At 47.5% G+C, this 115,343-nt stretch carries 104 protein-coding genes, 1 tRNA gene and 2 pseudogenes (1 of these 107 cut by a window edge); 29 read left to right on the forward strand and 78 right to left on the reverse strand.

What is annotated here, in order from left to right; translation table 11 throughout:
* The 6 genes from POF51_RS19290 to POF51_RS19315 form a co-directional block, all read right to left on the reverse strand.
* Positions 1–722, reverse strand: partial view of an NAD(P)-dependent alcohol dehydrogenase gene (locus tag POF51_RS19290; RefSeq protein WP_069845913.1) — the 5' portion only. The gene continues 193 nt to the left of window position 1, outside the view; only the first 722 of its 915 coding nucleotides appear in the window; its start codon is at positions 720–722; its stop codon lies off the left edge, out of view.
* Between the two features lie 84 nt (positions 723–806).
* A complete protein-coding gene (locus POF51_RS19295) occupies positions 807–3,467 on the reverse strand; it encodes a LuxR C-terminal-related transcriptional regulator (protein ID WP_271755923.1) in 2,661 nt (886 codons plus the stop codon).
* A 288-nt stretch (positions 3,468–3,755) separates the two neighbouring features.
* The gene (locus POF51_RS19300) at positions 3,756–4,193 is read right to left on the reverse strand and encodes a CoxG family protein (protein ID WP_069845915.1); all 438 of its coding nucleotides are present in this window, start codon (positions 4,191–4,193) and stop codon (positions 3,756–3,758) included.
* An 87-nt stretch (positions 4,194–4,280) separates the two neighbouring features.
* Positions 4,281–5,042: a DUF4253 domain-containing protein gene (locus POF51_RS19305; RefSeq protein WP_069845917.1), complete on the reverse strand. Its 762-nt coding sequence runs from the start codon at positions 5,040–5,042 to the stop codon at positions 4,281–4,283.
* A gap of 123 nt (positions 5,043–5,165) precedes the next feature.
* On the reverse strand, positions 5,166–6,083 hold the full coding sequence (locus POF51_RS19310) for an iron-hydroxamate ABC transporter substrate-binding protein (RefSeq protein ID WP_271755924.1): 918 nt from the start codon (positions 6,081–6,083) through the stop codon (positions 5,166–5,168).
* An 85-nt stretch (positions 6,084–6,168) separates the two neighbouring features.
* Positions 6,169–7,284, reverse strand: a complete 1,116-nt coding sequence (locus POF51_RS19315; protein WP_069845922.1) for a serine hydrolase domain-containing protein — start codon at positions 7,282–7,284, stop codon at positions 6,169–6,171.
* Positions 7,285–7,667: 383 nt separating this feature from the next.
* Between POF51_RS19315 and POF51_RS19320 the strand changes: the two genes are divergently transcribed.
* Positions 7,668–8,234 (forward strand): DUF4062 domain-containing protein, encoded by a 567-nt coding sequence (locus POF51_RS19320; RefSeq protein WP_271755925.1) that lies wholly within the window; start codon positions 7,668–7,670, stop codon positions 8,232–8,234.
* Between the two features lie 161 nt (positions 8,235–8,395).
* On the opposite strand, the gene POF51_RS19325 is transcribed toward POF51_RS19320, so the two are convergent.
* The 5 genes from POF51_RS19325 to POF51_RS19345 all read right to left on the reverse strand — a co-directional run bounded on the left by POF51_RS19325 (position 8,396) and on the right by POF51_RS19345 (position 12,928).
* Complete coding sequence (locus tag POF51_RS19325; protein WP_271755926.1) at positions 8,396–8,884, reverse strand: imm68 putative immunity domain-containing protein; 489 nt, start codon at positions 8,882–8,884, stop codon at positions 8,396–8,398.
* Positions 8,885–8,962: 78 nt separating this feature from the next.
* The gene (locus POF51_RS19330; RefSeq protein WP_069845928.1) at positions 8,963–10,636 is read right to left on the reverse strand and encodes a DUF6138 family protein; all 1,674 of its coding nucleotides are present in this window, start codon (positions 10,634–10,636) and stop codon (positions 8,963–8,965) included.
* Between the two features lie 172 nt (positions 10,637–10,808).
* The gene (locus tag POF51_RS19335; RefSeq protein WP_069845930.1) at positions 10,809–11,000 is read right to left on the reverse strand and encodes a hypothetical protein; all 192 of its coding nucleotides are present in this window, start codon (positions 10,998–11,000) and stop codon (positions 10,809–10,811) included.
* Between the two features lie 391 nt (positions 11,001–11,391).
* Positions 11,392–12,372: a BtrH N-terminal domain-containing protein gene (locus POF51_RS19340; RefSeq protein ID WP_069845932.1), complete on the reverse strand. Its 981-nt coding sequence runs from the start codon at positions 12,370–12,372 to the stop codon at positions 11,392–11,394.
* Positions 12,356–12,928, reverse strand: coding sequence for a PadR family transcriptional regulator (locus tag POF51_RS19345; RefSeq protein ID WP_069845934.1), 573 nt, complete (start codon positions 12,926–12,928; stop codon positions 12,356–12,358). Before POF51_RS19345 ends, POF51_RS19340 begins: the two co-directional genes overlap by 17 nt.
* Positions 12,929–13,834: 906 nt before the next feature.
* On the opposite strand from POF51_RS19345, the gene POF51_RS19350 reads away from it, so the two are divergent.
* Positions 13,835–14,710: a hypothetical protein gene (locus POF51_RS19350; protein ID WP_069845936.1), complete on the forward strand. Its 876-nt coding sequence runs from the start codon at positions 13,835–13,837 to the stop codon at positions 14,708–14,710.
* Positions 14,711–14,763: 53 nt separating this feature from the next.
* Here POF51_RS19350 and POF51_RS19355 read toward each other — a convergent pair whose 3' ends face one another.
* Entirely contained in the window at positions 14,764–15,210 is a 447-nt protein-coding gene (locus tag POF51_RS19355) for an SRPBCC family protein (RefSeq protein WP_069845938.1), read from the reverse strand.
* Between the two features lie 64 nt (positions 15,211–15,274).
* Complete coding sequence (locus POF51_RS19360; RefSeq protein WP_069845940.1) at positions 15,275–15,709, reverse strand: Lrp/AsnC family transcriptional regulator; 435 nt, start codon at positions 15,707–15,709, stop codon at positions 15,275–15,277.
* A 148-nt stretch (positions 15,710–15,857) separates the two neighbouring features.
* Between POF51_RS19360 and POF51_RS19365 the strand changes: the two genes are divergently transcribed.
* Positions 15,858–16,835, forward strand: coding sequence for an NADH:flavin oxidoreductase (locus tag POF51_RS19365; RefSeq protein WP_271755927.1), 978 nt, complete (start codon positions 15,858–15,860; stop codon positions 16,833–16,835).
* A 94-nt stretch (positions 16,836–16,929) separates the two neighbouring features.
* The gene (locus POF51_RS19370; RefSeq protein ID WP_069845944.1) at positions 16,930–18,402 is read left to right on the forward strand and encodes an MFS transporter; all 1,473 of its coding nucleotides are present in this window, start codon (positions 16,930–16,932) and stop codon (positions 18,400–18,402) included.
* Positions 18,403–18,438: 36 nt separating this feature from the next.
* On the opposite strand, the gene POF51_RS19375 is transcribed toward POF51_RS19370, so the two are convergent.
* The 6 genes from POF51_RS19375 to POF51_RS19400 form a co-directional block, all read right to left on the reverse strand.
* Positions 18,439–19,644, reverse strand: coding sequence for an MFS transporter (locus POF51_RS19375; RefSeq protein ID WP_069845947.1), 1,206 nt, complete (start codon positions 19,642–19,644; stop codon positions 18,439–18,441).
* A 74-nt stretch (positions 19,645–19,718) separates the two neighbouring features.
* Positions 19,719–20,270 carry a MarR family winged helix-turn-helix transcriptional regulator gene (locus POF51_RS19380; RefSeq protein WP_069845949.1) on the reverse strand — a complete coding sequence of 184 codons (552 nt, stop codon included), beginning with the start codon at positions 20,268–20,270 and terminating at the stop codon, positions 19,719–19,721.
* 77 nt (positions 20,271–20,347) lie between these two features.
* Positions 20,348–21,010 (reverse strand): formylglycine-generating enzyme family protein, encoded by a 663-nt coding sequence (locus tag POF51_RS19385; protein WP_069845951.1) that lies wholly within the window; start codon positions 21,008–21,010, stop codon positions 20,348–20,350.
* A gap of 2 nt (positions 21,011–21,012) precedes the next feature.
* Entirely contained in the window at positions 21,013–21,381 is a 369-nt protein-coding gene (locus tag POF51_RS19390) for a DUF4180 domain-containing protein (protein WP_069845954.1), read from the reverse strand.
* 11 nt (positions 21,382–21,392) lie between these two features.
* A complete protein-coding gene (locus tag POF51_RS19395) occupies positions 21,393–22,049 on the reverse strand; it encodes a TetR/AcrR family transcriptional regulator (protein ID WP_069845956.1) in 657 nt (218 codons plus the stop codon).
* Between the two features lie 130 nt (positions 22,050–22,179).
* Positions 22,180–23,199, reverse strand: a complete 1,020-nt coding sequence (locus POF51_RS19400) for an AraC family transcriptional regulator (RefSeq protein WP_069845959.1) — start codon at positions 23,197–23,199, stop codon at positions 22,180–22,182.
* Positions 23,200–23,341: 142 nt separating this feature from the next.
* Here POF51_RS19400 and POF51_RS19405 point away from each other — a divergent pair, with 142 nt between their 5' ends.
* Entirely contained in the window at positions 23,342–23,917 is a 576-nt protein-coding gene (locus POF51_RS19405) for an NAD(P)H-dependent oxidoreductase (protein WP_083261595.1), read from the forward strand.
* A gap of 225 nt (positions 23,918–24,142) precedes the next feature.
* On the opposite strand, the gene POF51_RS19410 is transcribed toward POF51_RS19405, so the two are convergent.
* Together POF51_RS19410 and POF51_RS19415 are read right to left on the reverse strand one after the other, a co-directional pair.
* Entirely contained in the window at positions 24,143–25,450 is a 1,308-nt protein-coding gene (locus POF51_RS19410) for an NtaA/DmoA family FMN-dependent monooxygenase (RefSeq protein ID WP_069845964.1), read from the reverse strand.
* 140 nt (positions 25,451–25,590) lie between these two features.
* Entirely contained in the window at positions 25,591–26,403 is an 813-nt protein-coding gene (locus tag POF51_RS19415; protein ID WP_069845967.1) for a helix-turn-helix transcriptional regulator, read from the reverse strand.
* Between the two features lie 174 nt (positions 26,404–26,577).
* On the opposite strand from POF51_RS19415, the gene POF51_RS19420 reads away from it, so the two are divergent.
* Positions 26,578–27,099, forward strand: coding sequence for a DUF4265 domain-containing protein (locus POF51_RS19420; protein WP_083261596.1), 522 nt, complete (start codon positions 26,578–26,580; stop codon positions 27,097–27,099).
* A 142-nt stretch (positions 27,100–27,241) separates the two neighbouring features.
* A complete protein-coding gene (locus tag POF51_RS19425) occupies positions 27,242–27,772 on the forward strand; it encodes an ECF transporter S component (protein WP_069845969.1) in 531 nt (176 codons plus the stop codon).
* 40 nt (positions 27,773–27,812) lie between these two features.
* Here the strand turns inward: POF51_RS19425 and POF51_RS19430 are convergent.
* The 4 genes and pseudogenes from POF51_RS19430 to POF51_RS19440 form a co-directional block, all read right to left on the reverse strand.
* Positions 27,813–27,974 (reverse strand): annotated as a pseudogene (locus POF51_RS19430) (terminase B); the annotation flags it as partial.
* Positions 27,975–28,025: 51 nt separating this feature from the next.
* A pseudogene (locus POF51_RS32195) lies at positions 28,026–28,082 on the reverse strand (phage terminase small subunit-related protein); the annotation flags it as partial.
* 404 nt (positions 28,083–28,486) lie between these two features.
* On the reverse strand, positions 28,487–28,921 hold the full coding sequence (locus tag POF51_RS19435) for a hypothetical protein (RefSeq protein ID WP_069845975.1): 435 nt from the start codon (positions 28,919–28,921) through the stop codon (positions 28,487–28,489).
* An 813-nt stretch (positions 28,922–29,734) separates the two neighbouring features.
* The gene (locus POF51_RS19440) at positions 29,735–30,400 is read right to left on the reverse strand and encodes a hypothetical protein (protein WP_069845977.1); all 666 of its coding nucleotides are present in this window, start codon (positions 30,398–30,400) and stop codon (positions 29,735–29,737) included.
* 620 nt (positions 30,401–31,020) lie between these two features.
* Here POF51_RS19440 and POF51_RS19445 point away from each other — a divergent pair.
* The 4 genes from POF51_RS19445 (at position 31,021) to POF51_RS19460 (ending at position 32,943) form a co-directional block, all read left to right on the forward strand.
* On the forward strand, positions 31,021–31,395 hold the full coding sequence (locus POF51_RS19445; protein ID WP_069845979.1) for a DUF2500 domain-containing protein: 375 nt from the start codon (positions 31,021–31,023) through the stop codon (positions 31,393–31,395).
* Between the two features lie 213 nt (positions 31,396–31,608).
* Positions 31,609–32,073, forward strand: coding sequence for a GNAT family N-acetyltransferase (locus POF51_RS19450; RefSeq protein ID WP_069845981.1), 465 nt, complete (start codon positions 31,609–31,611; stop codon positions 32,071–32,073).
* A 225-nt stretch (positions 32,074–32,298) separates the two neighbouring features.
* Entirely contained in the window at positions 32,299–32,538 is a 240-nt protein-coding gene (locus tag POF51_RS19455; RefSeq protein WP_017250790.1) for a hypothetical protein, read from the forward strand.
* Positions 32,539–32,637: 99 nt separating this feature from the next.
* Positions 32,638–32,943 carry an NIPSNAP family protein gene (locus POF51_RS19460; protein ID WP_007717186.1) on the forward strand — a complete coding sequence of 102 codons (306 nt, stop codon included), beginning with the start codon at positions 32,638–32,640 and terminating at the stop codon, positions 32,941–32,943.
* Between the two features lie 138 nt (positions 32,944–33,081).
* Here the strand turns inward: POF51_RS19460 and POF51_RS19465 are convergent, their stop codons facing one another.
* A complete protein-coding gene (locus tag POF51_RS19465; RefSeq protein WP_069845983.1) occupies positions 33,082–33,285 on the reverse strand; it encodes a hypothetical protein in 204 nt (67 codons plus the stop codon).
* Between the two features lie 312 nt (positions 33,286–33,597).
* Between POF51_RS19465 and POF51_RS19470 the strand changes: the two genes are divergently transcribed.
* Complete coding sequence (locus tag POF51_RS19470) at positions 33,598–33,885, forward strand: immunity protein TriTu family protein (RefSeq protein ID WP_069845985.1); 288 nt, start codon at positions 33,598–33,600, stop codon at positions 33,883–33,885.
* Positions 33,886–33,911: 26 nt separating this feature from the next.
* On the opposite strand, the gene POF51_RS19475 is transcribed toward POF51_RS19470, so the two are convergent.
* The 3 genes from POF51_RS19475 to POF51_RS19485 all read right to left on the reverse strand — a co-directional run bounded on the left by POF51_RS19475 (position 33,912) and on the right by POF51_RS19485 (position 36,584).
* Positions 33,912–34,520, reverse strand: a complete 609-nt coding sequence (locus tag POF51_RS19475) for a GNAT family N-acetyltransferase (protein ID WP_069845987.1) — start codon at positions 34,518–34,520, stop codon at positions 33,912–33,914.
* A gap of 18 nt (positions 34,521–34,538) precedes the next feature.
* Positions 34,539–35,135, reverse strand: a complete 597-nt coding sequence (locus tag POF51_RS19480) for a TetR/AcrR family transcriptional regulator (RefSeq protein WP_069845989.1) — start codon at positions 35,133–35,135, stop codon at positions 34,539–34,541.
* 135 nt (positions 35,136–35,270) lie between these two features.
* Positions 35,271–36,584: an MFS transporter gene (locus POF51_RS19485; RefSeq protein WP_069845992.1), complete on the reverse strand. Its 1,314-nt coding sequence runs from the start codon at positions 36,582–36,584 to the stop codon at positions 35,271–35,273.
* A 294-nt stretch (positions 36,585–36,878) separates the two neighbouring features.
* On the opposite strand from POF51_RS19485, the gene POF51_RS19490 reads away from it, so the two are divergent.
* From POF51_RS19490 to POF51_RS19505, 4 genes are all read left to right on the forward strand, one after another.
* The gene (locus POF51_RS19490) at positions 36,879–38,594 is read left to right on the forward strand and encodes a LytS/YhcK type 5TM receptor domain-containing protein (protein ID WP_069845994.1); all 1,716 of its coding nucleotides are present in this window, start codon (positions 36,879–36,881) and stop codon (positions 38,592–38,594) included.
* Positions 38,566–39,309, forward strand: coding sequence for a LytR/AlgR family response regulator transcription factor (locus POF51_RS19495; protein WP_069845996.1), 744 nt, complete (start codon positions 38,566–38,568; stop codon positions 39,307–39,309). Before POF51_RS19490 ends, POF51_RS19495 begins: the two co-directional genes overlap by 29 nt.
* Before the next feature lie 354 nt (positions 39,310–39,663).
* On the forward strand, positions 39,664–40,773 hold the full coding sequence (locus POF51_RS19500; protein ID WP_069845999.1) for an acyltransferase family protein: 1,110 nt from the start codon (positions 39,664–39,666) through the stop codon (positions 40,771–40,773).
* A 167-nt stretch (positions 40,774–40,940) separates the two neighbouring features.
* Positions 40,941–41,016, forward strand: a tRNA-Ala gene (locus POF51_RS19505).
* A gap of 144 nt (positions 41,017–41,160) precedes the next feature.
* On the opposite strand, the gene POF51_RS19510 is transcribed toward POF51_RS19505, so the two are convergent.
* On the reverse strand, positions 41,161–43,755 hold the full coding sequence (locus POF51_RS19510; protein ID WP_069846001.1) for an Ig-like domain-containing protein: 2,595 nt from the start codon (positions 43,753–43,755) through the stop codon (positions 41,161–41,163).
* Positions 43,756–43,938: 183 nt separating this feature from the next.
* Between POF51_RS19510 and POF51_RS19515 the strand changes: the two genes are divergently transcribed.
* Entirely contained in the window at positions 43,939–44,580 is a 642-nt protein-coding gene (locus POF51_RS19515; RefSeq protein WP_069846004.1) for a YdcF family protein, read from the forward strand.
* On the opposite strand, the gene dnaI is transcribed toward POF51_RS19515, so the two are convergent.
* From dnaI to nrdR, 3 genes are all read right to left on the reverse strand, one after another.
* Complete coding sequence (gene dnaI / locus POF51_RS19520; protein ID WP_271755930.1) at positions 44,557–45,489, reverse strand: primosomal protein DnaI; 933 nt, start codon at positions 45,487–45,489, stop codon at positions 44,557–44,559. The genes POF51_RS19515 and dnaI overlap by 24 nt on opposite strands.
* 15 nt (positions 45,490–45,504) lie before the next feature.
* Entirely contained in the window at positions 45,505–46,944 is a 1,440-nt protein-coding gene (locus tag POF51_RS19525; RefSeq protein ID WP_069846008.1) for a replication initiation and membrane attachment family protein, read from the reverse strand.
* A gap of 152 nt (positions 46,945–47,096) precedes the next feature.
* On the reverse strand, positions 47,097–47,576 hold the full coding sequence (gene nrdR / locus POF51_RS19530; protein ID WP_069846011.1) for a transcriptional regulator NrdR: 480 nt from the start codon (positions 47,574–47,576) through the stop codon (positions 47,097–47,099).
* Between the two features lie 137 nt (positions 47,577–47,713).
* On the opposite strand from nrdR, the gene POF51_RS19535 reads away from it, so the two are divergent.
* The gene (locus POF51_RS19535) at positions 47,714–48,847 is read left to right on the forward strand and encodes an HD-GYP domain-containing protein (protein WP_069846013.1); all 1,134 of its coding nucleotides are present in this window, start codon (positions 47,714–47,716) and stop codon (positions 48,845–48,847) included.
* A gap of 61 nt (positions 48,848–48,908) precedes the next feature.
* Here the strand turns inward: POF51_RS19535 and POF51_RS19540 are convergent, their stop codons facing one another.
* From POF51_RS19540 to polA, 5 genes are all read right to left on the reverse strand, one after another.
* Positions 48,909–49,955 carry a glyceraldehyde-3-phosphate dehydrogenase gene (locus POF51_RS19540; protein WP_069846016.1) on the reverse strand — a complete coding sequence of 349 codons (1,047 nt, stop codon included), beginning with the start codon at positions 49,953–49,955 and terminating at the stop codon, positions 48,909–48,911.
* Between the two features lie 175 nt (positions 49,956–50,130).
* The gene (locus POF51_RS19545) at positions 50,131–50,694 is read right to left on the reverse strand and encodes a lytic transglycosylase domain-containing protein (protein WP_069846019.1); all 564 of its coding nucleotides are present in this window, start codon (positions 50,692–50,694) and stop codon (positions 50,131–50,133) included.
* Positions 50,691–51,299: a dephospho-CoA kinase gene (coaE, locus tag POF51_RS19550; RefSeq protein ID WP_069846022.1), complete on the reverse strand. Its 609-nt coding sequence runs from the start codon at positions 51,297–51,299 to the stop codon at positions 50,691–50,693. Before coaE ends, POF51_RS19545 begins: the two co-directional genes overlap by 4 nt.
* 52 nt (positions 51,300–51,351) lie before the next feature.
* Entirely contained in the window at positions 51,352–52,182 is an 831-nt protein-coding gene (mutM, locus tag POF51_RS19555; RefSeq protein ID WP_069846024.1) for a DNA-formamidopyrimidine glycosylase, read from the reverse strand.
* Between the two features lie 49 nt (positions 52,183–52,231).
* Entirely contained in the window at positions 52,232–54,880 is a 2,649-nt protein-coding gene (gene polA / locus POF51_RS19560; RefSeq protein WP_069846027.1) for a DNA polymerase I, read from the reverse strand.
* Positions 54,881–55,022: 142 nt separating this feature from the next.
* Here polA and POF51_RS19565 point away from each other — a divergent pair, with 142 nt between their 5' ends.
* Complete coding sequence (locus POF51_RS19565; RefSeq protein ID WP_271755932.1) at positions 55,023–55,805, forward strand: divergent polysaccharide deacetylase family protein; 783 nt, start codon at positions 55,023–55,025, stop codon at positions 55,803–55,805.
* Here the strand turns inward: POF51_RS19565 and POF51_RS19570 are convergent.
* The gene (locus POF51_RS19570) at positions 55,776–56,519 is read right to left on the reverse strand and encodes an N-acetylmuramoyl-L-alanine amidase family protein (protein WP_069846031.1); all 744 of its coding nucleotides are present in this window, start codon (positions 56,517–56,519) and stop codon (positions 55,776–55,778) included. The genes POF51_RS19565 and POF51_RS19570 overlap by 30 nt on opposite strands.
* Positions 56,520–56,649: 130 nt before the next feature.
* Here POF51_RS19570 and POF51_RS19575 point away from each other — a divergent pair, with 130 nt between their 5' ends.
* Positions 56,650–57,594, forward strand: a complete 945-nt coding sequence (locus tag POF51_RS19575; protein WP_271755934.1) for a DMT family transporter — start codon at positions 56,650–56,652, stop codon at positions 57,592–57,594.
* Entirely contained in the window at positions 57,557–57,697 is a 141-nt protein-coding gene (locus POF51_RS19580) for a hypothetical protein (RefSeq protein ID WP_158265714.1), read from the forward strand. The genes POF51_RS19575 and POF51_RS19580 overlap by 38 nt, the downstream gene beginning before the upstream one ends.
* A gap of 61 nt (positions 57,698–57,758) precedes the next feature.
* On the opposite strand, the gene POF51_RS19585 is transcribed toward POF51_RS19580, so the two are convergent.
* The 12 genes from POF51_RS19585 to citZ form a co-directional block, all read right to left on the reverse strand.
* On the reverse strand, positions 57,759–59,333 hold the full coding sequence (locus POF51_RS19585; protein ID WP_271755935.1) for a DHA2 family efflux MFS transporter permease subunit: 1,575 nt from the start codon (positions 59,331–59,333) through the stop codon (positions 57,759–57,761).
* Between the two features lie 15 nt (positions 59,334–59,348).
* Complete coding sequence (locus POF51_RS19590; protein ID WP_271755936.1) at positions 59,349–60,578, reverse strand: efflux RND transporter periplasmic adaptor subunit; 1,230 nt, start codon at positions 60,576–60,578, stop codon at positions 59,349–59,351.
* A 6-nt stretch (positions 60,579–60,584) separates the two neighbouring features.
* The gene (locus tag POF51_RS19595) at positions 60,585–61,244 is read right to left on the reverse strand and encodes an HlyD family secretion protein (protein ID WP_069846040.1); all 660 of its coding nucleotides are present in this window, start codon (positions 61,242–61,244) and stop codon (positions 60,585–60,587) included.
* 9 nt (positions 61,245–61,253) lie between these two features.
* On the reverse strand, positions 61,254–61,682 hold the full coding sequence (locus POF51_RS19600) for a MarR family winged helix-turn-helix transcriptional regulator (RefSeq protein WP_012685124.1): 429 nt from the start codon (positions 61,680–61,682) through the stop codon (positions 61,254–61,256).
* 670 nt (positions 61,683–62,352) lie between these two features.
* The gene (locus tag POF51_RS19605; RefSeq protein WP_069846044.1) at positions 62,353–63,297 is read right to left on the reverse strand and encodes a VanW family protein; all 945 of its coding nucleotides are present in this window, start codon (positions 63,295–63,297) and stop codon (positions 62,353–62,355) included.
* Between the two features lie 92 nt (positions 63,298–63,389).
* On the reverse strand, positions 63,390–64,478 hold the full coding sequence (locus POF51_RS19610; RefSeq protein ID WP_069846047.1) for a PRK06851 family protein: 1,089 nt from the start codon (positions 64,476–64,478) through the stop codon (positions 63,390–63,392).
* Positions 64,479–64,617: 139 nt separating this feature from the next.
* A complete protein-coding gene (gene phoU, locus POF51_RS19615; protein WP_007725330.1) occupies positions 64,618–65,274 on the reverse strand; it encodes a phosphate signaling complex protein PhoU in 657 nt (218 codons plus the stop codon).
* A gap of 107 nt (positions 65,275–65,381) precedes the next feature.
* Complete coding sequence (gene pnpS, locus POF51_RS19620; RefSeq protein WP_069846050.1) at positions 65,382–67,145, reverse strand: two-component system histidine kinase PnpS; 1,764 nt, start codon at positions 67,143–67,145, stop codon at positions 65,382–65,384.
* A gap of 13 nt (positions 67,146–67,158) precedes the next feature.
* The gene (locus POF51_RS19625) at positions 67,159–67,854 is read right to left on the reverse strand and encodes a response regulator transcription factor (protein ID WP_017250759.1); all 696 of its coding nucleotides are present in this window, start codon (positions 67,852–67,854) and stop codon (positions 67,159–67,161) included.
* 598 nt (positions 67,855–68,452) lie between these two features.
* The gene (gene mdh / locus POF51_RS19630) at positions 68,453–69,391 is read right to left on the reverse strand and encodes a malate dehydrogenase (RefSeq protein WP_017250758.1); all 939 of its coding nucleotides are present in this window, start codon (positions 69,389–69,391) and stop codon (positions 68,453–68,455) included.
* A 52-nt stretch (positions 69,392–69,443) separates the two neighbouring features.
* A complete protein-coding gene (gene icd, locus POF51_RS19635; protein WP_017250757.1) occupies positions 69,444–70,727 on the reverse strand; it encodes an NADP-dependent isocitrate dehydrogenase in 1,284 nt (427 codons plus the stop codon).
* Between the two features lie 153 nt (positions 70,728–70,880).
* Complete coding sequence (gene citZ / locus POF51_RS19640; protein ID WP_017250756.1) at positions 70,881–71,993, reverse strand: citrate synthase; 1,113 nt, start codon at positions 71,991–71,993, stop codon at positions 70,881–70,883.
* Positions 71,994–72,420: 427 nt separating this feature from the next.
* On the opposite strand from citZ, the gene ytvI reads away from it, so the two are divergent.
* Entirely contained in the window at positions 72,421–73,551 is a 1,131-nt protein-coding gene (gene ytvI, locus POF51_RS19645; RefSeq protein ID WP_069846052.1) for a sporulation integral membrane protein YtvI, read from the forward strand.
* A 78-nt stretch (positions 73,552–73,629) separates the two neighbouring features.
* On the opposite strand, the gene POF51_RS19650 is transcribed toward ytvI, so the two are convergent.
* The 11 genes from POF51_RS19650 to POF51_RS19700 all read right to left on the reverse strand — a co-directional run bounded on the left by POF51_RS19650 (position 73,630) and on the right by POF51_RS19700 (position 88,528).
* Positions 73,630–74,025, reverse strand: coding sequence for an FxsA family protein (locus POF51_RS19650; RefSeq protein ID WP_069846055.1), 396 nt, complete (start codon positions 74,023–74,025; stop codon positions 73,630–73,632).
* A gap of 2 nt (positions 74,026–74,027) precedes the next feature.
* Complete coding sequence (locus POF51_RS19655; RefSeq protein WP_069846058.1) at positions 74,028–74,459, reverse strand: acyl-CoA thioesterase; 432 nt, start codon at positions 74,457–74,459, stop codon at positions 74,028–74,030.
* Between the two features lie 617 nt (positions 74,460–75,076).
* Positions 75,077–77,338, reverse strand: a complete 2,262-nt coding sequence (gene nrdJ, locus POF51_RS19660; RefSeq protein ID WP_069846061.1) for a ribonucleoside-triphosphate reductase, adenosylcobalamin-dependent — start codon at positions 77,336–77,338, stop codon at positions 75,077–75,079.
* A 443-nt stretch (positions 77,339–77,781) separates the two neighbouring features.
* Positions 77,782–79,536 (reverse strand): pyruvate kinase, encoded by a 1,755-nt coding sequence (pyk, locus tag POF51_RS19665; RefSeq protein ID WP_017250750.1) that lies wholly within the window; start codon positions 79,534–79,536, stop codon positions 77,782–77,784.
* A 39-nt stretch (positions 79,537–79,575) separates the two neighbouring features.
* Complete coding sequence (gene pfkA / locus POF51_RS19670) at positions 79,576–80,535, reverse strand: 6-phosphofructokinase (RefSeq protein ID WP_106832810.1); 960 nt, start codon at positions 80,533–80,535, stop codon at positions 79,576–79,578.
* 221 nt (positions 80,536–80,756) lie between these two features.
* Positions 80,757–81,713 (reverse strand): acetyl-CoA carboxylase carboxyl transferase subunit alpha, encoded by a 957-nt coding sequence (gene accA / locus POF51_RS19675; protein ID WP_069846066.1) that lies wholly within the window; start codon positions 81,711–81,713, stop codon positions 80,757–80,759.
* Positions 81,680–82,624, reverse strand: a complete 945-nt coding sequence (gene accD, locus POF51_RS19680; protein WP_069846068.1) for an acetyl-CoA carboxylase, carboxyltransferase subunit beta — start codon at positions 82,622–82,624, stop codon at positions 81,680–81,682. The genes accA and accD overlap by 34 nt, the downstream gene beginning before the upstream one ends.
* 20 nt (positions 82,625–82,644) lie before the next feature.
* Positions 82,645–82,827, reverse strand: coding sequence for a hypothetical protein (locus POF51_RS19685; protein WP_007725347.1), 183 nt, complete (start codon positions 82,825–82,827; stop codon positions 82,645–82,647).
* An 81-nt stretch (positions 82,828–82,908) separates the two neighbouring features.
* Positions 82,909–83,580 carry a FadR/GntR family transcriptional regulator gene (locus tag POF51_RS19690; RefSeq protein ID WP_012685105.1) on the reverse strand — a complete coding sequence of 224 codons (672 nt, stop codon included), beginning with the start codon at positions 83,578–83,580 and terminating at the stop codon, positions 82,909–82,911.
* Between the two features lie 105 nt (positions 83,581–83,685).
* Positions 83,686–84,930 carry an NAD(P)-dependent malic enzyme gene (locus POF51_RS19695; RefSeq protein ID WP_017250746.1) on the reverse strand — a complete coding sequence of 415 codons (1,245 nt, stop codon included), beginning with the start codon at positions 84,928–84,930 and terminating at the stop codon, positions 83,686–83,688.
* A 169-nt stretch (positions 84,931–85,099) separates the two neighbouring features.
* Positions 85,100–88,528, reverse strand: a complete 3,429-nt coding sequence (locus POF51_RS19700; RefSeq protein ID WP_069846070.1) for a DNA polymerase III subunit alpha — start codon at positions 88,526–88,528, stop codon at positions 85,100–85,102.
* A gap of 169 nt (positions 88,529–88,697) precedes the next feature.
* Between POF51_RS19700 and POF51_RS19705 the strand changes: the two genes are divergently transcribed.
* Positions 88,698–89,009, forward strand: a complete 312-nt coding sequence (locus POF51_RS19705) for a YtpI family protein (RefSeq protein ID WP_017250744.1) — start codon at positions 88,698–88,700, stop codon at positions 89,007–89,009.
* 222 nt (positions 89,010–89,231) lie between these two features.
* On the opposite strand, the gene POF51_RS19710 is transcribed toward POF51_RS19705, so the two are convergent.
* Entirely contained in the window at positions 89,232–89,861 is a 630-nt protein-coding gene (locus POF51_RS19710; protein ID WP_069846072.1) for a DUF2087 domain-containing protein, read from the reverse strand.
* A gap of 165 nt (positions 89,862–90,026) precedes the next feature.
* The gene (locus POF51_RS19715) at positions 90,027–90,884 is read right to left on the reverse strand and encodes a helix-turn-helix domain-containing protein (RefSeq protein ID WP_017250742.1); all 858 of its coding nucleotides are present in this window, start codon (positions 90,882–90,884) and stop codon (positions 90,027–90,029) included.
* 124 nt (positions 90,885–91,008) lie between these two features.
* On the opposite strand from POF51_RS19715, the gene POF51_RS19720 reads away from it, so the two are divergent.
* Positions 91,009–92,298 carry an MFS transporter gene (locus POF51_RS19720; protein WP_271755938.1) on the forward strand — a complete coding sequence of 430 codons (1,290 nt, stop codon included), beginning with the start codon at positions 91,009–91,011 and terminating at the stop codon, positions 92,296–92,298.
* Positions 92,299–92,347: 49 nt separating this feature from the next.
* Here POF51_RS19720 and POF51_RS19725 read toward each other — a convergent pair whose 3' ends face one another.
* Both POF51_RS19725 and POF51_RS19730 read right to left on the reverse strand, forming a co-directional pair.
* Positions 92,348–93,658: a DRTGG domain-containing protein gene (locus POF51_RS19725; protein WP_017250740.1), complete on the reverse strand. Its 1,311-nt coding sequence runs from the start codon at positions 93,656–93,658 to the stop codon at positions 92,348–92,350.
* 214 nt (positions 93,659–93,872) lie between these two features.
* On the reverse strand, positions 93,873–95,030 hold the full coding sequence (locus tag POF51_RS19730) for a DUF445 domain-containing protein (RefSeq protein WP_069846076.1): 1,158 nt from the start codon (positions 95,028–95,030) through the stop codon (positions 93,873–93,875).
* Between the two features lie 91 nt (positions 95,031–95,121).
* On the opposite strand from POF51_RS19730, the gene POF51_RS19735 reads away from it, so the two are divergent.
* Genes POF51_RS19735 through POF51_RS19750 form a run of 4 tightly spaced genes read left to right on the forward strand, consistent with a single transcriptional unit; the run spans position 95,122 to position 100,390 of the window.
* Positions 95,122–96,567 (forward strand): YheC/YheD family endospore coat-associated protein, encoded by a 1,446-nt coding sequence (locus POF51_RS19735; protein ID WP_069846078.1) that lies wholly within the window; start codon positions 95,122–95,124, stop codon positions 96,565–96,567.
* A gap of 5 nt (positions 96,568–96,572) precedes the next feature.
* Complete coding sequence (locus POF51_RS19740; RefSeq protein ID WP_271755939.1) at positions 96,573–97,661, forward strand: YheC/YheD family endospore coat-associated protein; 1,089 nt, start codon at positions 96,573–96,575, stop codon at positions 97,659–97,661.
* Between the two features lie 3 nt (positions 97,662–97,664).
* The gene (locus POF51_RS19745; protein ID WP_069846083.1) at positions 97,665–99,041 is read left to right on the forward strand and encodes a YheC/YheD family endospore coat-associated protein; all 1,377 of its coding nucleotides are present in this window, start codon (positions 97,665–97,667) and stop codon (positions 99,039–99,041) included.
* Positions 99,042–99,082: 41 nt separating this feature from the next.
* A complete protein-coding gene (locus POF51_RS19750; RefSeq protein ID WP_271755940.1) occupies positions 99,083–100,390 on the forward strand; it encodes a YheC/YheD family endospore coat-associated protein in 1,308 nt (435 codons plus the stop codon).
* A gap of 108 nt (positions 100,391–100,498) precedes the next feature.
* Here POF51_RS19750 and POF51_RS19755 read toward each other — a convergent pair whose 3' ends face one another.
* Positions 100,499–100,747: a hypothetical protein gene (locus tag POF51_RS19755; protein ID WP_271755941.1), complete on the reverse strand. Its 249-nt coding sequence runs from the start codon at positions 100,745–100,747 to the stop codon at positions 100,499–100,501.
* Here POF51_RS19755 and POF51_RS19760 point away from each other — a divergent pair.
* Complete coding sequence (locus POF51_RS19760) at positions 100,728–101,549, forward strand: hypothetical protein (protein ID WP_069846090.1); 822 nt, start codon at positions 100,728–100,730, stop codon at positions 101,547–101,549. The two genes, POF51_RS19755 and POF51_RS19760, sit on opposite strands and share 20 nt — an antisense overlap.
* Positions 101,550–101,606: 57 nt before the next feature.
* Here POF51_RS19760 and POF51_RS19765 read toward each other — a convergent pair whose 3' ends face one another.
* From POF51_RS19765 to POF51_RS19815, 11 genes are all read right to left on the reverse strand, one after another.
* Positions 101,607–102,113 carry a hypothetical protein gene (locus POF51_RS19765; protein WP_271755943.1) on the reverse strand — a complete coding sequence of 169 codons (507 nt, stop codon included), beginning with the start codon at positions 102,111–102,113 and terminating at the stop codon, positions 101,607–101,609.
* A 68-nt stretch (positions 102,114–102,181) separates the two neighbouring features.
* Positions 102,182–103,861 (reverse strand): hypothetical protein, encoded by a 1,680-nt coding sequence (locus POF51_RS19770; protein WP_271755944.1) that lies wholly within the window; start codon positions 103,859–103,861, stop codon positions 102,182–102,184.
* A gap of 3 nt (positions 103,862–103,864) precedes the next feature.
* Positions 103,865–104,731 carry a hypothetical protein gene (locus tag POF51_RS19775; protein ID WP_244521711.1) on the reverse strand — a complete coding sequence of 289 codons (867 nt, stop codon included), beginning with the start codon at positions 104,729–104,731 and terminating at the stop codon, positions 103,865–103,867.
* 47 nt (positions 104,732–104,778) lie between these two features.
* On the reverse strand, positions 104,779–105,801 hold the full coding sequence (gene glmU / locus POF51_RS19780; RefSeq protein WP_271755946.1) for a bifunctional UDP-N-acetylglucosamine diphosphorylase/glucosamine-1-phosphate N-acetyltransferase GlmU: 1,023 nt from the start codon (positions 105,799–105,801) through the stop codon (positions 104,779–104,781).
* On the reverse strand, positions 105,798–106,004 hold the full coding sequence (locus POF51_RS19785; RefSeq protein WP_017250728.1) for a hypothetical protein: 207 nt from the start codon (positions 106,002–106,004) through the stop codon (positions 105,798–105,800). Before POF51_RS19785 ends, glmU begins: the two co-directional genes overlap by 4 nt.
* Before the next feature lie 56 nt (positions 106,005–106,060).
* A complete protein-coding gene (glmS, locus tag POF51_RS19790; RefSeq protein ID WP_069846101.1) occupies positions 106,061–107,893 on the reverse strand; it encodes a glutamine--fructose-6-phosphate transaminase (isomerizing) in 1,833 nt (610 codons plus the stop codon).
* 44 nt (positions 107,894–107,937) lie between these two features.
* A complete protein-coding gene (locus POF51_RS19795; RefSeq protein ID WP_017250726.1) occupies positions 107,938–109,299 on the reverse strand; it encodes a nucleotide sugar dehydrogenase in 1,362 nt (453 codons plus the stop codon).
* 31 nt (positions 109,300–109,330) lie between these two features.
* A complete protein-coding gene (locus tag POF51_RS19800; RefSeq protein WP_069846103.1) occupies positions 109,331–110,119 on the reverse strand; it encodes a response regulator transcription factor in 789 nt (262 codons plus the stop codon).
* Positions 110,116–111,558: a glycosyltransferase family 2 protein gene (locus POF51_RS19805; protein WP_017250724.1), complete on the reverse strand. Its 1,443-nt coding sequence runs from the start codon at positions 111,556–111,558 to the stop codon at positions 110,116–110,118. Before POF51_RS19805 ends, POF51_RS19800 begins: the two co-directional genes overlap by 4 nt.
* 17 nt (positions 111,559–111,575) lie before the next feature.
* Entirely contained in the window at positions 111,576–112,760 is a 1,185-nt protein-coding gene (locus POF51_RS19810) for a HEAT repeat domain-containing protein (RefSeq protein ID WP_069846105.1), read from the reverse strand.
* Positions 112,761–112,781: 21 nt separating this feature from the next.
* Positions 112,782–115,004, reverse strand: coding sequence for a hypothetical protein (locus tag POF51_RS19815; RefSeq protein ID WP_069846108.1), 2,223 nt, complete (start codon positions 115,002–115,004; stop codon positions 112,782–112,784).
* Between the last annotated feature and the right edge of the window lie 339 nt (positions 115,005–115,343).

Here is a 115,343-nt window from a genome sequence, read left to right on the forward strand (position 1 = left end):
AATATCCCGTTGGGCGACAGTGCTTTTACGCAATGGGACTTCCTTGCTTTCCCAACCGCATCAAATACAATGTCATAGCGCTCTTCTTTTTTCGTAAAATCTTCTTGCGTGTAATCGATGACGTTATCGGCTCCCAACGATTTCACCAAATCTAAATTGGCAGAACTACATACCGCTGTCACCTCAGCCCCAAAATACTTGGCAAGCTGTACCGCGGATGTCCCTACCGATCCAGAAGCCCCGTAGATCAGCACTTTTTGTCCCTTTTGAAGCTTTCCTTTTCGGAAAAAATGCAAGGCGGTCGTTCCCCCGAAAGGAATCGCGGTGGCTTCTTCATGTGTTACATTTGTCGGTTTTAACCCCACGATAGCGTTTTCCTTCAGACTGATGTACTCCGCATGCGCACCGCATCTCATCCCGCTTAAAGCATAGACGTGGTCGCCTTTTTTAAATCGTGTTACATGTTTTCCGATCGCTTCGACTTCCCCAGATAGCTCGACACCGAGAATAGGATTTCGCGGTTTTGTGAGACCGAGCACAAGGCGCATGGGAATCCAGAGCAAGAACGGACTTTGGAAGGCTCGTATTCTACAGTCTCCAGATGTAACTGTTGTTGCATGAACTTTTATCAGGATTTCATTATCCTTAGGTCTAGGCTTCTCTACTTCTCTTAGCTCCAAAACATCTGGTGATCCGTATTTCGTGCATACCACGGCTCTCATTGACATCCTCCTAACCTGCACTTTGCCATGAGTATAGCGGGAGCACGGTATTGCTATACAGATACTTAAGTATTGTTTTGAAATTTACAGCAAGCCCAACTGGCGAGCCCGTGCAACTGCTTCCGTACGCCGCTGTACCTGCAGCTTGTCAAAGATATTCCGGTTGTGCCCTTTCACCGTACTGAGTGCGAGGAACAGCTGCTGGGCAATGTCACGATTCGATAATCCTTTTTCGATGAGCTGCAAAATTTCAAGCTCTCGCTCACTAAGTGGCTCGATCAGGGAATCAACATGGTGGGGCAGATTCGAATTGCCTCCTTCCCTTTTCGGCTCTTCCTCTTTCCACTCCGCAAGTAGCTTTTCTCTATAACGTGGCATCGTTCCATAGACTTCCGCATCACACAATAACCTTTTCATCGGGATACCTTCGTCGACAAATGTACGAATGAAGCCACCCGGCTCCGCTATTACCAAAGCGTCTTTCAACATTTGCGCAGCTTTTGCTTGATCACCATGCGCATGCAGAACAACCGCGAGCAAAAGCATGATCTTGAGTCGTTCATCCTCTAACTGTTTTGCCTCTGCCTGCTCGAGTAATGGTTCGAGCACCGCAAGTGCTGCGGACGTATCTCCCTGTGCCAGAAGTACACGGGCTTGGAGCAGGGGAAGGTCGTGCTTCTGTGCCAATCGGGCTGCCGCTGTCAGGTTGTCCTGCTGAAGTAATAGAAGGACTTGTGCTTCGGCAATAGGAGGCATCTGCATGATAAAGCCATGCTTGCGAGCAACATGCTCAGCATTTGCAATCATGGCAGCCGCTCCACTAACGTCTCCTTGTGCTAGCTTCAGTCTAGTTAGAACCACCTGCGTTGCCACGACTCTGTCCGTTTGTTCCAGCTGACGTGCTAATTGAATGGACTGTTGACCATGATGCTCTGCTTTATGCAGATCGTTCCATTCATAAAAAATCCGGGCCAAGCCTAGATGCGCTTCACAAGCAGCTGGTAAGGGAGGAGAACCAGCCAATTTTCGTACATGCTGATAAGTCTCAGCCGCCATATGGAGCTGATTATCTGCCTCTTGTAGCTTCGCTAGTCCAATCGTGGCCATCATGGTGATCACGACATGGCCAATCTTCTCACTGTTCGATAATGCCTCCTGGTAAGCCTTGCTGGCTGCGATACGATTCCCTTGAAGGTGATAAGCATATCCCAGCGACCAAGTAGTGGCTGTGCGAACTGGCAAGTTGTCAGGATGCAGGTACTCTAAAGCTCGCTTGGCCTCGGCCATGATGTCCTCTGATTGATGCTTGCTCACAGCCAATGTGGCACGTATAGCAGCGATATGCCCAAGAGTATCTTTGGACCTGGCATCTTGTTTCAAACCTTGCAGTGCTTTTTCGGCGGCTACCAATTTCGGTTCAACGCCAGTCACTTGACCAGTCATCAGCAAAGCAGAGGCGTACATCACCCACAGCGCGGGCCTTGCGTCCAACTCCTCGTGTGATAACGACTCCAGCCAGTTCCGTACAGGGATTACCCCTCCACGAAAGAGCAGCGGCATCCTCTCTCCCTCCACCAGTCGCGCTGCTCGTGATGTATCATTGGCGGCCACTGCATGGTGAAAAGCTTCCATCTCCAGACCATTGTCTTCATACCAAATGCTTGCTCGGGTATGTAATTCTGCGAGAATACATTCGTCCTCTCCTGTTGTCGATGAAAAACGCTGATGGAGCCTCTGCCGTAGTAAATCAGCAAAAAGATGGTGATAGCGGTACCAACGCCGCTCGCTGTCCAGCGGAACGATAAACAAATTGGCTCGTTCGAGGAATTCTAACGTTTCCTGGCCTGAACCTGAATCGATACCACTTTCGCCAAAAATGGCGTCACAAAGAGGACCGGACAATCGGGCGAGGATGGATGTATGCAGCAAGAATGCTTGAATGCTTGCAGATTGCTGGGTAAGTACTTCTTCCACCAGATAGTCGAGGATAAAATGGTGACTGCCGGAAAAAGATCGAAGGTAGGTTGCGACATCTATTTGTTCTTTCATGGAAAGAGCCGCTAACTGTAGACCGGCAATCCAGCCTTCTGTGCGGGCTTCGAGCAGAGCGATGTTTTCCGGTGATAGCTCTAAACCCATCACTGTCTCCAGAAATTCTGCTGCTTCCGAATAGGTAAAGCGCAAATCGGACGCGCGTACTTCATTCAATTGGTTCCGCACCCGTAACCGAGCGATAGGCAGACGCGGTTCCTCACGGGTCGCAATCACCAGATGTATTTGTGGTGGCATGCGTTCAAGCAGGAATGAGATGGCATCATCGAGTGGCCCCGTTTTCAATACGTGGTAATCATCGAAGACTAGAACAAAAGGGTTGGGTACTGCGATTATTTCATGAAGCAGAGTCGTGATCATCGATTCGAGTGGTAGAGGTTGAGGGGAATGGAGCAAAGGAAATATGCCCGCTCCAATATTCGGGTCAATGTTTTGCAGAGCTGTGAAGAGATATGTAAGAAAACACGCAGGGTCATTATCCCCTTCATCCATGGAAATCCAGGCGAAGGGGCGATCACCGCTGGCGAGCCATTCACTGACAAGTGTCGTTTTCCCGGAGCCTGCTGGTGCTGAAATGACCGTCAGTTTACGGTTTAGCCCCTCGTTTAACTGCTCGATCAGTCGATGACGGGTAACAGTCTTCAACCGTGGCGGGGGCATATACAGTTTGGTGGTTACAATTGGAATTGTCATAAAGAAATTATAAGGATCGCCGTCTCTAAGCGTCAACTCCGCCGACTTTGTGATTTCCTCTCTGCTTTTTTCAAGTTGCTCGCTACTCGGTATTGGACGATTTTCCTGATCAGATCATAAGGTAAAGGCTGATTGATCGGAAATGGCAATGTTCCTTTCGACTTGTGATAATCCTTCACTTCCTCTTTGAACTCCTTATTCCGCTTGAATGCCTTTATTATCTCCTAAACGTGCATGACACAAAAAAACACGCCGAGCTGGCGTGTTTTCGTTTTAGTGGCAAGGATGCTATTTCGTTATACGTTTTCCAATAGCCTCCACGAGCTCCCTCGTTGTCTTCGGAAGATTGGATTTTAGAATGGAATTGATCATGGGGCCCTTCACACCATGGGCGGTGATATCCAGACACCCCGTCATTTTCGTCCGCGCCTCACCCAGTGCCTTCGCTTTGAAATAACCCTCTCCGGTAAAATTCCCGCTGATCCCTGTCAGGTTGAACCTCACCTCAGTTGGCGGAGTCCATTCAGTGATATCCACTTGCAGGCAGATCGTTTTCTTCATGATGCCGATTTCGCCTGTAAACGTCCAAGCGACACGACGTTCATTGATAACCTCGTGGCTGATGTAGCCAGGTACCAGTGGAACCCAATTCTCCACTATACTCACAAACTGCCATACCGCCCCGATGGGCAGGTTCAGCTCCACATCATGTATTCCTTGAGGCATGATTTGCTCATTCCTTCCCCCAGTGTTCTTTGGTATCTTGTTATGTTTATTGTCGGAACACGGGAGATATTTCAGGAATATGGCGAGTTAATCCCACCAAAAAAACCACACATCCTGTTTCATCAAATAATCGGCATAATGCCCTAAGGAAGGAAACTCATCTAAGACGTACTGACAAAAGATGAAATGCTCTTGTGCCAGCTTTAGGGCCTCCTGGTAGGTCTGTGGTCTTGAACCGGCTTGAAAAATCCAAGCGTCCTCTGTCACAGCGAGAATCTTGATCCCATACACCTCCTGCCAGTGCTTTACGATAACGGACTGGTAAACGGGCAATGGGCATTCATTAAAGCCCCCCATTGGAATCCACAACGGCGCTTCATAACCAGATGCTAGCGGCAATTCCAGGACAATCAAGGCGTCATCCTCTAATCGATCCTGTACCCATTCTTCACTGATTTGAAAGGACTCCGTCTCTGTTTCACTTAGTTGTTCATCGATTAGCTCCTGGCCTTCCCATATCAGAGAATATGCCCGATAGATATCTTCAAAGTTCTTTCCATCCAAATTTTGTAGCTCGGATGAAATGTCTGTATACAAAAGTCGAGATTTTACAATTCGCCGAAAGACATCCTCTACGGATAAGCGATGAACTTCCTCTAGCTGGTTATGTACATAATCAGAGAGTGATCCTTCTTCGTCTACCGCTTCTTCTATCATCTCTAGTATATTATAGCTAGGCAGGACCAAGATTCTGTGCTTATCTACCTTTGTAGCAGGTATCGTGAAATCCTCCGCAGCAACCACTTCTATGTCACATTTCTTTAGGTAATTCGACAACTCTTCTACCATCGTCACACCTCTTTTTTGTTGTTTTGTTCAAATCATAGGATTACTCCTCTATTTTACTTCAATTTCCATATACAGTGGAAATGAACAAAAAGCAAAAAGAAAAATGCTTGGATTCCCAAGCATTTATGATTTGGCAAGAAACTGTTCCGTAAAGATTTTCAGCAAATATTCGAGTGTGATCGGATCACTGTATGTGGAAGCTTCCGTGTCAATCTCAATGATGCGATTTTGTTTGACAGCCGGAACGTTTTTCCATGTCGCGGATTGCAAGAAATCATTGGTACTACCATTTCTTCTGCTGAGGATGAGGTAATCACCAGCATAATCAGGAATCGCTTCCAACGATAGCTTATAGTAACCAGGACTTACTTTGTCTGGCATGTTTAAGTCCATCGCTTGATAGAGGATTTCCGTACCACGCGCCCAGTTATTTCCGAAAACATAAAAATCTTTCGTGTCATACTCGAAGACAGATACCGTTACCTTTTCACCGATTTTCGCTTTAATTTGTTCACCGGCTGTTTTTGCACGGCTCTTGAAATCATCTATCCACGTCTGGGCTTCCTTTTCCTTGTTCAACAGCTTGCCAATCTCCAACTGCTGCGACAAATAATCCAGTTTGCCCCACGTAAACACGACAGTCGGCGCAATTTTGCTAAGCTGATCAAGATTTTTCATTTCTGATCCCGCCACAATCAGATCAGGTTTCAGAGCAAGGATTTTCTCCAAATCTGCATCCGATACGACTTCCACATCTTTTAATTTTTCTGTAAAAAGCGGATTTTGCTTCGTCCATTGATCGACTCCGACTAGTGTACCCTCCATCGATACAATATTCGGGGCATTTGTAAGTCCGATGATTCGTTTCGGTTGTGCCGGAACCTCGACAGGTCCTTTTTCCGATTGGTAAATTACCGTTCCCTCTTTCGTTTCGTTTCCTGCCTCTGGTGACTGTGGCTGTACAGGTTGAGCTTGTTGAGACCCACAAGCGCTAAGCAAGAGCATGAACATGAGAATGACAGGGATGAATGCTTTTTTCATGGTAAGCGATCTCCTTACTCCTGATACTAATCTCGTGAAATTGATTATCAATCGCAATTACTCACCTACTATAGTAATTTCTCTTCTACTTGTCAATATTGGAAACTTGACGGGGTTTTGCCTTCGCTAATTTGCTCAGCACATGAAAAAAGAGATAGTTCATCCCTTTTGCTTGATACGTAGTCTGATTGAAGCTCCCGATCAGATATACCTCCATATTGGGAAAATAAAGCATGTAGCTGCCACTCGCCCCTAAGTGACCCCATCCCGTATACTTTTGCGTGAACGGAAGAAAACGCATCCGCATGAGTCCATAGCCATAATCCATGCCGATCCGCATGTTGTTCCACTGCTGCATGATCTCGAGCGTTTCTTTTTTGATCATCTGATTTTGGACGAGTGCTTTCATGAAACGCAGCTGATCTTCCATTGTACTTACGGTTTGCCCTCCCGCGTAAAAACTGCTGAAGCTGCGGTAGTTTTCTACGTTTATTTTTATCCTGTCCAAATGTAGATGGGCTACCGGATGCTCACTTTTGCTGACGGGATTGGAATACTGAGATAAATAAGAGTGATTCATTTGAAGGGGGGTAAATATGTAGTCATGGAGAACTTCGTGGTAGGGTTTGGCAGTAACCTTTTCAATCACGAGCCCTAACAGATTGTACCCTGTGTCTGTATAATGAACGCGTTTCCCGGGCTCAAAGTGCGGCTGTAAGTGCTTTTTCGACCATTGTATGGTTTCTTGCGAAGTCCAATAGCGTGAGGAATCCTCCAGCATCTCTTCTAGGAATCCTTTCCCTCGCTTCGGCTTTTCTTCAAAGAAATCTGGTAATCCAGAAGTATTGTTGAGTAAATGCTTGATCTGAATTTCGTTTGTGTAATCTTTTCCTTTCCAGATGTGGAGATCTTTTCGAATCTCAGTCGGTAAATAGTTGGCAATGGGGTCGTCAAACGTAACGAGACCTTTTTCTGCTAGGATCGATACGATAACAGCGGTAAAAGCCTTGCCCACACTAGCCGTGTGATAGGGTTGATTCGGGTTGGCTGTCCCCCCATCAGTATTGCCAGCCGCTATTGGCCAGTGGATATCCAGCTTATCGGAATGGATTAACAAATAGACATTGTGCAGTTGTGGATCAGAAGCTACTTTGGCCTTCAGGTTGCTCTCTATTTCACTCCTTATGATTTCATTGCTCATTTGTCTCCCTCCCACCTCATTTACCAGCAAGGACTTATGCGCCCGCTACTGATAAGCTATGTGCATTCTCTTGCCAATTATGAGCATAGGAATGAATAAGCTCGGTATCGAATAACAATACCGAGCTTTCTTCCAAAATACTCTACGAATTTCTCCTTACTCTTTATCTATACTTTTCGCATAGGTTGGATAACTAACAAAGGTAAAGAAAAAAATTGGCCAATTTAGAAGTAGCACTATTTGCGGAAATCTCGAGTTAGTTTCCGCATGCCATGATAACCGACTATATTCTTTGAAGAATGAAAAAACACAGATCAGGAATTAACGATTCACTGGCCTATAAAGTGAGTGAGTGGTACTAATTCTTTAATTTGGGTGGTCCTATGAGAAAAAAATTGCAAATTTACATATCGTCTACTTACTACGATCTTATTGAGGAAAGACATACCGCTGTTGAAGCCGTACTTCAAGCCGGTCATATCCCTGCTGGAATCGAGCAATTTTTCAAGGAAAGTCCAATGAAAATTAGGAAGAGATGGATCGATGAGTCCGATGTATATATCCTGATTCTCGGAGGATTCTATGGTTTAACGCTTCCTGATGAATCCAAGAATTATACACAGTGGGAATATGAGTATGCCAGAGAAGCAGGCAAACCTAGATTTGCTTTTGTTGTCACAGATGAAGCGCTAAGACAAAAGCCGTACGACTTCGCAGCAATTGAGTACTATCAGAAGTTTCAAGAGTTTAAGCAATCTGTCATGGAACAAATTCCTACTTATTATGTTGAAGATGTACGGCACATTAAAATGGTACTTCGTGATCAATTGCCGGAGTATGCAGCAAGAGACGATTTGTACGGCTGGTTTTCCGGCAAGGATGTCCCGGACGTTCATAAGCTGTTGGAAGAGAATGCAAGATTAAAGGCGGAGTTGGAGAAAAAGAAATGAAAGAGGGGCTGGCACAACCAGCCCCTTTCTTCCGTCTTCCATTAATATTCTAATGGTCCTCGCCAGCTTAGTGTTCTGCCTGGCAAACTTAAACGCCAACCATCTTTATTTGTAATGACCCATCACCATATTCAAAGGATCGTTATCACAAACGATGCAACTTATACCAGCTCATCTGCGATCATTTTTGCCTTTTCCGCAAGCTCTCTCATATCATCGGCCGGAACAAGCTCGGCTAATTCGTAAGCCAGCGGATCACGGGAAAACTTATACAATTCAACCCGAAGCAGGTTCCTTTTTTCTTCAGAGGCATCTATATAAAGTTTGCACGGATGCCTTTCCTCATCCAAATCATGCAAATCGACATAGCCTGATTTTTGAGACTCCAACACAATGGCTGAAAGATCGATTAGAGCTGAGCAGGCAATATCAAGTTCGGCTCGAAACATGCCGTTAGCATTTTTTATATCAAATCCAATACTTCCGCCGTTTTTCAAGTCTCCCTCGGAAAGCAGAACATCCAGACCCAAGTCCTTTAAAATCTGATTGAGCGTCACATCCGTTGCGTCCAATTGTTCCAAATAGTCTATCAATGCCAGTGAATCATCGGAACCGCCAATTAAATCTCCCCACCATTTGCTTATGTACATGTTCTTCTCCCCCTTTCTTTTATGCATTGTAATTATCCATTAAGCCTACGTATCAATGCCGCTTTCACCGAGCCACCATCAGGCTATACCCGCCGCCTTTAGCAGACGAATGATTAGCTCCCTGCGCGTTCCCCGCGCCTTGCGAGCCAATGCAGCCAGCTTCTCCGCCTTGCCCCAGATCGGGTACAGTACCCGCTCTGCCTCGTCATCCGACAGAGTCTCTATTTGCTTTACGAATAGCGACAGCTTGTCTTCGCTTTCCAGCTCCGGTTGAATCTTCAGCTTTAGCGAATCATGGGAGCGCAGCAGGCAGGCGATCAAGGTCGGAGTCGAGCGTTCCGTTATGCCATAGGTTTCGGCAAAAACGACTGTGAACTTGTCATGCACCAGCTGATGCTCATCATCCACAAAGTCCATGTAAGCTTCAACAAGCGGAAAATACCGCTCGGACGAAAGCCCCAGCCCGAACACAGCATAACTGCCCGGCATTACGCTTCTTTCGCTTTCCGTATCCTCGTACCATTCATACTCTTTCATCGCCTCTCGAGCGTATTCCTCCAATAAAGGATGTAGCTCGGAATAAGCCAGAGCATTCGCAAAAAATCGGTGCGTGTCCGATTTGGCTAGCCCCTTGATGGGTAAATTCTCTCTCACGCTAGATTTTAACTTGATTTTATAGCTTTTCGGGAAGTCCTTTCGGAGCAGGGAGAGAATAAACGAAATCGCCCGCTCGTACGCCCCGGCTTCTTCCTTGCGAATAACGATTGTGAAGAGGGAAAAAACATCGTTAGCCTTACATTCGACCAATTCATGACGCATATGGACGTCTTCTTGCGAGAAGCTGTCGCTGCCCTCCTTCAGCATACGCGCGGCTTTACCGCTACCAAGCTGCTTCGCCAGCTCCAGAAAAGTCTGGCCCATGAATTTGTTGAAGTCCGGCTCGTAACGAATAATCATCACCGCTCCGTACAACAGAAGGTCGATAGGCTGATTCGGCTCATCCTTATTCTCAAAAACAGCATCCGGCTTGATCACATACTCATTGGTCCTGTATTCGGAACAGGTGACGTCATAGTAATGAGGCAAAAATACATTCTCGGCCCAGTCGGTCAAAGCCCTAATGATATCTCTTCGATGCTCCGCGAGAGCCTCAACCCGTTCTTTATTCAACTCCTGAATCCGGTCAAATAAAGCTATCGTCTTTGCGACTTCCGGTTCGGGGAACAAATACGGATCCAGCAGATGACGCGCCAAAAAGAAGGTTTCCCGCCTGTTTGTCGGGTAAGAGCCCTTCTCCAGTTTTTCCTCCATATAGGACTGAATTCGCTCCAGAAGCTGCCGCTTTTTCTCTTCATATACAGTTTCCAGCACCGTTAATTCCACAAGCCCGTCCATCGTTGCAAAGGTTCCTTGGAAGGTAAAACGGTAGTTGATCAACGGCGACGTTTCCAACTTGTTCAGCCTCTCCCTTACGATTTCCGCCAACAGGGGCTGAACCTCATGCAATATCTGCTCCCGCGTAAAGGGTGAAGCTTTCATCGACTTTTTGCCTGCGGCACTCCCCACAGATTTCGAACTGTCAACCCTAGTCCTGCCCGGCCGATAATCCAGCATGACAAAGTTAAAAATGCCTACTTGCAGCGTGGTGCGTAAGACCACTTCCGCTGCGTCCTTTCGATTCTCCTGTTCGTCAAACCATTTATGAATGGCCGTTTTCATCTCTCCCAGCGCTTCTTTCTGCAATTCGTTCATTGTCTCCCGCCTTTTCGCGTGTTCCGTCTTTTCTCAACATAATCATACTATGAAAATGGAAAATCTTGTTGAAACTATATACCTCTCCCTGAGATCGGCTAAAGCTCAATCCTTAGTCCGTTCCTTTATATCAATAGCAAAAGGGAGAACGCCATAGAGGTCGTTCTCCCTTTTACGATTTTTCGCCGTCACTTATGGTATACCTTTCGTCTAACGAATCAATTTGTTTCGTTTTGTTTTCCACCTGTAACTTCAATTCATTATAACGTAGTTCTACTGGTTGCTTGTCCTGTGAAACATCTTCCTCAATCTTATTCAGCACTTCATCGACCAAATCCATGCTGTTAACAGATTCCCTTAACACATGCAAAACCTCTTGTTCAATCCAGTCAGCCCTAATTAAATTTGAGGAATATTCTGACCTACCTTTTTGGTGGTATGCCTGGCACATATAGTATCTTCGGTAAAAGGGCACATTTGAAGAAATGCCTGAAAGAAACGGCAAACACCCAGAAATTATTTCAATAGAATTATGGGAGAAAGTCCAAGCAATAAATGACCTGCACAAGAACTCCTTTACAGCAATCAAATCTCATAGTGGGAATTACTTTCTAGCTGGTGTTGTTAGGTGTTCGAAATGTGGGGCAGGGATGGTTATGCACAAGAATAAAATCCGTGTGAGGTGCTTAAGCTGACACTGGGTTAAAGCATGCGTGCCGAAAGGAATGATTCCGTTCCATGTAAGTGTAAGGCTATCACAACAACAGCTCCATGGCTGCGCGTTCTTTATCCGCAATCTCGAGCAACAGCTTAGACGCATGCACGAGCTCTTGGTGATCACCTGTTCTTCCTGCATGGTCGATTGAAGCAGAGACGCTAACCCACATGGGAGCGATCTCTGTAAACATACAGTGGGCTTGTTCGATCCTCGGGTCCTCCAGCCGATCAGCACAATCTCTCAAATAATCCCTATACAGATTCCGAAATAAAGCGCCGCCGGTTCCCGCCCGCTCCATTAGCGTCGCGGTAAGACATAAATCATGTTCGAAATTGTTGCTGCGAGAAGGCCACTTCAAGATTTCATTGCTCATTTTAACAATGCCTTTATTACCAATATTCCGAATAGTCTGGTTCAGATAGTCATGCGCATTCATGGTCAAGGATTCGCGTATAGCAGGAACAAGCGGAAGCAATGTGTCGTTTGGCTCGATCGTAAAGGAACGATTCCGGGAGCTCATGGGTCCCTTTGCATTTCTGGCAGCGGCCAAGCTTGTCAAACGCGTCTTCACAAGTCCACCCTGTTGTCTGGTGTCCGCCATGTAGGCGTATTCGTCATCTATACCGTAAAGTACAGCATAGTGACCGGCGAAGTGCACTTTGTTCTTAAAATAATCCAAGTAATAGGCATCTAATTTAAGCCCAACCGGAATGCCGTGTTCGATGCTGCTTCGGACGTTCTGCCACGCCTTATTGACGGACGAGGTTTCTTGATATCTGACGTTCAAGCCGAGTCGTTCGGCGAGATAAGCGGTCAGTTTATCCGGTTTTACCCTTCCTCCGATGAAGGGGAAGTCCATTCCCTTCGAATCCCAGTATATGAATCCAAGCCCTTGCCCGAGTCCGAACAACATCGGCTCAGACAAGCGAACTCCCGCATATTGCATTAAATTGCCCATGGCGGTTGTTTCGCAATGTTCGCCTTGATAAGGAATGAAACCTTCAATAAATTTGCCCATGTCTACTTGCCTCCTCCAATAATTCATGTATTAAACGGCTAACGAACACTTGCTCGCTCTCGATTAAGCTGAATGGATGCAAGAACAACGCCCTTACGTTCAGCGGCAAGCTAGCTCCGCCTTGTGATTCGTACTTCTGTCTTATTTTTATCGAGGCTTGTTCAAGAAAATCCAGTCGTTTCCGTAAAGCAATGACGGCCTCTTCCTTCCCGATATGGGGCAAAGCGGCCAAACCGAGATCGAAGCGGTTGTCACGTTCCCGTGTAGACGACAGACTATCAAGAATTTCATTTCTCAGCTTACGTATACCCACTTCGGTGAGGGCAAACCGGGTAGGCGTTGGCCCCTTGCCAGATTTCTCGTCGGATGTCTCAGGTGAGATCCATCCTTTATCGCTAAGTTTCTTCAATCCTGCATAAATCGAAGTTGTACCGATATTCGCCCATTCTTTATAACCTCGCTGCTCGACTAACTTCATAATATCGTATCCGGAAGCTTGACGATGTTCCGCGATCATTTGCAGGAGCATGAATTCGACATTCGATAATGTATGCATAGAGAGACTCCTTATCTTGAGTATTTCATATATGGAATATAACGTAGGTGTAATAAAAATTCAATAACCCAATCTGCTAGAAAACTACAGCTTGAGAATGTTTAAATCAGGAACTGACGAACTTCCGAATGTACGGGTCTTGAGGCGGCACTTGAGCTCGCGGCATCGACCGATCATGCCGATCTTTTTTTGTACCCAGGTGATCAACACTACTTTGCGGAAAGACAGTTAACGGAGAACGTTAGTTCAACAAAACAGCGGCGAATAAAGGCTTTATTTTATAGCCTTTATCCGCCGGACTACTATCACTATCGTCTTAATCTGCTGATATAACTACTATCAAACACTATTTCTTTTCTGATTGTGTGTACCATCACTTGTGATAGGGCTCTCCGCGCTTGATCTTAAACTGCCCGTTAGCTTGTACCAGCGTCGCTGACACCACCCGCAAAGTAACAGAAGATGATAAGAGAAACTTATTGATAACCTCGTTATACACAAACTGCGCATCAGTGATCCCAGCTTTGAATATACCTCAAGTGATTTACGACTTTCATGGGGGATCGGATTGTTCCCTTACACCAAACGAATATGAAAGCAGGTATCATCGATCGGCGGCTTTGACACACGGGGGCATTTACAGTGGACAAAAATTTTGGGGGTGAAGGTGTGTATGGCTAACTATAATCAGCGTCAATGCGAACGAATAATATATGACAAATTAATGGAAAAGGGATACTTGATATCTAGATCTTCAAATGATGTACCCAAATACAGTATTCATGAAGAAGAAATACAGAAAGGGAAGCAACTCCTCCATTCTATAGTTGATCGACCCGGCCGTGCCTTGGGGACTCCCCCTCCGCCGTTCGAGGTGCGAGAATCTTCCTCGGGAGGGCCATGCCGATGAGGGCTGCTACGGAGGGTCAGCAGGAGCACATCGAGACGCTGCCGCTGTTCTCCACCACGGACAAGGACGGACGGATGACTATGCTCCTGCCGGGACGTCGAGTCGGACGCGCGGCTCCGTTGCTGCCGTGGCTGCTCGCAGCCGCTGTACTGTGGGCGCTGACAGGCTCCGTGCCGTTCGGTGCCCTGCTTGGCCTGGCGCCAACACCGGCGATCAGCATGTTCCTCGGTCATCCGGTCACGGTGGGCGTCGCCGTGGTGCTGTTGTTCTTCGCGATCGGTGCGACCGGCGGAGTGTACTCGCGAGCGGTCGAGCAGTTCGGACAGACCAGGGTCGCCGGCTTGTTCGTGTCGCTTGCGGTCTCAGGAGGACTCGTCGCAGACGCGGGAGTCCTCCTACTCTGGACGCTGACAAGCGATCCGTCGCGACCATTCGACCTCGAGGCCATCGCAACGTCGCAGACGATCCCACCAGAGCTCGGCGCCGTCGTCGGAGCCGGCTTCGCCCTCTGGGCCGCCATCGCGCTCCTGCGGTTGCCCGGGTCGATCGCCCACGCCCGGCGGCGTCAGACGGACATCGCTCGCCTCCGCGTGGAGGGCTCGTCATTCACCGGGACGCTGACTGACGTGAGCTTCGCGAACCGCTGGCTCTTCGATCTCCCGATGTTCACGGTCGAGGTAGGTTACATTGTCGACGGTGCTCCTCGTGTCATCTCAGCGCACATGCGCACCAGCGCCGACCGCGTCCCCGTCGTCGGCTCGCGCATACTCGTGCTGACCGACGATCGCGGAACCACCCACTTGGAGCTGGACTCGTCCAATGTAGCGACATTCGAGCCGGACGTAAGGAAGTACGCCGCACCGGACGGCTGATGCTGCTGCCCTGACCGCTTCAACAATGGTCGTCAGCGTCTATTCAAAAGTCTTTATTCCCTCTCCAAAATAGAGACCTTTTGCCTGATTTCATTCAGAACTTCTTCCCAATGAAGCTTCATTTGCTCTCGTGTATTCTCATGATCCAAATTCTCTTGATGAAAACTAATTGTCGTTCGGTCAGCCTTGTCGGATAGCAGCCGGATTTGCAGGGTGGACGGCTTTTCCCAATCCTTCATCGACCACTTTAAACGAAACTGCCGGAGCGGCTTTACAACACGAAACTGACCCGATATTCCTTCGCTGGAAATAAAGGTCTCCCCCTCCCTAAAGGTAAGGTTCGATACCTGTCCAAGCCATAATCTCACCCCTTCGGACGAGGTTAAAAACGCCCATGCCTGTTCTGGGGTAATCGGCATCGTCCTGCGTACACCTACTTGGAAGCCTGTCGATGCCGTTTGACCAACAATTTTGCGTGATTCGGTATTTTGATCCTTCATCGGAACACCTCTTCGATCATGTTTGTTAGCACTAATTTTTCATGAATGCAAAAATTGCGTTTTTTCACTCCGTACTTGGAACCAAACTTTTATTCTCGAATGGTTTCGAGAGAACAATTAAAGGCGTTGAAAATCCGTAAACGTGGCATGTATCCAAAAAGGCGGCCAGTGACTCGGTCGTCTCAGTCAGCACCTTCATCAAATAATTGTACTCCCCACTGATCCTGTAGAGATCGACAATCTCAGGTGCTCGTTCGCAGAATGCAATGAAATCCTTACACACACTCGTTTTAAACAGTACATATGCAGTCGTGTGCTTGCCGAGCTTCTGGGGAGAAAGCTCCGTCCGATAAGCGGTTATGACGCCTTGCTCCTCCAACTTTCGCACTCTTTCCGTTACAGCTGGCTGCGACATCGCAATCATACGGCTCAACTCGGAAATGGGAATCCGGGCATTATCGTGAAGCACTGTCAAAATTTTATGATCGATTTGGTCCATCCACACAGCACCTCATTTTTCGAAAGTGGAATACCTAAAACAAATAAAAATGTAAGGTAAATGACTTGAAATCCCTTCAAAAACTTATGTAAATTGTAAGCGTTCTCCCATAAAATGTCACTCATAAACAGAAGAGGAGAATGAGAACATGACATTTACCGTAAACGAACCCATAAACATTGGCAACTTGCGCTTAAAAAACCGGCTCATCATGTCGCCCATGCAGCAGTATCGGGGAACTCCTGAAGGTTTTGCCACGGACCATCATATCGAATTTTACAGCCGTAGGGCCAAGCATGTGTCCCTGGTGATTGTGGAATCGACCGCCGTCTCAGCCAACGGCAGACTGTTTCTCAACGACATCGGCATTTTTACCGACCAACATGTGGAGCCTTTGCGCAAAATAACAGAAGCTGTTCACGCAGAGCACACCCCGATCTTCCTCCAGTTGTCGCATGGCGGAAGGAAGGCTTCGCCTGATGTAACGAAGCAATTGGTCGCTCCAAGTGCTATTGCGTACGATGATTACTACGGGACCCCTAAGTCGCTGTCTCTTGCCGAAATAAAGAGCATCGTCGAAGAATACCGTTTGGCGGCAAAGAGAAGCGTCGAAGCAGGCTTTGATGGCATTGAACTTCACGCGGCGCACGGCTTTTTGCTTCACCAATTTTTATCGCCTTTGTCCAACACGCGGACGGATGCCTATGGTGGCACTTCCGAGAACAGGGCACGATTTTTGAAAGACGTACTTCTGGCGATTCGAGCCGAAGTAGGACGGGAATATCCAGTTATCATCCGTGTTTCTGCCACAGATTTTGTCCGAGGCGGTCTAACACCAGAAGACTGGGTGCAAATGCTAAAGCCGATTGAGTCCGAATTGGATGCGATCGATGTCTCGACAGGGGGGCTGCTCCCGATCCAGCCTAGTGACGTCTATACGGCTTATCAGTTGCCTCATGCAGCTGCGATCAAACAACATGTCAGCATTCCGGTCATTGCCGTGGGAAAAATCTATAGCCGCAGTCTTGCCAATCGAATTCTCGAAGACCATCTCGTCGATAGTGTCGCGATTGGTCGCCCTCTCTTGGAAGACCCTGATTATGCAAAACGTCTTTTATTTGCCTAATCGACACAGGAATGACCCCAATTTGTTCACTTTCTTCATCAAAAAAAATGGTAGGATAGAGGCATCACTTCATAAAAAATGAGGAGAGTCTCAAGTGCGGGTACATCCAATTTACTTTTTACGTCTTACAGGCCTATTCGATGGCCTTTCCTTATTAGTATTGATGGGCATCGCGATGCCCTTGAAATACGTGTGGGGCTTAGACAAAGCCGTAACCATCATAGGAAGTATTCACGGCGGGATATTTTGCCTGTATGCTCTAGCGATACTCTATGCGGCCATTCGCGTGAGATGGAGCCTGCTCTGGTCTCTTGCTGCGTTACTCGCCGCTTTTGTACCGTTTGGGAACTTCTTTCTGGATCGCAGACTGAAAACGGCACAGGATATGTATCCTCTGAAGCCGTTTAATAATGCCCTGCTTGTATACGGCATCGTTTTTTTCTCGTTCTTTGATTTGTTCTCGCAACTGCCGGTCATGAGTACCTTTGCTGCTTCCGTAGGTGCCAGCTCATTTGTTATAGGTTTTGTCATCGGTCTGTATTCGTTAGCCAATACCTTTGGCAATATTATCTCTGGCATGCTGACAGATAAGGTTGGTCCATCCAAACCACTATTGATCGGATTGGTTTTATCAAGCTGTGCCTTGCTGCTGTATCACATCATCGATCAGCCGTTTCTGTTGATTATCGTGCGTATCATTCACGGATTTGTTGCCGGTTTGATAGTTCCTGCTGCTTTTACTTTCTCTGCGAATAACACTGCACATGAGCAGCAAGGACGAAAGGTTGCTTTCACCGGTACCTTTGTGGGACTCGCAGCGATTATCGGACCTGCATTCAGCGGCATTATGGCAAGCAAAACCTCCGTGCCTTTTGTCTTTACCTGTGTAGCTGTTATGGGCTTTTTCCTAGCCATCCTGTCCGTCATTTTTCTGCAATCCACTCAGGCCTGCAAGAAAGAGAAGCTCAAGAAGGACGTTCCAACCTCAGCCTTGATCTTCAATACGGGGATAATCAAAGCCTACGGCGGTGCCTTTTTGCTCATGTTTTCACAAGGTGTGATTGCTTACCTTTTGCCCTTGCACGTCCAATCGCTTGGATATGACTCGAAATTAAGCGGTACGTTATTGAGCACGTTTGGACTGATTGCTGTTCTGATTTTCGTGCTTCCGACCAATCGGATTTTCGATCGTGTGGCCCCTTCCAAAACGATGTCACTCGGAATTGGTTTCATGGGCGTGAGTCAGTTGCTTATTGGTCAATCCAACACGACATTGGCACTGTATTGCATGTTAGGACTATATGGGATAGGCTTTGCTCTCTTGTTTCCCTCTGTCAATACGATGCTCATTCAATCGACGCCGCAAGAATTGCGGGGGAAAGCACACGGTTACTTATACGCCTTCTTCTCTCTCGGTGTGGTCGTCGGCTCAGGCCTATTAGGGTGGCTGCCCTTCTCCATTGAGGAAGGGTTTCTGTTCACAGGAAGCCTGCTGCTCGTGTTTGCCGCTTTCATTGCCATGCATAAGCAACGAGAACGCTTGCTGAATCAACAAAATAATCGGTAGCAGCCGTCGTTTATAACAACAAAACCTCCTTAACCACTAAGCTAGTGGCGAAGGAGGTTTTGTGCTAATGCTTTCAACCGCGGAATCACTGCGAACCATGCATGCAGCCAACAGACCAATGCCTAGTACGATTGCAAGCAGTACAAAAGTAAGTCCATAGCTGCCAAAATTCATAATACGGATGGACAAGATCGGCCCAAGACTTGTTCCCGAAAACAAGATAAACGTATAAACTGAAACCGCAATTCCCCGCGATTTACCCCCTAGCTGTCCAATAAGCGTGATCAGGGAAGGAACGGATAACGCAATTCCGGCAACGAAAAGCACACTCGTACCAATCAAAAGAGCCAAGTTAGATATTATACCGAGGGAAGCCATACTGACCACTGCAAGAACTAATCCGCAGCGGAGCACGGTACGTAAGCCAAACCGTTTTGCCAGCCCGCCCGCCAGTGGAGAAGTGAGCATGCCCACTACACCAATCATTCGAACAAGCAGAATCTCCTTGTTGCTAAGCCCAAAATCGGGTCCCGCCAAATAACTCCCCAAAACCGTATACATATTAACGAATGACATAAGCAATACAAGAGCGATTATGTAGCTCAAGACGATATTTTTTTGTTTGAACAGGGAGGGGATTCGCTTAATCGGCTCCCAAATATTCACGGTAGCAAGAGAACTCTCTTCTTTTGGCAGCCACCTCATCACCACGAGCAGCGTCACGAAATAAATAGCAGCAAGCATATAAAATACGGCGTGCCAACTGTATTGCTGACTCATGAAGCTACTGATCACTTGACCAATGATCCCTGCCGCCAAAAATCCTGTGCTGATAAATCCGATTGCCGTTACCCGTTTTGCCGCAGGGAACATTTCCACAGCATAGGCGAGCGCAACAGGCGAGAACGTAGCTGCGGCAGCACCTTGCAAGCACCTAAGTACAATGATCCATGCGAAATCATTTGCACTACCAAGCAACAAAGAAAATAGAACCAGGGCAATCATCCCGATCACAATAACGTTCTTGCGGCCATACTTTTCGGACAACGGTCCATAAATCAGGCATCCTATGGCAAACCCAACCGAAAATGCGCTGCCTGCTGCTGCAGCCTGTGTCAACGTAATACGGAAAAGATCGGCAAAGATGGTCATAAGGGGAATCGTAACGTATAAGCTCGACATGACGACGATTCCAGACCAGCATAGGATTGCCGTCATGAGTGAGTAGTTTCGCTGTGACATCGCACACCTCTTTTTCAATTATTTACACCCATTATAGTTAGATTACCTAATTATATTCACAAAAAAATATGATCCTATCTTCCCACCCCCAGTTTTTCTTCCATGCTGCGATTCAACTTCATCAAGATTTTTTCCAGCAGCATCCGTTCTTCCTCTTCTAAGTCGCTCATAATGGAGGAGCAGGCAGACCAGAAAACTGGCAGTGCTCTGGCTACTAATTCTCTGCCTTCCTGTGTTAGTTTGACATGAATCTTGCGACCATCCAGCGTGCTTTGCTCCCTGATTATCCAGTGCCTTTTTTCCAGCCAGTCCAGCAAAGCTGTAACAGAAGCACGCCGAATGCCCAGCCTGTCTGCAAGCGAAGAGGGGGTGATAAGCTCTCTGTCTTCATGTAACGTAAGCAGAAGCAATACGTCCCATTTACTCTCCGTTATGCCGAATGTCTCCAAATTCAAGTCAATGGCGTCTATGGCGTTATCCCCCAGCCATAGCATCAATAACCCCAAATGAGCCAATTTGCGATCCGTATTTTGCAGAGCTGTTTTTTCCATCAGATCCAAATACGGCTGAATACCTAGTTTTGGCAATTGATCGGATGTATGCTCTCTCTTGTTTTTTCTGCTCATGATCCACCTTGAATATAATTAGATTATCTAACTAAAATCAATATAACGGATTCTTTTGGATTTTGCAACCCCCTACCTTACAGGGACCTGGCAAGACGAAAGCCGAGATCATCAATCCGAAACGTGGGGTGACTGCGACGGCGGCACGTCGCTCCACAGCCTCTGGCCTCTTCTGCCCAGCTGCCACCGCGAAAAATTCGGTAGGAGCCGTAAACGTTCACATCATAAAGGTCCCAGCACCACTCCCAAACATTGCCCAGCATGTCATAGAGTCCCCACGAATTCGGTAGCTTTTGTCCTACCACATGTGCTGTACCCTCAGCGTTCTCTTCGTACCATGCGATCTCATCCAGCTCGCCGTACCGATAACCACCCGTCCCTGCTTTGCACGCGTACTGCCATTCCCCCTCTGTCGGCAGACGATAGCCATCCGCTTCGACGTTCCATACGACACACTCACTATCTTCACTCATCGAGTAGCATTCCGTGAGACCCGCTTGCTGAGATAGCAGATTGCAAAACGAAATCGCATCGTTCCACGAGACATTTACAACGGGAGCCTCGGGGTGGTCATTCGGTCCAGTTGCTTTTTGTACAACCGAGAAGTATAACGCATTCGTAACAGGAACCGGTGCGAGTAAAAAAGCGTTCACCTCGGTTGTCCATGTCGCCTTGATTCGATCGTCCCGTAATTCGCTTTGCCCTGCTGGGATGTTCACCATCGGGTACGCCTGATCCATTTCTATTTCACCTGGCTTAACTTCTCGATCGCCTGCTCTTCGGTTGGCAAGAAAAAGATGTCGTTTCCGTTGTTGGATTCATAGATGAAGTCTTTTAGACTTTTACTTGTGTACACCGAAAAATCTCCTACAATCGCTACTTTCACGCGATAATTGATGAACTTTTGCAGGATCTCGCCAGCAAGGCGTGTTTTCAAATCGAAAAAGCTTTCGGTAATCAATGATTTGTTTATAATGATACGATTACTGTCTGCCTCATAGTGTACGGTTGCAATCAGATCCAGGGCTGACTGCACATCAATAATCAATACCTCGCTTCCGCTCACGATCGCAATGTTTCCCACGGCTGCTTCTACCTTTGTAATATTCATGTGTATCCTCCTCATCTTCTACTGGTAATCTGCCTCACATAATCCTCACAAATATATCGGTTGTCTTCGCCGTTTGCTGGCTGAACGCTCGCCACTCGAAAGAAGCTCAAACCCACAACCATCGCCATGAGTCCGTAGGCAGCGCTTTGCGAATCCTCTACGGACATAAGCCCGGTTTGATTCCCGTAATCAAAAATCTTGGTGATGCCCTGCAAATCTCTCGTATAACTCTTCGCAACCACTTCTTGGAGATTGGGGTCCAATGCGGCTTTGGAGAAGAATTGTACAAAGAGTCTTGCTTGATCTTCATGCGGGATGTACATGTCAGCGATGCCATCCAGCTGCGAAACATTGATCCCTTTTTCCTTATCGTTCACGTAGGGCGGCAAGATATGCTTCAGCGTAACGTCCATCATTTCCTGGGCTGTCATGGTGTTCTCAATGTCAGATTCGATTTTCAAGCCATAATAGGCCAAGAATGCCTGAAAGGCTTCACTCGTCAAATTATCCTTATTCTTAAAATAATACGTGACGACACCTTTTGAGCAGTCCGCATAGTCCGCCACCTTATCTAGTGTCATACCATCAATCCCGTGATTGCTAATACACGTTAGGGTCGCATTGATGACATCTGCTCGGCGCTTTGGTTCCATTCCTAATTTGGGCATGATCTTACCTCGTTTATTTATACTGTACGGTCGGAATAAAAAAAGTGTACACAATTATTTTCCAGTTTGTCAAACGAATAGGTTCGACAACACAAAAAAACACGCTTACTCAGCGTGTTCCATCCTAACGTTACATGGCAAGTGCTTGGCGACTGATCCGATATTGCCCCGGTGTCAACCCCGTCCATTTCTTGAAAGCATTTTGAAAGGCGCTTGGATCTGAAAAATGTAGCAAATATGCAATCTCTCCAATGGAATGCTCCGCTTGCTGTAAATACCCCATCGCCATTTCTTTGCGAACATTCGTGGACAATTCATGATAGGAAGTGTCCTCTGCCTTTAGTTTCGCTTGCAGGGATCTCGTGCTCATATGAAAAGCAGCGGCAGTCTGCTGTAAGGTCGGAAAAGCCGCAGGCATACATCCCACCATCCATTGAAACACGCGGTCCGAAAATTCCCGTCCTCTGATCAGCTTCTCTCTAATTTCTTCCGCGATTGGTTCAAACGCTTTACGCAGCCGGACATCTGAATACAGAATCGGGTATTGCAAAACTTCTTTGCCTACCAAGAGCCCATTTTCTGCTCTACCAAATTGAGGCTCCATTCCGAACAAATTCAAATAAGGTGCGATATCGGCCGTAGCGTCGTGTGTGAATTGTATCGCCTGTAACGGAATAGACCGATGACTCATACGGACGATCAAGTGGTACAAGGAGCTGACCATATCCTCCATGCAATGTCGAGAAACGCTCCCAGGACTTTGTCTATGAAACCGCAGGAACACATCGTTCCCCCGCTCTTCCCAATCCAGCTCGTACCCGCTGCAAAGGATCACGTGATACCGCTGATAAGCCTTCCATGCATCGACGATTTTTTCCGAATGCATCATGACATAGCCAAGAATGCCCAGATCGGCAATATCGGTTAACTGTCCTTGATGCAGTCCGAAATGATCATCCTGCGTGTATATGGCAGCTTCTTTCATCAAGCGCTCAAGCTCCGCTTCGTCAATGCGAGCCTCCACATCCTGCAACAAAGCACCGTCGAAAGAAACATGATCACAAAAACGCTCAAAATCAAGCTTCTTGTGAGTAATTGTTTTCATAATCGGATACACCATCGAAATCGCAAACCCATGCGCATTTTCCAAGTACGGAACCTCCTTTGCGTGAATCCACAACATTTATGCGCTTTCGATCATTCATCTGTTCCATTCCACACGATATGCTGAATACAGTTCAGTTTACCACGATCTGTCGGTTATGGAATCAACTCTACAGGGGGTTATGAAAATGAACATTCTCGTTATCATCGGACATCCAGATCCCGAGAGCTATTGCTCTGCGTTGGCGCACGCCTATATGAAAGGAGCTAAAGGCAAAACAGCACAAATTCGCACCATTGATTTGAGCCAAATCTCTTTCGATCCAAATTTGAAGTACGGATATCGGAAAAGAACGGAGCTGGAGGATGACTTAAAAGAAGCGCAGGACCTCATCCGTTGGGCGGATCATCTGGTCATTGTTTATCCGACTTGGTGGGGCACGATGCCCGCTATCTTGAAGGGATTTTTCGATCGTGTCTTATTATCCGGATTCGCCTATAAATATCGGGAGGGCTCGCCACTATGGGATAAGCTGTTAACGGGCAAAACCGCACATATGATTGTAACCATGGATACCCCATCTTGGTACAATCGATTGATCTACTGGCAAGCCGGACATCTTGTGATGAAACGCAACATTTTGAAGTTTTGCGGGATCAAGCCTGTGAAGGTTACGGAGATCAGTGGAGTGAATGCCTCGGCGGAGGAACAGCGCAAGAAGTGGCTGGGGAAAGTGACACAGCTTGGGGAGAGGCTAGCCTAAGCGTACGGTGAACCAGAGTGACAAAACAAAAACTCAAGCCCTCTTTCAGCTTGAGTTTTTCCTGTTGCCTTACTTATCGAGGTGCTTTTGCACACTTTCCAAAAACTTGCCCCTACTGGATGAACGCCGAGGATTCCTGCATCTTCCATTGCTTCCATCGCCCCAGTAATCACGATTTTTTCTCCCTTTTTCTACCTTTTTCTCCTGAACCCCTTTTCAAACAGCTTATCCAATCCTGAAATGCTCGCGTAAGGTGACACCCGCATATTCGCTTCTGAATAAGCCTCTTTCAACCAATTGCGGCATCAGCTTTTCAAAAAATAGTTCCATCGATTTTTCTGAACCGCCTGGAAGGGCAATAAACCCGTCCATAGCTCCAGCCTCAAACCGCTCCATGATATCGTTCAACACGTCCTCAACCGTCCCAATGGAAACCCAGTGAGCAGACCCGACAACCTCTGGCCTTGCCAACACCTCTTCTACTGTAGGCTGATGATTGATGATATACCGGCGCAACAGATCAGCGTGTGTACGGCTGCGCACTGGTTGATTCGGATCAGGGAGCATATCGACAGTTACGGGATGATCCAGAGTAAAGCTGCGCAAATCAAGGCCCAGTACGGATTGAAGCGATGCATGTCTGCGTTCCAAACTCAAATGCGCGTGTGCTTCTTTATGTAATCCATGCGCTTCCTCACGGGTATCGGCCAAGAAAAAATATAATCCAGGCAAAACTTTGATCGCGTCCGGACTACGCCCCTGTTCCTCGGCTCTTCTTCTCAAGTCGTTTCGCAATTCCACTCCTGATTCAAGGTCTGGCATCGCCGCAAAGATCGCATCCGCTACTTTAGCAGCAAAGCTCCGTCCCATATCCGACGCTCCTGCTTGAAAGAAAGGAATGGAGCCAGATGGATGGGCAGGCAATGTAAGCGGCCCCTTGACACTGAAAAACTCACCCGAATGATCAATGGCGGTAACCTTCTCCCTATCAGAAAACATGCCTGTCTCACGGTCCATCACAATTGCTTCGGACGGAAAACTGTCCCACAGCTTTTTTACGACCTCCGTAAATTCCGCTGCTTTCGCATATCTTTCTTGGGGAGAAGGCATAGGGAAATCACCGAAATTTTCCGCGCCTTCAATCGATGTGACAATATTCCAGCCAGCGCGACCATTGCTCAGCCAATGCAAGGATTGAAGCTGTCTGGCAACGACATACGGCGGATTAAACGTCGTAGAAATCGTCGTAACCAGTCCGATCCGCTCGGTTTCCCTGGCAATCGCTGCGAATATCATCGTAGGATCAGGGCTGCCGAAATTTGCGGAATCGCCTAACATCGTGGGGTGAACATAAAGATAATCCGCACGGAAAAGAAAATCGAGCTTTGCTTTCTCAGCCATTTTAGCCAAATCCATGTAATAGTCGATGGAGCCCATTTTTTCCACACCGCTGTCTGGACGCCGCCAGCCTTCTCCTTTCATCCAGGTTGCGTTTATGGACAATCCGATGCACAATTGTTTGTCTTCCGTCATTTTTCTCTACCTTTCCTATATGAACACTAATAACGATTCTCATTATCAACGAGTAGTGTAGCAAGGTCTGGCACAAATGCAAATACACATATCCCCAATGTGATATGCATCATTATTGAAACTGGCGACGAAAGGAGCTCTCAATGACTTGTGTAAGCAGAAGGAGAAACCCCGAATTTCTTTTTAAAAACTCTACTGAAATATAGCGGATTATCGTACCCCACACTGAAGGCTACATCACGGATGGAATAATTGCCTGTTAGAAGTAATTCGCTCGCTCTCTCCATACGGTACTGGATGACATAATCGATTGGACGTACTCCCGTATATTTGTGAAAGAAGTACGAGAAGCTCTTGGGACTCATTCCATGCAACTCTGCCAATTCATCGAGCGTCAGTGAATTCATATAATGTCCGTTTATGTAAGCAATGGCTTGCTGTATTACCATTTTACTAGGAGGACTCTCACTCTCTCGAAGCCTGCACCCCACCAGAACTTGATGCATGATCCCCAGGAATAATTCCTTGCTACGAAGCTTCCCGATTCCGTCAACGGTGTGGGCACTCTGATGAAGCATCATCAGCAATTCGGTCACTCTTGGATTAGCTCCCGGTTCCAGCATGAAATGTGCGTCGCATTCGTGGACGCTAGCTCCATCACGTATGTTGTCCAATCGATACGTAAGCAAATAGTACTCGAACTCTGAATCGCCAATGACTCGCGTGTCCAGCAGCATGTCTGGCGCCGCATGAAATACGGTTCCTGGATGTAATTCGTAGACAGTTCCATTCACACACATTCTGGCTGCTCCGCGAATGGTAAAAAGAAAACCGTGCCATACCGTCCTGAATTCACGCAATACACTGTTCGGCTGGATGAATAAACGGTAGGTACCTACTATCTCAGAGGAACCACTAGCAAATACTTCGGCTAGTTTATCCAAATCTGTCACTGTCTTTGCACCTGCTTCCTGTCCAAGATGTATGGGTCCTTTTTACAGCCATATTTTATCACAGACCATGATCAGCGGGTCTCTTTTCCCGAATCCAAAGAGCGGGCAGTTATTTTTATTGAAATTGATATGGTAAAATAAAGAAACAAATGGTAATAGGAGACGGGCATCCTGATGATATATCATACAAAGAAAGAGATAGGTGTGGAGCATCGTATGGAAGATAAATTAACATTGATTAAGGTTTTTGCTGGCAAAAGTTCACAGGGAACAGTTTTAGAAGAGCTTCCTGCAGAATACCTAAGCGATCAAAAATTCAAATTATGCGCATCTCCAGGGCTAGCACTAGGCCTTGCGAAAGGAGATACCATAAAACTCCATCCCAACGGAGATTTTGATTTAATCGAGCATGGTGGGAATTTCTGTATTCAAATTTACAAAGAGCAGCCTATTAAAGAAAAGATAGAAGCAGTTGAATCTATCGTCAAAAAAGAACTTTCAGGCTCTTTAGATGGATTTCATAATGGTTCACTCGCGTTTACTGCTCCAATCAGTAATGGATTTGATGCAACCAATCATACGTTCAATAAAATTCGAGACGTACTAGAAGCAGAGTACTATTACTCTAATATTTACAAGGATCCACATAATTTTGAAGATGAAGAGTTAGTTAGTTGGGCTAGAGATCTGGATTAATCTTTGAAAACGTCAGTTCTTCGGCTATGGAGCATCCTCCTTGGAATGATTTACCTAGGCAAATAAATCGTGCAAAGTGTATTTATTATGTAGCTGATTCTGAGTATGATAATAGTAAAAATAATAAGAAAGAGGCTATCAAATGGATTCTACTTTTTCATCAAGAAAAGCAACAAAGACGAAAACCCTCGTTATCAATGCACTATTTATCGCTTTTACTCTCGCAGCCACCATGTTTATTAACCTAAGACTCCCGATCATGGGTAACGGTGGCCTCATTCATCTCGGGAACGTGCCTCTTTTAATCGCAGCTTTTGTGTATGGCAGAAAAACAGGAGCTATCGCAGGAGCTTTTGGTATGGGCCTCTTCGACCTTATCTCTGGTTGGACAGCATGGGCGCCGTTTACCTTCGTAATCGTAGGTGCAATGGGCTATGTAGCTGGCCTCATCGCCGAAAAGGTGCCTGGCAATCGGGTATTTGTGTACGCACTCGCAGTTGCGGCAGCATTGGTGATTAAGATCGTGGGCTACTACTTTGTTGAGGTTATTCTTTACGGGAACTGGATTCAGCCGTTTGGCTCCATTCCGGGGAACGTTTTGCAGGTGGTTGTAGCAGCGGTTATTGTCATCCCGCTGGTGGGACGCTTGAAGAAGATTGTGGGGCAAGGGTAAAAAAGGAGGGATGGGGCAAAGCTCCATCCTTCCTTTTTTACAAATATAAAAAGATCGGGAAACGCGTGGGAGCAGTACAAATTACCTTTGGGAAAGGCCGGCAGCACAAAAATCAGATTATCGTCCATGACTCCAAAGCCGTCTTTCCTATTCCTTGCCCAGATCTAACTGATACAAGGCGCTTTTGTGCTAGGGCATACAATTCTTCGGTTACATCCGTTGATTCTGGTGTCGAAGACTCTTGAAGCTTACTGATCTGCTCATCCCATTTGTCCTTGTTCTTCCAACCTCGTACGGTTCCTTCCGAGATACCGAGCTGCTAAGCGATGTCCTTCAATTTCGTTTTACTATTCGACTGCTTTTACGTCTCCAACGCCTTAATACGGTTCGGGTCTCTTGCTCTTGCCACTACATCATCACCACCACCAATATTTAATAGTTTCGTTATGAAATAAAAAAAGGGAGCCCATAGACTCTTAAAAAAGAGTTGAGGCTCCCTTTTAATTGATTTACTTTACGACCACTTTACAACGATATCATCAATATAAGCAGCAAACAATCCTGTTCCTGCTGTTGCCCTAAACGTAATGGTTTGAGAACGCCTGTAGTGTACTTTTGTAACTACCTGTAAGACTAGTGAACTTATCCCATTAAGTTTGATTGGCAAAAGAAAAAGCACCACTATGGTGCTTTTCATTAAGCCTTTCCTCTCAATTACCAAGTCGATAAGTAAACAGCGTAAGCATGCCTCGAATCAAAATCTTGGGAGGAATGTCCACGAACCTTAAAGTATATAGTCGTTCCCCTCCCAAAACCACTTCCTGTCGCTGCGTCAATTTGACCAGGCCCTAAATCACCAGCAGTCCCAGACATTTGACCATTAGGGCCATAAGCTATCCAGTCATAGTCATAATTAACACCAGTAGGAGATTGCAGTTCGAATACCCAATTTATTTTGTCTGAGTCATTTTTCCAATAATACCAATCAACATCTGTACTATCCGAGATTGTTTGAAAGAAACTACCACCATCGTTGATAGCATGAGCAGTTTCTTTTGTATCCGCCCATCCATCACTGGCAAAAGCAGCTTGCGAACCGAAAGTTAATACGGAAACAACTGCACCCAAAGTCATTAACTTTTTAATCATAATCCACACTCCTATTTCCACTTATTCTTTTCGAACATACCTTTTTTCATATTTCCTATCTACTGAATTGTTTCGTCGACTAACGTGGTATGTGCGACGGGTTAAAAATTAAAATAATCCATTTTTTCCACCTCTTTACATTTTTAAGGACATCATAGCATGCATTTTTAAACAATACAATCGTATTATTTAAAAACTTTCTGGCTTTTTTCCTTGTTTCAATATAACCATGCCTAAAATAATTGATCATGAAAAGAGACGAAAGCAAATTGCTGAAGCGGCAAGTATTCTAGAACACCTTAGGGACCAGCGACAAGCTTTTTACCTGCTATAGCCAATGGTACGCTTCTGTACTCTTAAGACACGATCGGCATATTCACATAAGAGAGATACCGGACAAGGGGCGAGTGGTTGGAGCCTTATGTCTCGCATGGAATCGCCTGTCCGGTAAATCCCAAGAGCCGATGTCGATTGGCTCTTGACTCAAGATTACCGATTCAAATATTTAAAATCGTCCTGCCTTTTATCCCTGATTTTGTCCGGGTTTTTCATCTTCAACCAAAACGAAAACCACCTCAAAGGTGGTTTTTCTACTACTGTAACTACTGTATTCAGTTTTTGAACCCGTTCGTTCAACAACTTTTCCGTTACTAGTGATACGGTTCACCGTAATACACTAAACACAAAGTACAGTTTGACCACAATATATACATTAATGAATAAAGGCAAAAACCACTCCTAACGATGGAGTGGTTTATTTGATTAAAACTTCACTATTATCCGTCCTTTTATATTCAGATTTAGGACCGACTTTCATTCACGTATGGTAATAACTAGCTCGTCAACTTTATATTGGTCATTATACTTAACTTCAGCTTTCAAATTTAAAGAAGATAATTTTACAAAAACCCTTCCACGCATCCCTTCATATCTGAAGGCTTCGGCATCTTTTACATACTCATCAGATACTTTTATTATAACATCGTCTGCTTTTTTATTGAAAATACCGTTTGTGTCCAATTTCGACTTCTCGGTCTCTAACAATGGGTGAAACACCGCTGTACCCGGTTTTGGCCAATAAAAGTCATAAGGTCCAACTAAACTATTAACAGAAACATATTGATTTCCGTCAGATTCCAAATAATAATAATCGTCAGAGTTTATTGTGTACGTATTATTTATGTTGACAATCGGAAGATACTTAATTTTAAGCCCTTTTTCATCAAATTTGGGATATAGCTTGATCCCTTCATTTGGGACGTATGAAGCATTATATCCTAATGTGTCCCCTATTGCATGAACTGGCAGGTATGATGTTCCATCAACAACTATTGCCTTATTATTAAGTGTTTTGCCATTGATGTTTACTAGCAGCTCTCCCTCAACAACCTTACCAACCATACTAACCACTTCAGCATATACACTTATCGATGTTCCTATTAATAATCCAAATAAAGTTCCAATTATATATTTACGCATTTATTCCCCACCAATTCTCAATAATTTCTTTTTCTTTCGAATATAATTCATACTTTGATCAATGGACTTGTAAAAATAAGTATACCAAATATTGGTATTATCACCACTTCAAATTTATGTCATAGTCAGCCTTTTGGAAGGTTACGGCTCAATTTAACCTTTGAGGCTTGTCTCATGAAAAATAGGCGAACATATATACGGGCTTCCATATGGGGGCTTCTTTTTTCTCCTTCTGCTACGGTTATGTGCGGAAGGAGGTGATTACCATGACCAAGCATCTGTATTACTATGTAAGTTTCGAGGATGCAGCCCGACTCAATATCGTGAGTTAATTCACTCGGCAATAGGAACTACTATCTGCAGCCACATGAGCACCTGGTGGCTTTTGTTTTCGAGCCCGTTACTGAGATAAGCCACGCCATCTTGAGACACTTGTTTGATGCAGTTGATCTGTCACTCCTAGAAAACTAATTCTGCAGGGCTGGTACTCCACTTTGGAGCATCAGTTCCTTATACTTCTCTCCCGAAATAGTATGTTAAATAGACATTTTACTTTAAAAGGAAACAATAACCATATTTTTACGTATAACATGTAAACGAAATATTGGAGTGATAATAGAATGTTCGCAAATGACTTTGGACCATCTTTCTCTAGTGGTTTTGGTCCGCCCTGGTGGTTTTTAGTGATTGCTGGAATAATTGTACTTTTCATCTTAGGAGCGATCATAAATGGTATCAGGATTTGGATGTCAAATAATGCGTCCCCACTCTTAACTCAACCTGCAAAAATAATTAGTAAACGCACAAGAACTTCAGGTGGCGGTAATGATACCAGTGTATCCACATACTATTACCTTACTTTTGAACTAAGCAATGGAGAAAGACTAGAATTCCATGTAAAAGGTAGTGAGTATGGCTTACTGGTCGAAGGAGATACAGGCATATTAACTTATCAAGGCACCAGATATAAGGAATTCAGCAGACGACCTTTGTAAAATAGGGTCGTCTTTCTACATTCCTATCTCCTTTGCTAAAAACTCTCTTTCTCCCAATCCCCAGTAGTATTCCACCTACAAAAGCAACATTTTGACTTAACCCTTCTCTGACCTGGTATTGAAACGATTTTCTGCATCCTTATTAAGTGAAAGATTCGTGATAATATGCTTATTAAATCTTTAATGATGACAACGAGGAGGTTTGATTTTCAAATGGCTGAAAAAACGAACAAGAGTATCATAATTGACATCGCTCCGCTAAGAGCAGAGGATCGCAAGCGTTGGGACGTATTGGCTCGAAGCTACAAAGCCTTTTACGAGACAGGGCTCCCAGATTCCACATACGATGAGATCTGGAACCGACTGCTCATTGGCGATAGGATATTCGGTTTCGGTGCGCATCTTCATGGAAACTTGATCGGTATCACCCACTACGTTTTTCAGCCTACGGTCTGGAAAGAAGATGTGTGCTACCTGCAAGACCTCTTCGTTGACGAAACTGCTCGCGGACATGGGGTGGCCCGCGCCCTTATAGAACGGGTCGCTCAAGCTGCTCGAGAACAAAAAGCTTCTGCACTGTACTGGCAAACCCGCCAGGACAATTTCACTGCTCGTGCTCTTTATGACAAAATTGCTCATCATAAAGGCTTCATTCGCTACGACTATACACTTGAATAGAAGTGGAGGCCGGTATCTATTGCGTACGGGATACCGACTTTTTTTCAAGCTTACCTGCTGATCCCATTTAACAAATCGATTGTTTTTGATAAACCCAGACACATATCTCTTTCACTTCTGATAAGATCGATAAGTTGCCAACTTGTCGTTTCCCACCCGGTTTTCATTACTGTGATATAATGAAAATAAAAACAATGGGGTGTATTGTTGAAGAGACAATTTTTGATGATTGTAAGTGATGTAACAAAACCACAAATGGATAGAGTCACCGAAGTAGTAAAAGATTTTAATGAATTCATTGACTTGATTCCAATTGAGTCTAAATCTGATGGAGGCTATAGCCTATACATCGATATTCAAAAAGGCGATGTTGCTATAACAGTCTCAGATACACGAACATTCCTGAGAAATTGGTTTAAGTCTTTAAAAATAGAATGTGATTCAAATCCACGAGACTTTTATTAAAAGTCTTTTTTAAATACACATTTTGTAAAACCATATCCCCTCTTGTTCCTAATACTGATGTACAGTAAGATTTAGGAAAAACCATTAGGGAGTGGAAACATGGTCACTTGTTACTTGAAATATGTTATTGATCCATATCAGGTAAGTGTTTTTGAAGAATATGCAAAGATGTGGATACCTCTTGTCAACAAGTTTGGCGGACATCATCATGGCTATTTCCTTCCTCATGAAGGTGCTAATAATATTGCTTATGCCTTATTTAGTTTTCCTAGTTTGGCAGAATATGAAGATTATCGAAAGAAAATACTGGTCGATGAAGATTGTCAACTTGCCTTCTCACTCGCAGAGCAAACAAAGTGCATCATCAGTTACGAGCGAAGTTTCTTGCGTCCGGTGTTTGAATAATTCTCCTTCAACCTTGTCCATCCTTAGATAGGATGGGCTTTTTTATATAATGAGCATTGTGTATCTATCCGCTTATACCCGGCAGCGAAAAGATTGTCTGCTGCCCCACTTGATCAGCTGCCACTGGATTGATCCAGATCACTTTTGTTCTGATGCGGCCCATTCTTTTGGCACCATTTTCAATCTATCCGTTACCGTCAATATCCGATCAGGTACTTTACTCCATTGATCAGGCATCCTGTTGTTGGGTGCTTTTGATACGTCGATGCATACGATTCTGTCAGATGTTTTTCCGCCCCTCGCCATCCAGCACCGAACCAAAAACATCCTTGGTACTTTCACCGCTCTCTCCCCCTCATTTACCAAATCGTGTGCTGTGTTAAAACGATCAGGTAACCAATATTCCCCAATTGCGTATTAAAACGTGAAAGGAGTGAATTTTGCATGATCGAATTTACATCAATTATTTTGATAACATTGCCCTTCCTTGGATGGTGTTTAATCCCCACAATTACCGATTTGTTAAGTACCTTGTGACCAGCCTACTATGTTGATAAACTGTAAAAAACTAACAATGGCAGGGTGCCAAGTATGAACTATACTTTCGAGAATCTTACCTCCCTACATCAATCGATGATTGGCTGGTGGTAAAAAATGATTCTACTTTTTTTACGTGATTGGGCTGATCGTAAGTCAGCGGAACTAAGCAGCCTTAGTATTTCGTCTGAAATTTTCAGTCGTGAATTTATAGATGATAAGAGGGTTCAAGATCCTTCGTTAGGAGTTATTCATGAATCCCAGTACTGTCTAGGTCAGATCCTTGTATGGGAATCACAGCAATTGGAGATGGAAGTGGTTCACATCGATACCGAAGAATTAATTTATTGGAAGTATCTTGAGAAAATAGACTCCAATATCGATTTGGAGGAAATCACCGTGTAAAACAAAAAAATCGCTCAGGGGATCAGCTATCCCTTGAGCGATTTTTCGTATTTCAACGATTTAAAATGATTGATTCCAATTTTTTCAGCTCTTTTTAAAGGGACAGGCTTTCGCTTGTATTCTTGGAACCCTAGCTTTTGGTATAGCTTCATAGCGGGAATATTCGTATCTGCTACTTCTTCGATGAGAAATTGTTCATACAGGGTATTTTCCATCATATGACGGAGAATCATCATTGCCGCTCCCTGCCCTCTGAATTCGGGAGCCGTTCCGACAAAATCGATTGTGCATTTGAAGGGAGAAGGATCTGCCAGCGTAGCTTCAAATTCTTTTTTCAAAAAGAGTCCGGCGAGGGTGCCTTTATAGAGTCCCAGATGCTTTCGCAGCTCTTTTGGATTTAGTTTTACCGAAGGCGCAGTACCGTCCGAGCATGCAGCCATGCCGGCAACAGTGCGATCATCCGTTACCGCTACATAAAATTGATTCAAAACGAACATGTGAACAAAAGCTCTTGCAATAGTTTGCTTGTCATTTGAAAAAAAGCCAAGCCACTGCGTGAATCCCTCCGCAAAAATCTGAGACATTTGCTCTCTTGCATCGAATTCTGCTTGATCCGCCCTGATCACTGTAAACATGTTCGGTTATTCTCCTTCCTAGTATAGAAAAGAAGTGAGGATGAAGCGGGAAGGCATCGTGAAGCTGTTTTTTCGCATCAATTTCATCATAGCTAGCCCGTGAAGTGTCGAATAGAAAAATACGACCATTTCGTCTGGGTCTCCTGAACGGAATTCTCCAAGCTCCTGATCTTTTTTGATGAGCTGGGCTGTAGCGTGAAACATGTTGTCGCTAAGCCGGGCTACCTCGCTTTGTTTGACGCTTGTTCCTGCCCCCGATAGAAACGATTGAGCCATCAGTATTAGCAAATTCGCAAACTCTTCGCCTGTCATCATGTCGTTGTGAATTTCTTTCACAAACTGATCCAATGCTTGTTTCGGTGAAACAGCCGCCTCGAAAAAATCGATGTTTTTCTGCATGCCTGCGAGAGCATAGACCACCAGTTCGTCAAACAAGGTTTCTTTTGATTTGTAATGCCGATACAAAAGTCCGATGCTGATGCCAGCTGTATCCGCGATGTCCTGGACATTGGTAGAGCCGTATCCTTTTTGAACGAATAACTGCATGGCAGCTGATTGTATTTTCTGTTTGGTTGCGTTGCGCATTTGTTCGTATTGTTCTTTGGTGCGGGGCATTGGGGGACCTCATTTTTTGGGTGAGTTTTTACTCATTATAAAAAGCTGGAATTTTGAAAAGCAATCTTTTACAGTTCGGTACATGCAAAAAAAACGGCATCTCTGCCGTTTTTCGTTGCCCTTCTATTCTTCCATCTAATCCTTTGCTGTCTTCAGCTCAGCTTCGATCTTAGAGCTTTTCGAAGACTCGTCCATGCGCCAGTAAACGAGAAGGCTTATGGCAATACAAGCTGCTACATAGTAATAGAAGAGAGACTCGTTCCCGATACTTTTAAACCATAGTGCGATGAATTCTGCTGTTCCCCCAAAGATCGCAACAGTCACGCCATACGGAAAGCCTACACCCAAAGCGCGAATGGCGGTGGGAAACATCTCGGCTTTCACGATTGCGTTAATGGACGTATAGCCAGTAACAATGATAAGACCAGACAGCATCAGCAAGAAAGCGACATATGGGCTAGTGGTTTGTTCCAGGAGCAAAAACATCGGTACGGTCCACAATGTTCCAAGAACACCGAAACCAATCAACAGCGGTCGCCGTCCAATCCGGTCGGACAGCATACCAGCAAGCGGCTGCAAGACGACGAATACGAGCAATGCGGTAAAGTTAATCCAGCTTACTACCTCTTTCGGCATTCCTACCGTAATCACCATGAATTTTTGCAAATAGGTCGTGTAGGTGTTAAAGGCGATGGTTCCCCCGAGCGTAAGGCCAACAACTGCCAGCACCGCCTTCGGATGCTTCATCAGCTCTCGAAGCGTACCCGCCTTCTCCTTGTTTTTCGACTCCATTTTGGTATACTGCTCCGATTCGTCCATACTGCGGCGCAGCCACAACACGGCTACTGCGCCAAATGCTCCGATGATGAAAGGAATTCGCCAGCCCCAGGCCATCATGGCTTCTTCCGGGAGTATTTGCTGCAGGATAATTTGCACACCCAGTGCCAGCAATTGTCCACTGATCAGCGTGACGTACTGGAAGCTAGAATAGAACCCTCGGCGACCACTCGCAGCCATCTCGGACAGGTACGTTGCAGATGTTCCGTATTCCCCGCCAAGCGAAAGCCCTTGGAGCAGGCGGGCAAGAACGAGAATAATAGGTGCAAACACGCCGATGGTTTCATAGTTTGGTGTTACTGCAATCACCAGAGAACCACCTGCCATGATGGTAACAGACAACGTCAACGCGGCACGGCGCCCATGACGGTCAGCGTATCGGCCCAGGAGCAAGCTCCCGATCGGTCTCATTAAAAATCCGATAGCAAAAACAGCGGCTGTATTTAGCAACTGGCTGGTAGCGTCCCCTTTTGGAAAAAACTGAGATGAGAAATACACCGCAAAAGCTGCATAGACATACCAGTCATACCACTCAATCAGGTTCCCCAGTGAACCTTTAAAGATGTTGCTTGTGATTCGCCGCGTATTTTCACGATCACTCGATGGCTTCATTGCTGCCCCCTCCTTATGATTGACCCGAATCCATTCGCAATTGGGATAGTTTAACCGCTTTCAAATGAAACAATACTATTCTCGAGACGGCACTGTTCGCTTTGAAAGGGTTTACATATTTACCTGAATGGATTCTCGAAGAACTGTTTTTATTCTAAGTTATTTGTTTTGCTAGAATCTATTGAATACTTCTAGATGTGCAAAAACGGCATCCGAGCTGCCGAAAAACCCAGTTGAGTTACATTGATTTTTCGACCGGATCGGGCTACCCTTTTCCATAGGGAGGCGGCTGTTATGACAATCACTATGCTTCTGGGACTGCTTGAAAACATCTCTGTAATCGCAGTCATCGCCCTTATCATCGGCCAACTGGATTACTTTCGGAACATCATGTACGGGAAAAATAACTGGATGCGGATCTTGATCCTCTCTACGCTGTTCGGGTTCCTGTCGGTAATCGGAACGGAGAACGGGCTACGGGTCGATGACGCACTCGCCAATACGCGCATTGTCGGTGCCGTCGCGGGCGGGTTGATCGGGGGGCCTGTCGTCGGTTTTTTTGCTGGCCTTATTGGAGGTATTCATCGCTATTCGATAGGCGGATTTACCGCATTCGCCTGTGCCATCTCGACCGTAATGAACGGCTACTTGGCCGGGATCGTCAGTACGAAAATGAATATGCTGCGTCTGAAATGGCAGCATATCGTACTAATTGGCGTTGCAGCCGAGCTCATTCAAAAAGTTTTGGTGCTTCTCATGGCCAAGCCTTTTTCTGCGGCACTCGAACTGGAAGTAAAAATCGCGATCCCGACCACCATTATGACCATTGCAGGACTGCTCCTCTTCACTCGCGTTTTCCAAAATCTCAAAATGATGCAAGACCAGTCCGGCGCATTGGGGGCAGACCTGGCCTTGTCGATTGCAAGCCAGACGTTGCCTCATCTGCGGACGGGGCTAAATGAACATTCTGCGAAAAAAACCGCTGAACTGATCCGTGAAATGGCCAGGGTGGATGCAGTCGCTATTACCGACCGCGAAAAGCTGCTCAGTGCAAAAGGCCACGAGCTGGAGAATCATTTGCAGAAAGAGACGCTGTGCGCACAAGTAGCGGAGGCTGTTTTGACCCACCCTACAGGGGTATGGTGCGACAAAGATTTTGCTCTTCCGCGTCCGCCTCGCCTAAAATCGATCAGTGCCGCGTCGTTGTATCATCAAAACCAGAAAATCGGGACGTTGCAATTCTACTATAAAACCTCTTCCTCCAAGACGTCCCAGACCAACGAGAAGTTAGTGGACGGCCTCGCTAAGCTGCTGTCGGTCCAAATTGAACTGGCAGAGATCGAGCATCAAGCGACAATGCGGAAGCAGGCTGAAGTGAGCGCCCTGCAAGCACAAATCAATCCGCATTTTCTGTTCAACACCTTGGGGACGATTATGTCCTATTGTCGTACAGACCCTGATCAGGCGAGAAACTTGATCGGTCATTTAAGTGACATTTTCAGGCGCAATTTGAAAAGCAAGGGAAATCATCACAGCTTGCAGGAAGAACTCGACGGAATCAAGTCGTATTTGGAAATCGAGAAGGTCAGATTTAGCAACCGTTTAAAGGTGAACATGGAGATCGACGAATCTCTGCTGACCCGCAAATTGCCTGTCCTGACTTTGCAGCCGATCGTGGAAAATGCCATTCACCATGGACTTTTCCCAAAAATTAGCGACTGTCTGCTCACGATCCGAGTGGAACCGTACGACCATGAAGTGAAAATCAGTATTGAAGACAATGGAGTTGGAATCAGTGAAGAGCGTTTGGCCGATATCTGGAACAGCCAATCGACAGGGATCGGCCTTGTCAATGTCCATTCACGGCTGCAATCGATCTATGGCAAAAAATATGGCCTCACGATTCACAGCCAGCCTGGTTTGGGAACAGTCGTATCCTTTGTCGCTCCGTTATCCGTATTTGAAAAGGAAGTGCATCCAGATGCTCCTGAAAACGATCATCATCGATGACGAGCCAGCCATTTGTTCCGAATTGGAATATTTGCTGAAAAAATATATCGATATTCAGGTGGACGCAATCTATACCAATCCGCTTGAAGCATTGCCTCATATTATCAATTCCAAGCCTGATTTGCTTATGCTTGATATTCAGATGCCTGGGATGAATGGGCTTGAATTTGCCAAAACATTGAATCAGATGTCCTTTCCCCCATTGATCGTTTTTTCGACTGCCTATCATGAACACGCTCTGGAGGCCTTTTCCACGCTGGCTGTGGGGTATTTGACCAAACCGATCATGGAATCGAAATTAGACGATGTGATCCAAAAAGTGAGGACACTGAGGAACCGATCGGCCATAAATGACCGTAACGCGACGGTTCCCCCGATGGAAGAGCATGTTTGCATCCGGAAGGCCAACAAGATCATCCCGATCCCTGTAGGACAGATTTATTTTGCGTTTGTACGGGAGAAAGATTTATATGTTGCGACAAAAGAGAGTATCGACAAGTGCGACTTGTCCTTAAATGAGCTGGAGGAGATTTTGAACCGATCCCGCTTTTTCTTTAGAAGTCATCGAAACTTTATTTTGAACGTGAAGCATATCAAAGAAATCATCCCTTGGTTCAACAACACGTACTTGATCAAGATGAACGACGACAGCCAGACGGATATTCCCGTAAGCAGAGGGAAAATAAAAGCGTTTCGCAGTTTGATGAATTTGTGAATACAAGCCATTCTTAAAAACCCTTGAATATCAAGGGTTTTTCTTGTTCGCATCCGTTTTCGTCCGAGTGAGTTTTTGAGGTTCCGAGTGAAGCTCGTCCCCAATCCGTCCCCATCCTACAAGTCAAGGAAAGCAGTTACTAACACGTAAATATGTTTATCTATGCTATAAATCGTAATAAATTTGAAATGAAATTTTTAAAGAATCTTTAAATAAAGTTTCTTTTATCTTTCTATTATGATTGTATGATTTATCCCTAAATATCAAAATCCCCTTCAGAAGATACACATAAGTATGCCACCCTACTAGTATAGTGACATTTATCAACAGCAAAATTTACAAGGAGAGTCATCTATGAGTAATAGAATTAAAGAATTAGATTCAATACGAGGTTTGGCGGCTATTACAGTGGTGATAGGACATTTTTGTTTAATGATACCATCCTTGCCTGATTCTATTAAATTTTCACCCCTTAGATTTTTATGGGCTGGTGGAGAAGCTGTAATCATTTTTTATGTACTCAGTGGTTTTGTCTTATCTATGGCCATTTATCATTCAAAAACAAATTATTGGGGATATTTAATTAAGCGATTTGTAAGAATTTATATCCCTTATTATGTCTGGATATTCATCACCTTTGCTTTATTTATTTTGTTTTCGCCATATGAAGTTACGGGACTACGAGATTGGTTCTATGATAAGTGGCAAGGACCTATAACAACATTAGATATTATCAATCACCTTGTGCTTCTTAATAACTTTTTTACAGATAATTACAATCCGGTTATCTGGTCATTGGCTCAAGAAATGCGTATATCTATCGTGTTTCCTTTGTTATTCCTTCTTTTTTATAAACAAAGTTGGAAGAAAACGATACTGTTTGCCATGAGCTTTTCTTTCATTAGTATTTTCCTTAATATATTGCATATTGGAAAAGCTGAGGGATTTTATAATGGGTATGCTGATACACTGCATTTCACATCTATGTTTATGGTCGGAATGTTACTTTTTAAGCATCACGAAGAACTTGTCCGTTTATATAGAAATATGAAAAAATGGAAAAGAAGACTTCTTATCACATTAGGAGTCATTCTATATTTATACTCAACTGGAATTTTGTTTATTTCTCGTAGTGATACCTATTTTCTATTAAAAGATTGGGGCGTTGTAATTGGTGTTAGTATACTTATTATAATGGCTATGAGTAACCTAAAAGTAAAAGCAATTTTAAATAAGAGTGTATTTGTATACGTAGGGGAAATTTCATATAGTATCTATTTATGCCATTTTCCAATCATGATGGTACTATTTAAACTTTTGTATGCAAAGATTCCAATCTCTTTGCTGTTCCTCTTATGTGTTACAACGACAATATTGTTTTCTATCGTTTCGTATCATTTTATTGAAAAGAAATGTATAAAATGGGCAAAGCAAAGGACAATAAAATTCCAAAAAAAGGGGTAATATTTAATCGGTTCCTTATCTATTTAGGAACCGATTAAAATGCGCCCCACATGCGATTATACTACCAATTATATGAAAGAATTGCTGGTCAGTAGACTCCATATACTCATTAGTAAATATTTATTATTGACTATCTATCCAGCATATGTTAGTATTTAGACATTCATGGGGCCATAGCTCAGCTGGGAGAGTGCTTGACTGGCAGTCAAGAGGTCAGGGGTTCGATCCCCCTTGGCTCCACCATAATATAGAACGCACAAGTCACTTATACAAGGTGACTTTTTTTATTTTCACAAACTTGATAAATCCCCGTCCCTGCTGAAAAAAACCACGAAAAAAGCCAACCGATCTCCACCGGTTGGCTTCCCTCTTTTCCCTATCAATCTACTATCTCACCGTCACCACAATCGGTGTCTTCTTCCCACCGTATTGTACATAAATCGTCGCTTTACCAGAACCCGTCGCCTTGATGACGCCGTCCTTCACATCGGCTACCAACAGACGAGATGTGGTCCAGAGAGCTGGCTTGGTGACATTTTGCTCAGAGCCATCTGCATACGTAGCGATGACGTTCACTTGTTTCACTTCGCCCTTGCTCATCACGAGCTGGACGACATCTGTCTTCAAGTATTTCAATGTATCAACATCGACTGGGATGGATACGCTCTTGTCGTTGTATCTAGCTGTAATCGTTGCTTTTCCATAGGTACGTCCTGTAATGAGGCCTTTGGTTACGTCTGCTACCTTGTAGTTGCTCGTCTTCCAGTCAGCCATGGAGGTAACATCCATTGTGCGGCCATCGGAGAAGGTAGCGGTCAAGGTTACTTGTACGTTGCTGTTCGACTTCGTAGATACAAAGCGCTTGTTTGCTTCCAGCTTGCTCACGATTCCGACTTCTACTGGGATGCTGATCGATTTGCCGCCGTATTTCGCAGTGATCGTCGCACGTCCGTTTGAGAGACCTGTTACGCGGCCGTTTACCACATCCGCTACTTTAACCGAGGACGAGGACCATTCTGCATCGCTGGTCACATTGTCCGAATTGCCAGCGGAGTCTGTTGCGTTCAGCTTGATCTCTTTTGATTCGTTGACGTTCAGGATCAGCAGTCGAGGATCAACGGAGAGATTCGTCGCTTGGTCTACTTCTACTGCAATCGTAACCGATTTGCCATCGAAGGTACCTGTTACAGTCGTTTTCCCTGCTCCAGTCGCTGTGATCTTCCCGTTCATTACCTCTGCTACAGCAGCAGAAGCTGTGCTCCATGTCGCTGTATCTGTTACATCCTTGGTCGTTCCATCTGCGTAAGCTGCCGTCAGCTTAACGGTTTCGGACTTGCCATTGCCAAGCACGATCTTTTTCTTGTCTACCGTCAATGTCTGCATGACGCCAACAGATACGGAAATGTTCACTGTACGTGATCCGTATGTAGCTGTCACGGTCGCTGCACCTGTTGACACCCCAGTGATCAAGCCTTGACGCACGCTTGCTACGTTAGGAGCACTGGATGACCAAACGACTTTTTGTGTGACATCTTCAGCAGGAGAGCTTCCATCTGGATACGAAGCCGTTACCTTCACTTGCTTCGCGCCGCCCACTGGGATCGCTACTGTCGTGGTATCTGCGGACAAGTTTTGCGGTACATCTACATCGACAACCAGTGTCGCTGTTTTTCCGCCGTATTTAGCGGTTACATTCGCCGTTCCAGCCTTGTAGGCGGATACGGTCTTGCCGCTTGCAAATACGACATCTTGATTATCCGAAGACCACTCTACTTTTGAAGTGATATCTTCACTTGTTCCGTTTGCGAAAGATGCGTTTACAACTACGTCTTTCGTTGATCCGCTTTTCATCGTCAGGAAAGCTGGAGTGATATATATGGAACGAGGTACTTCTACATCTACACGTACCTGTACGGATTTGTTTCCGTACTTGGCAGTAATCACGGCTTCACCGGACTTCACCGCATGGATTTTCCCGTTGCTGTAGTACGCAACGTCCTCTCGATCGGAGGACCATTCGGCCTTATCGTTCACCACTGTGGAACCGCCGCCATTGGCATAAGTTGCTTTCAGCTCGATGTCTTCTTCCTTGCCCACATTCATGAAAATGTTTTGCTTGTTGAGTTCTAGCTTTTGCGTTGTATCCACATCGACTTTGATCGTCGCTGTTTTGGTTCCATACTTCGCAGTAATAGTTGCTGTACCTGCGCCATAAGCCTTGATCGTGCCTTTGAGCGCATCGGCTACAGCCGTATTGTCTGAAGACCATTCAGCCTTGTCGGAGACATCCTCCGTTACACTTCCATCCGGGAAAATGGCCTTGAGCTTGATTGTTTCTTCGCCGTTCAGCAAGAGTGAAACCTGGTTTTTGTTGGGCTCCAATCTGTGGGCGATCTCGACATTAACAGAGATCGTTGTCGTCTGGCTGCCAAACTTCGCTGTCACGGTACCAGTTCCTGAATTCAAACCTTTGATTGCACCGTTGACTACAGTCGCAATCGCTGGATTATCGATGGACCAGTCTGCTTGAGTCGTTACGTCTTCTGTTGTCCCATCGCTGTATACAGCTGTCAGCTTTACGTTTTCCGTGTTGCCGATCCGTACGTTCAACGTTTGATCTTCTGTCGTCAGTGCCTTTACCTTTTTCGTTACGGTTACACCCACTACAACAGGCTTACCCATGTACGTAGCTGTTACGGTAGATTTCCCTACCGATTTGGCTGTAATCTGCCCCGCATATACAGAGGCTACATCCGCATTTTGCGTGGTCCATTCTGTCTTGACGGTGACGTCTTCCGTTTTTCCGCTCACGTAAACAGCGGTAGCCGTCAGCTTGGTAGAATCTCCATTTTCCAATGTTACCTCGTTCTTGGACAGAACAAGTCGGCTGATTTCATCGGCAGCCAATCCTACCCCTGCGTTTCCAGTCCCCACTAATAGCAGGACGGCCAGAAACAAGAGCATCGTTTTTTTCCAGAACATTGCTAGCCTCCCTCGCAAGTATGAAATTTGCTGTTCTTCGAAACCATTCCACCATTACTATATCGGTAAAGAGCAAGAAACAATTTACTAGTTTTTCGTGTCAAGCATATGTCAAACTTTGTAACTAGACCGCATTTCAAACGTCTAAAGTTAAGAGAGCGACTATGAAGGAGATTTCGAAGAATGAAAAATCGAACGATAAACGCACAGCGTCCGTGCTGGCGCGGGATACGGATAGTGTTGGGGATTGTCATGCTGCTCGGTCTACTATGGTCGGGCTATAACTGGTACCGCATCGAACAGACGATTGAGGGAGCCAACGCCCGGCACGCAACCGTCGGCATTGTCCTCGGTGCAGCAGTATGGGGTGAGGGGCCTAGTCCTGGTCTGCGCGAACGCCTGGAGCAGGCCGCGACTTTGTATGAAGAAGGCTATGTATCGAAGCTGTTGGTCACAGGCGGCCTTGGTGAAGGCAAAACGATCACGGAAGCTGCTGTGAGCAGAAATTACTTGGTTGCCAAGGGAATTCCAGAAGAGGACATTTTGCTAGAAAGCAAGTCCACCAGTACATACGAAAACCTGCTGTACGGCCAGCAGGTCTTGGAGGAACATCATATACAAGACGCCCTGATCATCAGCCACGACTATCATTTGGCCCGTGCAATGATCATGGCTGATTCACTGGGAATTGTCGCCTCGCCTGTCGGGACGACGTCACACGTCCTTTTTGGACCGTATCATAAGGCGAGAGAAGTACTCGCACTCACGGATTGGGAGCTCTCTCGCCTCTGGACACAAGTGCTAGGAACGGTGGTTCTCGCGTAAAATTTCATACACATCGACAAAATGGCGGATTCGCTCCATGATGCGAGCCGCTTTTGTTTGTTCAATCCGATTTCCGTTGGAGATAGACAAATGCTCTTGCAGTTCATTCAGCGCGTAGTTTGAAGTAAACAGCGTAGGCAAATGGTTGTTTGCCCGCTGATTCAAGATAACCCCCAAAATCTCGTCCCGAACCCATGGCGTCAGGTTTTCCGCGCCGATATCATCGAGGATCAGTACAGGCACTTCTTTCAGCAGCTCCAGCTTCCCCGCGTACGATTGATCCGAGATGGAATCCTTCATCTCCCGGATAAAGTCAGGCACATAAACCAGCAAGGAAGCGACATTGCGCTCCGAGAGCTCGCGACCGATTGCTCCCATGATGTAGCTTTTTCCAACCCCAAACGGACCGTGCAGATAAAGCCCTTTTACCCGCTCGCCTGTTCCAACTTTTTCACAGAACTGAATCGCAGCGTCTACGGTAGCCAAATTCCCGGAGTCAATGACCAAGCCCTCAAAGCTCGCGTTCAAGGTCTCTTCGGAAACATAGTAGCTGCGCATCAGTCGACGGCGGCGAACCTCTTCCTCATGCGACAATTGCTTGGAACAGGGCGTCATCGAGCTGATAATATGATGGTGAGCCAGCTCCAATTGAGTGCTATGCCCCTTGACCAAATTCGGGCACTCGCCAAGACCCGGACAACGCTCACACCAATACTGCTCCTTGACTGCCGTATAAATGTTGGAGAGCGAGCGGAGGTAGTCGTCCCGATTCAATTCGGGATGCTCTTGTTGAAATGCTTTTAAATACGCGGACGAACGGAACATTTTATCTAACTGCTGATCCGGTGTCAGCAACTGACGCGGTGTTCGTTTGGCGAGCTCTTGCATGAACTCACTGATAGATTCCACGTTCCCTCACACTCCTTATTTCCGTTTTCGCAAGGTTTCCAGTCTTTTCTGCAAGTCTGGAAAATCCTGAATGGACTGTTTCTTTTCAGCGTCCGATGTGGTTTTCTCCTGAGACAACTGCCACTCGACAGATGCTGGCAGCTTGTCCTGCAAGATAGCTCTACCGTTCCGTCTGACAGGAGCAGATTCCTTCTTGCCTGCTTTTGCCTTCTCAGCTGTTTGTGCCCGTTGATCCGCACGCTCGAGGATCTGCTTGACTGCCTCGTCAACTGTCGCGATCCGCTTGGCTTTCCAGCTGTCACGAATCGTCTCCATGTACGCTTTTGGCAGCTCCATTTGCATGCTGGCTAACGTATGGAGCAGCAGGGCATTGACGACTTCCGGCTGCATCCCATCCGCAAATACAAGCGTTTCAGCCCGTTCCAAAAACACCTTGCTGATTCTGCCACCAACGACCTTTTCCAACAGGGTCACCGGAGATAACTGGCGACAAGCACGGATAAAGGCTTCGCTGCCAGGCTCAGGTAAGCGCCCCGGTCCAAAGTCATCCTCTGCCGTGTCAGTTGCAGGCGCAGTTCGGTATAGCTTGTCTTCCGTGTAGCGTTGCACCAGACGCTTGCGTAAAACTTCTCCGTCCAAACTCCGATCCGATTTGTACAGCGTCCAATCACGCAGCTCCTGCCCCATCCCCCAACTGTCCAGCTGATAGAAATGGCACAACGAGAACAACAGCTCCATGCTCTTGCCTTCCAAAACTTTGACCGAGTCGGCATTATCGGGCAAGTACAGGCGCAAGGACGATACACTCAACGAATGGTTGACCTGTGCCTCGTAGCCAGATTTCATCGGCGCTTGCGGGAAACTAGTGTCCATCTCGGTTAAAAACTGATCCCGCTCCGATCCTTTTTTCACTTCCAGCTCCGATGGTTTCAACGACTGGAATACATCATGAAAGTCTTTGGTGACGTTTTCCACGATGGAGTATTCTTGATCCAACTGACTGCCAAGCGTATCTGCATAATGCTGGCGCAGTTGCGAATAGCGAACGTTTTCGATTTTGTTTAACAACATCAACGACAGTACATAGTCTGCAAAAAACTCTGCCGGACTAAGCGGCGGTTTGATCAAATACTCGTAATAATAGTCACGCTGCTGATTTTCCCTGCGGCGCACCTCGACTAGCCCGATTGCCTCCAGACGTTCACGCGCATCCAATAGCCGATCCAGAGAAAGCGAAGTCGTCAGCATCAAACTGCGATGGGTCCCCTCCGAGGAGGCTCCGCTCACCTCCTGCACGCCATGGACGAGCAGTTGGTAGAGAGCGTACGATTCGACACCGATGATCGGCAAGTATAGCTGCGTAACAAAGCCCATTTCGGCAAAGCCAATCGGTCTTGCCATCCGCACCAGATAACGATCCTTCGGCAACAATTCGTTCCAAACTAAACGACGCATCAGATCTTTCCTTCCTGACAAAATTCGATTCTTTTATTATAGCACGACTACCCATTCATTCGCGGAAAAATCAGCTGGAAAGCCAAAGAAGCCCTGGCGGATCGGCCGCAAGAGCGTGAGAGAGAAGTTGCGAGTCTGATAGAAAAAGCTATCTATTCTTTTGGAAACGAGCTATTTCGCGCTTGAGCCAATAGCTCCTCCAGCTCTTTCATAAATACATTGATATCTTTGAATTGGCGATATACAGAGGCGAAACGTACATAGGCAACCTCATCGACATGGTATAAACGCTCCATGACCTTCTCCCCAACGTCATTGCTTGGGATCTCCGCTTGCCCGCAGCTGCGCAATTCTTTTTCAATGTCGTTCACTACATTTTCAAGCACTTCCAACGGTACGGGGCGTTTTTCGCAAGCGCGCACCAACCCGCGCAATATCTTGTCACGACTGAATTCCTCGCGTGTTCCGTCCTTTTTCACAATTAACAAAGGTGATTCTTCTACCATTTCAAAGGTAGTAAAACGGCGCTCGCAGGCTTCGCACTCACGGCGACGACGAATGGATTTATTATGATTGAAAGGACGTGAATCCAGGACTCTAGTCCCATTATATTCGCAAAATGGACAACGCATATCAGAATCAACTCCAATACTGACAATACTTGTCTACAGTGTCCCTCATATTCCTGTCAGAAGTCAAGTCAATCCTTGTACCTATTTAAAGCATAAGTCGAATGGAGTACAATTATGGTACTGTTGGAGGGATAGTCATGCGTTTAGTATCTTTAAGGCACCTACAGCCTGGAATGAAATTGGGACGTACGGTCTTCACAGAAGATGGAAAGGTGCTGCTTGGAACCGGTATGCTCTTAACGGAACGACTGATATCCGGATTAGAGCGAACTGGTGTCGATTCGGTGTATATCGATGATCCCCGTACCAATGACATCGTTGTAGAAGAAGTGATTCGCCCACAAACCAGGCAAGTAGCTGTGGAAGCCATCGAGAAGACGATCAAACAAATTACAAACTCAAACAAGCTGGCCCGGAAAATTTCCTTAAAAGAAATGGGCCTTCATTTTCAGCGTGCCTTTAGTTCAATATTGGACGACCTGATGCAAAACAAGCAAATGGTTGGACATTTGACGACAATCTCTTCTCATTCGCCATCCTTATACCATCACTCCGTGAATGTGGCCGTGCTGGCGACTGCTGTAGGCATGTCTCTGGGCTACAATCGCACACAGCTCATAAACCTAGGGGTAGGCGCCATGCTGCACGATATCGGCAAAGTGAGCCTGCCTGAAGAGCTGTTACAAAAAACAGAGCGTTGGACGGACGAAGAGAAGGAAATCGCCAAACAGCACACGATGCTTGGCTTTAATTTGTTGCGAAAGCAGCATGATATCTCGCTTATGTCAGCACATGTCTGCTTGCAACACCATGAACGACTAAATGGAAGTGGTTATCCACAGGGATTATCTGGCAAGCAAATTCACGAATTTGCGCAAATCGTCGGTCTCTGTGATATTTATGACTCATTGACTTCCCCACGTCCATGGCGCAAGCGGTACATGCCACAGGATGCTGTCGAGTACCTGCTAGGCGCTGGCGGTACGCTGTTCGAACACCATCTAGTCAATGCCTTTATCAAGCACATTGCTATCTTCCCGATTGGAAGCAGCGTCGTTTTGAATACCGGAGAAGTCGGGGTAGTGAGTCGGGTTGATCCGGATTATTCGCATCGCCCTACTGTACGTGTGCTAAAAGACGGTCGAGGAAACGACGTCCCAAGCCCTTATGACCTCGATCTCAAGGCGAACATCCGACTGTTTATTGTCAGCTTTGAAGATGATGATCTGTTTAACGTGAACTCATTAGATGAATCTTCTACCTCATCGTAAATACGAAGCAACGAAAAACCCCTTTGCTCGAAAATCGGCAAAGGGGTTTTGTTTATGCTACTTATTTTACACCCACAGCAGCTGCTTCTTTTGTTGCAGCTTGATTGTTCTGCTCGGAAACGTGGCGAACCAGATCTACGACACGGCAGGAGTAGCCCCACTCGTTATCGTACCAAGCAATCACTTTCACCTGATTGTCTCCCATTACCATCGTAGACAGACCGTCGATGATCGAGGAGTGATCGTTACCATTGAAATCGCTGGATACGAGCGGCTCGTCGCAGAACTCGAGGTAGCCTTTCATGCTGCCTTCGCTCGCTTCACGCAGGACACGGTTTACTTCGTCCAATGTAACAGGCTTCTTCGTATTGATTACCAAATCCACTACGGAAACGTTTGGAGTAGGTACGCGAAGTGAAAATCCATTCAGCTTGCCATTCAATTCTGGCAGAACCTTACCTACTGCACGAGCAGCTCCGGTAGTCGTTGGAATGATGGACTCGCTAGCTGCACGTGCACGACGCAGGTCTTTATGCGGATTGTCGAGATTCACCTGATCGTTTGTAAACGAGTGAATGGTAGTCATGAGACCTTGTTCGATACCGAATGCATCGTTGAGCACTTTTGCCACAGGTGCGAGACAGTTGGTCGTGCAAGACGCATTGGAGATAATGTGGTGATTGGCGTGGTCGTAGATACCTTCGTTTACACCCATCACGATCGTAACGTCTTCTTCTTTCGCTGGTGCTGTAATCACAACTTTTTTCGCACCGCTTTGCAGATGCTTGCCAGCGCCTTCGCGATTGTTGAACTTGCCTGTAGCTTCTACGACGATCTCTACTCCGAGGTCACCCCAAGGCAGCTTCAGCGGATCACGGTCAGACAGGACAACTGTTGCTTTTCCATCTACGATAATCTTGTTGTCTTGGACTTCCACTTTATTTTGCAGGCGTCCGTGGATCGTGTCATATTTCAACAAATGTGCAAGCGTCTCCGCTGGATAGCTGGCGTTGATTGCAACGATTTCAATGTTGGGGTCCTGGATAGCGCGGCGGAATACCATGCGGCCAATACGTCCGAAACCATTAATACCGATTTTAATTGTCATATATAGAAACCCCTTCCGAATTGAGTTACGCTTATCTGATACTTTTATTATAATAAGTATGACACAATTATCAATGTGTTTTACTGAAAAATAAATATTTGGACGATTTACCCTACCCAAAAAAAGAGGAAAAAGCCGCTCTCTTATCCATAAGAGAAGCGGCTTTTCATGACTTTTAACGTAATTGAAAGTCGTATATATTTTTGTAACGATCATGATAATAGAGCACTCGCTGGACATATTGACGAGTCTCCCCATATGGAATGTCCTCAATCGTCTCTCGAGTTCCGTTCCATTGCTCACTCGCGAGCCATCCGTTTACTTTCCCCGGACCAGCGTTGTAGGCTGCAATGACTTTGACAATATCCCCATCATAGCGGGACAGCAAAAAATCGAGATACCATGTCCCAATCTCGATGTTCATGACAGTGTCGTACAAGTATTGACTGTCCTTTGGACGGAAGCCCGCCTCCTTGACGATCCACTGCGCTGTTTCCGGCATGATTTGCATGAGCCCGACGGCACCTTTTTTCGAAACGCGATCTGTTGCAAACCCACTCTCGGAACGAATGACGGCCAGTACCAAATGAGGGTCCACCTCATATTTCAGTGCAGCCGTCACAATCTGTTGCTCATATTTGATCGGGTACATCCATTTCCACACCAATGGCGTGTTTAGCAGCAGAAATACACTCGCCAAAACGAGCAAGATCAATGCTGCACGTTTGCCAAAACTCATGATTGACGCTCCGATCGAATCGCGGCCAATACGGCCTCCACTTGACGCTCGGTTTCTTCACGCGAACCAGAATTATCGATCAAAAAGTCTGCGCCTTGCTTCTTCTGATCAATGGGAAACTGCGCCCGCAGTCTTTTTCGTGCTTGTTCTTCTTCCAATTCGTCGCGCTCCAGCATTCTCGCCAATTGCATCTCGTAGGGCGCATAGACGACCACGATTTTTTCTACCATATGCGTAAGCTTGCTCTCATACAGCAGAGGAATGTCCATAAAGACGATCTCGGCTCCATTCGCTTCCGCTGCTTCGGCCTCTTCCCGCATAACGCGGCGTACCTCGGGATGGACGATGGCGTTCAGCTTTTGACGCTCGGACTCGTCCGAAAACACGATCTCACCTAGTTTTTTCCGATCAATTTGACCATCTTCCAATAGGATTTCTCTTCCAAAATGGCGCACGATCGCTTCATAGGCTACTTTACCTGGTTCTACGACCTCTCTGGCGATTTGGTCAGCGTCAATGACAGGAATTCCGCGCTCTCGAAGCATACCTGTCACCGTGCTTTTCCCAGTGGCAATTCCGCCTGTTAACCCTAGTATCATGCCCATCCTCCTCCCTTGGTCGAACTGTTATAACTGCATTGTGAAAAACTTCTCGAGGTTACTGGTTCTTTTGGCAGTCCGGGCAAATATGCGTCCCTCTGCCGCCGACTACAAACCGAATGATTTCGGCCCCGCACTTCGTACATGCCTCATCTTTTCGTCCATAAACTAATAGAGACTGTTGGAACATTCCCATCTCGCCCTGTCCGTTCACATACGACTTGATGGAGCTACCACCTTGTTCTACCGCTTCTTGCAAGGTAGAGACGATGCTTTCGTGCAGTCGGATAACTTCTTTATCTGTCAGCATTCCTGCTGGTTTCTCCGGATGAATGCCTGCTTTAAAGAGTGACTCGTCCACATAGATATTCCCCAGCCCTACAATACATTCCTGGTTTAGGAGAAGTGGCTTAATTTTTGTTGACCGTCCTTTTACCAATTTCCCCAAAACTTCAGGAGTAAAACTCTTATCTAGCGGTTCTACTCCCAGTTTTGCCAAAGGTCCGACGGTTGTTTCCTTCCCCTTAGGGAATAGATCCATCGTCCCGAATTGGCGAACATCTCGATAACGCAGCTCCGTTCCGTCCGTAAAATGGAAGACGACATGGGTATGCTTCTCAACGGGATCATCCGCTTGATACACGCCATAGCGCCCTTCCATCCGCAGATGGGACACGAGCACATCCTCGTTTAAGAAAAACTGAATGAATTTTGCCCGCCGTTGGATATCCTGGATGGTTTGTCCCACCAAGAGAGATTTGAAAGCTTCCACATCATCTGGCTGACGCACAATACGCGCCAAATGAACACTTACTCTCTCAATCGTTTTTCCCATGACCAAGCCTCGCAGAGTCCGTACGACGGTTTCTACCTCCGGCAATTCTGGCATATGCCCTCCTCCTCTCGCTGTCTATCCATGTTTTATTGTCTAGGCATGCCTACTTCGCATCGTACCAAGTACGTCCATCACTGACGTCCACCTTGAGTGGCACATTGAGTGACAGTGCACTCTCCATCACTTCTGGCACCAGCTTGCGCATGACCTCAAGCTCATTTTCTGGGACTTCAAATACAAGTTCATCGTGCACCTGCAAAAGCATGCGGCTAGCGAGACCTTTCTCCTCGATTGCCTCCTGCATGCGAATCATCGCCAGCTTGATCACATCGGCAGCAGTACCCTGGATCGGCGTATTCATCGCAGTACGCTCGGCAAACGAACGCAGGTTAAAGTTGCTGCTGCGAATATCAGGCAGGTAGCGGCGGCGGTTCAACAAGGTTGTCACATAGCCATCTACCTTCGCCTGTTGGACAATCTCGTCCATCCAGCGCTTCACACCGGAGAAGACAGCGAAGTAGCGCTCAATAAAGTCCCCAGCTTCTTTGCGGGTAATATTGAGGTTTTGCGACAGACCGTAGTCGCTGATGCCGTATACGATCCCAAAGTTGACCGCTTTGGCCTGACGACGCATCAGCGAGGTCACTTCTTCCTCACTCACACCAAATACGTCCATGGCAGTGCGGGTATGAATATCCATTCCCTTTTGGAAGGCATCAATCAAGTTTTCGTCTTGCGAAATGTGGGCCAAAATCCGCAGCTCAATCTGGGAATAGTCAGCCGCCAGCATGTACCAGCCATCCTCCGACGGGATAAACGCCTCGCGAATCTTGCGTCCTTCTTCCATGCGGATCGGGATATTTTGCAGATTCGGATCCGTACTGGACAGGCGCCCTGTAGCTGTAGTCGCTTGGTTGTAAAGTGTATGCACCTTGCTCGTCTTCGTATGGATTTCCTTGGTCAAGCCCTCAATATACGTAGAGCGGAGCTTGCCGAGCTGACGGAAGGTCAGGATCGCATCGATGATCGGATGATAAGGAGCCAGCTTCTCCAATACATCTGCACTGGTAGAAGGACCTGTTTTGGTCTTTTTCAATACAGGCAGAGATAAGCGATCAAACAAAATTTCACCCAATTGCTTCGGCGAGTTGATGTTGAATGCCCCACCCGCCAGCTCGTAAATCTGATCTGTCAGACCCGCGAGCTTTTTGTCCAAGTCTTCCCCCATTTGCACAAGGCGTTCACTGTTTACCTTTATGCCTTGCTTTTCCATGAGAGCCAGTACCATACTCAGCGGAGCTTCCAATTCACCGAGCAGCTTTTCCATTTCGTTCTCCGCCAGCTGCTCGCGCAATACAGGCACACTCTGCCAGATTGCGGCCGCTTTATGCGCTACATGCTCGCTCAGCACGTCCATTTCAGGAACAAGACGTTTGGCACCCTTACCGTACACCTCTTCATCTGACAATACCCGTGTTTGTGCGTATTGTGCCGCTATGCTATCCAATGTCGGGTTGCTCTCAGTCGCATTCAGCAGGTAAGAGGCGAGGTACACATCAAAGCTGATGCCTTTTATCGCCAAATCATGCCAGGCGAGTCCAACCGTGTCTCGCTTGCCGTCAAATACCCACTTCTCCTTCGCGGAATCAGCCAGCCACTCACAGAGTGCCTTCCATTCCTTAGCTACGTCCCACGGAACGAACATCACCGTATCTTCCGCAGCAAGTCCAATTCCGAGGAATGGCGCATGATGATAGTTTTCCCCGTCCATTTCGATGTAAAGAGCCATTGGTGACGTCAGCTTGGACTCGTACGCCGCTTTGTTTTCCTCTGAAATCATCTCAAACGAAAACGGCTTGGCGTCTGCTTGTCCGCTTCCATCTGCTGGCTGTGCCACTTTGATCTTGGACAGCAGCGATTTGAACTCCATCTTTTTAAAGAACTCGCTTAGCGGTACACCATCATAACCTTCATAGCCAGTCTCTTGCACATCCAGCTCCACAGGCGCTTCACGCAAAATGGTTGCCAAGGCTTTACTCATGTTCGCCTTGTCTACATTCTCACGCAGGTTCTCTTGCAGCTTTTTTCCCGAGACTTTATCGATGTTTTCCAGTACTTGCTCGACAGAGCCGTATTCGTGCAGCAGCTTCAGCGCTGTTTTCTCCCCGACACCAGGGACACCTGGAATGTTGTCAGATGAATCACCCATCAAGCCTTTCAGATCAATTATTTGCAGCGGCTTAAGGCCGTACTTTTCGTGAATTTCTTGCGGAGTGTACAGCTCGATTTCGCTGACTCCCTTGCGCGTCAAAGCGACGGATACATGCTCAGACACGAGCTGCAGCATATCTTTGTCTCCGGTAATGACAGTCGTTTTCCAAGCTTGCCCATCTGCCTGCTTCGTCAACGTACCGATAATGTCATCCGCCTCGTAGCCTTCCAGCTCGAAGCGTTTGATTGAGAAGGCATCCAACAGCTCCCGAATCAATGGAAACTGTTCAGACAGCTCCGGCGGAGTTTTACTGCGTCCCCCTTTGTACTCAGCATACTCGCTATGGCGAAACACGACTTTTCCCGCGTCAAAAGCAACCATGATATGCGTTGGCTTCATTTCCTCCAACACTTTTAACAGCATAGTCGTAAAGCCCAGCACTGCGTTCGTATGCAGTCCTGCCGATGTGGACAATAAAGGGAGCGCATAAAACGCCCGGTTCGCAACACTGTTTCCATCAATCAACACAAAATGACTCAAGGAATTCGACCCCTCTCGTTACAAAACTACTATCTTTAATCGTAACATAGGGCAAACATCAAAGCCAAGCCGTAGATATGGCGGGTAAAGAACAAGGTGATTGAACAGACTATGAAAAAAATTGGACAAGGAAGGTGATCCTATGAATGCGAGGAAATTGATTCCGCTCTTACTCACGCTATTTCTTTCCTTCGGGTCAATACCAGCAACAGCGACCCCACATGCAGATGCCGAGCCCGCAGGCAAAAAGCTGATGGCATTTGTCATTGATGACTTCGGGAACAACATGCAAGGCACGGAGGAAATATTATCAATGCCAGTCCCTCTCACTGTTGCCGTCATGCCGTTTCTGCCAAGCACCAAGCAGGATGCCGAGCTCGCCCATCAAAAAGGACATGATGTACTCCTTCACATGCCGATGGAACCGATGAAAGGAAAACGCTCCTGGCTCGGTCCTGGAGCCATTACGGCTGATCTGTCCGACGATGAGATTCGCAGCCGCGTGGAAAAAGCGATTGACGATGTCCCACATGCGATTGGCATGAACAACCATATGGGGTCAAAAATAACCGCTGACGAGAGAATCATGCGTATCATCATGAAGGTCGTCAAGGAGCGTGGGCTCATTTACCTGGATAGCAAGACCACTGATAAAAGCGTGGCGGCGAAAATAGCGGCTGAAATGGGCGTGCCTCATGCAGTGAATCAAATTTTTCTCGATGACGTGTACTCTGTCCCACATATTACGAAGCAAATGGAGCTCGTTTGCAAACGAATCCACAACCATCCCCTATGTATCGCGATAGGCCATGTTGGGCCTCCTGGCAAGAAAACAGCCTCCGTTCTGCGCCAGTATATCCCGCGAATTCAGAAGGAGGCCGAATTTGTAACCATTTCAAAGCTTATCCAGCAAACTGCTCATTAATTTTCGCCACCAGCTCTCCTTCACACGAGCCTCCGTTTTCAGATTTCCCGACAGCTTTACGTACTCGCTCACGGCTTCTGTAATGGCCTGAGCGATTTTTTCTTGTGCTTTGGAATTCGTTAACATTTCGCGGTCATGCGCATTGCTGATAAAACCCATCTCCACGATGACAGACGGACAGTAGTTATGACGCAACATGTAGTACGTCTTCCCCCTGACTGGTTGGTTGTTCGTCCCTGTCAACTTGTTCAGCGAGTTTTGCAGCAGCTCTGCCAGCATATAGCTTTGTTCGGTATCTTGGTACAAGAGAATGGCGCCCCGTCGCCGCGGATTAGACGCCCAGTTTACATGCAGGCTGAGCAACATCTGTGGACCGATCTCTTTCGCCAAATTCTTCCGCTGCGCCAAATCCCGAATATGCCTCGATCGGTTGTCCAACCACCGATTCTCATCGCTCAGTGCGATATCTTTGTTCCGATTCAAGGCCACCGTATAGCCAGCTTCTGTCAACTGTTCGTATAGTTGCTTGGCAATTTGCAGGTTGATGTCTTTTTCGTACAAATCCCCATAAGAAGTTCCCGAGTCTACACCCCCATGACCTACATCAATCAAAATGTGAAAGGGGGTGAGCGGCAATGCTTCGCTTCTCGTCGGGATACAGATGAGGATAAGTATGAAAGCAGCGATACGGAAAATAGCCTGTAAGTTTCTCATGCCAGTAGGATAACCGGATTGAAAAGAAACCTTTCAAACGGCGAGGTACACATAACATTGTGAATTTTTTAATCCAACTGTACAATTACAATAATGAACCATGACCTTACCCGCATAAGAAGGTGTACTGATGAATCAATCTTTGGAAAAACCGTTATTCCCCCCATATTTGGCTCTCTTAATCGGGGTGATCGCCATTTCCTCTTCTGCGATCTTTGTAAAGCTATCGGATGCGCCTGCTCCGATTATCGCTACGTATCGCCTGATTTTTTCTGTTCTCTTAACACTTCCTTTTTTATTCTGGAATCGTGGCGCCATCGCAGAGATTGGAAAAATGTCCAAAAAAGTGTGGCTACTCTGTATTTTATCCGGGGCCTTTTTGGCAAGCCACTTTCTGTTGTGGTTTGAATCGCTGAACTACACGTCTGTAGCCAGTTCTACTGTGCTCGTTACCTTGCAGCCATTATTTGCATTCATCGGCGGTTATTTCTTTTTTGGTGAAAAAGTTCGATTTCTGGCTCTATCCGGCGGCTTGCTGGCGATTGCGGGAAGCTTTGTGATTGGCTGGGGAGACTTTCAAGTAGGCGGCATGGCTCTGTGGGGTGATTTCCTCGCATTGATGGGAGCTGTCACTGTGACGGGCTACTGGCTGGTCGGGCAGTACGTTCGCCAGCATATGTCCTCCTTTGCCTACACACTCGTCGTCTATACAGCTACCAGCGTGATTCTGGTCGCCTATGATCTGGCACTCGGGTATTCGCTCGTCGGTTACCCTGCGGCGGATTGGGGCTGGTTCTTCTGTCTCGCCCTGTTCCCGACCTTGCTTGGACATTCTATTTTTAACTGGATCATTAAATGGCTCAATACGACGACGATATCCATGGGGATTTTGGGAGAACCGATTGGGACTGCGATTCTCGCTTACTTCATCTTGGGTGAAGTGGTAACACCTCCGCAATGGATCGGCGGCCTGATCATTATCGCCGGCATTTATGTGTTCATTCGTTTTAACCAACCTGCTAAAGGAGTGTCCTCCATTGAACAAGCAACCGGAGAACCGAAAAAGCTTGCGTGAATTCGTCAAGGGACTGAGTATTTGGGCGAAGATTGGCTGGACAGTTCTTCTTGGCTACATCGTAGGACGGATTTTGTACTGGTTATTTAAAATGATGTCCTAACAGGCAAAAGGGGCAATTCCAAAGAAGTCTTCGATAAGACTTGCGGAATTGCCCCTTGCTATTAGGCTGTTGCCTTTTCGGTTGCTGGCACCTGTTGCGTTTTTTTCGGCTTTTTATGCAGGAAGTACAGAAGTGGAATCGAGAGGACAATAGGGATAACGGAGACGAGGAAAGTATCCCCGATGCCTTGGACCAACGATTCTTTTGCCATCATTCCGTACAAAATCGCGCTGGCTCCCCCTGTCGCACTCGCCGCATCTACCCCTACTTGTGCATACATTCCTGAAATGCCACTGATAAACTGCATCGCCATATCCGTATTCAAGTTGTCAGAGATTGAGGCCATATGGAAATTTTGACGCGCCTGCATGATGACTGTCAAAATCGCAATGGCAAACGAACTCATGACTTGGCGCAATACGTTGGACAGCGGAGAGGCATCTCCCACACTTGCACGTGGAACGGCGTTCATCCCTACGGTAGACAGCGTCATCATGCACAATCCGATTCCAATCCCGCGAATGGTCAAGATCATATCGATCCACGAATGCATGCTGTCAGCAGATAGAGTGTGCAGTTCGTACGTCGTGATGCTCATGATGGTCAAGCCGATCAACCCAATCGGTCCGATTCCGTATTTATCCATCAGCTTTCCGCTGATTGGCATCATGATCGCCATGGCAATCGATTGCGGCATCAGCAGAATTCCAGACTCCATGGCCGTCAATCCCTGAATGTTCTGGAGGAAAATCGGCATCAGGAAGATACCGCCCATCATCCCCATCATGACGAAGCCCGAAGTCAAAATACTGATGGTGAAGGTAGGAATCTTCAAAAGCCGCAAATCGAGCAGCGGACTTTCTTTCCCCAGCTCTACCCAAACAAACAGGATCAAGCTCATCACGGCAACGAAAAACAGACTGACGATGAAAAAGGAGGTCCAGCCCTCTGCTTGCCCTTTACTGAAGGCGAGCAGCAGCGTCCCGAAACCGACGATGGCAAGAAATGCTCCCAAAAAGTCGAACTTTAACTCTGGCTTTTTCGGCGTTTCCTTGAGCAGAACAATACTCATGATCACCGCAAAAATACCAAAGGGTACACCGACCAGAAAAAGAAATTGCCAGCTTAAAAATTCGATGAGATATCCACCAAATGTCGGGCCCAGCGCAGGGGCTGTCATGGAAGCAATCCCGAATATCCCCAATGCCATTCCGATCTTTTCACGCGGAACGATCATGTAAATCATCGACATTCCGATTGGCATGATCATCCCCCCGCTGACACCTTGTACGACGCGAAAAGCAATCAGCGAAGAGTCACTCCACGCCAAGGCACAAAGGATGGACGAAAATGTAAACGCGGATAAGGAGAGTACAAATATTTTTTTCGCCCCGAATTTGGCAGACAACGAGCCGCTCATCGGAATCATGACGGCGTTTGCCAGCATATATCCGGTCAATACCCACTGCATGGTCTCGGTAGTCGAACCAAAAATATTGACCATGGCAGGCAGGGCAACGTTAATCAAGCTATTGTTCAGAATCGCAACGAAGGTTCCTGAGAGGATGGCGACAAGAGACAGCCACATGCCGCTGTTCCCGCTTTTCTCCTCTCGGTGTGCCACCGCTTCCGCCATGTGTCAACACCCCCGTTAGTTTGCGATCACCTTGCTGCCCTCGGACAGTTTGTCTGTCGGGTTCAGTACAATTTGATCATTGTCTTTGACGCCATTCGTGACAGTTGTCCAGTCGCCGCTTGCGTTCTCTACCGCAACTTCTACCTGGTGTACAACGTTGTCGCTTACGGTATAGATGTAATGCTTGCTGTCCTTCTCCAGTACAGCTGACGTCGGTAATTTTGTTCCTGGCGTTGCCTGACCTTGGAGCATGACTTCTGCTACCATACCTGCGCGCAGCAAGCCGTCCTGATTATTTACCTTCACTTTGACTGGGAAAGAACTGCTGTTGGTATCCGAAATCGGAGAGACAAACTCAACGGTACCTTTCAGCACTTTTCCCCCCAGACTGCCTACCTTCACATCAACAGTAGAGCCTACCTTCACTTGGTTGATTTGGTTTTCCGGTACGCTTGCTTCTACTTTGACATCTGCCATATTCACTAGGACCATGAGAGGTGTCCCCGCCGCTGCCATTTCTCCCGGGTCAACCGAGCGCTTGGCGACGATACCTGTGATTGGCGCACGAATAATGGTATTGTCATAATTGCTTTTCGCCAGCTCCAGATTGGAGCCCAAACGGCTTACTTCTGCTTGCAGAGCCGCTACCGTGTCGGCAGTTGGGCCTGCTTTTGCCAGATCGTATTGAGCTTGCGCTTGTTCAAGACCTGTACGCGCCTTTTCCAATTCCAGCGAAGATTTTTCCAGCTCAGCCTGGGACAATGCGCCTGCATCAAAAAGTGCTTTCATCCGATTGTAGTTGCTCTCGACCACCTTCATGCTGGCTTCTGCCTGGGTGACAATACTCCCAAGCTGTGTCAGCTGCTCATTGCGCGCACCTGCTTTCGTATCTCTCAGCTTTGCCTGAGCGCCTGCAATGGCTGCTTGTGCCTGATTGATCTGCTGCTGATAATCAGCTGCCTCCAGCGTGACCAGTACATCGCCCTGCTTGACGACTGCACCTTCTTTTACTTTCACGCTCGCTGCTTTTCCAGATACTTTAGAAACGACTTGGATCTCTTCAGATGCTGCCACCTTACCGTTGGCGATGACACCCGTAGAGGCAGAGGTCACCTTCCACGTCTTCACGACAGGGACGCTCTCGCTCGTTTGCGATGCAGAAGATGTCTCGCTACAGCCCGCCGTAATAATAGAAACGGCTGCCATGACTGCAGCGATTGTTTTCCATTGTGCTGTCTTTTTCATGCTTGATTACATCTCCTTCACGTGCACTTTGATCTCGGCATTCAATCCGGCCACGAGGTCCAGACCTGCTGTGTCATCTATAGCGATTTTGATCGGGATACGCTGGGTTACTTTGGTGAAGTTCCCGCTCGTGTTGGTCGCTGGCATCAAGGAAAATGTAGAATTCGTCGCCTTTCCGATCTCCATCAAATGACCGCCCAATTTCTTACCTGGGTAAGCGTCAATCGTAAAATCGACTTTTTGGCCGAGTTTCAACCGTTCGATCTCAGTCTCTTCCAAATTGGCGGAGATGTACAATTTGTTTTCGTCCATCACGAGAGCTACCGATTGCCCTGTCGAAACAATCTCTCCCTCTTTTGCTTGCGTTTTAATCACGGTACCTGTAATGGGAGAACGCAACACACTGTTTTCCAACATCGTCGTTGCTACGTTAGTTGTATCTTGCTGCCCTACGATTTGGTCCGCTATAACGGTGTCGCCTTCTTTGACAGCGAGTCCGGTCAGTTTGCCTGTCATTTTGGGCATGACGCGATAAATGTCTCCCGCAATCCGAGCATCTTGTGTGGTCACATAATGTGCACCTTGATACCAATAGTAGTAACCGATTCCTCCACCACCTGCCACGAACAGGAGCAAAATGACATACAAAACCAGTTTTCGCTTCATGGTTTCTCCTCAACTTTCTCGTTCTTCTAGTTTCGCAATCAATGTTTCCATCGACTGAATAATGATGTCTAAATCCTCATCAGAAAATCCATGGAAAATACGCTTGTAAAAGTTCTCTGAGAAAAAATCAACCTTTGCGAACAGCTCCGAAATCTTCGGTGTTTTACGAATCCAGACAACACGCCGGTCATTCTCATCACGTACGCGTTCTACGAGTTGTTCTCGTTCCAAACGATCTATGATGCCAGAAACGGTGCTGTACGATAAGTCTACGGCTTTGCTTATCTGACCGATCGTTTTGGGATCAGGGTGTATTTCTCGAATGACCATTAGCTGCGGGACAGTCACACCATATTGGGACAGTTCTTTTGTGGCCATTGTTCCAAATGTCTTGTTCAACCGTTTTAACAAGTCCCGAATATGCAGTGATTTATTCATAGCGCACTCCTTTCTTAAGTAATATTTCGTACACGAAATTTATCACATGAAAACTATACGATGTTTTTCTATCCGTGGCAACTATTTCTTTAGGTTAAACTTTAATTAGGTAACCTTTTAAAAGCATGCGTTGGGCGGGCTGTCGTGGTGGGGAGGAAACAGGAGAAAACGCTCAGATTCTAGGTCCACCTACTGTGGGATTGACTGTCCAGCTCCATGAAAAAAAGCGAAACCCGCGTCCAAAGTGGTCCATTCATGGGGTGTCTCAGAGGTGGACGCTAAGAGCTTGTTTCTCTTTTTTTCATTGCGCCTCGGGCGGTGTCCCTAAGATCTTCGCTTTTTTCTCCTGTTTCCTCTACGAGCTTTCCGTGTTAAACGGATCTTAAATGCCTTAAAAGATTGATGAATGTGCGCAGTTACGCCAGAGAAGAATATTTCCAGACGTAGCGACTTGTGGAGTCCTACCGAGCGGAGAAGGGATTTGCGGGCAAAAGAAACGCAACGTGCCCACGCGACGAAGCGGCTACCACTTTTGCGTTTCCCCGCAAATCCCTTCGGAGCGGCCACCCCAAGCATCCCCATGGGACGGAGCCTGGAGCCTAGACTGGAAATATTCTTCTCCCCACCGCAGCCTCGTACTAAAATAGAAAAACCGACACCCCCTTTACCCTCAAGGAATTGTCGGCCCATTTTCATGCAAAATAGATGGAGCATCCAGTGCTTCCTCAGGGGTCGTGCGGCGTACGCTTGGTACATTTCGTGGCTCATGCTCAATTTCTGGGAAAGAGTGAACCGTCACGTACATGCTTCCGTTGCTCGCGATCGCCCGGATCAAGACCGGATAGGCGTATTTGTTTTGAAACACAAAATCAGGGCCGTACCAGCTAACGGTTGCATCACGGCCTGGAGGTACGTACGCTACGTTTCGACTGTGAGAATAACGCTGCATAATGTGCAAGCCCGCCTGGTCTACCGCATTGAACAAAGTAGACGATACTTGGCAGATTCCTCCCCCGATGCCTTCCGACAGCTCTCCTCTAACAATAATAGGCGCCTGCAAATACCCTTTTTCTTTTGTACGCTGGCCCACTACCTTATTAAAAGAAAAAATTTCTCCTGGCAAGACAACGTAATTGTTAATCGCCTGCGAGGCGAGTTTGATGTTGTGTACACGATTCCGGTTGCCTGCATTGAAATAAGTCGCATACTGTCCGATCCTTTTTTTCCGAACCTGACTCATGAGAGCCTTGTCTACCTTTGGGAATACCTCTTTGTAGCTAACATTCATGCTTGCGGCTCCCGTACCGTAAAAATAATCGTAAAAGCGTGCGCGAAATGCCAGGTCATCTAACCTTCTTCCCTTGGTTTCTGGAACAATGGCCCCGGCGTTATTAATCGTCGCATTGATGGGCTCGATGTGGGCTTTTTTCGCCACCTCTTCCACCATTCGCGCAAGCTTGCTTTCATCAACCAAAGGAACACCATCAAAGGGAAGAGAATAATCAGCACGATTGAGAATAGCTACCGTCTTGTCCTCCATCTCTATCTGCAAAAAATTCGTCGGGTCGAGGGGATTGATTAACAGTAACAGAGCCAACGTCATAGCAAAACCCATCCGGCTGCTCACCTCCATTCTCCAACAACGATCATCTTCCGTTATTGTAGTATGAGCAGTCGAACAGGTTTCATTCTACGACCTAAATACCATTAGCCCATCTTTGTCAGTCTGCTTACGAGAGCTTGCGAAACAGCCTTTAAACGCTGCTGGTCAACAGCTTCCTGGTACGTGGTGTTTAACTGGTCACGCAGCTCTTTGGCAGCGACAAGATTGGCTGTGGCCTCTTTTATTTTTTGGCTATATCTTACCTTAATATCCAATAATTCTTCTTCATATTTCTCATCGGTTCCTGGGGTAATCGCGCGTTCGTACATATCAATAACCTCATCCGTCTCTTTGCTAGGAAAATACTCATGCGGAGCCGTACTGTCAAAAATAGCGAGGCTCTTCTCAGGTACAATCACCATATCAAGGCTGTGTGGGTCCAAACCACAATGGTACACTTCCACATCAAAACCCCGTGTCTGGGCTTCCTTCACCAGCTTTTTCAGCATGGTTGACTTGCCAGAGCCTGGTCTGCCCTTGATGAAGTAACGTTTCTGCAATTGGTCTGTCAGCTTCATGATATGATCGACTGGTCCCTGTGGAGTGGCAGCCCCCAAGTACATACGCCGAACTTTTGCTTTCTTCTCTAGCTGCTCATCTCTGAAGAATAGCGCGATGACTTCTTCCGTGACGCGATTGGCTTCTTCTCTGTCCAGGTTTTCAATGTAAGGGGCTTCCCACTCATCATGGATGCGCAGTGCTTCGCCAAAAGCCAGATAAGCTTCTTCACTCTTGTTAAAAATCTCTTCGTACCAGGCGGCGATCCGGTCTTTGTCATCCACGAGCTGATCAACGTCTACCATCGCCTGCAAATTGACTTGAATTTCTGTTACGCCAGGGGAAGCTGGTCTCCACATGCGCGGATAGCTCCCGTCCATGATCGCTACTTTATAGTGAGGAAAAATGACACCATCAAACTGTCCGTTCACAAAAGGGGAATGAATCCACTCCACTTCGTTTGTTTTTCGTGCCATTTGATTTCCAATCGACTCGATCAGTGGCGATGTAATTCCTTCCACTGTCCCTGTCAAAATATAAACGCGCTCCAAGCCTTCCAATACGGAGTCATAAAATGTCTTGTATCCTCGCGCAGTATTCCCTGCGGCATATATATGGCGCACTTTGTTCGTCATTGCTTTTCCCTCCTGTACATCTTCTCGCTGCGGTTGAAACGATGTATTGTATGCACAATAGGGGAAATAGGCGTCTGTCTACAAAAAGCCGCTGCAAGCTATTATTCATAGCTCACGGCGGCTTTTTGTCATGCGGGTATTATTTATTCAAATCCGTCATTTTACCAGTCGACATATAAATAATCCATTCGCAGATGTTCGTAACATGATCGGCAATCCGTTCCAAATATTGCGCGACCAAGAGCAAATGCGTTCCTTGCGAAATGGCCTGACTGTTTTTCGTCATCAATTCAATCAGATCATGGAAAATCGTGGAGTACAGTTTATCAACAATGTCGTCGCGTGCGGCAATCTCTTCTGCCGCTTCTTTATTGCGTGCAATATACGCATTTAAGCAATCGCGCACCATAGCCTTGACGTGATCAGCCATCATCGGAATGTCGATGAGGGGTTTCACGTACGGGTCCGCCATCAAGCGTCGGGTCGTCTTCGCAATGGAAACGGCATGATCACCCATTCGCTCCAAATCCGTCACCAGCTTCAACATGGTTCCCAAGCGTCGCAAGTCACCTCCGACTGGCTGCTGCAATGCAATGAGACGGAAGCAATCGCTCTGTATTTCTTGCTCCAACTCATTGATCACAGGATCGCTTGCGATAACCTGTTCAGCCAGTTCAGCATCCCGCTCAACCAGACTCTTAATGGATTTATGAATAGCTTCTTCCACCAATGTGCCCATCGTCATGAGCTTGCGGTGCAGTACATCCTGCTGTTCTTCAAAAGCGTGCCGTGACATTTCCCTCTTCCCCCTTCTAGTGTCTGACATGTCAAATGGTACAAGGCGATTGTATTGTAGAAGTAAAGCTACTATTTTGTTTGTGTAAATGTTTTTGCAGCAGCTTTTTAGGTAAGGGGAAGTGTAACTGAGAAGGTTGTCCCTCTTCCTTCCTTGCTCTCCACACTGATATGTCCGTGCAAATTTTCCACGAGATGCTTCACAATTGCGAGGCCCAAACCTGTTCCACCTGAATCGCGGCTACGCGCCTTGTCTACGCGATAAAACCTTTCAAAGATACGCGTGAGATCCTTTTCCGGAATGCCGATCCCGGTATCCATAACTTGAATGGTGATGTTTTCGCTGTCTGCCTGTGTCTTAACGTTGATTTTTCCACCTTCTGGCGTATAGGCGATCGCATTCGTCAACAGATTCAAGATGATTTGCTGCAAGCAATCCTTATCCGTCATCAACCAAATATCTGGCTTCGGTGAAGGGAGTGTGATCGTCAATTCCTTGCGCTGTGCCTGGTCATGCATGATGGCAACTGCCGAACTGATCAAATCCTGCAAGTGAACCTGACTCAGATGCAAGGGGATTCGCTTCTGCTCGATTTTGGACAGGTCTAAAATATCGCGGATCATCCGGTAGAGTCGCTCGCTCTCATCTGAGATGATTTGCAGGAAGTTGCGACATGTTTCCTCGTCCTGCATCGCCCCTTCAAGCAAGGTCTCCGTGAAGCCCTTGATCGAGGTAATCGGCGTGCGTAGCTCATGCGATACGTTAGCCACAAAATCACTGCGCATCTTCTCCAAGCGGCGAATGTCGGTGATGTCATGCAGCACCACGACTACACCCCTCGACTCCCCCTTGAAGTTAATATAGGGAGCAAAATTCACGTCAAGGATGCGTTCCTGCGGGTAATAGATGTGTACCTCTTGGCGGAACTTCTCGCTTCTGTCGAGACACCTGTCGATGTATTGGCTGAGCCCAAAGCTCTTGCCTGCCTCGATATGCAGCTTCCCTACGATCTCATGTCCAGCAGTTCCCAACAGCTTTTCAACGGCGGGATTGACTAGCATGATCCGACGTTGCTCAGAAATGAAGATCACGCCACTCGTCATATTGGTCAGCACACCTGCTAGGCGCTGCTGATTCTCCGAGATTTCGTACATCTGCTGCTCCAGGCTCGATGCCATGAAGTTGATCGCTCCTGCAAGCTGACCAATCTCATCCTTTGCTTTGATTCTCACACGGCTCTCGTATTGGCGCTGTGTAATGTTACGGGCTACCCGGGTGATCTCCTCGATCGGACGAATAATGGAAAAGGAAATGCGGGAAACGACAATCGATCCGACTACCAAAGTAACCAATAAACCGGTGAGCAAGCTGTACCACATCTTGTGGATCGTATCGGTAATATCTTTCATCGACATCGCTGAACGAACAACACCGAATATTTCGTTGTTCAGTTCAACAGGTACTGCAACGTACATCATGTCATAGCCAAGCGTCTCACTGAAACGGCGGGAAATCCCTGTTTCTCCTTTTAACGCTGCCATCATCTCCGGTCGATCATGATGGTTTTCCATCTCTTCCGAGTGAGAGGAGTTGTCGTACATCACCTGACCGTCCTTGTCGATAATGGTAATCCGTACTTCATCCGTTGGCGCTACTTGTGTGACCCGATCCGCTAACGTCGCTTTATCGGTAAAGACGTTCGGGAAACGGACCGCCTGAGAGATGAGCTTCGACTCGCGGGACAATAGCTCATTCAGTGATTGGAGGTAGGAATTCTCCAGCACTTTGGCAAAATACATCCCCATCACCAATAGTACGAGAGAGATTAAACCCAAAATAGTCAAAGTGAGTTTGATTCGAAAGCGAGTCAAGGTAAATCCTCCGTTATCCTTCCAATTTGTATCCTAATCCGCGAACTGTTTTGATGTATTTCGGGTTCTTCGTGTCATCCTCAAGCTTTTCGCGCAAATGACTGACATGCACGTCTACAATTCGAGAATCCCCGATGAAATCGTAGTTCCAAACAGCGTTCAACAATTGATCGCGCGTCAGTACACGCCCTTGGTGGCTCGCTAAATAGTTAAGCAGCTCGAATTCCTTTGGCGTCAGCTCAACCTTCACGTCTTTACAAAACACTTCGTATTTCTCCGGATAGATGCGAATATCCCCAAATTGGAGCAACACATCTTGAGGCGCTGTAGTCGCTTCTGGTGTGGTCTGAAACCGCCGCAGGATGGCCTTCACGCGGGCAATTACTTCTCTCGGGCTAAAAGGCTTTGTCAAATAATCATCAGCACCAAGCTCAAGCCCCAAAATCTTGTCGAGCTCATCATCTTTCGCTGTAAGCATCAAGATCGGGGTATTATTGCGTTCCTGGCGCAAGGTTTTGCATACATCCATTCCATCCATCTTGGGAAGCATCAAATCAAGAATGATAAAATCAGGCTGCTCGCTCTTGACCATGTCCAAGGCCTGTTTACCGTCAAAAGCAGTCACGACCTGAAAACCTGATTTTTCAAGATTAAATTGCAATAGCTTTACAATGGAAGCTTCGTCATCCACTACTAATACTTTAATCATCTGTCTGTTTCCCCCTAGCGTTGCAATGCTTGCGCTCGATTTTCTAACCTACGTCCCCTGAAAAATGCTTCTCTCTACAATACTCAGTCTGCCAAGGCTCATTGCGGAAAACAAGTAATTTTTTTGTAAAGACATGCTGAAAGGGCATATAGAACTTATTGCTTGGCAATAGTATTCCGCTTTTAGGTAAAGGTATCTACTTTAAAAATCTTAGTTGTCTTCCAGCTATAGTGCTCGGGAGAAGCCCTGCCACATGTTTTCCAGTCGCCTGTATCCTCTCTTCGTTCGGGCGGTCTCCTTCCAAACATGTGACAGTGCTTTCCTACAGCTGTGGATGTATTTCGTGCTTTTAGTACGTTTTGCAAGTCAACACAGCGGAGCTTTTGAAGGCACTTCTTAGATTCTACTTTAAGATAAAGAAAAAGCTGCGTAGAAGAAGCGAATTTCCAGGCCAAGCGCCTCTGGAGCGGACAGTCAATCCCCTTTGCAGGGCGTAGGCCGAAGCGTAGACTGGGAATTCGCTTCTTCCCCCACTAGAGCCACTTTATCAAGCAAAAAAGACGCCTTCCCATAGAAAGGCGTCTTACATGTATGGATCTTATTTCAAAACAGCCATGACGCTGCGTACAGAGTCAGCAGACTTGTCGAGAGCTGCTTTCTCTTCGGCAGTCAAATCCAATTCGATGATTTTCTCGATCCCGTTTGCGCCGAGCAGAGTCGGTACCCCCAGGTAGAGATCGTTGTAGCCGTATTCTCCTTGCAGAAGAGCGATGGATGGCAGAATGCGTTTTTTGTCCTTGATGATGGCTTCAGCCATTTGTACCAAGGAAGCCGCAGGTGCGTAGTAAGCGGAACCGTTCCCCAAAAGGTTTACGATCTCGCCGCCGCCCTTGCGGGTACGCTCTACGATGGCATCCAGACGGTCTTTCGGGATTAATTTTTCCAATGGGATACCACCAGCATAAGAGTAGCGAACCAATGGAACCATGTCATCACCGTGACCACCCAAAACGAAGCCTGTTACGTCTTCTACAGATACGTTCAACTCCATAGCCACGAAGGTACGGAAACGAGCCGTATCCAGAACGCCGGATTGACCGATTACGCGTTCTTTCGGAAAGCCGGACGTTTTGAAGAAGGTGTACGTCATCGCGTCAACTGGGTTGGACAGTACGAGCACGATAGAGTTAGGTGCATATGTTTTTACTTGCTCTGCAACAGATTTCATAATGCCAGCATTGGTGTTAACCAGGTCATCGCGGGACATGCCAGGCTTGCGGGCAATACCTGCTGTGATGATGACGAGATCAGCATCTTTGATGTCTTCATAGTTCGCAGTACCTGTGATGCTTGCATCAAAGCCTAATACTGGTGAGGATTCCATCATGTCGAGCGCTTTACCTTTTGTTGGGTTTTCCAGTTGCGGAATGTCAACCAATACTATGTCGCCCAGCTCTTTTTGCCCCAAAATGAATGCAGTTGTTGCACCAGTGAAGCCACTACCGATAACAGCGATTTTTTTACGGTTGAATGCCATGAACTATTCCCCTCCAAAAATGTAAGTGTAAAAATTTGTACCCAAATCTATCTTACATGTTTTGAATCAGAGCGTCAGCAAACTCGGAGCATTTCAGTTCTTGTGCGCCTTCCATCAAACGAGCGAAATCGTATGTTACTGTTTTCGCGGAGATGGTTTTTTCCATGGAATTGATGATCAGGTCAGCTGCTTCGTTCCAGCCCAGGTGACGCAGCATCATTTCTCCGGACAGGATCACGGAGGATGGGTTTACTTTATCCAAACCAGCGTATTTTGGAGCTGTACCATGAGTTGCTTCGAAGATCGCATGGCCAGTCAGGTAGTTGATGTTTGCACCTGGAGCGATACCGATACCGCCTACTTGTGCAGCCAGTGCGTCAGATACATAGTCACCGTTCAGGTTGAGTGTTGCTACTACATCGTACTCAGCTGGACGAGTCAGGATTTGTTGCAGGAACGCGTCAGCGATAACATCTTTCACGATGATTTTGCCAGCTGCTTCTGCTTCTTTTTGTGCTTTGTCAGCGTCGCCGCCTTCAGCTTTGATGCGATCGTATTGAGCCCAAGTGAACACTTTGTCGCCGTATTCTGCTTCAGCCAGTGCATATCCCCAGCTTTTGAAAGCACCTTCCGTGAACTTCATGATGTTGCCTTTGTGCACGAGGGTAACAGATTTGCGCTTGTTTTCGATCGCGTAGTCGATCGCTGCACGAACCAGACGCTCTGTACCATCTTTGGAAACAGGCTTGATACCGATACCAGAAGTTTCTGGGAAGCGGATTTTCTTCACGCCCATTTCGTTTTGCAGGAAGTCGATTACTTTTTTCACTTCTGGAGTACCTTCAGCCCACTCTACGCCAGCGTAGATGTCTTCAGTGTTCTCGCGGAAGATTACCATGTCAGTCAATTCAGGATGTTTCACTGGGGATGGAACACCATCGAAGTATTGAACAGGACGTACGCAAGCATACAGATCCAGCTCTTGACGCAGTGCTACGTTGATGGAACGGATACCGCCACCTACTGGTGTAGTCAAAGGACCTTTGATTGCGATCAGGTATTCACGAACAGCAGTCAGAGTATCTTCTGGCAGCCACTCGTTGTATTGGTTGAAGGATTTTTCACCTGCGAATACTTCGAACCAAGCGATTTTCTTCTCGCCTTTGTAAGCTTTTTCTACAGCTGCATCCAGAGCGCGAACGGAAGCTTTCCAGATATCAGGGCCAGTACCGTCACCCTCGATGAAAGGAATGATCGGATTGTTTGGAACTACCAATTTACCGTTATCCACAGTAATTTTTTCGCCTACAGTTGGTTGCGTCAGGTTTTTAAACACAAAAAATCCCTCCAGTGTTATATATATTAGGTGATTATGAATATTTCCAGACGTAGGAGAACTACCACTCACTTGTGGTAGTTCTCAAGCTTGCGCTCAGGAGCGATCAGCCTGGCTGACCACCTGCCCTCCACGCTCGAAAATAGCGAGTTCTTAGCGGCGGTCAATCGGAACGTAGTGTTGGTTGACCGGACCGGTGTAATCCGCGCGAGGACGGATCAGGCGATTATTTTCATACTGTTCCATGATGTGTGCCGTCCAACCGGACATACGGCTGATGGCAAAGATCGGTGTGAACAGGTCTGTTTCAAGACCGAGTGAGATGTAAACAGATGCGGAGTAGAAGTCAACGTTTGGCTTCAAGCCTTTTTCGCCGGAAATCATTTCATCGATCTTCACAGACATCTCATACAGCTCAGGGCGACCGATTTGCGCGGTCAGTGCTTTGGACATGTCTTTCAGCCATTTCGCACGTGGGTCACCGTCTTTGTATACACGGTGTCCGAAGCCCATGATTTTTTCCTTGTTATCCAGCTTGGTGCGGATATAGGATTCTACGTTAGCCATTCCGCCGATTTCGTTCAGCATTTTCGCTACTGCTTCATTAGCGCCGCCATGCAGAGGGCCTTTGAGCGTACCGATTGCGGACACGATACCGGAATAAATGTCAGTCAGAGTCGCAACAGATACGCGAGCAGAGAATGTAGATGCATTAAACTCATGGTCAGCATGCAGGATCAGAGCAACGTCAAATGCTTTAACAGCCGTTTCTGTTGGCTCTTGGCCTGTGAGCATGTAGAGGAAGTTTTGTGCAATCGTGAAATCTGCACGTGGAGCTACTGGCTCCAGACCTTTACGCATACGCTCGTAAGCAGCGATCAAGGTAGGAGTTTGTGCCATCAGACGGATAGATTTCCGATAGTTGGCTTCAGGAGACATATCTTGCGCTTCTGTGTCGTAGAGCGCTAGCGAAGAGACAGCTGTGCGCAACGCCGCCATTGGGTGTACGCCTTTTGGATAGTGGCGAATGCTTTCCAGCACTTCTTGGGCCACTGCTGCATTTTCACCCAATTGTTTTTTCAAAGCGTCTAGCTGATCACGCTTCGGTAACGCTCCATGCCAGAGCAAATATACAACCTCTTCAAAAGTTGCATGTTCTGCCAGCTCATCGATGTTGATCCCGCCATAGCAAAGAACCCCATCGACGATCGAACAGATGGATGATTGAGCGGCAACAACGCCTTCAAGTCCACGAGTAGTTGTCATAGAACTCCCTCTCCTTTTCCACTCAAGTAGTAGTGCTTATCTAGTCTTCGCTTGTCCGCCATGACTGATAAACGACCTGATCACGTTCAAAAAAGACGACTCTTTTTGAACATCCTATCTATGCAATTGTAAGCAGCGGTTTCTTTCATCCACCACTCTTGACAGGGAATGTATCCACGCAAATCCTCACAAGGTCGTACATGAAAATGACGCTCGTGTAAGGGGAGAGGCGAGAGAAAAGAATCCACTAAGACGACCCAATTATAAAAGATTATTGCGATTTTGTGAATAAGGTTGGCGAAAAAATGTTTCGAAGGGTGAAACGGAGTTTTGTTTTTTCGCGATTCTTGCTCCACCTATCAGGCATGCTGCATAATAGAAACATCAGTAATTTGTTCGCACTTTCGCGGCGGAAAGGAGAAATCGTTTGAATCAGGAAAACTGGGTAGAGCGCCTCTTTCAAATCATTCGCTTGTTATGGGTTTGTCTACTTGTCTATGTGGGGATTTGGGTATTCCAACATGCAACACCCTTACTGTACCCATTTATAATCGCTTTAATCATTGCGCTCGTCATCAACAAACCAGTTACGTTCATGACTAGAAAGTTCAGGATTCCACGCTGGCTTTCTGTCATTATCGCGCTCTTGGTTTTGATGTTGCTCGCGGGCGGAGTGGTCACACTGATTATCACGGAAACGGTCGTGGAAATCGGAGAGCTTGCCAAACGTTTACCAGTCGTTTCACAGGAGCTAGCCCATTATTTGCAAAATACGATTTCTCAAGACTTCTTGATGGGCATTTACAATCAGATTCAGTGGTTTTACGATCAGCTCGATCCAAGTTATAAGGATAAGCTTACCAGTACGGTAGGCAGTGCGATCTCGACTATCACGAATGTCGGACAGGACTTGATCGTCAAATTCCTGGATGGATTGAAAAACCTGCTTGTCTCACTCCCGAATATGGCAACAGTTTCCGTCATTTCCATCATGGGTGCCTTCTTTATCTCCAAAGATTTTGCTCTCTGGGAAGCGCGGGCTCGCCGTCTTTTGCCAAAAGGGGTAAACAGCCGTCTCGATCAGATTTTTATCGATTTGCGCAATGCCTTGTTCGGATTCGTCAAGGCGCAGCTGACTCTCATCTCCTTAACTGCTGCCATCGTGATTATTGGTCTGTTGTTCATGCGTGTCGAATACGCAATTACGATTGGCTTGATCACGGGCTTGGTCGATCTCTTGCCTTATCTTGGAACCGGGACCGTCTTCGTTCCTTGGATCATCTACATGTTTTTCAAAGGCAATTACTCGATGGTGATCGGCTTGTCCATTTTGTACGGGATCGTCTTGATTTTCCGGCAAATTATCGAGCCAAAAGTCGTTGCGGAAAACGTCGGGCTCGATCCTCTCCTCACGCTGGTCGCACTGTTTGTCGGCCTCCAGCTGTTCGGATTCTTGGGCTTGATCATCGGACCTGTTTCACTCGTCATGATCAATGCTTTGGTAAAAGCCAACGTCTTCGAAGATGTATGGGGCTACATCCGTGGAAAGAAAACCTGACCCAATGTAATAAAGAACCGCTTGCGAGCAGCATGTCACACAGCTCGTAGCGGTTCTTTTTTATAGGGAATAGCTGTATTAGCGGCGAAAAAACAATTGAACACGACCAGACGAGATGAGGTTCCACAACCAGCGCTTCAACAGATGACGAATAATCATCCGTGTGTACGGAATGAGGAAGACCAGTCCAATCACATCCGTGACGAATCCAGGCAACAAGAGCAAAATGCCACCGATCAAGATCAAAACACCATCGATGAGCGAATCCGTAGGCATTTGCCCACGCGCCAACTGGTGTTGGACCATCCGGAATACTTGCATCCCCTGCTGCCTCGCTAGCCAAGCTCCCAAGATCCCCGTGAGAATGACCAGCACGACTGTATTCCAACCACCGATCCACGATCCAATGGTAATAAGCCCCCAAAGCTCTAATCCAAACGCGACGACAAACAGAATGGCAAAAAAACGGAACATGTCTATTCCCCTCCTTTATGCTGGGAATCCAACCAATCATAGATGTCAGGCTCCGCTCGCGACAAGCGAATCGGCCTCAAAGCTGTGTTGGTAAATACATGCATCGTCTCTCCTGACACCAACAACTGTTGGTCAGGCCATCTAACAATCTCGTAAGAAAAAGTGAGACGGACAGGACTGATCTCTTTTACACGTGTCCGTATTTCTACCTCATCGTCATAGCGGGCGGGCTGTTTGTAAGAGATGTTCGCATCTGTGACAGGCAAAAGTACGCCTTTTTCCTCAAGTTCACGATAGGTGATCCCCGCATAGCGAATCAATTCTGTTCTTCCTACTTCAAACCAGTTCAAGTAATTCGTATGGTAGACCACACCCATCTGATCGGTTTCGCCATAGCGGACGCGCAATCGATGGGAATGAATAATGGGAGTCATTTTGGAATCGCTCCTTTCTCTATACGATGATTGTACCATAGAAGGACCAGAAAATACGTTGCTGTTGTGGTGGGGAGGAAACAGGAGAAAACGCTCAGATTCTTGTCCCACCCGCTGAAGGATTCACTGCCCGCCTCCATGCAAAAAGCGAAACCGCGTCCAAAGTGATCCACTCAGGATGTATTTCAGAGGTGGACGCTTAAGAGCGTGTTTCGCTTTTTGCATTACGTCTCGGTCGGTGTACCAAAGATCTTCGCTTTTTTCTCCTGTTTCCTCTACGAGCTTTCCATGTTCTCCGTGGTTTAAAATCCTTAAAAGAATGAAGAATCTAGTTCAGTTACGCCAGAGAAGAATATTTCCAGGCGTAGCGACTTGTGGAGTCCTACCGAGCGGAGAAGGAATGAGCGGGAAATAGAAACGCAACGTGCCCGGACTACGAAGCAGCTACCACTTTTGCGTTTCCCCGCGAATCCCTTCGGAGCGGGCAGTCTTGACCCCCAGCAGGACGGAGCCTGGAGCCTAGACTGGAAATATTCTTCTCTCCACTACAGAAACATAAAAAACAGAGGCAGACTGACTTTTTCAGTCTACCTCTGCCTCTTATTTATTCAAATCGCTTAACGAATCGGGCAAGCTCCGCCTTCGCAAGATTCAGCCGTGGACAGATCAGCCTCGCCGCCAGTTTCATACTGCTGCAAAATCGCAGGATCAAATGGCTTCATGGACTGCTTTAATGCCTCATACTGTTCTTTGGTGCACTCTTCATATGGAGCCAATTGGTAGTTTCCTCCATCCAATTGCAAGAAGGATACACCTACGAAATTATCCCAGTTATCGTAAACGATGTCTTCTACTTCTACCCACTCTTCCTTGCGAACCGTAATGGTGTTCGAAGAGTTGTGCTCGGTATATTCTTTCTGGAAACGGAAGTACGTATCGAATTGGCGTTTTGCACTTACTTCGTTCTTCGTTTCTTCTGCGCCCGATGCTACAGGGAAATCGATTACGAGTGTACGTGCATTTGCCATGCGCTCTTCATACGTTTCGCCTGGTGTTCCTACCTCTGGGTTGACTGTCCAGCCGAGAGTTTGTACCGCTTTTGCTAATGGATCCTCAGCATTGATGCGAATGCGGCGGATGTAGTATGGCGAATGGGACCAGTGCAGACCGCTGGAGACACCACCAGCTACCTGAGACAGCGTACCTTCCGGCTTCACTGTCGTTACCAAGAGTGGAGAGTTCACACGCAGCTCATACGCATAACGGTTCGCCTCGTCACGAGCAGCATCGCCCAGCTGACGAAGGAGTTCGAGCTCTTGCTCTTCTGTATAGCCCAGGGATGCCAACGCATCCTTCACACCAGTAAGGGAAGTTCCGAGCAAACGGTCACGCTGTTGAACAGTATCCCAATGTGGCAGTTCCAACGTAACCAGCGTCATGCGCAGACCGGCACGAGCAGATTTGCGTTGTGCTTCCAGCAAGCCATCGAGATCCAGATACTTGGAGCCACCCTCGTGATCCTTCACGAATTCAACCAAATTGACTGTCGTCAGGTTGCAGACGCCATAAGAATCGAGCAGGATTTCTGCACAAGGGTTCAAGCCCTCTGCATTTGGACGACGACGGTTTGCTTCTTCCAAGTTGATGAAGCCTGGTTCGCCTTCCAATTGCATCAAGGTGAACACGAGGTTCAAGAATGACTTGGTCGGTTGTTTAGTAAAGGCGATGGAGTTGTTGGACATACGGCGGTGATCCAGACCGCTGCGTCCGTCTCCTACATTTTGGATGCTGTCAAACCATACAGGCTTGTGTTCTCCCAACAACTCGCCTACACGACGGTGATGGTTCAGCTGATCCTCAGTCCAGAAGCCGTTGATGCCGTATTTCGCCAGCATGCACTCGTAGTCATCGTGATCGAACAGGAAAATTTCCGCTGTACGGCGCACGCCACCTACTACGACGTTTGCTCCGATGAGGTTTCCGATGTCGAGAATATGTATCGGACGGATTTTGCCGTATCCTTTTTCATCACTCTCGATGGATGCCAAATGCTGGTCGATTTGGTTTTTCAACACTTTATCGATTCCTTCAAACATTTCGCGAAGCGGCTCATGACCACTAGCAGTACCACCAAAACGCTTCAGTCGCTCGCCTTTCGGACGCACGCTGTTATAAGAGATTTTCACGGTGTGAATGTGTTCGTAAGTGGAATCTGTCAAAATTTGCAAGTAGAGACGGAGGGATTCTACCCAGCCTTCTTTACTGTCGCCCACATAAATTTTGGCAAAGCCGTTATCCAGTACATTCAGCTCAGAACGCTCCAGGCGTTGATGCTTTGGCAGCGGTCTGTATTCAGAAGAAAGCAGGGAAACATTCGTGCGAATCGGGCCCAGTCCAGCAGCCATTTCCTTCGTGCATTTGAAACCTACGCCAGTTCCTACCAAGAGAAGGTAGAACAAATCGCCCAAGTCATCCCAAGACTTGATGTTTAGGAAGGAGCAGTTGAAGTTCGCCAACGGATACAAATCCGCTACGCCGTTGTCTGCACCACCAACCCACAAGGTACGGCCAGACAAAAACTGGCGAAGGTTGAACATGTTGTCAAACAATCCTTCAGCCTCTTTTTCCATTGCGCGAGAATCGGCGTACAATCCGATTTTGTTCAAATGCTGATAAGCCAGCTTAATATTGTAATCCACCGAGCGGCGGCAAGTTTCTTTCCACGTTTCGCGTCTTCCTTTTTCCGGAACAAAGCGAGAATAAGTACGGTAGTAAACGAATTGTCCCAGAGGACTCATATGAATCGGAAAATCAGGATATTGATTTAAGAATTCATCCCGCAAAAATTGAGTTCGGGATACGGTTTCGGTCGCCAGCATATCGTTCCTCCTTCGAATCTTTCCTCTCTAGTTTAACTATCTTCATCTGTAAAACTCAATAGCTTTACCTATATATTGTGCGAAATAATTTTCGACAATACTAGATGTTGTGTTTGCTCTAAAAAAAACACTTGACACAAAATCCCGAACATTGGACGTACAGAAGAACCGTTTTATGTTCAGCCTTTTCCTGGCAGCGAGCGCTACAACACCCATTCTGTCATGATTTGGAAACTACGAACGTATGGATTTAATCCGTCCTGACACAAAGCCACCGACCGATTTTAACAGATTCCCACTCGCTTTGCACCACCTAATAATCACCGTTATCTGGTAAAACTTATCAGGTAGTTCGTCGGCTAATCCTTTTTGCACCAAGCCAAAAAAGGGTGACGCTTGGTCACCCTTCAGAGGCATTCTCTATTAAAGATGGATAGTATTACCTACAGAATCCGGGCATGTCCTGAGTAAATATGCCCACGTTCAGAATCCACCGTTACGATTTGTCCGTCCTTCAATACATCCGTAGCAAATTGCACTCCTACGATGACTGGAACGCCGAGATTCAAGCCTACGATGGCTGCGTGAGAGGTAAGTCCCCCCTCTTCGCAAATCACCGCTCCAGCCTTGCCAAACGCTTCAATCATATCGGAGTCCGTACCGATGGTTACCAGAATTGCTCCTTCTTCTACCTTTGCCAGCGCTTCTTCAGCAGATCTAGCAATAATTACCTTGTTTGTGACAACTTTTCGGCCGATTCCTTGTCCTTTTGCTACCACATCGCCAATGACATGGATTTTCATCAGGTTCGTTGTCCCAACTTCACGCACAGGTACACCTGCTGTGATCACAACGAGATCGCCATGACGGACGAAGCCTGCATCAAGCGCCTCCTGGACAGACATCTCCAGCATTTCATCCGTTGTATTCGCCATTTCGCCCTTCACCGGATACACGCCATTTACGAGTGCAAGACGGCGAATAATCGCTTCATGCGGCGTTACAGCCACGATTGGTGCTTTTGGACGGAACTTTGATACCATGCGAGCTGTATGTCCGCTTTCGGTCGCAGTAATGATTGCCGCTGCGTCCAGATCCAGTGCTGCATTGGATACAGCTTGGCTGATGGCATCTGTAATCGTCACTTGTTTGAGCTGTGCTTGTGCGTACAAGATCTCGCGATAATTCAGCTCTTGCTCTGCACGTACAGCAATGCGCACCATGGTCTCGACAGACTCAACCGGGTATTTACCGGCAGCCGTCTCTCCAGAGAGCATGATTGCGTCTGTACCATCGAAAATGGCATTCGCAACGTCACTTGCTTCCGCACGTGTCGGGCGCGGGTTGCGTTGCATGGAATCAAGCATTTGTGTCGCCGTAATGACTGGCTTCGCAAGCTCGTTACACTTCTTGATCAGCTTCTTCTGAACAAGTGGTACTTCTTCTGCCGGAATCTCTACGCCCAAATCACCGCGCGCAACCATGATTCCATCTGTTACTACCAGAATTTCGTCTACGTTATCGACGCCTTCCTGGTTTTCGATTTTCGCGATAATATCGATACGCACGTTATGGCGCTCCAGGATTTTGCGAATCTCCAAGATATCCGATGCTTTTCGGACGAAGGAAGCCGCAATGAAATCGACTCCTTGTTCAATACCGAATTCGATATCCTGTGCATCCTTTTCTGTGATACCTGGCAAGTTGATTTTGACTCCCGGAACATTGACGCCTTTTTTGCTCTTCAGTGTTCCACCGTTTTTAATCAAGCAGATGATTTCAGTGTCCCGTACTTCTTGTACAGTCAACCCGATCAAGCCGTCGTCGATCAAGATTGTATCGCCGATTTTTACATCTCGAGGCAATTCCGGATACGTAATGGAGACGCGCTCTGCAGTACCCGCTACTTCCTCGATAGTGAGGATCAACGTATTTCCTTCTACGAGCTCGACTGCATCTACTGCAAGCGTACCCGTGCGAATTTCAGGACCTTTTGTATCCAACAGGATTGCAACAGGTTTTCCGGTTTCTTTTGATGCCTGACGAATGTTTACAATTCGCGCCGCATGCTCCTCATGGGAACCGTGCGAGAAATTCAAACGCGCTACGTTCATTCCTGCTTCGATCAGTTTTTTCAGTGTTTCAACCGATTCACTTGCCGGTCCGATGGTACATACGATTTTTGCTTTCCTTAACATAGGATGTAAGCCTCCTCTACACTCCGAAAACTGTCAGTTTTATATAGATAGCGTGCGCGCCAATTGATAAATAGATAAATCCAATTGATGCTTTGTCACCAATGCTTCTTGAAAATCGACATCAACGATCTGGTTGTTCTGAATCCCAACCATTCGGTCCTGCTTGCCTTCCAGCAACAAATCGACAGCTGCTGCACCCATTCGGCTCGCAAGCATTCGGTCCATCGCAGTAGGGGAACCACCGCGCTGGATATGACCCAGTACCGTTACGCGAGTCTCCCAGCCTGTCTCTTTCGTAATCGCTTCGGCATAAGAAGCGGCACTTCCTACCCCTTCCGCCACAATGATGATGGAATGCTTTTTGCCACGGCGTTGTCCAGCATGCAGACGCTCAATAATATCGTCCATCTCCTGCGACGCTTCCGGGATAATAATGGACTCGGCACCAGCTGCAAGCCCTGCCCACAATGCCAGGTCGCCAGCATCTCGCCCCATCACTTCAATAATGTACGTGCGTTCATGCGAGGTGGCCGTATCGCGGATTTTATCGATCGCTTCCACAACGGTATTCAATGCCGTATCAAACCCAATTGTGAAATCGGTGCACGGAATATCATTATCAATCGTACCCGGTACACCAATGGTCGGGAAGCCTTTTTCGGTCAGCTTCTGTGCACCGCGAAACGACCCGTCTCCCCCAATCACAATCAGACCCTCAATTCCATGAACACGTAATTGCTCCACTGCTTTTTGCTGTCCGGCTTCCGTCTTGAACGCTTCACTGCGAGCGGAGTAGAGAATGGTTCCTCCCCGTTGGATAATATCCCCAACAGAGCCCAGAGACATCTCCTTGATATCTCCCCTCATCAGCCCTTCGTATCCGTGGTAAACCCCAAACATTTGTACCTCGTGAAAATGAGCACGACGCACTGCCGCCCGGACTGCGGCATTCATTCCAGGAGAATCTCCACCGCTAGTGAGAACTGCAAGTTTCCGCATGGAATCCACCTCTCCAATCGTTTCGTCTTTAGCATGTCATTTAACGGAAACAGTATGTACCATACTTTGTATGAAACATGCTGTATCACTCAATTCCTCATATCTGTTATACAATCAAAAGATATGTGCCATACTTTTTGAAAGCTCTGATAACTCTTTCATTCGACTTCGATTGTAGCAGATTTTCCTCGGAGAAAAAAGAAAAAAACGCCCCCTGTTTCTTACAGGGAGGCGAATTCTCCGATCTGTTTAAACTTCTCGTAGCGGTCCTGTATCAATTCATCTGGAGTTAAACGGCCCAGCTGTTCTAGTTGTTCCGTGATGACCGCCTTGACCATCCCTGCCTGCGCGATCAAATCACGATGGGCTCCTCCGAATGGTTCATCAATAATTCCGTCAATGACTCCTAATTCCAACAAATCAGGTGCCGTAATTTTCATCGTCTCCGCCGCACGCATGCCCAAGCTGGAATCTCTCCAGAGAATCGCAGCGGCACTCTCCGGTGCAATCACGGAGTAATAGGAATTCTCCAACATATAGATGCGGTTACCTACGCTGATCGCCAAGGCTCCACCGCTTCCGCCTTCCCCGATTACGATACAAATAATCGGCACGCCAAATGTCGCCATTTCACGCAGATTGCGGGCAATCGCTTCGCTCTGACCGCGTTCTTCTGCCGCTTTTCCAGGATATGCCCCTGATGTATTGATAAAGCAGATGATCGGTCGACCGAACTTGTCCGCCTGCTGCATAATACGCAAGGCCTTTCGATAGCCCTCTGGGTGAGCCATCCCGAAGTTGCGCTTGATGTTGTCTTTTGTGTCTTTCCCTTTTTGGTGACCGATGACCGTAACCGGGCGCCCATCCAGCTTGGCAATTCCACCCACAATAGAATGGTCATCTCCGAACAAACGGTCTCCATGAACCTCGATAAAATCGGTAAAAAGTAGTTGTATATAGTCCAAAGTCGTTGGCCGTTCCGGATGACGAGCCAGCTGCACGCGTTGCCATGGAGTCAAATTGCCATAAATTTGCGCAGCAAGCTCTTTTGATTTTTGTTCGAGACGCTGTATTTCGTCAGAGAAATCAATTCCCTTTTCCTCAGTAAAACGGCGCAATTCCTTAATCTTATCTTGTAATTCTACTAATGGCTTTTCAAAGGAGAGCTCGCCTGCCATGTTTCTACTCCTTCCCGAGACGTGTGCATCTCTACCAGTTTGGACAGCGTATTTCGCATATCCTTACGGTGTACCACCATATCGAGTTGCCCGTTCTTTAACAAGAATTCCGCTGTTTGGAAGTCTTTTGGCAACTCCTGACGGATCGTTTGCTCAATGACTCGACGCCCAGCAAAACCGATCATAGCTCCTGGTTCTGCGATATTGTAATCTCCCAACGAAGAAAAGCTGGCTGATACGCCACCATATGTAGGATTCGTCATGACCGAGACAAACAGCAAGCGTTCGCGATCCAATCGAGACAACGCTGCGCTGGTTTTCGCCATTTGCATCAGGCTCAAAACACCTTCTTGCATGCGTGCTCCACCAGATGCACTGAACAGAATGAAAGGCAAACGCCGTTCGATCGCTTGCTCAATTGCGCGCGTGATTTTTTCCCCGACGACCGATCCCATACTCGCCATACGGAAACGAGAATCCATGACCCCAATCACGATGCGGTTTCCACTTAGGAGACCTTCTCCTGTAATGATCGCCTCGTTCAAATTGGTGTTGGCCTTATCTTGCTCCAGTTTTTCCAAATAGCCAGGAAAACCGAGTGGATTGGCTGTAATCAAATTGGCATCAAATTCTTCTGTCAGAACCCCATCATCCAGAAGCGCTTGCAGACGCTCTGGAGCGGACATGGAGTAGTGGAACTGACAGCCTTTGCAGACGCGCAAGTTCTTCTCCAAATCCTTCGAGTAGTGAATCGTCCCACAATGTGGGCATTTATTCATCAATCCCTCAGGGACTTCCTTTTCTTTCGTACCCGCTTCCTTGCTAGTGTCGGTGGAAGCAGGGACACGTGCTAGTGTCTCTGAAGGAACTGTAGCGAATTTGCGCTTTTTCCCAAAAAGATCTTTAAGCACAGGTACACCCACCTTTCTCATCAGTGAAGGATCGTGCCGAGTACATCTCGGACTTCATTTAGTTCGCTCTCCGGCACGAGAATCTCGTATTGCTTCGAGACCTTACCTTCGCGAACCTTTACCAAAAACCCTTCATCTGTCAAACGTTGCTGTATCCGTTCTGCAATTCTAGCGCTAGGAGCGATGTAGATGACCGTCCACATGCTGGCTTCCCCCTCAATCGTCCAATACAGGTCTGCATCATCATATCACAGCGCCAACGCCCCTCGCAAATTGGGGGAAAACTAAAGCTTGCTGTTCTCCAAATGCTTTTTCATTCTCTCTAATGCGACGTTCACATCGCCTTCGCGAATGGCTTCCATAATCTGTCGATGCTCTACGAGTGCTGCACTCGCTCTACCTTCGCGCGACAGTGATTCAATTCGAATACTGTTGCTGTACTCAACCAAAGGCGTCCAGATGCGATGCAGAATCGAGTTGCGGCTGGAGCGACATATGACGCGATGAAACTGATAGTCTTCCTCCGCAGGTACCTCGCCTCTTGCTACTCTTTCCTCTGCAATGGCCAGGATGCGTTCCATTTCATCAAAATGCTTGTCAGTCGCCCGTCTACAGGCTAAGCGGACAGCATCCAGCTCTAGCATTCGGCGCATTTCGATCAAGTCCTTCTTGGTTTTGGTATCCCGTAGGATAAAAAAGCCAAGAATATCGATCAGCCTATTGTGCCGGTAATGCTTGAGGAAGGTGCCTTCCCCGCGTCGGGTCTCAATGAGTCCGAGCAACTCCAGAGCCCGAAGAGCCTCGCGTACAGAAGAACGACCTGCTCCCAGTTGCTCGGACAGCTCTCGCTCAGACGGCAGCTTGTCCCCGGGCCGCAAGTTTTGCTCCTGGATGATTTCATGAAGTTGCAGGAGAATTCCTTCGTAAACCTTTCGATCTTGGGAAGAGTCGAGCACGATTATCCTCCTTACTCGTACCTTTAACGAGGAGCACCCTCCACGTTTGTAAAAAGACTACGTTTTTTCGCGGAGGGTGTCGTCGGTGCCTCGATAAAGAGTATTTTACGCTTCTTGGTAAGAGATAGCTGTCAATTTCGTCGTTTTTTGTTTGACTTCTTCCGGATCAACTGTGATGCGAGCAACACCCGTTTCCATCGCTGCTTTTGCTACTGCCGCAGCTACGTTTGGTGCTACACGTGGATCGAATGCGGAAGGGATCACTTTATCCGCAGTAAGCTCTTCTGGCGTGATCAGGTCTGCGATTGCATATACAGCAGCCAGCTTCATTTCTTCGTTGATCTCCGTTGCACGTACATCCAAAGCGCCACGGAAGATTCCCGGGAATGCCAGTACATTGTTTACTTGGTTCGGGAAGTCGGAACGGCCTGTACCGATTACCGCCGCACCTGCTTCTTTTGCTTCTTGCGGCATGATTTCTGGTACTGGGTTTGCCATAGCGAAAATGATCGGATCGCGGTTCATCGAACGAACCATGTCCTGTGTAACAGCACCAGCTACGGATACACCGACAAATACGTCAGCGCCCTTCATTGCATCAGCCAGGTCACCTTGCAGCATGCTGCGGTTCGTGATTTTCGCCATTTGTTCCTTCACTGGGTTCATACCGAATGGACGGCCTTCGTACACGATTCCTTTTGTATCAACCATGATCACTTCTTTCACGCCCATGGAAATCAAGAGCTTCATGATCGCGATACCAGCTGCACCTGCACCGTTCGCTACGACGCGAATATCTTCCAGCTTTTTGTCAACCACGCGCAAAGCATTGATCAGACCTGCCGCTGTAACGATTGCTGTACCGTGTTGGTCATCGTGGAAAATCGGGATGTTTGTTTCGCGCTTCAGACGCTCTTCGATTTCGAAGCATGCAGGAGCTGCGATATCTTCCAAGTTAACGCCACCAAAAGTAGGCTCGAGCAGTTTTACTGTCTCTACGATTTTATCTACATCTGTTGTATTCAAGCAGATCGGGAATGCATCTACGCCTGCGAAAGATTTGAACAAAACTGCTTTACCTTCCATAACCGGCATTGCTGCTTCTGGTCCGATGTTTCCAAGACCTAGTACAGCAGTACCGTCGCTGACTACGGCAACCAGATTGCCTTTCATCGTGTAATCGTACACTTTGGACTTGTCATCAAAAATATCTTTGCAAGGTTCAGCAACCCCAGGAGAATAGGCAAGACTCAGATCGTAAGCATTGCGAACGGGTACCTTGGTCACTGCCTCCAATTTTCCTTGATGTTTTCTGTGAAGCTCCAGTGCTTCCTCTCTCAGGTTGGACATGAGATCCCACTCCATTTCACGATAATAGTTTCTATGATGGCTTGTAGGCAGTAAAAAATGCCTGGGTTATTCCAAGTGGTCTGACCACTCATTGAGTTATGATCTCAATATAATAAAAAACTGTTCTCCTGTAAACCTGCCGAAAACGGCGAAAAAGGGAGGACATTCCTCATCCTCCCCAATTTATAGGCATTTCTTTCCGAATTACGCTGTCAGGCCCCACAATTTCTCGCGCTTGCTCCAAAAATGACTCATCTACGTCTACCCAATTTGCTTCTGGCAGGCGAATTGTCTGTCTTTTTCCTTCGTAGAAGAGAATAACAGGAATCGTTCCTTTTTTTTCGACAAACAAACGTGAAAGTCTTTGCAGCGTCGAATCATGCTCTTGCTCTGCCGATATTTTGACAAATAATACGGTCTCGGACTTCGGCTGCGGCAGCGTTTGTGCATCCCAGAAACGAGAAGCCATGAGCTTGACCATGTCGTCCTGATGTTCGACTCGGGCTTCTGCCACGACGATTTGTTCGCGCTCGAGCAGAGGCGCATACTTCGTATACACCTGTGGAAAGACGACCAGCTCTACTGGCGCCGTTTTGTCCTCTAGCGTAATAAACGCCATCGGGTCCCCTTTTTTCGTTTGGATGCGTCTCGCTTCCGTTATCATTCCGAATACTTTTACCGTCTTGTCGCGCGGCACATCCCCCAATGAAGAGATAACGGCTACTTCCGGGCGACTCGCGACATGGGCAAACTGGTCAAGTGGATGACCGGAGATATATACCCCGATCAAATCCCGCTCCTCTTTTAATTGCTGGGTATGTGAGAACGGTGTTACCTCTGGATATTCTGCTGGCTCGCGCAAAGGTGCCGCATCTTCTTCACCCGCAAATAGATTGAGCTGGTTGGCGTCACGCTCGATTCTCTTGCTGTTTGCCTTCCCTACTGCTTCATCCAGCAATAGCAAAAGCTGACTGCGATGTCCTGGCAACGAGTCCAGCGCGCCGCATAACGTGAGTGATTCTACTACTCTGCGATTGACTAACCGCGCATCCACGCGCGCACAAAAATCAAAGACATCGCTATACGGTCTGCCTTTGCGCTCTTTCACGATCGATTCAATGGCACCGTAGCCGACGTTTTTCACTGCGGCCAGACCGAAGCGAATCGCATCCTGCTCCACTGTAAAGTAAGCCAGGCTTTTATTCACGTCAGGCCCGAGCACAGTAAGCTGTAGTCGCCGCGCTTCTTCCGTGTACTCGGCAATTCTCGTTTGGCTGCCAATGGACAAGGATAGTAGCGCTGCCATGAACGCAAGCGGATAAGTTGCTTTCAAATAAGCCATCTGGTAGGCGATGACCGCATAAGCCACCGAGTGGGCTTTGTTGAAACCATAATCAGCAAAGCGTACGATCAAATCGTAGACTTGATTGCCCAGCTCTTGTCCGTACCCTTGCCGGACACAACCAGCCACGAACTTCTCCCGCTGCTCCGCCAATAGCTCCCGTTTCTTTTTCCCGACTGCTCGGCGCAAAATATCTGCCTCACCAAGACTGAAGCCTGCGAGTGTTGAGGAAATCTGCATGATTTGCTCCTGATAAATCATAAAACCGTGCGTCTCTCGCAAAATCGGCTCGAGAACAGGATGAGCGTACTGTACTTTGCTCTGTCCGTGTTTGGCGGCGATGTACTGCGGGATGATCTCCATCGGCCCCGGGCGATACAAAGCCAGAACCGCAATGATGTCGTCGAGGCTGCTCGGCTTCAAATCTCGCAGCACATTGCGCATCCCCGAAGATTCCAGTTGGAAAATGCCGGTTGTCTCCCCACGGGAGAGCATACGAAACGTTTTCTCATCGTCTGTCGGCAGCTGATCCAGATCAAGCGATATTCCCTGCTCCTGCAAATGACGCAACGTTTCCTGGATGATGGTCAAATTGCGCAAGCCGAGGAAGTCCATCTTCAAGAGACCGACTTCTTCGAGAATCTCCATCGGATACTGTGTGAGTGCCAAGCCTTCATTACCCGTCTGTAATGGAACGTAATTCGTCAGCGGTTCACGCGAAATGACGACACCCGCCGCATGTGTGGAAGCGTGGCGCGGCAAGCCTTCTACGCCCTTTGCCGTTTCGATGAGTTGTGCTGCCTGTTTGTTTTCCGCGCACAGCTTGCCGATATCCGGGTTAATTTGCATCGCCCGCTCAATCGTCATGCCTGGCGATTGCGGAATCATTTTGGCCACGCGATCCACGATGCCCAAAGACAAGCCTAACGCCCGCCCAACGTCACGCACTGCTGCACGAGCCGCCATCGTTCCAAAGGTAATGATCTGGGCAACACGATCATGCCCGTACTTGCTCGCTACATAGTGAATGACTTCGTCACGGCGCTCTACGGAAAAATCGATATCAATATCGGGCATCGTCACCCGCTCCGGGTTGAGAAAGCGTTCAAAGAGCAACTGAAAGCGAAGTGGATCGACATTCGTGATTTTCAAAACATACGCGACGAGGCTACCTGCCGCAGATCCGCGTCCAGGTCCAGTCGGTATCCCATTTTCGTGAGCGTACCGCATGAAATCCCATACAATCAGGAAGTAATCGGTGAAGCCCGTCCCTGTAATAATCGTCAACTCGTGATCTAGACGCGCTTGCACCTCTGGCGTAATCTCGCCGTATCGCTCCAAGCAGCCCTTTTCACACAGCTCACGCAAATACTGTGTTGAATCTTGTCCCTCTGCCAAGGGAAATTCCGGCAAAATATGCGCGCCAAAGGTAAGGTCCAGCTTACACCTATCTGCAACGGCTAGCGTATTCGCTAACGCCTGGGGCGCAAAAGCAAAGAGCGCCGCCATTTCCTCGGCACTTTTCAGATAGTATTGATCCGTCTCGTAGCGAAAACGGTTTTCTTCTCCAATCGTCTTGCCTTCTTTGATCGCCAACAAGATATCATGCTGCTGGTGATCCTCCCTGTAGATGTAGTGAACATTGTTCGTCGCAATCAGCGGAATCCCCGTTTCCTGACTCAGTTTCACGAGACGAGTATTCAGCCTGCGCTCCACTTCCAGTCCATGATCAGCCAGTTCCAAATAAAAATGCTGTTCACCAAACATTCGCTGATACTTGCGGGCTGCTTCTTGCGCAGCGTCCGCTTCTCCACCCAGTAACAGCTTGGCTACTTCCCCTTGCTGGCAGCCGCTCAGTGCAATGAGGCCGTCTGTATGCTTTGCCAACACCTCTTTGTTGAGACGCGGAAGAATATAGTTGCCGTCTGTATTCGCGACTGTCGCCAGCTTCAGGAGATTCCGATAGCCCGTTTCGTTTTCAGCGAGAACGATCAGATGACTAGGCGGCGGTGCATTTCGCACGCGATCTTGAAGATTTCCTTCTATTACGTATATTTCCATTCCGATAATCGGTTGGATGCCTGCCTCAAGACAAGCTTTATAAAACGGGATCGCCCCGTACAGATTGGCATGGTCTGTCATAGCCAGTGCATGCATGCCCAATTCGCTGGCTCGCTTCACTAGTGCATCAATACGTGCTGCTCCATCCAGCAGACTGTACTCCGTATGAACATGCAAATGGACAAAGGAGGTCATGATATTACCCCTCTCAATTTTCACAATGGAAACTTTCTCTCTTACATTATACCGGAAGTATAGCGCATACGGACGCTAAGAACAAACGTTCTTACTTGTATTTGACCGTTCTCCCCTGATTTTGGTAGGATGGGTAATACCAGAATGGCTAGAAAGGATGAATCCATATATGTGGCCTGCCTTTTACATGACCGGTATTCTCGCTTCCCTGGTAGCCAGTGTCTACTATAGTATCCATGCGCGCAGACGAGGCATCCATCCGCTTGAATCGCGTATGTTGCTGGGGAAAATGAATGTGTCATTGGGGATACTCGTTTCTTTGTTCGGCATCAATCAGTTTACTTTTGATTCTCTCGATACGATCCGCATTGTTGTTGCGTTGATCATGCTGATTGTAGGGGCTATGAATTTATTCTTAGGAACTCGCAATTATTTCCGTTATCGTACAGCTTGGCAGGCAGAATTGAAAAAAGGGGTATAAGGAAAAGGCATGAGAACAAAATTACGTTCTACATGCCTTTTTCTTTTTGGGAAGAACGATAACTGGAAATACTTTTCCTCTATTCCCAGCTGTTTATCATACAAACCTGTTAGAGCTCTCGCTATAATGAATTTGTGTGACATTCTATTGCTTCGACAACCTGAGCGGCAGTGCCCGAGGTTGTCCTTTTTTCTGTTCAATTCAGAAGGAAACGATTTCCTGCTATTGTAGGTCTTCGGCTTTTGCCCAGATTTCCTCCGGGTTCAGCTCATAGATGCCCTCTTCCCGATACATATAATGATTCATAATGAATTCCCGGCGAATCGTAGCGTAATCCTCATGGAACTGACGGATATACTCGTTGATCTCCGGTTCTTTGTACTTGCGCCCTTTTTCTAAACCGCGCACCATGTATTCAAAGACGATCAGCTTTTTCTTACGCTGGGACGGGATTTGTTTCAGCTTGCCATCTGGAGTAATGAAGCTGCGAATAACCTGCATTTTTTCGGCTGCCATCTGGTGCCTCCTCTGAACATGTAAGGTGTCTTCTGCAAATAACTCCTCTACTGACGTATCCTTTGCTTTTTCCATGACATTCACGATTGCCTGCGACTGTCGTTTTACATTTGCATCATGCAAATAGAAATAGATAGTGTTTTTATCACGACGCTCGTAAACGACCCCTGCATCTCGAAGCTTTGCCATATGATGTGTGATGGTCGGAGGTGTCACGCCGAGCTTGCCTGCCAACGCCTGTCCATGCAGTGGACCATTTGCCAAAATCGCGAGAATACGCACGCGCGTGGGGTCTCCGAGTGCCTTGTAAAAGGTGACGAGTTGATCTAGTTGCAAGAGGGACACTCCTTTCTTCGTTTACTCAATCTGATTAGATGATATTCTAATTAGATGATAAGTTACATTCCTTACCCTGTCAATTCATGGGTGACAATGGAAAAGGGAGTGCAGGTTGGCCCCATAGCCTCATCGCAAACCCAACTTTTCGATATTCGTACGCACCTACATGCTATTGCGGTAATGGAGCGGACTTACGCTATATTTTTTTCTAAATGCCCTCTCAAATGTGCTTACACTGCCAAAGCCCGCTTCAAAGGCGATGGCCGTAACGGCGAGCTTACTGTGTCGGAGCAACCAGGCCGCCCGTGTTACACGCTGATCTGTCACATATTGCGCCGGGGTGCGACCAATCTGCTCACGGAATAGACGAATCAGATGAAATTTGCTGATACCCGCAACCCCCGCCAGTGTATCCAGTGAACAATCTACGGTTACATCATCCTGGATCAAATCAGTCACCCTTTTCAGGACAGGATGGATCGATACAGGGATGGCGGGATAAGCGGCTAGATGCTTGCCCCGCCATTTTTGCGTGTGTGATCCTTCCTGAACGGTTAACAGCAGGCTGGCCAGCTCCCATTCTAGCTGTTCAAGCGCAAGTTTTTCCATCTGCTGTGTAATCATTTGTGTACAGACTGTTTCCGCGATTCTTTGAAAACCATCCGTTTCATCCTCCGACCATGGGACAAATTCAATCGGTCCGCTAACAGCTTCCATTTTGTCAGCATAGACGCTCTCCAGAAGGCTTGGGCTGAGAAAGAAGAGCATCAACCGCATAGCCTCAGCTTCAGAAAAATGACGGTGCTGGCACCCAGGGGATGCAACCAGACGCTGACGTCCTGCCAACTTGCGAAATTGCTGTTCACATTGCACCAGCGGATTGCCCTGAAGCAACATGCTGATTTGAAAACAACTATCATGCTGATGTAGCTCATCAGAACCGCCTGCCTCTATCTGATAGATGGTAATAGCGCTGTTCACAATCTTCAAGGATAACGGCTTGGTAATCTGGCTCATCATTCTCATCCCCACCTTCCGATGTCAATAATTGCTCATCCTAACAGCAAAATTTGCCGGGCTTTTTTTCCTGATCCCTCTACAATCAACCTATGTGTTTTGCCTAGAGCACTTGGAGGGATCAGCTATGAAATTCAATTTGTTTGCCAACCCGAATTTCTCATTGTTTTTGTTTCGCCATTCTACCAGCGAGTTTGGAACGATCTGCCTGAACGTTGCCTTTGCCCTGTACATCCTGGCACTCACAGGATCAGCAGGAAAATTTGCTTCCATACTGGCGCTGGGGGTAATCCCGCAAATCCTGTTCGGTCCATTTGCAGGTGTATGGGCTGACCGACTGGACAAGCGAAAGCTGCTTTGCAGCATCGATCTCATTTACGGTATTTTTCTGCTGTCGCTGTTCTTTTTCTCGCTGTTTCAGCCCATCAAAGAGACGATGATTTATGTGGCCGTTCTATTTTTTTCTGTATGCAATCTACTGGCAGTTCCCGCGTATACTACACTCTTGCAGCATGTAGTGAAGAAAACAGAATTGTCTGACGCTATCGCTCTGGATAGTACTGTCGTGGAGAGCGTTCGTGTCCTTGCTCCACTCATTGGCACACTACTGTATACGATGAGCGGAATTGAAGCCGTCTTTTTACTAAACGCGGTACTTTCCTTGAGCTCAGCAGCATCCACGTATTTCATGAAGCTTCCTTCGATTCCAAGAGCACCCAGTTCTTCTTCGATTATAAAGGAACTACAGGAAGGTTTACAGATTTTCACCACGGATCTTCGAATTAGTTCACTTGTACTAAACGGTCTTTTTACCCATATCTTTCTCTTTCCTTTTGTCATGATTGGCTTCCCGTACATGATCAAACAGGTATTTGGTGGATCGGACATCGATTTCGGACTGGTCGAAAGTGCACAAACTATGGGCTCCGTCTCCTCGATTATTGGGGTGATCCTTTTAAAGAAACGCTTTTCCGTCTCCCATAGTATTGGTATCGGTCTGATCGGGATCGTTGCAGCGGTCTTTCCCCTACTGCTCTTGGGCAGTCATCCTTTTTTACAGCACTTGCAAACCTCTCCGTTTGCCGTAGTCCTATTTTATTCATTGGTAAGCTATTTTCTGTTTTCCATGTTCAATATCTACGGTGTATTTTTCCGTACCTTCTATCAACAAACCATCGAATCACATATGCTGGGACGGTTTATTTCCGTCATGGTCATGCTGTTTGCTGTGGGCAGGCTGATCGGTTTTCAACTATACGGAGCGCTGTTTGACTCAATTGAATTGGTTTATGCAGTATTTGTTTTGGGCGTAGGCATGCTGGCTAAAATCTTCATTCACATCCCTTTTCTGCGCATGGAAAAAAGGAGGCGCGCCTCTTGCCCCAACTCAACGCAAAAAATGAGTGACGGTTTATAATTGCTTACCGACTAAAAAAAGAACAGTCCCGAAAGACTGTTCCTTTCTTTTATCGCTCAATAATTTGCGCAGTAATCATGGCCTGCCCTACGAGCTGTTCGCCGTGGAATACGGATACTTCGACTTTTCCGAAGCGGCGGCTGATATCCAATAGACGAGGTTTCACTTCGATATGACTTTCCATCTGGACTGGCTTTAGGAAATAGACGGTGATATTTTCCGGTACCATGTCGCCTCGACGATGATGCCGCAGCAGGTTACAAGCAGCCTCGACCATGACCGTCGTCATGATTCCGCTGGCAATCGTACCAAGATGGTTGGTCATTTGTGGGCTTACATCTCCCAGATAAACCATTTCATCCGCTTGACGCTCCTCACGGAAATGCGACATGATCAGATTCGGGAACGTTTCACTCATCTGTGGTTGCTTGGCTGTAAATTGCAGAGCTTTTAACACGTCGTTGCGGCTCAAGACCCCTACGAGCTTGCGATGGTTATCTACGACAGGCAATAGCTCGATTCCTTCCCACACCATGGTATGCGCGGATGACGCTACGGATACCCGCGGCGAGGTCGTAATCGGGTTCTTCGTCATGACCTTGTCGATTGTCGCAGTTTCCTCATGACCGATGATGTCTTTGGAGGTAACAATCCCGATCAGGCGCATCTGCTCGTCTACGACGGGGAATCTCGTGTCCTGATACAGCTCCGTATACTGGTGCCACTTGGCAACAGAATCTGATGTCAATAAGACAGGCGTTTCTGCAAGCGGCTTCAAAATATCCTCTACCATTACGATTTCCTTTTTGATGAGGCGATCGTAAATGGCTCGGTTAATCATCGATGCTACCGTAAAGGAGTCGTAGCTGGAGGAGATGATTGGCAGCGCTAAGCGGTCAGCCAGCTGCTTGATTTCCTCGCTTGTATCGAATCCCCCGGTAATTAATACGGCAGCCCCTTGTTGCAAAGCGATTTTGTGCGCCTGATAGCGGTTACCGACAATCAAGAGACTCCCGGCATCAATATAGCGCATCATGGCTTCGAGCTGCATGGCCCCTATTACAAATTTATTCAAGGTCTTGTGTAAGCCTTCACGTCCAGCCTGCACATGACCATCGACGATGTTCACAACCTCCGCAAAGGTCAAACGTTCTATATTTTCCTTTTGCTTCTTCTCGATTCTCACCGTACCGACACGTTCAATCGTGCTGACGTATCCTTGCGTTTCCGCTTCCTTGATCGCGCGGTATGCAGTCCCTTCACTCACATCAAGGTCTTTCGCGATCTGCCGCACGGAAATCTTCGAACCGATCGGAAGGCGATCAATATGTTGCAAGATTTGTTCATGCTTCGTTGCCATATTGCTATTCCCCCTTCCTTTTCTCCCACCCGTTCCATGTACGTGCGCTCCTTCGACCAATATACCCGAAGGCGGGGCAAAAAAAAAGGGTAGCTTTTTCGAAAGCTACCGACCAGAAAGTATATCATTAAGGGGGTTTTCATCGTGCTTTTATCATACCCAAGGAATATTACAGGATTATTACAACACAGTTACAGTTTCTTTTCAGTTTTGTTTAACTGACCAAAATGGACAATAAACCTTGGACCAGCCCAATAATCCCGCCAAGGATAAATCCGAGCACGGTAATCATGCGGAATTCCTTGCCTGAGATCCCGACTACCATCTCTTCAATTCTTTCAATCGGGAAACCCTCTACTTGCCGTGTAACAATCTCTCGGATAGCCAGGCGCGAAAATATTCTCTCGATGTTTTGTTGCAGTGTGTCCACCATCCACTTTGACAAACGAGGAACGAGTTCCGTTGTCACCGTCTCAGAAAAAGGCGCTGTCAAACGAGACAGAGGCTCGTCCACGATGCGCAGGCTTTGCTCCTCCAGCTTGGCAAAAAGCTTCCCCGCCCAATCGTCCACTTGATCTCGCCCAATCCAGGCAACCACTTCGCCCACACTTTTGTCCAAGAGCTTGTCCGCTTCCTTATGCAAAAAGTAGTGCACGCGCTCCGAAAGCTCTCTGCTTTGCAAAAGCTCATCGAGATACGGGAGAATCTTGCCCAAAATCTTGTCATCCCCAAGAAACATCCCAACCAAGCCACCAAACATGCCTCCGCCTCCACCGAGCAATCCGCGAACCATGTTTTGCAAGGTTTGCTGGCCTTCCGGGGAATGTAAATATTCGCGGAAACGTTTCAAAAGCAGTTCGCTCACACTGCCAAGTGCTGCATCCAGACGCTCGCGTCCGTTGTCCGTAACCAACTCTCGCAGTTTTTTCTCTTCATATTGTGTCAGAACCTGATCGACAAAAGTACCCCATTTCGCCTCGATAGGCGCGCGGACACTCTCACTCCACGATCCGTCTTCCTTAAATAACTGAGGCATCGCGGTCTGCATTACTTGACGTAGGCTGCGCTCATCTGTCATCCAGTCTCGAGCGATGGTGTTCATCCATCCTGTCAGCGTGCTCTCCAAACCACTCTGATTCAGTGCACGCTTGACCCCCTCTGTCGTCAGCAAATGTTCTTCGACGAGTCTGCCCATTTGTATCGCGATATCGTCCCGTCTTCTCGGGATCAATCCCGGGGTAAAAGGCACTTTCCACCTGCCTAGATACCACGGTTTTACTGGTTTAAACAGCATTCGGATGGCTAAATCATTCGTCACTCCGCCGATGACAGAGCCTACTGCAATATTCACTAATAGTATCCAAGCGTTCATAAATCCTAACAACCTCTCTTCTCTACATGGCACCAAACGTTTTGGATGCTCATACCATAGACTAACTTTGCCTGATGGGAAGGGGATACTCATGTCCTACGTTCCAACAATCGTTGTCGAAAACGAGATAATATCGGAAGTAGACCTTTACCTGCCCCAGGCGCACTTGCGCAAATGGAATCTTTCAACACCATCCACCATTGCGGTCCAATTTGGGAGCAAAACCGTTTCCGCACGCGTAGGCGTTTGGGAACGGGGAGGCAAAACCTCGGGTAAAACCTTCATTCGACCATCATTAGCTCAATCACTTCATCTACCCAGGGGCGTTCCACTCTTAGTCCGTTATGATGCGAGTCAGAAAACAATCGTTTTCGGACCGTATGTAGGTGTTCTTGTTTCGAGCTACAATGCAGCGTTCTCGCAAGGACCGTTTGGACACCTAAACTCTTTCTTCCAGGAGATGTCCGATATCACCCGTAAACGCGGAGGTATCCTTTGCGCATTTCGGCTTCAGGATGTCAACTGGGATGCGGGAATCGTGCGCGGAATCGTTAGAAAAGGAGGCGTCTGGAGACAAACCTTACTTCCGCTTCCACAATGCATTTACAACCGACTCGTATCCCGCCAACGCGAACGAAGTGAACAGATGGCCAACTGGGTTCAACGCTGCAAGGACGCTTCCATTCCCTTTTTTAACGAGCGTTTTTTGAATAAGTGGCATGTACACGCCGCTCTCGAGAATCAACCGACAGCCTCCGAACATCTTCCCAGTATGGTTCCTTATTTGAAACAGGAAGACCTGCGGCAAATGCTATCTACGTATCGCACCATTTATGCTAAACCAGCCAACGGCAGCATGGGACGCGGGATCATTCGAGTTCGCAGTTCGCCCGAGGGATACCAGCTAGCGTTCCCCGGAGGATTGCGCAAATCATTTGCTAGCATTCAGGGCTTACATCAGTATTTGCAAAAAAGGACAAAAGGCACATCCTATTTGCTGCAACAAGGGTTACCGTTAATCGGCATCCAAGGACGACCGACAGATTTTCGTGTATTGGTACAAAAAGACCGAAAAGGCGAATGGTCCGTCACTTCCATGGTAGCTCGCCTGGGATTAAACCACATTGTTTCCAATATATCCAGAGGCGGGCAGATGATGACTCCCCTTCAGGCCCTGCGAGTTTGTGGACCATGGGCGGGCACGACTCGACCATCCCCTCAAACGTTACGCGCAGTAGCACTTAAGCTCGCGATCCTTTTAGAAGAATCACTGCTTGGGCAGTACGCAGAATTCGGAATTGATCTGGGAGTCGATGTCCATGGACGGGTGTGGCTATTGGAGGTCAACAGCAAGCCATCCAAGTCAGCCAAAACAGTTCCGCTGCCTGAGGGTGCCGAAGAGCTGCCTCGGCGTGCTCGCCCTTCTGTCCTTCGCATGCTGGATTATTCCGCCTTTCTAAGTGGTTTTCCCCGGACCATTCAACCACAAAAGACGATAAAAAGAAGACCGAAGCGCAACAAAAACAGGCGAAGGTGACCTACATGACAGCATCCGAGAGAAGTCTTGGTATCATGGCCCGGTGCCAAGGCTCCCACTTTGTAGACAAAGGGTACTACAAAAAGCTTACGCTCTATGGACGCAAGCACGGCATTCGCGTCTTCGTTTTTTCACCACGTCAGGTTAACTTTTCCACCCGTATGGTAAAAGGCTTCGAATATCGCAATGGGTCCTGGCACGCAAAAGACTTCCCAATCCCCACCTTTATCTATGATCGTTGCTTTGTGGGCCCATCTTATCGCCACTATAAACCATTTGTGGAAAAGTTGCAAAACGATCGCAACATTACGTTTTTGGGGCATGGTCTGTCTGGAAAATGGCAGGTGCACCAGATGCTCGTGAAGTCCTCTCTCCTCGCCCCGCTGCTACCACCTACTGAAATATTCTCATATCCTGTGCTCCATGCAACCTTGCAAAAATACGGGGCAGCCATCATCAAGCCGATGGCGGGAACTCACGGTATTGGCGTCGTGAGAATCAAAGAAATGCGCAGTGGCTATGAAGCTTCTGGACGAAACAGAGACAATAAGCCTTTCACCAAGCGAATTCGTGACACTGCCGAATTAAAAAGTTTTGTGTCTATCTTTACTGCCGGCCGCAAGTTCCTGGTACAGCCCTATTTGGAGTTGCATACCCCGGATGGTACCCCATTCGATGTCCGTGTACTGGTTCAAAAAAACGGGCTGGGTAAATGGGGGACAACTGGCAAAGCTGTGCGACTGGGAGACAAACGCAGTATTACCTCCAATTTGCACGGAGGAGGGAAAGCAACATCTCTGGCCTCTTTCCTGCCCCTTCACTTCACATCCGCAAAAGCGGCACGCATCGAGCAAACAATCAACCGAGTGGCAGAAGAACTTCCCCGTTTTTTGGAAGAGTCACACGGCAGACTCGTTGAGCTGGGAATCGATATTGGCATTGACACCGCAGGTAATGTTTGGATCATCGAGGTAAACAGCAGACCAGGGCGAACCGTTTTTCGCATGATTGACGACCCAACTGCACAACTGCATTCGATTACTCAGCCTGTTCGCTACGCCCACTATCTTATGAAAGAGCGTGTAGGAGGTTAAAGCATGGAAACGTTCAGAATGCGGCTTCGCTTCCTTTCCAACCCCCGTATCAGTGGGATTATCCTGCCAGCTACTCTCTTCCAACAGCTCCAGCTACGGCAACGCCAAAAAATTAAAGTCTTACTGGGTAAAAAGGAAGTAGTCGCAACTGTCTTACAAGATAAACGCAATCCGGATACGAACGTCATGAAAGTGACGACGCTCTTGCAAACGGAGCTGGGCATTCCCCACCCTGGCTTAATCCAGCTCAAACTAGAGGGCTCCGCACTCCGGATCGGTCCTTCAATCGGGATCGTTACGACTGGCATAAGACGAGATCCCAAGCAGCCAATTGGCCCTCGCACCTCGTTTTTTCACAATCTGTTACAGGCTCAAGAAGGGAAAGGCGTTTTCTACTATATATTTTCCCCATCCGATGTGGACTGGGAATCCAATACAGTCAAAGCGTGGTTTTTGCGCAGAAGCAAGTCAGGCGTCTACTTTTGGAAAAAGCATGTTACTGCCATGCCCGATGTCGTCTATGATCGTATTCCCTCTCGTTCGGCAGAAAAACATGAAGCCGTTCAGGAATTCAAATATCGACTCGCCAGTTACCCCAATTTACCGATGTTCAATCAGGGCTTTTTTAACAAATGGGGTGTGCACCAGCTGCTGTACCCGAATCCAGAAGTGAATGAGCATATCCCGGAGACTTACACCTCTCCTTCTCTTACAACTGTTCGAAACTTGCTGCGTAAATACCCTATCGTTTATTTGAAGCCCAAAAATGGTAGTCTCGGGTACGGTATTGTCAAAGTTGTTCACCAGGCAGGCGGTGGCTTTACTGCCTCCTATCATACAGGTAGCGGCAATGTAAAAAAACAATTTTCCAAGCTGTCCAGCCTTTATCAGCATGTCTTCCGCAGTCGTCGCGTCAGTGCGTATCTGGCACAACAGGGCATTTCGCTCATGACATTCCATGGACGACCGTTTGATTTCCGTGTTCACTTGCATAAAAACCAGCAAAACGAGTGGGTCGTCTCCTGCACGGCAGCCAAGGTTGCCGGTTCTGGCAGCGTAACTACCCACGTACGCACAGGTGGAACTGTCATCCCCGGCGATGACCTGTTGCAGCACCTGTTTGGCAGACAAAAAGCCCTCATGACCCAGCGCGTTTCCGACGCGTCGATTCGACTCGCTACCGCGATTGAACTGGCAAAAGGGATTGATTTAGGCGAATTGGGGCTGGACATGGGGATTGATACGCAAGGCCATGTCTGGATGTTCGAAGCGAATTCCAAGCCGGGCCGTTCTATATTCAAGCACGCCCGTCTCAGGGAGGCTGATCACGAATCACGCAAGCTGCTCGTCGATTATAGCTGTTACTTGGCCAATTTCTAGTCGCACGCGATCTGTACCGTGTTTCAGGAAGGAGGAACACCATGCTTCAGCAGCGCTCCGGGTGGCTGACGATCCTCCCTAGCGGTAGATGGTTCGTACAGTTACCTCGGCTAGTCCTTAAACGCTCGCCAAAGCCACTGGTCGCCAGTCTCGGTCCCTTTTCTCATACGAAACGGATATACGCTGGTTTACCCCGCGTGCAAGCAAGCCGTATTCGTACACGTATTAACTGGAAAATGGCGGGCGACTCCCTGAAGCTTGGCCCATTATTTGGCATATTGACCGTTGGTGAAGGGGCAACATTTTTAGGAAATCGCGAGAACTTCAAGGATATTACTCAATCGGGAAAGCAATGGGGTGCACTCGTATATGTGTTCACTCCACAAGGCATCAATTGGGAGAAGAAAAAGGTGCGGGGCTATTTGTACAACAATCGACTAAACTCGTGGCAAGAGGTGATTCTCCCTTTCCCCCATGTGGTTTACAACCGAATTCCGACGAGAAAAGCAGAACGGCGACCTGAAGTCCGAAGAGCATTGAACCGCATTCATGAGATGCCAAATGTCACATTGTTTAATCGCCGCTTTTTCGACAAGCAACAGCTGTTTAAAATGCTTGAATCCCACTTAGAAGTGCAAGCTTTTCTACCGGAGACGAAACAGCTAGACACCTTGGCTCGCTTTCGAAGCTTTTGCACGGAACATCGCTTTGTCTACTTGAAACCTGTGCGCGGTAAAGCTGGTCAGGGAATTATGCGCATTGATTTCAAAAACGATAAGTGGTTGCTGCAACGATTAAAGGAGCACAAAGCCATTACTCGCCGCTTTTCCAATTTGAATGATGTATGGAAGCACATTAGACTTCATGTCAAACAGCAGAAGTACATCATGCAGCAAGGGATCCGTCGTGCCCGTTACAACGGCAAACCTTTTGATGTGCGCGTCCTCGTACAGAAAGATGGCGAGGGCGAATGGTGCGTAACCGGAGTTGGCATCAGAAGATCTGGCTCGCAAAGCATCACCACCCATGTGCCACGCGGCGGCTCGATCCACTCGTTATCAACCGTTATGCAAGCCTTGTTTACTAATAATCACGAGCAAATGGAAAGACACATTCACGATACGGCGCTCGCCATCGCACGGTCTTTAAATGCAGAATGGACGGATTTGGCTGAGATGTCGATGGACCTTGGCTTGACAGAAGAAGGACAGCTATGGCTCTTTGAAGCGAACGCAAAGCCGGAGAAATTCGATGAACCATCGATTCGTCGATTATCGTTAGCGAATCTGATCCACTACGCACAGCATGTCTCCTGCTTGCAAAACAAGCGAGGGATTGCCGCAGGATAAGGGAGTCGAGCAGCACTAGCTGATTCACAGACGACCTTGGTGCGATTTGCCCGTCAGGAAGGGGAACGGCGCATCACCCAGCGAACGACTGGCTGACGCGATTGACCCTCAGGATGTTGGCTCATAATGGGTCAATCCTTCCTGATTGTAGATATACGCTACCGCAATAAGTGAATCGGCATGCTGGCTGTACGTGCGGGTAGCACTGAACAATGAGGCAAGTCTCACGTTTTGATCTAAAGGAACATGCCGTTTAGACTCCGGCATGTTTTTTTCGTTATCGGATGCATGACCTGATCGACCTTGGAAAAAATACTCCATGGAGGTGGTCTTAACCATGACCCATATACTTAACAATATGATGCACTCCCAACAACAACCGCAATTTTTGGGAGCAATGAGCCCTGCAGGCACGATGTTCCAACAAGGATACGCCGGAACAAACGTACAGGAAGTACAGCATTGGAACCACGGAGGGCATGCCCAATCCATCGGGACCCCTACAACGGGCATGTCCTATGGTGGTGCACAATCGATCTTTTCCCCTGGCTTTGCGAATACCAATGTCCAGGAAGTAAGACAGCTCAATCAGGCTGGTTATCCTCAACAACAACATCATCAGCAATATGGCTATGGGCAAAATCAAGCGCTTCAATCCATGCAAAACCAATTCACCGGCTATGCACAAGGCCAGCAAGCTGGCTACATACAAGCACAGCCTTCTTATCAGCAATCGGTTGGACAAGGCTCCATTTTCTCTCCGGGATTTGCCGGCACGAATGTACAAGAGGTTCAAGCCCGCAATCAAGCTGGCTATAGCGGTTACGGAGGACAAGCTGGCTATACGAATCAAGCAGCGTATCCACCAGCGATGACTGGCAGTATTTTTGCGCCTGGTTTTGCCAATACCAATGTCCAGGAAGTTCGCCAGTTGAATAACACTGGCTACGGCATGCAAGCGCAACAAGGTCAGCAGCAGCAACCTCAGCTTCAACCACAGGCATATGCTAATCAAGCATACAGCAATCAGGCTGGCGCAGGAGCACAATCGGTCTTCTCTCCTGGCTTTGCAGGCACGAACACACAAGAGGTTCGCCAATTGAACACCCCAGGCCAGATGGCTCCTCACACAGGCTCCATTTTCCCTGGCACTTTCTAAATGAGAAAAGCGTGACCATCCATCGCGACGGTCACGCTTTTTGTTATAAGTGATAGTTCAGCGGTCTGCATTTTCCCAAATCGCCTGATACACGGCATGCAAATCTTGCAGACTCTCTTCATCCACTGTAAAAATGATGCTACCAAATATGTAGGCATCATTCTGCACGCAGGACCATCCATCCCCGGTTGGTTGAAACTGCGCCTCCACACACGCCTCCGTCTGATCCAACAGTTGCCGTACCGCTACATGCTTTTCCAACGATGGTCGATATCTTTCCATCACTTGCGCAAGGCGTTCATCCTGACGGGCCAGCCGATACAGGGCAAGCTCAATCTGGAGCCAGCAGGTCACGTAAAAATGGAACTCCAAAAATAACGTGTGTACGACTGCACGGATTTTGTCGTGGTCACCAGCTTCCAAGGCTGCACGTGCTTCTTGCTTTTTCTCCTGAATCAGGTCAAAATGACTGACTGCTCCACGGTAAAACTTGCGCACCACGTTGTACAACATCTCTGGCGTACGCTGCGGAAGATTTCGATGTCGGTTTTGCACATCTCGCATGGCTTGTTCTCCTCTTTCCGACGCTCGTTTTCTTCTATTGTACAACAATGGTGCATGGTGCAGGCAGCCTACTCTTTCCCGTTTTTCCAGTAGTCATAAGCATGAATGGCGAGCCCCCAATAAGAGGAGTACCGATCCAGTGCTTTTGTCACCAGATCCAACTGCCGATCCATTTCGCCCATGCCTTCCTCATAAAAGGTGATCCCGTTCCCTTCGTGGCTCTCTTTTGTCTCCACGGCGACGACCAGCTTTTTCTGGAGGCTCTCTGCGTACTTCATCTGATTTTCAACCAAGCCGATGATGCCAGGAGCTCGATCGCGAAATGCCATCAAGGTCGTATGATCAAGCTGTTTGATCATCCAATGCGAAAACGGCAATTCGGGCTGACCCGGAGTCGGTGTCTTGTCCAGCCAGGCAGCGAGGTCGACGCTTGCTTCTAAGGAAGTTCCGTTCTTGGTCTCCTCAACGAAAGCCTCGATGTTGCCCATCCACTGGCGTAAGACTGCCTCTTTATCCTCGCGCCAGACAGGAAGGACATATGGCTCGATATCTAAGTGAATGCCGTGAAACTGCTCTTCTGTCGAAACAGACTCATTGTAGGCTTTCACCCAATTCACGAGTTTCATGATCTTGCTCCGACTTTCAGACATCGCCCAAATCGGATGACCGCCCATCGCATGAACCTCGATCCCCGCTTCACGAGCCTCTCTCACGAAATCGCGATAATAGGAAGTCGGCTGCTCCAAATCAAGACGAACATAGAGGAGATTCACCCCGTTTTGTTCCGCAAAGGAGAGAATTTGCTCCTTTTCCGTGCCAATTAATTCTGCACGCCATATGTAGGTGCCTTTGTAGCGCTGCTTCGTTGCCGGGGGCAGTGGAGTCGCCTCCTTCCAGTAGCGATAATCGTGGATCGCGACACCAGAGAAGGACGGATGCTGTGCCAAATGTGCAGGCAATTGCTCTAATTGCTGTTTCATGAGAGTCGGGCCTTCCTCTGCAAAAGAAGAGTGGTCTTCATCTAGCGGCTTTAAATTTACAGCAACCAAGACACGCGTCTCTAATTCATCCGCTTCCTTCATTTCCTGATCAATCAAATTCAGGATGCCGTTTTGACCGGAAAGTGTTTCACGATACGCCATGATACATACCGTATCAAACTGGCTCATCATCCATTTGGACAAGGATATCTCTTCTGGTCCCGGCACGGGAATATCGTCCAGCCAAAATGGAATGGCTGCACTGGCAACCAAATCCTCATCTTTTGACACCTCGGCTGTGAACGCCTGCACATTAGCTTGCCATTCACGGATAATCCGCTTCTGATCAGTCTCCCAAAATGGCAGAAGATACGGCTCGATGTCTAACTGAATCCCGCGAATCCGCTCATTCTTTTGCGCTTCACGGTTGTAGCTTTTTACCCAGTGGACGATGTTCATCATCCGCTTTTCATTGCTTTTGAGCGCCCACGCCGGGTGGCCGGCTACCGCATGAACCTCGATACCCATCTCTGTCGCTTCGCGGATAAAATCGCGGTAGTATTCATAGGGCTTGTTCATTTCGATTCGCAAGTAAACGAGATTAATATCGTTACTTTTGCAGAAATCGAGAATCTCTTGTTTCTCTCTCCCGATCATTTCGGATTGCCAGATCCACGTTGCTTTACTCTTCTTCTCCGCGGGGGAAAAGCCGAACAGAAAGCCGACTGTCAGGCAGAGAACACTCAAATAGATGCGCGCAGCTTTCATTCGTCAAAGTTGCCCCTCTCGTTGACTGGCGTGCTTCCAGCTCTCGTAATCATGGATCGCACTTCCTGCAAACGCCGGATTGTTTGACAGCTCCTCCTGTAAAATGGCCAACTGGTTGTTCATCTCTTCTGTGCCTTCTTCATAAAAGCTCACATGAGCGCCTTCCATCGTTTCCATGATGTTGACGCCTACGATGACCGACCCTTTTTTGTGTACATTGGCATCATCGACGATCTTTTCTACGATTTCGACGATCCCATTTTGCCCAAGGGCTTGATTGCGGTAGGCCATTAGTGTAATACTGTCGAGTCGCTGCACCATCCAGTTGCTCACTTTCTCATCACTGCCAGGAACGTTTACGGAGTCGATCCAAAAAGGCAAGTCGGCACCGACAGCGAGATCCGTATCCTTCTTCGTCTCTGCTGCCAGATAGCTGACATTTTTCAGCCATTGCCGGACGATTTCTTCCTGGTCTTCCTTCCATGCAGGCAACAAATACGGCTCGATATCGACGTGAATCCCCGAGAATCGTTCATCTGACTTGGCACTGCGATTGAACGCCTTCACCCAGGAGATGAGATCATCGATGCTTTGGCGATTCGCTGTTAACGCCCAATTGGGGTCACCGCCAAGCGCCTCTACTTTGATGCCTGCCTGGTTGGCTTTTTCAATGAAGGTACGATACGTCTGTGGCGCAACTGCTGCTGGTTCAACGTGAAGATAGATCAGGTTGATGTCGTTTTTCTCGGCAAACTCGATCATTTCATCGGTTTGGGTCTCCATTTGCTTGGCATCCCATATCCAGGTTGCTTTTGTCAGTGCGGAGCGGGTGTTTGCCAACGACAGCATGATGATCGAAGCCACTGTCACAAGGAGCAGCGCTATCCAAAGCCAGCTATATCGATGAAGTACCTGCATCAGTGCTGGTCGATACCGTACTGTTGTGTCGTCGCACCCACTCCCGCAAAAGCCCGCTCACCAAACGTACTGCCGTCAACCGCTGAAAACGGCTGAATTCTCGTGTAATCCTCGATGCTCTTGTTTTTGACCAAAGCGTGCGGCCCGATCTGGCAGCCTTCACCGATCTGCGTGTCGCCAAAAAGGCAGGTTCCTGGATAGAGCACCGTATCACGCCCGATCATTACATCAGAATCGATGTACGTCGAGCTCGGGTCTATCATCGTAACTCCGTTTCGCATATGGAAATCGTTGATTCGCTTGCGCATCAGCTGTTCCAAATCTGCGAGCTGCACACGATCATTGACGCCATTGCCTTCTTCGGGATCATCCGTTGCAAACGCCGCTACCAAATGACCCTGCTCTTGCAAAAGACCCAGGACGTCCGGCAAGTAAAACTCCCCTTGCGCATTTTCGTTTGAGACCATCGGCAGCATCGAAAACAGCTTTTGATTGTCGAAGCAAAAGATTCCGGTGCTAATCTCGTTCACCTTTTTTTGTCCCAAGGTCGCGTCTTTTTCCTCGATAATTTTTCGAACATCGCCGTTCTCGTCGCGAATGATCCTGCCATAGCCAGTAGGCTCGTCCACAATGGAGGTCAAAACCGTGGCTGCTGCCTGTTTGAGCTGGTGATACTCGAGCAAACTTCGCAGCGTCTGTTCTTGTACGAGTGGTGTATCACCATTCATGACAATCGTCACGCCATCCTGCGCCCCGAGAATTTCGTGGCTCATCCAAACAGCATGAGCGGTCCCAAGCTGTTCCGGTTGATACGCATACTGAACGCGGTTTTTCAGTTCCTCTTTGACCACTTCGGCTCCGTGACCGACAACGACGACCAAGTGGCGAAGTGACAATGCTTCTAATGTCTCTACGACATGCTTAATCATCGGCTTCCCGCATATTGGATGCATGACCTTGTAGAGTGAAGATTTCATTCTGGTTCCTTTTCCTGCTGCCAATACTACTGCATGTATGTTCATCCTATCGCCTCCGTCTTGGTCAGCTCCCCTTTTGCAAGCTGACCTTGTTGGATTTGCTTATCGAAGTATGGTTTCAATTCATAGGTCAGTGTGTCAATCATCATGGTCAAATCAATGTCTTTCCTCTGCACGCCCAGCTGATAGGCCTGAAGCATAATCTCCAGTAATTTCTCCTGATTCAACGTCCGCTTCGAGGTGTTCATTCATCGTTCCCCCTTTCTTCATTCCTGTCTTACTTCATAACGACTGACGTTTGTGTTTACTCAACTGTTACACTTTTGGCCAAATTTCGTGGACGATCTACGTCATTCCCGAGCGCAACAGAAGTGTAATAGGAAATGAGCTGGAGGGGGATAACGCCTAGAACAGGTGTAAGCAAGGCATCTGTCTGCGGAATCAGGCAAACATCATCAACCGAGCGATGCAGCTCTACATGTCCATCTAAGGTAATACCGAGAACTTTTGCTCCACGGGCTTTTACTTCTGTAATATTACTGATCATTTTCTCATGCAGCTCATCCTGTGTAGCCAAGGCAATCACTCTCGTTCCCTCTTCGATTAGCGCCAGCGTGCCGTGCTTTAGCTCCCCTGCCGCATACGCCTCCGAGTGAATATATGAGATTTCCTTCAGCTTGAGCGAGCCTTCCATAGATACGGCATGATCGAGTCCTCGTCCGATAAAAAACAGATGCTGCTCGTCCTTAATCGATTCAGCGAAATGACGTATCTCATCCGCATGCGCGAGAATATGCTCGACTTGATCCGGGAGTGCGGTCAGTTGGTGAAGCAGTGAAGCACGGGTGTGAGCGTCCAGTGTCCCCTTCGCTTGCGCCAAATAGATGCCGAGCAAGTAAAACGCAATCAGCTGCGAGGTGTATGCCTTCGTCGAAGCCACCGCGATTTCCGGACCTGCATTTGTCGTAATCACGTCATCGGCATCACGGGCAATCGAGCTGCCGACTACATTCGTAATAGCGAGTACGGCTGATCCGTTTCGTTTGGCTTCACGCATGGCTGCCAACGTATCTGCTGTCTCCCCTGATTGGCTGACGGCAATCGTAAGTGTATGAGGTTGAAAGAGTGGGCGACGGTAACGAAACTCCGACGCTACATCTACTTCTACCGGAATCTGTGCCAGTCGCTCGATCACATGCTTGCCGATCAAGCCTGCATGATAAGCGGTACCGCATGCGACAATGTAGATTTTCTCCACACGCTTGGCATTCACTTCTGATAACTGAAGATTAGGAAAAATAACCTTTTGCTGGGTAGCATCGATTCGACCTGTCATGGTATTACGCAGGGCGCGCGGCTGCTCGTAAATTTCCTTTTGCATATAGTGAGCAAAGCCGTCTTTTTCCGCTTGCTCCTTATCCCACTCAATCCGCACCAGCTCTCGCTCAATTGGCTCCGTCGTATCCAGACGCATGACGTGAACAGAATCTTTGGTCAGAATCGCCAGGTCTCCATCTTCGAGAACGTACACATCGCGCGTATGCTCCAGGATCGCCGGGATATCAGAACCAATGAAATTCTCATTCTCCCCTACCCCGATAATCAACGGGCTCGCCATACGAACTGCAATCAGCTTGTCAGGCTCATGCTCCGTCATCACACCGAGGGCAAATGCTCCGCGAATTTTGCCAGCGACCTTCTGTACTGCCGCAACCAGGTTGTTGTCGTATTCCTGCGCCAAAAGGTGCACGATGACCTCCGTGTCCGTCTCCGAAGTAAACGTCACGCCCTTTTCGATCAACTCCTGCTTGAGATCCAGATAGTTTTCGATAATGCCGTTATGCACGATCGAGAACTTGCCGGATTGATCAAAATGAGGATGAGAGTTTTCGTCAGACGGTCTTCCGTGAGTCGCCCAGCGCGTATGACCAATGCCGATGGAGCCCTGCAAGCCGGACTTCTGGGTTTGGCTCTCCAGTACGTCAATTCTGCCTTTTGCCTTGCGAATGCCGATGGTTGCTCCGTCACAAATCGCAATGCCAGCTGAATCGTAGCCTCTGTATTCCAGCTTTCGCAGCCCATTGATTAGAATCGGCTGCGCTTCCCTGTTCCCGATATATCCCATAATTCCGCACATGTCTTCGGTTCCTCCCTTGTTGCGTAAAATGTTCGGACTTTGTATTATGCGAGCAAGCTGACGACTTCCTTCTCCTGCCTGATAGCGACGGAGGTTCCGATGCGATATACATTCGGATTCGTGATGCCCTCAAACGCATTGCGTGTATCGATAATGGCCACTCCCAAGTCCGCCAGCTCCTGATAGGCAAAGCATTGGTGATTCGTAATGAGCACCATGCAATCGTAAGTCTTGAATGCCTCATAGTCATTGGCAATGGAATGGACGATCTCGCCTTTTTTATTCACAAAGCTCTGCGCATACGGGTCGTAATAGTCGACAGTTGCTCCGCTATTCTTGAACAGCTCGTAAATCTCCAGCCCAGGTGATTCACGCAGGTCATCTACTTCCGGCTTGTAGGCCATGCCGAGAATCAAGATGCGCGAGCTGTTGATTGCTTTGGCGTAAATGTTGAGCACCTGTGCAGTCTTATTGCGCACATAGTCCGGCATGTTGTCGTTAATCGATTGGGCGATCTCAATAAATTGGCTGTGAAAACGAAAGCCCTTGGCCTTCCACGACAAATACATCGGATCGAGCGGTATGCAATGCCCACCGATTCCGGGTCCCGGGTAAAACGGCATGAACCCAAAAGGCTTGGTCGATGCGGCCTTGATTACTTCCCAAACATTGATGCCCATTCTGTCGCACATCATTGCCATCTCATTCATGAAGGCAATATTGACGCTACGGAAGGTGTTTTCCAAAAGCTTGGACATCTCCGCCACCTTTGGCGAGGAGACTGGCACGACTGTTTTAACCAGGCTGCCATACAAGAGTGTGCCTAACTCCATGCAACGTTCTGTCGTCCCGCCGATCACCTTTGGCGTATTGTACGTACTGTATTTGCGATTGCCCGGATCGACCCTCTCCGGCGAGTAGCAGAGGAAAAAGTCGATGCCAGCACGATAGCCCAGCTTTTCAAATTCGCGCTGGATCAGCTCTTCCGTCGTTCCCGGATAGGTTGTGCTCTCCAGCGTAATGAGCATTCCTCTTTTCATGAATCTCTTGATTTGCTCGACAACGCTTGTAATGTAAGAGGTGTCTGGGTCCTGATTGGGACTGAGTGGAGTAGGAACGCAAATGCTGATCGCATCCAGCTCTTCGATTACGCTATAATCAGTCGTCGGAAAAAAGCGATTGGTCGCGAGGCATTCCTGCAAGGTTTCATTGGAAATATCCTGTACGTAAGACTCTCCTCTTTTTAGGCTCTCGATTTTCCCGCCATGCAGATCGATTCCGATTACGGTATAACCACTCTTGATCGTCTCTACCGCCAGCGGTAACCCTACATACCCAAGCCCAATGACACCCACTCTCGCTGTCTTTCGTTGAATCTTTTGTTGCAGTTCCTCGTATCTCGCCATCCTCGTTTCTCTCCCTTTCTCTTTCTAGAATTTATATCAGCCTTTTCACCCTGGCTTCCAGTTCTACCGGGGAGAATGGCTTGGTAATGTAGTCAGATGCTCCCATCGCAAATGATTTCTGCACATCTTCTTCCAGACGTTTGTCTGTGAGCACCATAATCTTGCTCATGGAAGCGCTGATATGCTTGATTTTTTCCATGAGCTGGTATCCATTGAGGATAGGAAGATTTAGGTCAGTAATTACCAGATCAGGAGCGACCGCCTGATATTTTTCCATGCCATCCATCCCGTCATTGGCTACCGTAACGAGATACCCTTTGCGCTGAAAGTAAATACTCAAAAACTCGTTGACAGTCTCATCATGGTTAACCAGTAAAATACTTGCCGGCTCCTCTTTTTGCGCGGGATTCTGCTCATAAATCTTGATCTCCCCCTGAGCGCCTGGCTCTCTCATCTCTTGGATCATCCGCATCAGCATTTGACCGGACGAGCGCGAGCTTTCGGGAAAACTCGCAATCAAGAGGCTGCCCGCAAGCAGTTTGTGCTCTTGCAAATAATCTTTTACACGCAAAGCATAGAAATGGGTGTTCGAGAGCTTCTGTCCCTCAAGCAGTATTCCGAAGAGCTGCTTGTTTTTGTCATACGCGTAGTGCAAAGCAATCTCGGAGCCGTCTCCTGAACGAGTGCCCAGGTCTTGCTTGATCAGCTCCATTGACTCTTTGGTGAGGGTTTTGCAAGCCGCCAGAATAACCCCACACGCCAATTGTTTCTCTTCCATCTTGCTCAGATGCTCGTAAAAAACAGGTACGAGATTACTCATGATCTAGCCTCCAAACTTGAAATGTTTTCGCTGCCCTTCGTCTGCCAACTCGTCCGCGTCATCGTTCCCCACGAGTTGTTGTTGCGCAAATATTCAATATGACCGAGGAATCTCCAGATGACGCCGATTTGCCGATAGCCGAAGAACATCAGAATCGTATAGAAAAGCATTTTGACGATGTCTCGAAAACGCGGATACCGTCGAAACGCGATTTCCTCCAGCAATAAGGAGCCAATACCAAGCAGCATGCCATACAGCACATTGAGCAAGCCGTAGATTAAGAGGACGTAGCCGTTGGTCATATCCAGCATGGTATAACCGATGAGGGCCAATAGACCCGTGATGCGAAAATACGGATTCAAGGTTTCAAACAAGATATTGAACGGTAGCGTGAGCATTCCGAATAGCTTGTACTTGGGGCGAAACGCCATGTGTCTGCCGTACTCAATCATGTTTTTCAGATTGCCGCGTCCCCATCTGCGCCGTTGACTGCCCAAAATTTTGAGTGTATCCGGCGCTTGTGTCCAGCAGACCGCATCGGGGCAAAATGCCACGCGGTACGGCAGCTTGTTTTCCAGCATGTACTTGTGTAACTTGATGATGATGTTCATGTCTTCACCCGGATACCCCTCGCGATAGCCGCCTACCTTGATGATGTAATCCTTGCGAAAAACACCGAATGCGCCTGAAACGATAATCAATCCGTTGATCGCACTCCAGCCGATCCGTCCCCCGAGAAACGCCTTGAGGTATTCGACGGATTGCATCATCGGCAAAAACTTGTCTGGCAAACGAATGTCCTTCACGACACCGTCCTCGATCTTGCAGCCGTTGGCAATACGGATATCTCCGCCGATGGCTACTGTTTCATCCGGGTTTTCCATATACACCTTCGCAATGCGAATCAGCGCGTCTTTTTCCAGCAAGGAATCTGCATCAATAGAAGCGATCAACGGATAGTGGGAGAGATTGATCCCCGCATTGAGCGAGTCAGCTTTTCCTCCGTTCTCTTTGTCGATCAAATACAGATTCGGAAAAGCCGGATTATGGTAGACTCCCCTGATCTTCGACGTATGAAGAAGCGGCTGTACCGGCATGTGCTCGGAGTAAACCATTGAAAACTCGTTAATCATTACCTGCAAGGTAGCATCCTTTGATCCATCGTTGACTACGAGTACCTCGTAGCGTGGATAGTTCAAGGATAAGAGCGACCTTACATTTTCAATAATCGTCAGTTCCTCATTGTAAGCCGGCACGAGAATCGAAATCGGCGGAACGTGCTCAGAGCCTGAAAGTGTCTGGAATCTCGAATAGATGGAGCTTTTTAAGATTCCCATGATGCTCTTGAACGAGAACAGCATGATGATGAAGTACAAAGAGTTGATCGCGATAACGTAATAGACCGCAAATACTCCGTAGTAAAGTAGAAAATCTCTCATGACAGCCTCCTTTCGCTCTATCTTTCCAATGCATGAACCGTGGAGATCGTTTTGCGATACGACTTGCGGTACAAATGCAGCTTTTCGTTGTATTGCACGAGCTTCTCTGTCGCTGTCGCACCCTGTAAAACCAGCTTCTCTTTTTCCAGCTCCTCCTGGATCACTTGATGAGCCATCTCGCTCTTATGACCATTTCTCTCTTCCTGCAAAATTTCACATAGGGCCGCAAAGCCTTCGACCTCTAGCTGTGCCAGACTGCGTGCACTGTGATGACGAACCCACCAGTTCGCATCGCCCACCGCCTTTTTCAGCAAAGGAATGTACGAAAGCAATTTCAGTGAGCCAATTGCCTTCGCTGCCATTGCGCGAATTTCCCAATCTTTGTGATTCATAAAGTCAGTGACTGTCTGCTCATTCATATAGCGGATATCCCGACACATGAGCTTGACTGCCTTAATTCGGACTTCCTTGTCAGGTGATTGAATGAGCTGGTATAGGGCAGGCTCAATGCCGGGCTGGACATGAACGGTGTAGCCAATCAATCCGATTTGGACCAGTTCAGCATCGGATTCTTGTAAAAACTGTGCAAAAAGCGGTGCCGTATCCACCTGCGAATCACTGATGATGTCCACGATAAGCTGGTGGACATTTTTCTTCGCTCCGACAACGTGGGTCACCATTTCCTGCAAATCTTCTGTGTTTCGTGCACATTTGGCGACGGAGCGCGCAATGATAAAAACACTGGTGTCATTCGTGTTTTTTTGCAGGAAGGTTAAGAGGGCAGGCACGGCGAGCTTGGAGCGCATGATCCCCAAATTGTAAGCGGCATCCACTCTCGTCCATTTCCACCTGCCATTTAGTCTTTGCATGTCCAGCTCTACGAGTCCCATATCTTCGCACAGCCAGATCAGCTTGTCCCGATGTATGCCTGTGACCCGCTCCATCAGCTCAAACAGCTTTTTCTGAATGATTTGCTTTTCTTTTTGCGTTACTACGCCATAAGGCACTTGCAAGCGCTCCTCTTCTTCCCCGTGTGCTTGCAGGTAAACGAAATAGTCGCGATATTTTTCCAGACAACGCATGGTCTGTTTCTCCACCGAAATGTTGCGTAGCTTCAGTGCGAACAAGACAATCAAGCCTAGTACTGTCAATCCACATAGCGCGTACAGAAAAACAATTGCCGTCGCCAATGGTGTTTGCACGTTTGCCACTCTCCTATCCAATCAAGGCTGAGTCCCCAGCTTCACCGGAGCCTCAATCTCATGGAATGCTTTTTTTAGTATGGAATAGCTCTGTTTTTTGCGTTCGTGATAGCCGACCTGCTCCCAGCCTTGCCATGTATACATCGGGAGCTTCGTCACTGCATAATCGTTTTGCCCGACGATTTGTTTGGTCGCTGTATCCACCAGGAGCGGCAGGATGCGTATGCCTTTTGTCTTCTTCGTCGTGAAGCTTTTGCCATCATCCTCATAGCTCATAACGGACAAGGAGCTCGGGTCTGTAAATCCAAGCAGCATCCACGGTACTCTCAGCTCTACCACTTTGCCCTTCGTTTGCCACGCAGTTCGTGAGTCGTACTGTGGGTCTTGGGCATCTGTTGTTCCCCGGATCAGCTTGCCGACATCGACTTCCTCCATCGGATAGTACTTCTTGCTGTCTGGCGGCTCCATCTTCAGGCTAACGGCCAGCTTCCACGGCTTGAAAATCCCGGAATTGTCTTTTTTCTCCTCTTCCTTGACCGCAAGCATGCCGTAGCGTTTTCCGTATAAGCGTGCATGAAAGTCGTAATTGGCAGCGATTTGAATCTGGCTCTCGTCTGCTTTTCCCAACGCGATCAGCGTCTCTAGCCCCTCATCCAGCGTCAGGCCGGGAAGCTGAGCAGCATGCTTGTTCCCGCCAGGAATCGTATCAACGCCCACATAGAGCTGTTGTTTTGCAGGGTCAAACTCTTCCTTCAATTGAGCAAGGAAATAGACGTACCCTTCATCATGTGTCATCCAGATTTCGTCGATGCCTGGGACTTGAACATCGAGGCGTTGCTTCTCTTCCGGCACGAGCTGATCCCAATCTGTGCGATCCCCATCGATGGTCAGCACGCCTTCTTTGTTCGGGAACATGCCTAGGACTCCAAACAGAGACTCGTTGGTCAAGACGTTGATCCACAGGGAGCGCCGATCTTCCGGCAACTCAAAACGCATCGTGTTCCACGTTTTTTTGAACCACTCGTCCTGCCAGACGAATACGATTGCTCCTGCATACCCTTCCTGATGGATTTCCTGCAATAGCTCGACATCGATCTCTCCCTGCTGCTTTTCTGAATGACCACCCTGATTGCGCCCCAAATTGCCCAGATGGGCGACTCCCACCGATGCCGGGACCCCGAATTCCGTCACCATGATCGGCATGTTTTTGTGATATTGCTTCAGTTGTCGCAAATACGCTTTGTACGTATCGATTTGCCCTGCATCGTTCTTCAGCTGTTGCAGGGTAGTGTCGTAGCGGAAGAAATCCGGATAATACGGGTACACGTGATAGGAAGCGAAGTAGCCTGCCTCCCACTGCGTTGGCTCTATATGGGTAGGATCGACACTGACCAAATCCTCATGATGGATCGGCTCTCCCGGATGCGATAAGGGGTCTGTTGTCACCCAATTGGTGAAGGTCATCGGATGCTGCCAACCATACTTCCTCTCTTCCATTGCGACGGTATCCACCATTTCAGCAAGCCATGTCTCAAAAGCGGTTGCATTCGGTGTCGCGTGGAAGTACTTCCCTTGATAAGGAGCAACTTTTTGATGCAGGCGGTTGGTGTTTTGCACCATCACGGGGTCCCACTCGGTCCCTGTGTGCCAGCCGATCAAGTATTTGCCCGCATTGGCACGGTATGTACCACTTGCCTTTCCCGGTTTTTCTGGCAGAGTGATGTCTCCGTAAACAGCGCCGACTGCATCCCTGATTTCCTGTCGAAACTCCTCGCGAATCTCTGGTAGATAGGCGTCTTTCTTTTCAATCAACAGCTCTTCTGGACTCCAAATGCCCTGCATCAAATAGAGAGGGTCCCCTTCTTTTCGCCGATTGTAATCGACCAATGCTTCATAAAAGACAGGAGAATGGATGGTATACACACGAATGACGTTCGCTCCCATCTCGTCGATCATCGCGAACCAGCGCATGTAATCCTCTCTTGTGATGGGAAGCTCACCCGGATAATGACCCGGTAACGATGCCCCCAGATTGACGCCTTTCGCAAAAAAGGGCTGCCATTTCTGATTCTGATAGACCTCGAACAGCTCGCCATTCGCGCGAAATTTTAATTGAGCACCTGTAGTCGTCTCCATGCTTTCGACACGATCTGCTGCCCAAAACCACCAGAAGGCACTTGCCCCCACCACGAACAACATGGTCAGGCTCATCCAGCGCCATCTTTTCTTTTTTGTTGGCTCCATTTCTCGTCAACCTCCGATATGTTGCCACGTCACAGTCATTGTAAACATAGGAAGCAAATCGTTCCCATAGACAAAATTCACTATTGTGTCTTTTTCAGATTTGTCATGAAATTGTAATGTTGGGACGGATTCGCCTCCAACGTCCTACGTTTTTTGTAGGGAAGTCCTGCAACCCGCCCTGTCTTCTGGCCCACATTTTTTGGCGACTGGGTACATTTACTCGTTCCTTTTTTTTCCTTTTCGCTAGTGAAAATGGTAGGTTGCTACTATTTGGAAGTCGGTAGATTTTGTCGACATAAGGGATTATTTACAAAAAGAATATAAAGTGTTTCTCAGCTT

It is taken from the genome of Brevibacillus sp. AG, from assembly GCF_028369215.1.
Taxonomy (GTDB): Bacteria; Bacillota; Bacilli; order Brevibacillales; family Brevibacillaceae; genus Brevibacillus; species Brevibacillus porteri.

Bases quoted from the DNA above. Each gene is read 5' to 3' on its own strand.
- POF51_RS19730 (WP_069846076.1), bottom strand. From the start codon at position 95,030: ATGAACGCTTGGATACTATTAGTGAATATTGCAGTAGGCTCTGTCATC.
- pfkA (WP_106832810.1), bottom strand. From the start codon at position 80,535: ATGCGGAAACTTGCAGTTCTCACTAGCGGTGGAGATTCTCCTGGAATG.
- POF51_RS19760 (WP_069846090.1), top strand. From the start codon at position 100,728: ATGACCCATATACTTAACAATATGATGCACTCCCAACAACAACCGCAA.
- POF51_RS19595 (WP_069846040.1), bottom strand. From the start codon at position 61,244: ATGAAGCGAAAACTGGTTTTGTATGTCATTTTGCTCCTGTTCGTGGCA.
- POF51_RS19655 (WP_069846058.1), bottom strand. From the start codon at position 74,459: ATGACTCCCATTATTCATTCCCATCGATTGCGCGTCCGCTATGGCGAA.
- POF51_RS19750 (WP_271755940.1), top strand. From the start codon at position 99,083: ATGCTTCAGCAGCGCTCCGGGTGGCTGACGATCCTCCCTAGCGGTAGA.
- POF51_RS19435 (WP_069845975.1), bottom strand. From the start codon at position 28,921: ATGATTAAAAAGTTAATGACTTTGGGTGCAGTTGTTTCCGTATTAACT.
- POF51_RS19345 (WP_069845934.1), bottom strand. From the start codon at position 12,928: ATGCATACATTATCGAATGTCGAATTCATGCTCCTGCAAATGATCGCG.
- POF51_RS19310 (WP_271755924.1), bottom strand. From the start codon at position 6,083: ATGAAAAAAGCATTCATCCCTGTCATTCTCATGTTCATGCTCTTGCTT.
- POF51_RS19445 (WP_069845979.1), top strand. From the start codon at position 31,021: ATGTTCGCAAATGACTTTGGACCATCTTTCTCTAGTGGTTTTGGTCCG.
- POF51_RS19495 (WP_069845996.1), top strand. From the start codon at position 38,566: ATGCTCCTGAAAACGATCATCATCGATGACGAGCCAGCCATTTGTTCC.
- POF51_RS19745 (WP_069846083.1), top strand. From the start codon at position 97,665: ATGGAAACGTTCAGAATGCGGCTTCGCTTCCTTTCCAACCCCCGTATC.
- POF51_RS19500 (WP_069845999.1), top strand. From the start codon at position 39,664: ATGAGTAATAGAATTAAAGAATTAGATTCAATACGAGGTTTGGCGGCT.
- POF51_RS19715 (WP_017250742.1), bottom strand. From the start codon at position 90,884: ATGATGAGCCAGATTACCAAGCCGTTATCCTTGAAGATTGTGAACAGC.
- POF51_RS19725 (WP_017250740.1), bottom strand. From the start codon at position 93,658: ATGGCAACGAAGCATGAACAAATCTTGCAACATATTGATCGCCTTCCG.
- POF51_RS19735 (WP_069846078.1), top strand. From the start codon at position 95,122: ATGTCCTACGTTCCAACAATCGTTGTCGAAAACGAGATAATATCGGAA.
- POF51_RS19385 (WP_069845951.1), bottom strand. From the start codon at position 21,010: ATGGATCAGGCGTACCCGATGGTGAACATCCCAGCAGGGCAAAGCGAA.
- POF51_RS19765 (WP_271755943.1), bottom strand. From the start codon at position 102,113: ATGCGAGATGTGCAAAACCGACATCGAAATCTTCCGCAGCGTACGCCA.
- POF51_RS19485 (WP_069845992.1), bottom strand. From the start codon at position 36,584: ATGAAGCCATCGAGTGATCGTGAAAATACGCGGCGAATCACAAGCAAC.
- POF51_RS19800 (WP_069846103.1), bottom strand. From the start codon at position 110,119: ATGAGTAATCTCGTACCTGTTTTTTACGAGCATCTGAGCAAGATGGAA.
- POF51_RS19540 (WP_069846016.1), bottom strand. From the start codon at position 49,955: ATGACAATTAAAATCGGTATTAATGGTTTCGGACGTATTGGCCGCATG.
- POF51_RS19460 (WP_007717186.1), top strand. From the start codon at position 32,638: ATGGTCACTTGTTACTTGAAATATGTTATTGATCCATATCAGGTAAGT.
- POF51_RS19300 (WP_069845915.1), bottom strand. From the start codon at position 4,193: ATGCCTCAAGGAATACATGATGTGGAGCTGAACCTGCCCATCGGGGCG.
- POF51_RS19740 (WP_271755939.1), top strand. From the start codon at position 96,573: ATGACAGCATCCGAGAGAAGTCTTGGTATCATGGCCCGGTGCCAAGGC.
- pyk (WP_017250750.1), bottom strand. From the start codon at position 79,536: ATGTTAAGGAAAGCAAAAATCGTATGTACCATCGGACCGGCAAGTGAA.
- citZ (WP_017250756.1), bottom strand. From the start codon at position 71,993: ATGACAACTACTCGTGGACTTGAAGGCGTTGTTGCCGCTCAATCATCC.
- POF51_RS19695 (WP_017250746.1), bottom strand. From the start codon at position 84,930: ATGTCCAACCTGAGAGAGGAAGCACTGGAGCTTCACAGAAAACATCAA.
- POF51_RS19425 (WP_069845969.1), top strand. From the start codon at position 27,242: ATGGATTCTACTTTTTCATCAAGAAAAGCAACAAAGACGAAAACCCTC.
- POF51_RS19305 (WP_069845917.1), bottom strand. From the start codon at position 5,042: ATGGTAGAAGAGTTGTCGAATTACCTAAAGAAATGTGACATAGAAGTG.
- POF51_RS19365 (WP_271755927.1), top strand. From the start codon at position 15,858: ATGACATTTACCGTAAACGAACCCATAAACATTGGCAACTTGCGCTTA.
- POF51_RS19685 (WP_007725347.1), bottom strand. From the start codon at position 82,827: ATGTGGACGGTCATCTACATCGCTCCTAGCGCTAGAATTGCAGAACGG.
- POF51_RS19405 (WP_083261595.1), top strand. From the start codon at position 23,342: ATGAACATTCTCGTTATCATCGGACATCCAGATCCCGAGAGCTATTGC.
- POF51_RS19420 (WP_083261596.1), top strand. From the start codon at position 26,578: ATGATATATCATACAAAGAAAGAGATAGGTGTGGAGCATCGTATGGAA.
- POF51_RS19590 (WP_271755936.1), bottom strand. From the start codon at position 60,578: ATGAAAAAGACAGCACAATGGAAAACAATCGCTGCAGTCATGGCAGCC.
- POF51_RS19515 (WP_069846004.1), top strand. From the start codon at position 43,939: ATGAAAAATCGAACGATAAACGCACAGCGTCCGTGCTGGCGCGGGATA.
- mdh (WP_017250758.1), bottom strand. From the start codon at position 69,391: ATGGCATTCAACCGTAAAAAAATCGCTGTTATCGGTAGTGGCTTCACT.
- POF51_RS19535 (WP_069846013.1), top strand. From the start codon at position 47,714: ATGCGTTTAGTATCTTTAAGGCACCTACAGCCTGGAATGAAATTGGGA.
- POF51_RS19470 (WP_069845985.1), top strand. From the start codon at position 33,598: ATGATTCTACTTTTTTTACGTGATTGGGCTGATCGTAAGTCAGCGGAA.
- POF51_RS19330 (WP_069845928.1), bottom strand. From the start codon at position 10,636: ATGAACGAATTGCAGAAAGAAGCGCTGGGAGAGATGAAAACGGCCATT.
- glmS (WP_069846101.1), bottom strand. From the start codon at position 107,893: ATGTGCGGAATTATGGGATATATCGGGAACAGGGAAGCGCAGCCGATT.
- POF51_RS19395 (WP_069845956.1), bottom strand. From the start codon at position 22,049: ATGCCCAAATTAGGAATGGAACCAAAGCGCCGAGCAGATGTCATCAAT.
- POF51_RS19455 (WP_017250790.1), top strand. From the start codon at position 32,299: ATGATTGTAAGTGATGTAACAAAACCACAAATGGATAGAGTCACCGAA.
- POF51_RS19570 (WP_069846031.1), bottom strand. From the start codon at position 56,519: ATGAGAAACTTACAGGCTATTTTCCGTATCGCTGCTTTCATACTTATC.
- POF51_RS19815 (WP_069846108.1), bottom strand. From the start codon at position 115,004: ATGGAGCCAACAAAAAAGAAAAGATGGCGCTGGATGAGCCTGACCATG.
- POF51_RS19785 (WP_017250728.1), bottom strand. From the start codon at position 106,004: ATGAACACCTCGAAGCGGACGTTGAATCAGGAGAAATTACTGGAGATT.
- POF51_RS19545 (WP_069846019.1), bottom strand. From the start codon at position 50,694: ATGAGTTTTGGCAAACGTGCAGCATTGATCTTGCTCGTTTTGGCGAGT.
- POF51_RS19525 (WP_069846008.1), bottom strand. From the start codon at position 46,944: ATGCGTCGTTTAGTTTGGAACGAATTGTTGCCGAAGGATCGTTATCTG.
- POF51_RS19565 (WP_271755932.1), top strand. From the start codon at position 55,023: ATGAATGCGAGGAAATTGATTCCGCTCTTACTCACGCTATTTCTTTCC.
- POF51_RS19390 (WP_069845954.1), bottom strand. From the start codon at position 21,381: ATGAATATTACAAAGGTAGAAGCAGCCGTGGGAAACATTGCGATCGTG.
- POF51_RS19360 (WP_069845940.1), bottom strand. From the start codon at position 15,709: ATGGACCAAATCGATCATAAAATTTTGACAGTGCTTCACGATAATGCC.
- POF51_RS19625 (WP_017250759.1), bottom strand. From the start codon at position 67,854: ATGATTAAAGTATTAGTAGTGGATGACGAAGCTTCCATTGTAAAGCTA.
- POF51_RS19350 (WP_069845936.1), top strand. From the start codon at position 13,835: ATGAGGGCTGCTACGGAGGGTCAGCAGGAGCACATCGAGACGCTGCCG.
- POF51_RS19355 (WP_069845938.1), bottom strand. From the start codon at position 15,210: ATGAAGGATCAAAATACCGAATCACGCAAAATTGTTGGTCAAACGGCA.
- POF51_RS19450 (WP_069845981.1), top strand. From the start codon at position 31,609: ATGGCTGAAAAAACGAACAAGAGTATCATAATTGACATCGCTCCGCTA.
- nrdJ (WP_069846061.1), bottom strand. From the start codon at position 77,338: ATGCTGGCGACCGAAACCGTATCCCGAACTCAATTTTTGCGGGATGAA.
- POF51_RS19295 (WP_271755923.1), bottom strand. From the start codon at position 3,467: ATGACAATTCCAATTGTAACCACCAAACTGTATATGCCCCCGCCACGG.
- POF51_RS19375 (WP_069845947.1), bottom strand. From the start codon at position 19,644: ATGTCACAGCGAAACTACTCACTCATGACGGCAATCCTATGCTGGTCT.
- POF51_RS19410 (WP_069845964.1), bottom strand. From the start codon at position 25,450: ATGACGGAAGACAAACAATTGTGCATCGGATTGTCCATAAACGCAACC.
- POF51_RS19325 (WP_271755926.1), bottom strand. From the start codon at position 8,884: ATGTACATAAGCAAATGGTGGGGAGATTTAATTGGCGGTTCCGATGAT.
- POF51_RS19650 (WP_069846055.1), bottom strand. From the start codon at position 74,025: ATGTTCCGTTTTTTTGCCATTCTGTTTGTCGTCGCGTTTGGATTAGAG.
- nrdR (WP_069846011.1), bottom strand. From the start codon at position 47,576: ATGCGTTGTCCATTTTGCGAATATAATGGGACTAGAGTCCTGGATTCA.
- POF51_RS19315 (WP_069845922.1), bottom strand. From the start codon at position 7,284: ATGAGCAATGAAATCATAAGGAGTGAAATAGAGAGCAACCTGAAGGCC.
- POF51_RS19575 (WP_271755934.1), top strand. From the start codon at position 56,650: ATGAATCAATCTTTGGAAAAACCGTTATTCCCCCCATATTTGGCTCTC.
- POF51_RS19770 (WP_271755944.1), bottom strand. From the start codon at position 103,861: ATGAAAGCTGCGCGCATCTATTTGAGTGTTCTCTGCCTGACAGTCGGC.
- POF51_RS19585 (WP_271755935.1), bottom strand. From the start codon at position 59,333: ATGGCGGAAGCGGTGGCACACCGAGAGGAGAAAAGCGGGAACAGCGGC.
- coaE (WP_069846022.1), bottom strand. From the start codon at position 51,299: ATGGGCATGATACTAGGGTTAACAGGCGGAATTGCCACTGGGAAAAGC.
- POF51_RS19795 (WP_017250726.1), bottom strand. From the start codon at position 109,299: ATGGCGAGATACGAGGAACTGCAACAAAAGATTCAACGAAAGACAGCG.
- accA (WP_069846066.1), bottom strand. From the start codon at position 81,713: ATGGCAGGCGAGCTCTCCTTTGAAAAGCCATTAGTAGAATTACAAGAT.
- POF51_RS19380 (WP_069845949.1), bottom strand. From the start codon at position 20,270: ATGAGCAGAAAAAACAAGAGAGAGCATACATCCGATCAATTGCCAAAA.
- POF51_RS19805 (WP_017250724.1), bottom strand. From the start codon at position 111,558: ATGAGAGATTTTCTACTTTACTACGGAGTATTTGCGGTCTATTACGTT.
- phoU (WP_007725330.1), bottom strand. From the start codon at position 65,274: ATGTCACGGCACGCTTTTGAAGAACAGCAGGATGTACTGCACCGCAAG.
- glmU (WP_271755946.1), bottom strand. From the start codon at position 105,801: ATGAACATACATGCAGTAGTATTGGCAGCAGGAAAAGGAACCAGAATG.
- POF51_RS19600 (WP_012685124.1), bottom strand. From the start codon at position 61,682: ATGAATAAATCACTGCATATTCGGGACTTGTTAAAACGGTTGAACAAG.
- POF51_RS19705 (WP_017250744.1), top strand. From the start codon at position 88,698: ATGTGGCCTGCCTTTTACATGACCGGTATTCTCGCTTCCCTGGTAGCC.
- mutM (WP_069846024.1), bottom strand. From the start codon at position 52,182: ATGCCAGAATTGCCGGAGGTAGAAACCGTCGTACGGACTCTGCGAGGC.
- POF51_RS19510 (WP_069846001.1), bottom strand. From the start codon at position 43,755: ATGTTCTGGAAAAAAACGATGCTCTTGTTTCTGGCCGTCCTGCTATTA.
- POF51_RS19480 (WP_069845989.1), bottom strand. From the start codon at position 35,135: ATGCCCCGCACCAAAGAACAATACGAACAAATGCGCAACGCAACCAAA.
- POF51_RS19340 (WP_069845932.1), bottom strand. From the start codon at position 12,372: ATGGGCAAATTTATTGAAGGTTTCATTCCTTATCAAGGCGAACATTGC.
- POF51_RS19700 (WP_069846070.1), bottom strand. From the start codon at position 88,528: ATGACCTCCTTTGTCCATTTGCATGTTCATACGGAGTACAGTCTGCTG.
- POF51_RS19490 (WP_069845994.1), top strand. From the start codon at position 36,879: ATGACAATCACTATGCTTCTGGGACTGCTTGAAAACATCTCTGTAATC.
- POF51_RS19320 (WP_271755925.1), top strand. From the start codon at position 7,668: ATGAGAAAAAAATTGCAAATTTACATATCGTCTACTTACTACGATCTT.
- POF51_RS19610 (WP_069846047.1), bottom strand. From the start codon at position 64,478: ATGACGAACAAAGTGCGCCATATATATGCCGCAGGGAATACTGCGCGA.
- POF51_RS19720 (WP_271755938.1), top strand. From the start codon at position 91,009: ATGAAATTCAATTTGTTTGCCAACCCGAATTTCTCATTGTTTTTGTTT.
- POF51_RS19605 (WP_069846044.1), bottom strand. From the start codon at position 63,297: ATGGGTTTTGCTATGACGTTGGCTCTGTTACTGTTAATCAATCCCCTC.
- POF51_RS19475 (WP_069845987.1), bottom strand. From the start codon at position 34,520: ATGTTTACAGTGATCAGGGCGGATCAAGCAGAATTCGATGCAAGAGAG.
- POF51_RS19440 (WP_069845977.1), bottom strand. From the start codon at position 30,400: ATGCGTAAATATATAATTGGAACTTTATTTGGATTATTAATAGGAACA.